This window comes from Devosia nitrariae (assembly GCF_030160115.1).
GTDB lineage: Bacteria > Pseudomonadota > Alphaproteobacteria > Rhizobiales > Devosiaceae > Devosia > Devosia nitrariae.
Genome location: NZ_BSNS01000024.1, coordinates 1 through 111322 on the forward strand (window position 1 = coordinate 1; position 111322 = coordinate 111322).

The window sequence follows — 111322 nt, forward strand, 5'->3', positions numbered from 1 at the left end:
CATGCGACACCTCCCCATCCTCTCAGATTAGAGGTGTTGCGATGACCGGTTGAACTCACCAGGCCACGATGGCCATTCACCAGGAAGTCACCATCCCCGCCAGCCCCGCCGCCGTCTACGAGGCGCTGACCAATTCGGAAAAGTTCGCCGCCATGACCGGCGGGCGCAGCGCCGATATCTCGACCGAAGAGGGCGGCTCGTTCGCAATGTTCGGCGGGGACATCGGCGGGCGCAATGTCGAGCTGGTGCCGGGCAAACGGGTCGTGCAGGCCTGGCGCCCCAAGCGCTGGCCAGAGGGGCTCTATTCGCTGGTTTCCTTCAATCTCAGCCAGGACGGGGCGGGAACGAAGCTGGTGTTCGATCAGGTCGGGTATCCCGAAGAGGACCATGCCATGCTCGATGGCGGATGGGCGATGATGTACTGGCAGCCGATGAGCGAACTTCTCGCAGGCAAGTAGCAGCCCGTTAGTTCTCTCGCGTAGCCTGCGTGACGTTGGCGAGCTCGCCGAGAAAATCGCGTACCACCGGCTGCGGCAGTACCGCGAATGGCAGGGGGCGCACCACCCGCATGGCGGCGATGCCGACGCGCACGGTCATCAGGCCGTTGACGACGCCTTCACCGAGCCGCGCCGAGAGCCTGGCGGCAAGCCCTTGACCGATGAGTTGCTCCACCACGCCGTCGGTCAGCACCAATCCGCCGGTGACCGCAAGGTGAGCAAGGATAGCGCCCGCAAGGCGCCAATAGCCAAAGAAGCCGGGGCGTGCGCCATAGAGCCGGGCGATGGCGCCGGCCAACCGCACGCTCTCGTAGATGACGAAGGCGATATCGATTAGTGCGCGTGGCGAGACCGCGGTCACCAGCGCCACGCGTCGAGCCGAGGCGGCGGTCAGGGTTCTGGCGCGCGCATCGAGCGGGGCCATCAGCGTGCGTTCGGCGAGATGAACCTGCTCGGCTCCGTCGAGCATGTGGGAGGCATGTTCGGCGAGTAACCGGCGGGCGCGAGCGAGATCGGCGCGGTGGGCATAGACGGCGTCGAGTCCGGCAAGCACCGCCTTGGCCTTGGCAGGGCGATCCGTGGCGAGAGCGTCAGCCGCTTCTGCCTTGAGGCGGTCGAGGGCGGAGAGGCGACGAAGCGCGGCGATCTCTCGGATGACGAGCGCAAGCACAGCGACGAGGAAGGCGGCGAGGGCGGCAAGGCCGGCCCAGCCCAGCCACTCGTAGCGGGCAAAGAGATCCCGTATCAGCCTTTCGAAGGCAAGCGAGAGGCCCAGCGAAACCAGGATGCCGCCCGTGGTCCAGAACATGCGACCCACCCAGCTCATCCGCCGGGGTGGAGGCGAGACGAGGTCGTCCTGCGGGGGAGGAGCCTCGAACTGTGCGTCCCTGATGGTCACCGCATCGGGCGTGAAAGCGCGTGGCGCGCGCACGGCTTCGGGAATGTCCTTTGCAGGCGCGACGGGCCGGGCGACGGGGCGCTTCATTTCAGCCAGTCTCCGATGAGATAGTCGATGGCGCGGTCGAAGCGGATGTGGGGGAGCACAGGGTCTCCCGAGGCGTTGCGCTCCAGATCGCGCGGCGGGGTGAAGCGCAGGAAACTGAATGCGAGCGGCTTGCCAGCCTCGAAAACCGATTCCGGGTCGTCCGGCAAGTCACCGGGAAACAGGGCGATTTCGGTCCTGCCGTCATAGACTGTGCCGTCGAGTTCCTGCCCCTCGACAGGCGTACCGACGATGGTGGACAGGGTCTCGCCGCGTTCCTCGATGGTGCCTTCGCGGGTCGCGCGGACCGCGGCGATGGCGAGCGATTTCGTCTCGGCCCCGGCGAATTTGGCGCGCCGGGCGGCGTTGGCGAGCAGCCGGTTGAGGATCGTTTCCAGCCGGTCGTGGCTGGTGTGATGCAGATGGTCGGCCTTGGTCGCGGCAAAAAGGATGCGGTCGATCCGGCGCGAGATGAGCTTGGCGATCGGATTGCTCTCGCCCTGGCGGAAACAGGCGAGGACCGAGGTCAGCGCCGTTTCGAGATCGGCGACGGCCGCCGGTCCGGCGTTGAGGGCGCGCAACGCATCGACCAGCACCACCTGCCGGTCGAGCCGGGCGAAATGGTCGCGAAAGAATGGCCGTACCACCTTGTCCTTATAGGCCTCGTATCGGTGCGCGAGCATGGCATGGAGGCTCGAGGAGCGCATGGTGTGATCCTGCGGGGGCAGGGGCGCGAAGGTCAGGACCGGCGAGCCCTCGAGGTCTCCGGGCAGGAGGAAGCGGCCGGGCGGGAGAGTTGAAAGGGCGCGACCATCCTCGCGGCTCGATCGCAGATATTGGGTGAATGCACCGGCGAGCGCTTCGGCGTCGAGGTCGTTGGCGTCCTTGGCAGGGTCGACGCCGCCGAGGATGTCAAGGAAGGGCTTGGCCTCGCTTGCCGAAGCGGGGCGGGAGGCGCGCTCCAAGGCCTCGCGGCTCCATTCGGCATAGCTCAGCGAAAGAAGGGGCAGGTCGAGGAGCCACTCGCCCGGATAGTCGACGATATCGAGGTTGAGGGTCGCCGGGCCGGTCATGCCCGAAAGCCAGCGGTTGGACTGATATTTGAGGACCAGGCGCAATTGCGAGATGCGGCGGGTGCTTTCCGGCCAGGCGGACGGTTTGCCGGTCAGGGCCGCCAGATGCTGCTCATAGGCAAAGCGCGGGATGGTTGCGTCGGGGTACTCGGCGAGTCTGGCGCCGATGAAGCGGCCTTCGGTGAGGGGCGCGAAGCCCGGCAGGCGTCCGCCCGTCAACAGGTTGTGGACGAGGGCGGTGATGAAGATGGTCTTGCCGGCACGCGAGAGGCCCGTGACGCCCAGCCGCAGGGTCGGGGTAAAGGTGCCGGTCGCCGCATCGGCGAAATTGGCCAGCGCAATGCCCAGTTCGTCGACGATGGTGGTTGGCGATTGCGGCAAACGCGTCTCCTCAAGCGCTGAAGAACGTAGGGGCAATCGCAGCAATTGCAAGGCGGTAGCCGCTGGGCACTCGCTGTGTCATGCAACTGTCATCATCCGGTCATCGGCCTGTGACCGCACCCTCCTAGACCTTGGAATGGCTCTAATCTTTCAAAGCCTTTCCATGCTGTTGAGGAGCACGATCATGAACGAGCACCCCATTTTCAAGACATCGCAACTCGAATTCGCCGACGCCGAGCCCTGCAACCCCACCGCCAATCCCACCATGGGCGAGATCATCTCCGCCCGCTTCTCGCGCCGCGGCTTCCTCAAGGGCTCGCTAGCGGTCTCGGCGATTGCGGCGACGGTCAGCCCGCTGGCTTTAATGCAGGCGCAAGAGGCCAGGGCCGAGGAAGGCGGTTCAGCTTTCTCGTTCACAGAGATCGAGGCGGGCGTCGACGAGACGCATCACGTGGCCGAGGGCTACGATGCAGACATCCTGCTGCGCTGGGGCGATGCGGTACTGCCCAATGCGCCCGAGTTCGACCCGGCCAACCAGACAGCCGAGGCGCAGGCCATGCAGTTCGGCTACAACAACGATTATGTCGGTTTCATTCCGCTCGACGGCTCGAGCACGCACGGCTTGCTGGTCGTCAATCACGAATACACCAACCCGCACCTGATGTTCCCGGGCCTGGTGACCCTGGCCGAGGGCGAAATGACCCTGGAGCCGCTGGGCAAGGAGCAGGTCGACGTCGAGATGATGGCCCATGGCGGCACCATCGTCGAAATCGAGAAGGTCGACGGCAAGTGGCGCGTCGTCCCGGATGGCCAGTACAACCGCCGGATCACGGCAATGACCGAAATGGAGATCACCGGCCCGGCCGCCGGCCACGACCGCCTGAAGACCACTGCCGATCCCGCCGGCACCAAAGTGCTGGGGACGCTCAACGACTGCGCTGGGGGCGTGACCCCTTGGGGCACCTACGTCATGGCCGAGGAGAACTTCCACGGCTATTTCGGCGGTGAGCTGCCGGCCGACCACAAGGAGGCGGCCAACTACGAACGCTATGGCGTGCCCGAAGGCTCCTACGAGTGGGCGAACTTTCACGACCGGTTCGACGTCTCCAAGGAGCCGAACGAGCCTAATCGCTTCGGCTACATCGTCGAGGTCGACCCGATGGACCCGACCTCGGTGCCCAAGAAGCGTACTGCGCTCGGCCGCTTCAAGCATGAAGGCGCCGAGTCGATCGTTAACAACGACGGACGGGTAGTGTTCTATCTCGGCGACGACGAACGCTTCGACTATGTCTACAAGTTCGTCACCACCGGCACCTACAACCCGGACGACCGCGCCGCCAACATGGACCTGCTCGACGACGGCACGCTTTACGTTGCCAAATTCGCCGAGGACGGCTCGATGGAATGGATGCCGCTCGTCCACGGCGAGGGGCCGCTGACGGCAGAGAACGGCTTCGAGAGCCAGGCCGACATCTCGATCGAGACGCGCCGGGCCGCCGACCTGCTGGGTGCCACCAAGATGGACCGGCCCGAGGATATCCAGCCCAACGGGACCAACGGCAAGGTCTACGTGATGCTGACCAACAATACCCGGCGCACGGCCGAACAAGTGGACATGGCCAATCCACGTGCCGAGAACGCCTTCGGCCATATCATCGAGATTGCCGAAACGGACGGGAATTTTGCCGCCACCACCGGCACCTGGGAAGTGCTGCTGCAATGCGGCGACCCCTCGGTGGCTGAAGTCGGCGCGACCTTCTCGACCGACACCACTGTCAACGGCTGGTTCGGCATGCCCGACAACTGTGCCGTCGACAGTGAGGGCCGGCTGTGGGTCTCGACCGACGGCAACAGCCCCTCGGCCACCGGCCGTACCGACGGCCTCTGGGCGGTCGACACTGAAGGGGCGGCGCGGGCGACCTCCAAGCTCTTCTTCCGGGTGCCGGTCGGCGCTGAGATGTGCGGCCCGGTGTTCACACCGGATAGCGAGACCCTCTTCCTTGCCGTCCAGCACCCGGCAGACGGCGGCGACGACTGGGAGGGCTTCGGGCGGGTCTCCTATTACGAGGACCTGTCGACTCGCTGGCCGGATTTCGACGAGAATCTGCCAGTGCGTCCGTCGGTCGTGGTCGTCACCAAGCAGGGCGGCGGCAAGATCGCGGTCTGAGCAACAACGAACAGCGAGTATTGGGGCCGGCTCCGATGGAGCCGGTCTTTTCCGGAACGGCGGGGGGTGCGGGACGTTCTTTCGGCACGAAAGGAGTTCCATCATGGACAAGCCCGTTGTTGAAGTCGATACGACGATCGCTGCCGATCCGGGAGCCGTTTGGGCGGCGATGACGGCAAGGCAATCGGCGATGTTTCCGGGCACCACCGTCGAGACAGACTGGGTGGTCGGCCACCCCATCACGTTCTCGGGCGAATGGAACGGCAAGCCCTTCAAGGATCGCGGCGAAATCGAGAGCGTCGAGGAGGGCAGGGAACTGAGCTTCACCCATTGGAGCGAGCTCTCTGGTCAGCCGGATCGGCCCGAAAACTACCACGTCGTGCGCTATCGGCTCGACCCGCAGGGCGATAGGACCAAGGTATCCCTGGCTCAGTTCAATCGCGGTAGCAAGACCGATATCGATGCCGGGACGAGGGCCGACTACGAGAAGAATTGGAGGATGATGCTCGACAGTCTCAAGAACGCCGTCGAGAAACATTGAGGGCGCCGAAGCGCCCTCGTTGTTGTTACTCGCCGATCTGCTCCAGCTCGAACGGTGTCGTCTGGTAGATCACATTGATCCAGTTCTGGAAGAGAAGGAAGGCGTGGCTGCGCCAGCGGTTCTCCGGCACTTGGGCAGGATCGTCATTCGGGAAGAGATTGACGGGAGGAGGGGTGCCGAGCGCAGCCTTCTGGTCGCGCTCGTATTCGTCGGCGAGGGACCGATTGTCGTATTCGAGGTGATTGAGCATGTGTACGGCCCGGTGCTTGGGGTCGTCGAGCATACACAGCCCTACTTCAGGGCTGTCGATCAGCACCTCGAGGTCAGGCGACAAACTCTCGCGTTCGATATCATTGTAGCGAGAGACGGGGACGGCGAGGTCATCGGAGAAACCACGCAGGTACGGCGAAGCGGGCTTGACCACCTTATGGCGGTAAACGCCGAAGGCTTTCTTTTCCATGCGGTAGCGGCGGGCGCCGTGGAAGTGGTGCAGAGCCGCCTGCGCACCCCAACAGATGAACATGGTGTGGTGCACGTGGGTCTGGGTCCAGTTCAGGATATCGATCATTTCCGGCCAGTAGCGCACCTCCTCGAACGGGAGGTTGGCGATGGGCGCACCGGTGACGATGAACCCGTCGAACTTCTGGCGCCGAACCTCTTCCCAGGTTCGGTAGAAGGTCTTGAGGTAGTCCTCGGGCGTGTTCTTGGACTTATGGTCGGTGACGCGCACCAGCGTCAGGTCGACCTGTAGGGGAGTTGCGCCGATCAGCCGGGTGAACTGGGTCTCGGTGCGCTCCTTGTTGGGCATAAGGTTCAAGAGCCCGATCTGGAGCGGGCGGATATCCTGCCGGGCGGCTCTGGTCGAATCCATCACCACGATCCCCTCGCGCTCGAGGGTCTTGTGGGCGGGCAGGTGGTCGGGAATACGGATGGGCATCGGGGCCCTCTTTCGCTGAATGGAAAAGGGAAATCGAAGTCTGTGCAAAGGCCTTTCGGCTATCGCATTCGTCCTTCGATCGCCTTGCCCATCAGTTCGAGGAAATCGGCGCTAGATCTGACCCGGGCGAGGTCGGCGGCCTCGACGATATAGCCAAATTTATCTGCGATCGCCTGGTAGCGCGGCAGCCGGTCGTGAAGGAGCGCGGCAAAGCCCCAGGCGGCAAAGCCGGCCGGATCCACGTCATCGTCCTTTGCGATGCCGTTCATGGCCTTGTACTCGGTCCACTTCTCGATGAGGAATTGCGGCCGGTAATACATCGGTTTCGGGTTCTTCCTAAAGCGCCGCACGAGCTCGTCGGCGTCCTTGTCTGTCCCCCTTATATAGATCAGCACGGTGTGTTCGGTGAGGGTCTTGATAACCGGATCTTCGGGATCGTCATGGTCGACCACCTCGATCAGCGAACCGCCGGTGTCGGCGATGAAGTCCTCATAGCCATAGAGTGCCCGGGCGCGCTCGATGAAATAGGGAATATCCAAGAGCGCCGAGATCTCGGCAACGCGGTGCTGCTCCTGCCGGCGCTGGTATTCGGCAAAGGGCAGGCCCCCCTTTTTCGGATTTCCGGGCGTGCCGAGATAGGTCGAGAGCGGCTCGAGATTGCCGAAGGTGATGTTGGACGAGATATAGATCGAGTCCGAACGCAGGAGGTCCGCCAGGAACGGCACCTTCATGGCTTCGCGCTTGAAATTGTCGACGATGAACTCGCCCATGTGGCGCGTGCCGATGCGATAGTCGACCGAATAGTGGAACCAGCCGTCCTCACGCAAGAGATTGCTCAGCCACGTTTTGCCGACGCCGGACATGCCGAACACCGTCACCGCTTGGCGCGGTCTGGCGCGGAACGCGTCTGCACTCTCGAAAAGCATGGGAAGAACTGCTCCGATCCTCAACCGGCAAGCGTTTAGAGCAAGCGCCCGACCGGCACAAGCAACGCCTTGCCTGCCGGGCAAAAAATGCCCGCCTGCAGGTCAGTCTTGCCGCCATGCGGCTGCAAGGGTCGGAGCGAGCGCCGAAAACCCCAGCAAATCCAATGCCCGGCAGTTGGCATTCTATTTGCACTTAAATGAGCGAAGGCGCCAAACCAGGCGCAAAAAGTTCGGGAGTTATTCATGGGCATTTACGGGGCTCTTTCCAGCGCGGTGACCGGATTGCGGGCGCAGGCGCACGCGCTCGAGAACATTTCGGGCAACATCGCCAACTCGCAGACCACAGGCTACAAGCGCATCGAGACCGATTTCCTCGACCTCATCCCCGATGCGCCGATCTCGCGACAGGTGCCGGGCGCCGTGCTGGCGCAGTCGCGCTCGACCAATGACGTCAAAGGTGACATCAAGACGGTCGCCAACGAGACCTATATCGCGCTCAACTCAAACGGCTTCTTCATCGTCGAGCCCAAGGTTGGCCAGGCGGACGGTAACGCGGTCTTTGCTGGCACCAACTTCTATACCCGACGGGGTGATTTCGAGATCGACAAGGACGGGCGCCTGGTCAACGGGGCCGGCTATTTTCTCAAGGGCCTGCCGATCGACACGCGCACAGGCAACATCTCGGGCTCCGTGCCGGAGGTGATCCAGCTTTCCAATGCGTTCCTGCCTGCGCAATTGACCTCTCGCATTAATTATCAGGCGAACCTGCCTCAACTGCCCAAGACCACCGCCTACAACGCCACCGTGCCGAACAGCGAACTGCTGCACGCGGCCGACTACATGACGGTGCCTGGCTCGGTGACCGCTACCATGACCGGCAGTATGGCCTTGACCGGTGCCAATCCAGCCGACAGCGCCAGCGGGGGGCCGTTCGTCGTCGGCGAGAGCCTGACGCTCAACGTCAACGGCACCAATGTCGTCTTTGACTTCTACGATAGTGGCGCGGGCGCCTATTCCGGCTCCAACCAGGGCATCGACGTTTCGGGTGACATCGCGACGGCGCTTGCGGCCATGCAAACCGCGCTCAGGGCCAGTGGTGGCTCGGCGGCGGCCGACGCCACCGTGGGCATCAGCGGCGGCAATCTCGAGATCACGCTCGGCACCAATTATTCGGCGACGCTGACCGTCACCGGCGATACGGCAACCCTTGGCAACCTAGGGCTAACCGATGGCGACATCGCCTATCCGGCTGTGCCGATCGTGCCGGTGGAGACGGTTTCGGCGGCCCAGAACACACAGTTCCTCACCAATACCATCGCGGGTGGCGCCATCACCGTCTACGCGCAGAACGGCGCACCGGCCAACGTGCAGTTGCGCTGGGCCAAGGTCGACAGCCAGACCAATACGCCGCCGGGCACCGACACCTGGCACCTTTATTACATGTCGAACAGCAACGCCACGGGCAGCGCGCCTATGTGGTCGCGCGTCGATACCCAGTTCCAGTTCGGCGCTGACGGCTCGATGATCTCCCCCTCGGGTTCCTCCATCGAACTGAACAACCTCGCCGTCAACGGCGTTGCCATCGGTGACGTCGACTTTCGCTACAACACCAACGGCCTCTCGCAGTTTGCCGATGTAAACGGCACGGCGAACGTCACCACCCTCAACCAGGACGGTTATGGCGCGGGCGAATTCGTCTCGGTCGCCATCAACGACAACGGCCGGGTGGTCGCCACCTATTCCAATGGCGAGCGCATCGACATGGCGCAGGTGGTGACGGCCGAGTTCAATGCCATGAACAAGCTGAAGCGGCTCGACGGCGGCGTCTATTCGGCGACTTCGGAATCGGGGGAGGCGATCACCGACCTTTCGGGCGGAGGCATCATCGGCGGGTCGCTGGAAGCCTCCAACACCGACATCTCGGAGGAATTCACCAAGCTGATCGTCACCCAGCAGGCCTACGCTGCCGGCACCAGGATCGTCAGTACCGCCGACGAGATGCTGCAGGAAGCGCTGAATATGGTTCGCTAGGGCAAGCTCTGGGCGCCGCCGGTCCGCTGAGGATAAGCGGCACCCGGCGCCCAAATTGCGCCGGGAGCGGCGCGCGGCACTACAATCCGAGAGGAGCCCAGAATGGGTTTGATGTCCACGCTCAATAATGCGGTCACCGGGCTGCGGATCAACCAGGATTCGCTTACCGTCGTTTCGCGCAACGTGGCCAATTCCGGCACGCCCGGCTACCACCGGCAGTCGCTCAATGTCGTTGACTATGCCGATCAGTCTTCGACCTATGCCCGCACGGTCGGGGTCAATCGGGCCTTCAACAAGAGCCTGCAGACTTACTACACGCGGCAGGTGTCGGATGCGGCGATGTCGTCGGTTGAGGCCAACTATCTCGACCGGCTGCAGACCTACCTTGGCAAGCCAGGCGATGCCGGCGCGCTCGACAACGTATTCCAGGACCTGCAGAACGCGCTGTCTTCGCTGGCGACCAGCCCGGATGACTATACCGTTCGCGCGCAAGTCGTTGCGCATGCCCAGACCATGGCCGAGACGCTCAACCGGCTCTCGTCGGACATCCAGACCATGCGGCAGGAGACCGAGGGGCAGATTGCCGCCGACGTCCACGCGCTCAACGGCATGCTGACCTCCCTGCAGGAAGTGAACCTCAGGTTGCTCGACCTCGGCACGGAGGACGGCGCACGTGCCAACCTCCTCGACCAGCGCGACCGGCTGGTCTCGCAGATCGCCGAGAAGATCGACCTGCAGGCCGATTATCGCCCGGACGGTACGGTGGCGCTGATGACGCGCTCGGGCGTCGGACTTCTCGACGGGCGCGCCTCGACCTTCAAGTTCGAGTCGGCCGGTAACCTCGCGGCAACGTCACAATTTAACTACGATCCGGACATCACCAAGGTCGGCAAGCTTATGCTGACCACGCCTTCGGGCCTGACGCTCGATCTCGTGCAGCAGGGGGTCATCCAGGGCGGCGAACTCGGCGGCCTGCTTACGCTGCGCGACCGCACCCTGGTCGAGGCGCAGTCGCAGCTCGACGAAATCGCCGCGAGCCTGGCCCAAGCCTTCGGCACGGTACAGACGTCGGGCCAGGCGGTGACCGCGGGCGCGGCCGAAGGATTCGAGCTCGACATCGGCGACATCGCGCCGGGGCAGGATATGCTCATCAACTATGTCGAGAATGGCGTTTCCCGGCAGGTGCGTGTCGTCAATACGACGCAGGATCTCGACTACAAGGACGCCAGCGGTGTTCGGGTGATCGGCGTCGATATGTCGGCGGGCGCGACGTCGATGGCCACCCGCCTCGACAGCCTGCTACCGGGGCTCGACTTCGCCAACCCGTCCGGCACGATGTTGCGCGTCCTGGACGATGGGGCGACGGGCAATATCGACATCGGCTCGGTCGTCGGGCGTACCAGTTCCACGGCGGCGCAGGGCGCTGGTCTGGCGCTCAACCTCTTCGTCGATTCCGGCAATAGCGGGTTCACCAACAATCTCGATACCGACCCGCCACAGAAGCTGGGGTTTGCCGCCCGTATCTCGGTCAACACGGCGGTGATCGCAGACAACCGGGTACTGGTTCAGCACGAAGTGGGCGGCTCGCTCGGCGACAGCTCGCGGCCCGATTACCTCGTCAACCAGCTCAAGAATATGAAGTTCGTCTCGGGTGGTGACCCGAAGGCAAATCCAAACGTCTTCCAGCTCAATGGCAATGCCAGTGAGATTGTCTCCCAGGTCATGGGCTACCAGGGCAGCTCCATTGCCTCGGCGCTTTCGCGTAGCGACGGCCGGCAACTTACCCTCGACACGGTCGTTCAGCAGATGGATACCGAATACGGCGTTAATATCGACGAGGAAATGGCCCGGCTGATCGAGCTGCAGAACGCCTACGCGGCCAATGCGCGGGTGGTTTCGATCGTCCAGGAACTGCTTGCCGAACTATTTAGAATCTAAGGAGGGGCCGAACCATGATCGTCAATAAGTCGATGTATCCGTTGCAGACCGGGTTTTCGGTGCTCTCCAAAATGCAGAGCCGCATGAGCGTGCTGCAGATGCAGTTGGGAACCGGACAGAAGTCCTCGACCCTTGCAGGGATGGGGCGCGACCTGCCGCTGTCATTGAGCGTACGCTCGCGGCTCGCCCGTATCGAGGGGTTCAGCGCCAATATCGAGACCGTCAACCTGCGTCTTGATTTCTTCGACAACACCATGTCGCGCTTCGACAAGATCGAAGGCGAGGCGCGCAACTCGGCGCTGCCGGGCCAATACGGCACCGGCGACATCAACGTGGCGACGCTCCCGGGCCTGTCGCGGGCGCGCTTCGACGAGATCGTCACCATGCTCAATTCAGAGGTCGCCGGCCGCTATCTTTTCGGTGGCTCGGTGACCGACCGGCCACCGCTCCCCAACGAGCGGGTATTGCTCGAGGGCGAGGGGGGGCGGGATGGTTTCCGCACCGTGGCGGGCGAAAGAAAACTCGCCGATGCCGGCGCCGACGGCCTGGGGCGACTGACGACGAGCACGACGGGCACCACAGTCTCTCTCACCGAGGACGGCGTGCACCCCTTTGGTTTCAAGCTCTCGGTCCTGCCAGCCTCGAATAGCTTCGTTTCCGTATCGGAGACCACGGTCGTTCCCGGTCCGCGCTCGATGGACCTCGACTTCACCGCCCTGCCGGTCGCGGGACAATCGGTCACTATGGGCTTTACCCTGCCGGACGGCACCGAGACGCAGATCACGCTGGAAGCGACGGAGGCTGCTCCTCCGGGCAAGGGCCAGTTCACCATTGGGGTCGACGAGGCGGCGACGGCTGCCAACTTCGAGACGGCATTACGCTCGAGCCTGACTGACGAAGCATCGACGACACTTTCGGCTGCTTCGACGTTCGCGGCATCGCAGAACTTCTTCAACGGTCCTGGAGAGCCGGTGCTGCGGGTCGACGGCAACCCCGCGACAGCAACGGCTCTGCGCCTTGCCACGCTGACCGACACGGTGATGTGGTATTCGGGAGAGAGCCCGGCGGTCAGCGCCGCCAATCTCGGGCGGCTGGATATCGAGCAGTCTGGGGATACGGTGACGCTTGAGGAGAGGGCACCGGTCTCGGCCGCGCATGGCTTCCAGGTGACGGACGTATCACCTTCGACCCCCAATATCACGACGGGCCCGCCGGCCGGAGATCCGGCTTCGCTTTCGGTGCAGTTCACGGCTCCGCCCGCAGCGGGCGAAACCGTCAGCGTCACCCTGACGGAGCCGAACGGGACGACCCGCACGGTCCGCCTCACGGCGGTTAGCGGCAAGGCTGGGCCGGGCCAGTTCAGCATCGGCGCCGACGCGAACGCGACGGCGGCAAATTTTGCCGCTGCGCTCAACGACGGTATTTCGGCCGCCGCCAGCGCGGCCGAAGGTAATCCGCGTCAGAGTGTCACCGCCCAGGTCGATGACGCAACCAAAGCCGCTTACGGGGTCCAAGCCAACGAAAGCGGGTTCCTGCGCCTGATGCGCACGATGGCGGCGATGTCAATCGAGACCTATCCTACCGGCGACTCGTCTTCTCGCGGCCGGTTCGATGCCATGGCGACGCGTCAGATGGCGGAGATGGGCGAGCAGCACAATGCCGAGCGTGGCTCGATCGAGATCGTGACCATGGAGCTGGGCATCGCTCGCATGACCTCGGACAACTCGGCTCAACGGCATACTAACTATAAGGCCCAGCTAGACAACCTGCTCGCAGACGTGGAAACGGTCTCGAAAGAAGACGTGGCCATGGAGATCCTTGCCCTGCAGACCCGGCTCGAGGCTAGCTATCAGGTGACGGCCATGGTCGCGCAGCTGAGCCTGGCGCGGTACATCTAGGCTCCGGTCTCAGCGACCATTCCCGTCGGTGAATAGCGAAAGCCCCGAACATCGTTCGGGGCTTTCGCTCGTTCGGGGGTTTGACGACGGCTCAGCTGGGTTGCTGGGCGCGCAGGCCGGCCGCCAGTTCGCGGTTGATGTTGATCAGCACGTCGAGCTTCTGGGGCTCGGGACGCAGCATGATCTCGTGTGAGCGTTTCATCACGAACAGGCCGAGATTGGCGATGTTCTGGCGGATCGGGGCGGCGAGGGGATGGCTCTCATTGGTGGCCGAGTTGATGAAGACGTTCCACAACTTCCGGTTGAAGGTGAGCACCTGGTTGAGCTCTCGGGGGTCGTCCTCCCAATTGTCGCGCAACCTTTGCAGGTTAGCGGCGGACCGCGTGAGCAGGTTCGCCTCCAGATCGCGAGGATTAGTCGTCCGCTTGGCGACCTGTTGGTAGGCTGCCGCCGCCTGGTTCTGCTGCATGTGCGAAAATGCCCCTCTCGTGCTCGATCAGCTTTTTTGCTGCCTTGAGAGCCTTATAGAGGTTTCCGGTTAATATCTCGTTATTGATTTGGTCAATAAATGGGAGTGTTGATGGCGCTGCTTTGATGATATCATTAACAAGCTCGAAATACTCTCCGCGCAAGGTAGAGATGTCATCCTCCAGATACATCAACTGAACGGCGAGGTAGATCCTCTTGGCAGGGCTGTCCGCCGTCGCCGGGGTGAGGATATCCTTTTCACGCAGAATGGGCGCCTTTCCGTCAATGAAAAAGCGGGCACGCTGATCGGAATTGGTCACGATGCAGTTGCCGATGATCAGGCGTTCGCCCGGTTTGAGTTCGACCTTGAGCGACATGGAGGTTGCCTCGAATCGATAAAATGCGTCGCCAGTATAGACGAGGAGTTCTTCCCCTGCTTCCCATGGACGTGGTGAACGAAAAAAGGCGGGCCGAGGCCCGCCTTTTTCCAAGTTCGAGGCGTTGGTCTTAGAACAGGCGCAGCACGGCCTGGTCGGCCTGCGAGGCCATCGACAAGGCCGTGGATGACAGCTGCTGACGGGTCTGCAGTGCCAGCATATTCGCCGCTTCCTCGTTGGCATCGGCCAGGGTGAGGTTGGCAGCGCCGGTCTGCAGCGTGTTGATCATGTTCTTGGAGAAGTCCTGACGGTTCTCCACGATCGACAGGCTCGAACCGAAGGCGGACGACTGCGAACGGACGGTGTTGATGGCGGTCTTCACGTCGGTAAGGATCGAGTCGATATTGGTATCGCTGTCGAGGTCCGAAGCTACCATGGCCGTCTCGACGCCAAGGCTGGCCGAGTTGATAGAGTCGCCGTTCTTGGTCTGGATTTCCAGTTCGGAAGTGCCGGTCTCGTTGAACGTGATCTTGAGCAGATCGCCGCGCAGCAGGTTAACACCATTGAACGAGGCGTCATCGGCCAGCTTGTCGAGCTGGTCGCGAAGTTCGTTGTACTGGTCGGCGAGATCGGCGCGGACAGAGTTGCCCTCGATGGTGGTACCAGTAACCGACGTCGTGCCGGCAACCTCCAGGTCGCCTGTCGACAGGTTCTCGATGCGAAGCTTGCCGTTGTCGTTGGACGCGCGAACGGCGCCCTCGAGCGTGCCACCTGCCTCAGCTGCTGTGTTGATAGCAGCCACCGCTCCGTCAAGGGTCAAACCGCTAAGGTCGATCGAGATCGGCGTACCGGCGGTGAGATCCTCAGTGGTCGCACCACCGCGGAAGGTGATGGCCGAAGCCGCGTCAAACTGGCCGGGGGTCGTGCCGGCGGCGTAGGTAGCATCGAGCTCATAGGATTGAGTCTGGAAGGACTTGTCCTGACGAGCCTGACGCAGGGTTGACTGCATCGATTCCAGCGTCTTGGTGATCGCCTTGAGACCATTGTCGGCTGCCTGTAGCGTCTGGATGCCGTTGGCCATGCCGTCAAGCAGCTGGCTCATATCACCGGCACGGCTGTTGAGGCCGGAAGCAGTGAAGAAGTTGGTCGGGTTGTCGAGAGCAGAATTCACCTTGTTGCCGGTGGCCAGACGCTCCTGCGTCTTGCCCATCTGGGCAGCGGTGTTCTGGAGCGAAAGCAGGTTCGAGCGAACGGCTTTCGAAAGCGAGATATCGGACATGTTGTTTCCTCTTCTAGGAGACCGATTGCATTGACGCCTCTTCCTGAGACGTGAGGAGGATGCCCACGACGAAATAAAGAACCGTTAATGGCATCGTTAAAGGCAGCACCATCGCGTCGATTTTTGCAGCCGTTGCAGGCGCCTCACGCTGCGCTAGACGAGCCGGCGCGGCAGGAGCGGGACGGGCTCCTGTGGCAGCCTGCGTGAGTCGAGGCGCCGCGCCAATTCCTCATAGCTCTCGGGCATGACGGGAAGCTCGGCGGCGGCAATGGAAGCGGCGAACATGGCGCCCGCTGGCAAATCGCTATCGCTTGCCGGGGCGCGGCGTCGCTGACGCTCGCGCGGTCGTTGATCGGCCAGAAGCGCGGCCTGGCGGGCCGGAACCGTGCTGTCCTGCAGGATGGTGGCATGTCCCGGCGAAGTGCGGGGGCGATAGTCGGCGCTGGCGGCGGCGCCAGCGAGGATCGGCCCGGTAGCGGACACGACAGCCATGGGTCATCCTTACGCTCTAACGATCGCGCCGCCGGCGGGCCGGCGGCGGACGGGATCGGAGGGATGATGCGCGGGCGGCGTTTTAGCCGATGTTGCTGTGATCGCACAATTTTAGTTCAATGTGAACGCGATCAGCGTGCCTTGTTCACGGCGATCCCACGGGCGGAATCGGTCGGGTCGACGGCGGTGGTGCCGTCTGCGCCGTAGGTCTCGGGCCTGGCATCCCGGCCGACGAGCATGGCGACGTCCGTCAGGATGTCGTCGGTCACAGCGCGGGCCGTAGCGATCACGCGCAGGTTCTCGGCCATTTGCGTGGCAAGACGCTCGTGACCAAGGCGCAGTGCGTCGAGTTCGGCCGGCGCCTCGACCTTGAGGCGCTCCGCCTGTCGCTGAATGGAACGGGCGAAGCCGACATAGTCCTGGGCCAGACGGGTCTTTTCAGGCGTCAGTGTTGCCGAGTCGCGGAAGTGGCCAGCCTTGAGAAGGGTGGTTTCGTGGTTCATGACCTCTACGAGGGCGGCAAGCGCAGCCTCGGCGCTGGCGCAGAGGTCCGTGGCGGGCAGGCTGTCGAGGGCGGAAAGGCGTTCTGCGGCGGACATCTAGCGGGTTTCTCCGTTATAGGCGCTTGCGGCGCTCATGGGTGTGGCAAGGGGTATGGCAGGGGCGGCGGCTTGCTGAACGGCGATCAGATCGCGCAGGAGATGATCGGCAAGGCCGATGCCTCCCGCCTCGGCCATGGATTGGGCGAGCTGCTCGGCCTGCATCGAACGCCAGGTTTCCTCGCCGAAGGTGCCATCGGTCTCGATCCCGGAGAACATCTGCTTGACGAGGGTGTGGAGGAACATGCCCTCCAGTTCCTCGGCCTGCCGGCGCAGCTTTTCGACGCGACCGGCCTCGCTTGAGGCAGGAATGGATCCGATCATCATCACAGCACCTCGATCTCGGCCTGCAACGCCCCCGTCGCCTTGATCGCCTGCAGGATGGCGATGAGGTCGCGCGGGGCGATCCCCAGCGCATTGAGGCCGTCGACCAGTTCCTGAAGAGTGATGGACTCGTTGACGAGGGCGAGGTTGCTGTTGGTCTCGACGACGTCGAGGTCGGTATTTGGCTCGACGGCGGTGACGCCGAAGCTCAAAGGGTTGGGCTGAACCACTTGCGGGTTCTCGGCTATGGTGACCGTCAGGTTCGACTGGGCGACGGCTACGGTCGAGACGCGAACGTCCTTGCCCATGACGATGATGCCGGAGTTCTCGTCGATGACGATCTTGGCCGGCTGGTCGGTCTGGACCATCAGTTGCTCGATGTCGGTCAACAAGTCGACGATGTTGCCGTTGAAGCCTGCGGGCAGGGTAACGCGAACGGTTGCCGGATCCTCGGGCACGGCGGTCGGCACGCCGATGAAGTCGTTGATTGAGAGGGCAATGCGCCGCGCCGTCGTCAGGTCGGGGTTGCGCAGGGCGAGGCGCAGGGAATGCTGGGAGCCCAGGCGGAAATCGATCTCGCGCTCGATCAGTGCGCCACTGGAGATACGCCCCGTGGTCGGTACGCCCGAGATAATGGTTGCCGCGTCGCCCTCGGCGCGGAAGCCGTTGATGAGGACCGGCCCCTGGGCGATGGCGTAGACCTCGCCGTCGGCGCCAAGAAGCGGCGTGACCAGGAGGGTGCCGCCCTGCAGGCTGTTGGCGTCGCCGAGTGCTGACACGCTGACGTCGATACGCGAACCTTGCGTTCCGAAGGGCGGGAGATTCGCAGTGACCATAACGGCGGCGACATTGGCCGTGCGCACCGTCTCGCCGGCGGTATTGACGCCCAGCCGCTCGAGCATCGATTGCAGCGACTGCTTGGTGAAGGGCGAGTTGTTGAGACCGTCGCCGGTGCCATTGAGGCCGACGACGAGACCGTAACCGACAAGCTGGTTCTCGCGGATGCCCTCGAAATCGACGATGTCCTTGATACGCGCTGCCGCTGCGGCGGCTTCCATTGCCGGCGCAAATGCAAGGGTGGCGCTGACGCATGCCGCAAGGGCGTATCGCAACAGCCTCATTCTCATGATCTTTCCCCGTATTGCATCCGCACATCCCCATGTGCGGACCATTCACGGGTGGCGTTGCCAGAAGCATGCCAACTACGGGATGGAGTCCGCTCCTGCGTTCAACTCTCTGTAAATGCGGGGCAATTTACGGAATGTTCGGTCGGGGATTGGTGTGGGTGTCGCTTTGGCGGGCAATTCTTGCCGGTCCGATTAAACGTTCATTAACCGTAAGCGGGCAGTTTTTGCCCAGTGCGTTGCAGCCGGGGAGTCGGGTCCGATCGTGCGGATCGAAACCAACAGCAGAACCCGTGGTGTCAGTTCGCGTCCGGCCGCCGGCCGGGCAGCGGGCGGAGCAGAATTTCGGCTCGCCGAAGCCGGCCCGACGACGCGGGCGACCTCATCTCCGATGGTTTCGGCCCCCGCCGGCATAGATGTGCTTTTGGCGTTGCAGGCGGTTGGGGACGCGACCGAAGGGCGCCGGCGAGCTGTCAAGCGTGGGCGCACGCTCCTCGACGTGCTCGAGGAGATGCGGGCCGATCTCCTCGCCGGACGGGTCGAGCCGGCGGCACTCGACAGGCTCGTTGGGGTTCTGGCCGACGCGCGGGAAGCCGCCAGTCCGCAGATCGATGCGCTCCTCGACGATATCGAATTAAGGGTGCGTGTCGAGCTCGCCAAGCACGGGCGCTATCCCTCGTTCTAAAGCCGTGTCACGAAATCGTAGCGCAAATCGGGATAAGGCGGGGCACCGCAAAGTCCTGTCGCGGATCGATCACATGCGGTTTGGCTGCTTGCTCGTCAAGGTGCACTTGACTATATAGGCCGCCTCAGGGGTGCATTGGAGTTGAGTCTGCTGATGTCTTCGGTTGATGACCTTGTAGAATACCGACCCACGGACGACGAACCGTTCATGAACCCGCGCCAGCGGGAATATTTCCGCAAGAAGCTCGAAAGCTGGAAGGAGGAGATCCTCCGCGAAAGCCGCGAGACACTCGAAAATCTCCAGGAAGAAAGCCAGAACCATCCTGACATGGCCGACAGGGCTTCATCCGAGAGCGATCGGGCGCTGGAACTGCGCACGCGCGACCGGCAGCGCAAGCTCATTGCCAAGATCGACGCGGCCTTGAAGCGCATCGAGGACGGCACGTACGGCTATTGCGAAGAGACGGGTGATGCCATCGGCCTTGCCCGACTCGATGCCCGCCCGATCGCCACGCTCTCGCTCGAAGCCCAGGAGCTGCACGAGCGGCGCGAGAAGGTCTACCGGGACGAATAGCTGCGGTTCTGATTTCGAACGACTAGACAAGCCCGCATGAACGCGGGCTTTTTTGTTGTCGCGGGGATTCTCCGGGAAAAACCGATACTCATCCCGGATCCGGGACAGGCTTTTCGCGTCCCGCTTCATGCCAGCGCGATCTCCCGCTCAATGCCGATGTTCTCAAGGAATGTGCGGTCGTGGCTGACGACGATGAGGGCGCCGTCATAGGCCTTGAGACCGGCCTCCACCGCTTCGATGGCGGAGATGTCGAGGTGGTTGGTCGGTTCGTCGAGGATCAGCAGTTGCGGTGGCGTCCTGCCGCCGATGGTGGCGGCAAGACCGGCGCGTAGCATCTCACCTCCGCTCAGCGTGCCGGCAACCTTTAGCGCCGCGTCGGCCCGAAACACGAAGCGGGCGAGGGCGGCGCGGCAGGCATTCTCGTCTTCGTCGGGATTGAGCCGGCGATAATTGTCGCGGATCGTCTGGGTGGGATCGAGGATCGAAATAGTCTGGTCGAGAATGGCGAAGGTCGAGCGGACGCGTGCCGCGCCGGAAGTGGGCGCGAGCTCACCAACGAGCAGCCGCAGGAGGCTGGTCTTGCCCGAGCCGTTGGGGCCGGTGATGGCGACGCGCTCGGGGCCGGTGATGGTGAAGCTGAGGTCTTGGATGACCGGGTTGTCCAGATCAGGGCCGCCGGTCAGGCTGTCGGCCTGAACGACGGTCTTGCCTGCGGGGAGGCCCGTCGAGGCGAGCCTGACCGTCAGGGGCTGCAGCACCTCGACCTGGGCGCGCGCCTCGGCAGCGGCCTCGGCCGCCTCCTCGCGCATGCGATTGGCGAGGCGGGCATTCTCGCCGCTGGTCTCCTGGGCTCGGTTGCGCATGGCGTTCATCAGGATCTTGGGCGCGTCGCCCTTGGCGCGCTTGCGGGCGCCGGCAGCATCCTTCTTCGCCTTGCGCTCGACCTGCGCCTGAACGCGGCGGTCGATCTCGACCATTTTGCGCTCGGCGGTTGCAACACCATGCTCGGCGGCGGCCAGTTCCAGGGCCTTGCGCTCGACATAATGATCCCAGTTGCCGCCATAGGTCCTGGCGCCGAGCGTCGTCAGCTCGACGATCGTATCCATTTGCCGCAGCAATTCGCGGTCGTGGCTGACGACGATGGCGCCGCCCCGCCAGCCGGCAAGGACATCGGCGACCGCTGCGCGGCCGTCGGCATCGAGATTGTTGGTCGGCTCGTCGAGCAGGATCATGTCGGGCGCCTCAAGCAGGAGCGCGGCGAGAGCAAGACGTGTGCGCTGCCCGCCGCTCAATGTCATGAGCGGCCGGTGCGGGTCGAGGTCAGGCAGCCCGGTCTCGGCAAGGGCGGTCGAGAGGCGCGCAGGCAGGGTCCAGTCGGCCTCGCCGGCATCCTCGAGACTTCCGGTTCCTGCTTCGAGGCGCTCGAGGCGGCCAAGAGCTTCGTCTATACCCAGTGCCTGGGCGAGGGTTGCTGCGGTCTCGACCTGCACGGACTGGCGCAGCAGACCCAGCGTGCCGTTGACCGTGACTCGGCCTCCGGCAGGCGTGAGCTCGCCGGTAACAAGCTTTAAGATGGTGGATTTACCGGTGCCGTTGCGGCCGATCAGGGCTGTTCTTTGCGGACCGAACGAGAGATTGAGGCCGTCAAAAAGCGGTTGACCGTCGGGCGTCCGGTAGGTGAGCTCGGTGAGCGTAATGGAGGTGGGCATGGGCAGAGTCCAAGTGGGCGATGCGGGCGAATCGATCGATCACGAGGATGTCCATGGTTCACCGTCCTGTTGGTGCTGCGGATGACGGGAAGATAGGGACGGGGACTGAAGTGTCAACTGCCCTGCCGGACAAAGCCGGCAACTACACCGGCCGCAAGCTCGGATATCCGTTCGCGAGAATGTTATCGTTGCCGGTAAAAAGCCCGGAAACTGTGGCCTTGGCGTCCTAGCGTCACGCCGCCGATTGCGACTAGACCAGCCGCAGTTAGGAAAGCGTTTGCCGCTTTTCGTTAGATATTGATCACCTTAACCGACGGATTTGTCACAAGTGTTGTCCAAAGTATCGCGCCGCGGCTTTCTGGCGCTCGCTCCACTCGCGCTCGCGGCATGTACCTCCAGCCGCCTGCAGCCGGCCGCCGGCGTTCAGCCCGCGGTTTACGTCGATCCCATGTACTACGAAGTGTACGGGGCGATGCCCGACGAGCCGCACCCCATCCCCGCCTTCAATCCGGCAAGCGTCCGGCCGGAGCTGTTGCGGCAGGTCGTGGATTATCCAACTACCGAGCGGTCCGGCACCATCATCGTCGATCCGGGCGCAAAGTTCCTCTATCTCACCCGCGGCGACGGCCAGGCGATCCGCTATGGCGTCGGCGTCGGCCGTGCCGGTTACGACTACCAGGGCGACGCCTATATCGGGCGCAAGGCCGCCTGGCCGACCTGGACGCCGACCGCGACCATGATCGCCGAGGCCCCCGAGCTCAACGCCCCCTGGGCTGGCGGCAAGCCGCCGGGGCTGGACAACCCGCTCGGCGCCCGCGCGCTCTACCTCTACCAGAACGGGCGCGACACGCTCTACCGCATCCACGGCAACAACGATCCCTCCTCGATCGGCCGATCGGTGTCGAGCGGGTGCATCAGGCTCTTCAACCAGGACATCATCGACCTCTACAACCGGGTGACGGTGGGCTCCAAGGTGGTCGTGCTCAATACCGGCCTCAAGGCGCCGAACGATATGGGCTTCATCTGACCGGCGTGGACTGTTGGCAAGGGCTCGGCAAGCGTCGGGCCCTTTGCTCAAGCCCCATACCGCCGCTTCAGGTGTGCCTTGAAATAATCGGCGTTGAGCGGTTCGCCGGTGGCACGCTCGATGAGGTCTGGCGTCGACCAGCGCGAACCTTGCAGCCAGATATGCTCTGAGCGCCACGTGTTGATGGCGACGAAGTCGCCCTTGGCGATCTGCGCGCGTGCGTCCGGCAGGTCCTTTTCCAGAGCGGCCCATTGCTGAGCGGCGATCATGGCGCCCAGCGTATAGCTCGGGAAATAGCCGAAGGCGCCGCCAGGCCAGTGGACGTCCTGCATGGGACCGTCCTTGGGGTCGTTGATGGTCGAGATGCCGAGATATTGCGTCATCTTGGCGTCCCAGGCTTCCGGAATCTGGCTCGCCTCGAGTTTGCCTGAGACGAGGTCCTGCTCCAGCTCGTAGCGCAGGATCACGTGCAGCGGATAGGTCACCTCGTCGGCGTCGACGCGGATATAGCCGCGCTCGACGAAGTTGACCTTGGCCAGAACATCCTCGATATCCCAACCGGCGATGGCGTCCTCGCCCATATGGAGATGCACCAGGGGCAGGGCGAACTGCCAGAACTCGGGGCTGCGGGCCAGCTGCATCTCGACAAAGAGGCTCTGGCTCTCGTGCATCCCCATGCCGCGCGCTCTTCCCAGTGGCCAGTGCGACCAGTCCTTCGGCAGGCCCTGCTCGTAGAGTGCGTGACCGGTTTCGTGCAACACGGCCATCAGCGACGTCAGGAACTCGTCGGTGCGGTAGCGCGTCGTCATCCGGACGTCCGTCGGTACACCCCCGCAGAACGGATGGTGGGAGACGGCAAGGCTGCCATGGGTGAAGTCGAAGCCGACAGCGCGCATGGCGGCAAGGCCGAGCTCGCGTTGCTTTTCGATGGGGTAGGGGCCGGCGAGGGGCTTCAGGGGGCGGGCGGCAAGCCTCTTTTCCTGTGCTTCCAGCGCCTGTGGCACGAAGCCGGTGAGGAAGGACTTGAGGTCGGCGAAGACCACATCGAGCTCGGCCGTGCGGTTGCCCGGGTCGTACTGCTCCATCAATGCGTCGTAGGGGGCGAGGCCGAGCGCGTCAGCACGCAGTTGCGCCTCCTCGCGCACCAGGGCGACGACGCCCTCGAGGGCGGGCAGGAACGCGTCCCAGTCGCCGGTCGGACGCAGCTCGCGCCAGAGCTGCTCGGCGCGCATGTTGGCAGCGGTGCGGCGTTCGACGAATGCGGTCGGCAGGCAGGTGGTGTTGACGTAGACGCGCTCGAACTCGCCGAGCGCCAGACGCTGGTCCTCGGAAAGCTCCTCGGTCTTGGCCGCCTCGATCCAGTCGCGGATTTCGGGGGCCGTCGACTGGGCGTGATACATGCCGGCGAGGTTGGCCATGGCCTCGGCGCGCTTCTCGCCGCCGCCGACGGCCATATGGGTCGCCTCATCGGCGCCGAGGATCGAAAGGGCATGTTCGAAGGCTTCGAGCTTGCGCCCGAGGGCATCGAGCTTTTCAAAAGACATCAATCAAAGACTCCACATCGTCACACGCCTGTAGTTCCACAGGCGGGCGGTCGATGGAAGGGGCAATACCGGGGGTGGCTGCTTACTGCGCAGGCGAGCGGGCTGCGTAGCCGGGCGTCAGAGCCCCGTCGGACCATTCGTAGGTCGCCCAGCACTCCTGGTCGCTGCCGCCCGGTAGATTGCAGTTGGTGCCATCCACCCAGACTTCGAGCGTCGTTCCCATCTCGGCCTGCACCAGCGTCGGTTGACCCCCGAGCGCCGAAACCGGATTCGCAAAACCGCTTGTCGAAAGAGCAATGTCTATCTGGCATCCCCCATTGCCGCAAAAGGCCGTGGCGGCCGCATCGCACTGGAGGTTCTGCGTGTTGAGCACATAGTCCTGGGTGTCGTCGCCATCGAGGTCGGCGGTCATCATCCTGGGCGTGCCGGCGTCGGCGGCGAGCGTTCCGCCCAGCGCTTTGCACTCGTCGGCATAGTCCGAGACGATCGGCGCGACATCGTTGGCGAGCGTTGGGGGATCGGCGTTCATGAGCTCGAAATAGGACTGCATGGCCGCGTCGATCTCGCTCTCGATAGTCTTGATGCGTTCGTCATAGGCCTTTTCGAGGCATTGCACGTTGCCGCCGCAGGTGGCGCGCGCGTCGAGAAATGCCTCGGCTTCGTCGTGCCGGGCGCCGCTACCGCCCATGAGCATGGGTACTTTGGCATAGGCATACCAGAGGCCGGCCATCTGCGAATCGAGGGCTGAAAGCTCGGGATTGCCGCAGATGGCAAGCTCATCGGGCTTTTCGGCTTTGCTGCAATCGAAGCTCGCCGCCTGCGATGGGAGGGCAATAAGAGCCGCGAAGAGGGCAAGGGCGGCGAGTGAAAGGAGGGCGCGCATCGTTGAACCTGTCTCCAGCCAGTTGTGGTGGAAGCTAGGGTATCGGCGGTGAAGGGATGATGAAATGGGAAGCTCGGATTGTCGTCAGTCCTTCCGGTCGCCGCGATAGGCGTTCCAGGCCGCGCCCAGCGCCGCGCCGACGGCGATCCCCATACCAATGCCGAGGGCCGTATTGTCGATCGCAACGCCGATCGCCGCGCCGAGCCCAATGCCAAGTGCGATGCCGAAGCTCATGGCACTGCCGGTGCTCATCCGTGTTCTCCGTCCTTGCGTTTCCCCTCCCAACACGCCGGCCCTTCTGGCGTTCCGCCGGGCCGTACAAAAAGGGGAGGGCGCAGCCGGGGAGACTGCGCCCTTGGGGTGGCCGGTTCCTTCTGGAAGCCGACCGCTGATTGCCCCGCCGCGCCGTATTGGGGGATTGCGCGGCGGGGAAGCTCTTTGGCTAGAACGGCAGAATGGCGTCGAGAACCTGCTGGCCATAGCGCGGCTGCTGTACGTCGGTGATCTGCCCGCGCCCACCATAGGAGATCCGCGCCTCGGCGATCTTGGTCGAGGGGATGGTGTTGTTGGCCTGGATATCGGACGGACGCACGATGCCGGCAACGATGAGGTCGCGGACCTCGAAGTTGACGCGCACCTCCTGCCGGCCCTCGATGACGAGGTTACCGTTTGGCAGCACCTGCGTGACGACGGCGGCGATCGAAGTCTCGAGGGTTTCGGAACGGTTCACCGAACCGGTCCCGGAGTCTTTGGTGCCCGAGGTCAGGTCTATGGCGCCTGACGGGTCGATGCTGCCGCCCGAGAGGTTGGTGACGGCGCTGCCGAAGATGCCACCCATGCCGGCCGAATTGGTCGAGGAACGGCTGCGTGCGGTCTGGTTGTCGATGGCAGCCCGATCGTCGATGGTGACGAGGATGGTGAGGATATCGCCGACGCGGTGAGCGCGCTCGTCCTTGAAGAAGCCCTTGGCCGAGGTGCGGTAGAGCGAGTTGGGCTGGTAAGTGTCGGCAATGGGTTCGGGCATGGGCATGCGCACCGGCTGGTAGCCGGCGACCGTGGTCGGGTCGGTGATGGCGTTGAGCGGCGGCGCCTGGCCGATACTGGCCAGCCTGTCGGTGGTGTTGCAGCCGGCAAGGAGCGCGGCGGCGGTCAGGAGCGTGGCGATCTTGAGGGGGTGCATGGTAATCTCCTGAACCTGTCAGAGGCCGGCAAGGTCGATGGCGCCGGACGTCACCTCGACGGCGCCGGCGGCGATGGCGGTGGTGGCAATGACGCGGCGCGACATGAGGTTCAGCACCTCGACCGGTTCGCCTTGAGCGGCGGCGTTCAGCGCCTGGCCCCTGACCGTCAGCGTCATCGGACCGGAACGGTAGTAGATGGTCACCATGTCGTTGCGCCCCACCACCTGGGGTTCGGCGACATCGGAGGGCCCGAGCACCATACCCTGGCGGCTTTGGCGCTTGAGCGCCTTGCCCACCAGAAGATTCGGGCTTGAATAGCCCATCGCATCCGCCTGGCGCAGCGGAACGGGCCGCATCTCGATATCGTCGGGACCGAGCACCGCGCCTTCCGGCAGAGATCCAGCCAGGTGCGGCATCTCGATCATCAACTCGGCCGTGCCGGCGACCTCGATCGGCTTGTCGACGCCAGCGACGGCAAAGCGTGCCGAGAAGGCGCTGCGGCCCGGCACATGGCGCAGGGCCAGCAGTCGGACCGGCTCGGGTGTGGCTGCAGCGACCAGCGGTGCGAGGTCGCGTGAGAAGGTTACCGCGACCGACATCCCGTCACTGAGGACGCCGCGCGCGGCAAGGTCAGACTGGATCAGGCCGATGAAGTCGGCGCTGCCGACCGTCACACCGGCGCGGGCGACGCGCACATCGGTGAGGCCCGCTGTCGAGTAGTCGGTGAGGCCGATACGGGCCGCGGCTGCCGCCACGTCGTTGAGTGCGACGGTGCCGACCGTTCCCGGACGTGGAGCGCGGAACAGGGGCTTGTCGGCGAGGGCACCAGCTCCCTCGAACATGTCGCCGGCGGTGACGATGGCGTCGGCCACGGTAATATCGGCCTTGAGCGCCGGTTCGGCCAGGGCCGCGCCGGTCATCAGGGCGGCAACACCGACACAGAGCAATGAACGGGTGATCATTCTCACCCTCCTCAGCTCATCTGGTTCGCCGAGCGCATCATCTCGTCGGCGCCCGAGATGACGCGCGCGTTCATTTCGTAGGCGCGCTGGGCGGCGATGAGGTCGGCGATCTCGGTGACCGAGTTGACGTTGGACTGTTCGAGATAGGCCTGCAGCAGGTCGCCGGTGCCGTCGATGTCAGGCAGGCTGATCTGCGGCTCGCCGCTGGCGGCGGTCTCGGCAAAGAGGTTGTCGCCGATGGACGCGAGGCCTGCCTTATTGACAAAACGCGCGAGCTGGAGCTGACCGAGCTGGGTGGGGGCGGCATCCGAGCCGAGATAGGCTTCAACCAGGCCGTCCGGTGAGATCGAGACCGAGACCGCGTCCTCGGGAATGGTGATTCCCGGCTGGATCGGATAGCCGCTCGAATTGACGAGCCGGCCCTGGTCGTCGCGCTCCAGGGCACCGTCGCGGGTATAGGCGGTGCTGCCGTCCGGCATCTCGACGATGAACAAGCCTTCTCCCCGGACCGCGATATCGAGCTCCCGCTCGGTCGCGACCACCGAACCCTGGCTCATGACGCGCGGCGTCGCGACGGTGCGCACGCCCGAGCCGATCTCGAGGCCCGCGGGCAGCATGGTTCCTTCGTTCGAAGTCTGCGAGCCCGCGCGGCGAACCTGCTGGTAGAGCAGGTCCTGGAACTCGGCACGCTGCCGCTTGAAGCCGGTGGTGCGCATGTTGGCGATGTTGTTGGAGATCACCTCGACATTGCGCTCCTGAGCGCTCATGCCGGTCGATGCGATATAGAGAGCTTTCACTTCGGCTCCTCCTTCAGGCGTTGGCGTCGCCGAGACGCTGGATGGCGGATCTGCGCAGGTCGTCCTGCTGTTTCATCAGATTGGCGAGCGATTCATAGGCGCGCTGCACGCGGATCATCTGCGCCATCTCGGCCACTCCGGAGACGTTGGAGCGCTCGACGGCACCCTGGACAACCCGGGTCTGCGTGGCGGCGACGGGCGTGCCGCCGGCAAAGAGGTTGGCGCCCTCGCGGGTCAGCTCCTGAGCGTTGGCGAATTCGACGAGACGCAGGCGAGCCTTGGGGCCTTCGCTCGTTGCGATGGAGCCGTCCTCGGCGATGACGATGCCGGTTTCCTCCGGCTGAAAGACGATCGGGCCGCGTTCGCCCAGGACCGGATTGCCCGAGGAGTCGACCAGCCTGCCCTCGGCGTCGATCTGCAAACTCCCGGCCCGCGTCCAACGTTCGCCCGCCGGCGTGTCGACGGCAAGGAACCCGTCGCCCATCAGCGCCACGTCCAGCTCGCTTCCCGTCTGGACGACGGCGCCGGAGGTCAGGTCGTGACGCGTCGCCCAGTCCTGCACATAGGAGAGCGGCTGGTCGAAGCGCATGAAGTCGCGGTGACTTGCGCCTGGCATCATGTATTCTTCGAACAGCACCTGCTCGGCCTTGAAGCCGGTAGTGTTGATGTTGGCCATATTGTTGGCCATCACATCCATCTGACGCTTGAGCGCGATCTGGCGCGACAGGCCGATGAGCTGCGCATTTTCGATCATGCGAGATCCCCGTTATAGGGCAAACTTTGCCGTTTGCCGGTCCCCGAGCCCTCCCGCTTCCCCAAGCTGGCGGGCTCGTCGGTTACATTGCAGAAACCATGCCAAGGGTGGGAATTTAATTAAATCAAAGACTTCTGGCTTTACTGGCCGTAGGTCTTGCCAGGTACGATGGGTGTCTCAGGCAAAAGCTGCCCGGCAAATTTTGCCGACTTTTCTGTCGTTTGTAACTTTTCGTTAACCATGGACCGCTTAGCTGGACGCGGGCCGGAATCGACCGGACGGCAGGGGTTTGGGGGCAATGGCCGCTGACGCAGAAATCCAAGATGGCGCGACCGATGCGCAGGCTGGCGGCGGGCGTAAGCGCCTGCTGTTTATCATTGCCGGCGCGGCGCTGGCCGTGATGATGGCGGGCGGAGGTGGGCTCTACTACTTCCTCTCAGCTGCGCCGCAACAGCATGGTGAGGGCGAGGGCGGGATCATCGCCCCGCCAGAGACCTTCATTTTCAATCTGCCCACCATGACGGTCAACCTCAACGCCGAGGGCGACAGCGAGGCATTCTTGCGCGTCACCATCGCGCTGGAGGTGGCAAACGAAGAAATGATGCACGAGATCCAGCCGCGGCTGGCCAAGGTGATCGATGCGTTCCAGGTGTACCTGCGCGAACTGCGTAAGAGCGACCTCGATGGATCGGCAGGCATCTATCGGATGAAGGAAGAACTGCTGCGGCGGGTCAACGTCGCCATCTACCCATCGCGGGTGGAAAGCATTCTCTTCAAAGAACTGCTGGTGCAGTAGGATGGCTGGCCCGAACGAACAGGACAAGCTGGCAGAGGAATGGGGGCTCGACGCTCTCAACGATCCGCCGGCCGACGCGCAGATGAGCGAGGACGAGAGGGCCGCCGCAGCCACCGCAGAATGGGCGGCGATGCTCGAGGCCGATCCCGCCGGCGCCGACGGCAGCGCGGCCGATCGGGTGCTCAACCAGGACGAGATCGACAGCCTCCTGGGGTTCGATCCCAATGCCGGCGGCAATGTCGAGCTGACGGGCGTCCAGGCCTTGATCAACTCGGCGCTCGTCTCCTACGAACGCCTGCCCATGCTCGAGATTGTCTTCGACCGGCTGGTGCGGCTGGCAACGACGAGCCTGCGCAACTTCACCTCCGACAATGTCGAGGTGTCGATGGATTCGATCTCTTCGGTCCGGTTCGGCGACTACCTCAACTCCATTCCGCTGCCCGCCATCCTCTCGGTCATCAAAGCCGAGGAATGGGACAACTACGGGCTCCTCACCATCGATTCCAACCTCATCTACTCGATGATCGACGTGCTGCTCGGCGGCCGGCGTACGGGCGGCGCCATCCGCGTGGAAGGACGGCCCTACACCACCATTGAAATGACGCTGGCACGCCGGCTGATCGAAGTGATCCTGGAGGACACCCACCGGGCGTTCGAGCCGGTCACGCAGGTCAACTTCAAGCTCGAGCGCATGGAGACCAACCCGCGCTTTGCCGCCATCTCGCGGCCGGCGAACGCGGCCATTCTCATCGAACTACGCATCGAAATGGACGATCGCGGCGGCAAGATCGAGATCCTCCTGCCCTACGCCACGATCGAACCGATCCGTGAACAGCTCCTGCAGATGTTCATGGGCGAGAAATTCGGCCGCGACCCGATCTGGGAAGGGCACCTGGCCACCGAGATCTACCAGGCCGGGGTCGAGATCGATGCTATCCTTCACGAGCAGGACCTGCCCCTTGCCAAGGTTCTGGCGCTGGAGACGGGTGATACCGTGATGTTCGAGCGCGCTCCGACCGATCCGGTGCAGTTGCGCTGCGGGGACGTGGAACTGACCGAAGCCATCATGGGTCATATCGGTAAGAATGTTTCGGTGCGGGTGGTGCGGCCGCTCAATCCGCCCAAGGTCACCATGGAGGCCTTCGAGGCCATCGACGAAGCAATGGACGGAAAATGATGCAGGAACTGTCTCTGGGGTTGGTGATCGAGGGGGCGGTGGCCCTGCTTCTTGCGCTGACAATCGGCTATTGTGTCGTGCTCAACCGGCGGTTGAAGCGCCTGCATGCCGACCGCGACATGTTGAAACAGATGATCGCCGATCTCGTCGGCGCAACCAATCTCGCCAACCAGGCGATCAAGGAGTTGAAGCAATCGGCGGTCGAGGCCGATACCATGCTCACCTCGCGTCTCGACGAGGCCGAGCGGTTCGGTGTCGAGCTTGCCAACCACGTCAACTCCGGCAGCGCGCTCATCGAGCGCATCTCGCGGATCGCGCGGGCCGTGCGCGAGGGCGGATCGATCGAGCCCGTCCTGGAGACCAACAAGGTCCACCAGGCGCTCGAGCAGCTTGCGGCACGGGCTCGGGAACGGGGGAACGCGGCGTGAGGACAGTCCGTCTCTTGCCTGTCGTCGTCTGTGCCGCCGGGGCGCTCCTGGCACTCAAGACCGTCGGGCTCGTTACCCATGGCGGCTACGTGCTGACAGGGGTTCGCCCGGCTATCGCTGCCGGGGCGGAGGCGGAAGGCCACGGCGAGGTCGTGTTGCCGAGCGAGCCGACCCTTGCCGACAGGGCTCCGACCCTTGCCGACGGGGCGCCGACTTTCGATCCCGCGGCCCTTGCAGAAAGTCACGGCCGTGTCACGGAAGGGGGGGCGGGACACACTTCCGAAGCTGGCGGTGCGCACGGCAACGATGACGCCGTGGCGGCCACTGCTTGTCCTTCCGGCGCCGAGGGCCAATCCTCCTGCCTTCCTCGAGGCGACGCGCAGGCCATGCAGATCGGCCCCGACGGCATGTCCCAACCCTTGGCCGCCACCGCCAATGGTTCGCCGACCGAAGAGGCCTTGCTCGAACGCCTGGCCGAACGTCGGAGCGAACTCGATGCCTACGCCGCCGAGCTCGAGATGCGCGCCTCGCTGATGGAGGCCGCCGAAAAGCGGATCGAGGAGCGTGCCGCGACGATGGAGGCGCTCGAGGCTCAGATCTCAGCGCTCGTCGACGCACGCAAGGCGGCCGAGGAAGAGCTGATCAGCGGAGTCGTAGCCATGTACCAATCCATGCGACCACGCGACGCGGCGGCGATCTTCAACGAACTGGACATGGCGGTGCTGGAGCAGGTCGCCCGCACCATGGCTCCGCGCAAGATGGCACCAATCCTGGCCGAAATGACCCCGACACGCGCCCAGGAGCTGACGGTGCGACTTGCGGCGGTGCACAAAGAACCGTCCGACGAGATGAGCATCGACAACCTGGCGGCGCTGCCGCAGATCGTCGGGCAATAGCCGCAGCGGCCGTACGTCACTTCTTGCTCTTGAGACGTATCTGGTGAACCAAGGCGCGGTCGGCGCCGTTATCGCAGGGTCTACATCCCGCGAGCCGATCCTGTGCCCTTCAAGTATCATGTCATTCTCAATGCAAGTGCGGGAACCGCCAATGCCACCGGCGTCACGCCAGAGTCCATAGTCGAGCTTTTCGGTCGCCATGGCCTTGTCGCGACGGTAGATGCCGATGTTAAGTCTCCCATGGATGAGCGGATCAGGGGTGCGCTAGACAGCGATGCTGACGTGCTGGTGGCGGGCGGGGGCGACGGCACAGTCGGAGCGCTGGCTGAAGCGCTGGCCGGGACAGCGAGGATACTCGCCATCCTCCCGCTGGGTACCGTCAACGCCGTCGCGCGTGACCTCGGCATGCCGCTGACGCTGGAGGAGGCAATCGCGGACATAGCCCGCGGGACGCCGCAGCGTATGGACGTCGGAGAGGTCAACGGGCATTTCTTCCTCCACATGGCCGTAGTCGGCTTCGTCGCAGGAATTGCGGCAGCGCGCGAGCGCGTGCGCGGCCGTTTTGGCCTGCTGGAGGCAGTCGCCTTCGGTCGATTTTTCGTCCGCCGTCTCATGCGTAGCCGCCGCTTGGCGCTCGCCGTCAGTCCCAGCGAGGGCGAAGCGCATATAGAGCGCGCGCAGGCGCTAGCGGTTGTGTGCAGCGAGTTCAGTGAAGGGTTCGGGCGCATGTTCGCCCGCGACAGGTTCGACAGTGGCGCTCTCACTGTTTATGTCGTGCGACATCTCGACTTTACCGATCTCCTGCGCCTGACGGCGAGAATGTTTCTCGGGCGTTGGCAGCAGGACGAGGCCCTTAAAATCGAACGGGTCCGAGAAGTCAGGCTCGACACGAAGAAGCCTGCGCTCAAGGTGATGCTGGACGGGGAGCTGATAACCATCGAGACGCCCCTTGTCTTCCGCATCCGGCCGCTCGCGTTGACGGTGCTCATGCCGCCGGTGGAGGTCGACCCGGTGGTACAGGCCACTCCGGAGATAAGCACCGGGGAGTCCGCCGCATGAAGCTCGTCCACCTTTCCGATCTGCATTTCGGGCACCACGATTCCATCGCCGCCAAGACCCTTGCGGCCGATATCGTTGGGCAGGATCCTGACCTCATCGTCATCAGCGGCGATTTTACCCAGGTCGGCAGCCGCAGCGAGTTCGAAGAAGCCTGCGCCTTCCTTGAAACGCTTCACGCTCCGTTCTTTGCCGTGCCCGGCAATCACGACGTTCCGGCGATCAATCTCTTTCGCCGCTTCCTGGACCCTTACGGCCTCTATCGCCGGTATATCGCCAAGGACATTGAGCCCTTCCTCGAGATGAAGGGTGTGGCGTTCGTCGGGATGAAGACCTCGCGGCGCTGGCGCCTCGATTGGAACTGGGGGCATGGCACAATTTCCCGCGACCAGCTCGACTATCTCGAGCACCGGTTCGCCAAGGCAGCTCCGGATGCCATCCGGGTCATCGTCGCTCATCATCCGCTGCTCTTTCCAACAGAACCAATGGTGCAACGCACCAAGCTCGTTAAACGCGCCGACGAGGCGCTGGTCCGTTTTGCAGAGCTCGGCGTGCGGCTGGTGCTTTCCGGCCATTTCCACCTCTCTTACGTGCGCCGGCACGAAGCGAGCCACCCGGTCACGGTCGGCGCGCCGACCGGTTTGCGCCAGGCGGCGCGGGCGCCTGTTCTGGTGGCACAGGCATCCTCGGCCATCTCGACGCGGCTCAGAGGCGAGCCCAATTCCTACAACCTCGTCGAAATCTCCCACGAGAAGATCACCATCAGGGTGCGCGATTGGTTGAACGGAAAGTGGACCACGCGCGAGAAGGCGAGCGAACCGGCGTGAACGTTTGGATCGGTGCGGGTAATGGCGCGTTAAGGCACCTCGACTAGTCTAGCCCCGTCTGGTGTAAACAAGCGTTTTCGACCCGAGGGAGCGGCTCGCGTTCCGTCGGAAAACGCCCTGAATAGTGTTAGGCGGGCGGGCCGTGGGGGCATTTTTCAAGTCGGGTTGCGGGAAGGCCGCGGCGGGCCTCGCCGTGGGTGCCGCAGTGGTGCTTTCGGTGCAGCCTGCGCCGGTGTTCGGCCTGGAACGGGCCCGGCTGTTCGTCACCCAGGAGGAAGGTTACGGGCGCCTCGTCCTCGGTTTTCCTGACCGCGACAAGCTGCCTCCCTACTATCTGCGCATGGACAACGGCGTGCTCTCGATCGAGTTCGAGGATGAAGTGAGCGTCGTGATGCCGGATGTCGAGGTGACACTGCCCGACTACATCTCCATCGCCCGCGTCGATCCCGATCTCAACGGCGTGCGCTTCGCCCTGCGCGGCGACTTCAACTTCAACAGCATCGAGGCGGGGGAAAGGCTCTTTGTCGACCTCCTGCCGCTTTCCTGGCGGGGCCTGCCGCCGAGCCTGCCGCAGGAGATCATCGACGAACTGGCAGAGCGGGCGCGGCTTGCCGCGATCGAGGCCGAGCGGCAGCGCAAGGCCCGCGACGTCGCCGAGCTTAATCCCGCTGCCGAGGTGCGCATCGGACGCAATCCCACATTCCTGCGGCTCCAGTTCAACTGGAACGTCGACACCACTGCCGCGTACGAACAGGTCGAAGACGAGGCGCGCATCGCCTTCGAGTGGCCGGTCGACGTCGATCTGATGGATCTCGCGCTCGACCTGCCGGTGGAGATCGCCTCGGTCGAGAGCGAGACGACGCCCGATGGCGCAGTGGTGAGCCTGAAGCTCGCCGAGGGCATCGAACCGCGCTTTTTTCAGAACTCGTCGCGCGAGTTCCTCCTCGATGTCGACCTGGCCGGCGTTTCCCTGCCCAAGATAGGGGTGGAGGACCTTGCCGCCGAAGCGGGCGATGCGCAAGCGGCCGAAGCCGCAGAGGCGTCCGTCGAGTCGGCTGCGAGCATGCCCCGGGCGATGTCGGCAGAGCCGGTTACGCCGTTCGTAACAGTCGTCGGCACGACTGCACGCATCGTCTTCCCCTTCGAGGAGGAGGTGCCTGCCGCCGTCTTCCGGCGCGGCGACACGCTCTGGATGCTTTTCGATACCGACGTCGCGATCACCGCACCGGAGGATCGGAGCAACCTCGGCGGCATCGCAGGCGCCTTTGAGGTAACGCCGGCGGGCGATGCGCAGGTGGTGCGCATCGCGCTCTCCGGGGAGCGTCTGGCAACGCTCGGATCCGAGGGACGGGCGTGGGTACTCTCTCTTGGTGATCTGGTCCTCGCGCCGACCGAGCCGGTGGGTTTTGCGCGCCGTCTCGGTCTCTCGGATCTCTACGAAATGACCGCAGACATGGCGCGGCCGGTGCGCGTTCATGAGTTCCGCGATCCCCAGGTCGGGGATGTCCTGAAGATCGTGACAGCCTATCCGCCCGCGCGTGGCGTGACGCGCACGTTCGACTATGTCGATTTCGATGCCCTGCGCAGCATCCATGGACTGGTGCTGCGTCCCGAGCACGAGGGCGTCGGCGTGAGGCTCGAGGGGGGGCTCGCCGTGGTCAGCGCCGAGCAGGGGCTGACGGTTTCCTCGCTCGACCAGGTGCGCCGCGAGACGTTCTTTGGCAGCGCCGCCCGGCGCGAAGGCTTCATTGACCTGACCCGGCTGACGCAAGGCGATCCCGCCGCGTTCGCGCAACGACGCAAGATGCTGATGGCGCAGGCCGCTGAAGGCGAGGGACGGGCGCGCGACATCGCCCGGCTCGAGTTGGCGCAGTTCTACGTCGCCAACCGCTTCGCCCACGAGGCGCTCGGCGTACTGCGGATGGTCGGCGTCGATTTCGAAGCCAGGGACGTACTGCGCAAGATCCGCATGACGCAGGCGATCGCCAACACGCTGGCGGGCCGTCCGCAGGAGGCCATCACCATCCTGCAGTCGCCGCTGTTGGCTACCGACGTCGATGCGTTGCTTTGGCGAGCCATCGCCAGGGTCGATGCGTCTGATTTCAAGGGGGGGCGCCAGGATGCGCAGGTTGCAGAGCCGGTTCTCGACAGCTACCCGACATGGGTCAAGGCGCGGTTCAGGCTCGCGGCGGTGCGGGCGGCAGTGGAAACTGGCGACGCCGGCATGGCCAAGCGCCTGTTCGAAGCGATCGATTTTGCTGAACTCAACCTTGAACAGACGAGCCTCTATCATTTGCTCGAGGGGCGCCTGGCCGAGCTCGAGGGGCGGCCCGAGGATGCCATGGACATGTACGGGCAGGTGATCGCAGCCGATATCCGCCCTACGCGTGCCGAGGCGATCTACCGCACGCTGCAACTCCTCGATGGGGCCGATAACCTCGATGCCGGCAAGGCTGCGGAGACCCTTGCGGCGGAGGCGATGCTCTGGCGGGGCGGGCCGCTCGAGGCCGAGATGCAGAAGATGCTCACCGACCTCTATTATCGCGAGGGCGCCTATCGGCAGGGCTTCGAGACCGTGCGGCAGGCGATGGCCGCCTCTACCGAAAGCGCGGCGATCAACGCCATGCGAGACGAGGCGCAACGGGTATTCGCCGATCTCTTCCTCAATGGACGTGCCGACACGCTGGCACCAGTCGATGCGCTCGGGCTCTATTACGATTTCCGGCAACTGACGCCGCCGGGTGCGCGCGGCGACGAGATGATCCGGAACCTGGCGCGCCGGCTGATCCGGGTCGATCTGTTGGGGCAGGCCGCGGAACTCCTTCAATACCAGCTCGAGAACCGCCTCAGGGGCGTTGCGCGCAGCCAGATCGCCGCCGACCTCGCGGTCGTCTACCTTGCCGATCGCAGGCCGCAGGATGCCCTGCGTGTCCTAACCGGCACGCGCTTGCCGGACATATCGACGACGCTTGCCCGTCAGCGGCGGGTGCTCGAGGCTCGGGCGCTGATCGAGGTCGGCCGGCACGAGTTGGCGCTCGACATGATACGCGACATGAGCGGACGCGATATCGACCTGATGCGGATCGAAGCCAACTGGAAGGCCGGCCGCTATGAGGTGGCCGCGGGTATGCTCGAGGCTATCTACTCGCCAGAGACAGGGCCACTCACTCAGGCCGAGCGCATGAGCATCGTCAAGGCAGCGGTCGGTTTCGTGCTCGCCGACGACCGGCTGGGCGTCTCACGGCTGCGCAGCAAGTTCGGAGAACGTCTGGTGACGACCCCGGAATGGGCAATGTTCGACTATGTGACTTCGGCCATCCAGCCTACCAGCCTCGAATTCCGCCAAGTGGCGCGCGAGGTGGCGGCCATCGACGGCCTCAACGCGTTCCTTGCCTCCTACCGGCAGGTCTATGAGTCCGAGGGCGCCCTTGCTCCCGCTCAGGCAAGCCAGGCGCAGGCGTCGGTCGCGAGCCGGTAATGTCTTTGCACTATCGCCTCCGCCGCCCAGGGCTATCCTGACGCAAAGCTTCTCACCAGCGAGCCGGCGACGAGATACCAGCCGTCGACCAGGACGAAGAAGATGAGCTTGAAGGGCAGCGAGATCACCACTGGGGGCAGCATCATCATGCCCATCGACATCAGCACCGAGGCGACCACCATGTCGATGATGACAAAGGGCAGGAACAGCAGGAAGCCGATCTCGAAGGCGCGGCGCAACTCCGAAATCATGAAGGCCGGGATCAGCAGTTGCAGAGCGATGGCCTCGGGCTCGTCGGGGGGCGTGGCTTCGGTCAAATCGTAGAAAAGGGCGAGGTCCTGTTCGCGCACGTTGGCGCGCATGAATTCATGGACGGGCGCTGCGGCGCGTCCGAACGCCTCGGTCGTCTCGATCTGGCCGGCGAGCAGCGGGGCAATGCCCTGGTCGTACGATTGCTGGAGGGTCGGAGCCATCACGAAGATGGTCAGGAACAGCGCCAGCGACACCATGACCGAATTGGGCGGAGCCGTCTGCAGACCGATCGCGGTCCTCAGCAGTGAGAGCACCACCACGATACGGGTAAAGCTCGTCACCATCACCAGAAGCGATGGAGCAAGCGAGAGGACGGTGATCAACCCGATGAGCTGGACGGCGCGTTCGGTCAGCGTCGCATCGTCGCCGAAATCGATCGAGACGTTCTGGGCAAAGGCGAGGGAGGGAACGAGGAGCAGCGCGGCGAAAGCGGCAAGCGCGAGAAGCCGCCTGCGGCGCCGGTGCGCGTCAGCGGCCGTCGCGGGCGCGCCCTTCCGCCTCAGCCTGAGCCTTGTCGTCGTCACCGCCGCTCCGATCGCCCCCGGTTTCGTCACCGAAGTCTTTAGCTGAGTCGCGAGCGGCAATCGCCGAATTCTCGGCAACCTGTGGAAGAGCCGGTTCCTCACGCAGACCCGGGTGGCGCAGTGCGCCATTGCGGCGGCCGGTTGCCGCGCGCAGGCGGTCGAGCGGTGAGACGTTGGAAGTGGACTCAACCGGTGCCGGCGTCGTGGAGGGGGCGGGCACCGGAGCGAGCGCGGCAGCTGGGCGCGGCGTCGTCGGCGGCTGGGCGGGCTTTGTGGGTGAGGGCGCCCTGTGCACCGGGACGGGCCGCGCCGGCGCCTCTGCTGCGGGGATGCCGGTCTCGATGACAAGATCTGTCGGGCCGCCGGTCAGGATCAGGTGCTCGATATTATCGCGACGCACGATCAGCAGTTGCCGCCTGGGGTCGACGGCGAGCTGCTCGACGAGCATCAGGCGGCGGTTGCGGCCACGTCCGACCCGGCCCGTTGTGCCGGTCAGCAGCCGCAGCAGCCATGTGGCGATGACAATGAGCAGAATGACGATGCCGAGCGCGAACAGCGCCGTCAGCCACATATTGCCGGAGCCTCCGAAAAGGCTGGTCAGGAACTGCACGAGTCGTACCTCACAGAATCACTTTGCCGCCTTTTTGGCGGTACGCATCTCGACCAACGCAATAGCAGGTTCGCAAAAGCAAGGGAATCCGCAAGCCATCGCCTCGCGGGGACAAGTCCGGTTGTCAGTGGGCACAAATTGCCGCTGGCCGCCGGCAAAATCGCAAAATGCGAGACTTGCGGCGAGCAATTCGCCGGCCGTTAACGAGCCATTAACCATCCGCACGGCAGATTTTGCCCAGTTGCTAAACGGAAACAGCGGGGGTGCGGCTGTGGATCTGATGAACCTTCCCATATTCTCGGCGCTTGGCGAAAAAATGCGCTGGCATCAGACGAGGCAAGGGCTTCTGGCCGAAAACGTGGCCAACGCCGAAACGCCCGGTTATAGGGGGCGCGATCTCAAGGTCTTCGACGTCGAGGCCCAGTCGTCCGGGGTTTCCCGGACCGGGGTTTCGACCGCCGTCACCCAGCCCCGGCACATTCCGGTCAATGCGGGTGGGGCGAGCGCGTTCGGCGCTCAGCGCATCAACAGCTTCGAAATCACGCCCTCGGGCAACGGCGTCACCCTCGAGGACGAGATGATGAAGGTGACCACCAACCAGATGGACTATCAGGCCGCCACCACCCTCTATCAAAAATCCGTCAGGATCCTGCGCACGGCGCTCGGGCGGCAGGCATAACGGGACCTTTCCATGACCGACTTTTCCACTTCGCTCCGCATCGCGGCGACTGGCTTGCATGCCCAGACCGCACGCATGCGTGTCATCGCAGAGAATCTCGCCAACGCCGACTCGGCCGGCCACACGCCGGAGGAGGACCCCTACCGCCGGCGCGTGCCCACATTTCGGGCGGAGTATGATCGGGAACTGGATGCGACCAAGGTCGCCGTGGGGCGTCTTGCCTACGACATGAGCGAGTTCACCACGCGCTACGAGCCGGGTCATCCGGCCGCCGACGATACCGGCTATGTCCGCTATCCCAATATCGATCCGCTGATAGAAGCAATGGACATGCGCGAAGCCCAGCGGACCTACGAGGCCAACCTCAACGTTGTCTCCGTCACCCGCCAGATGCTGGGGCAGACCCTCGACATTCTGCGCGGCTAACCATTTTGCCCTTTAAAGGATTTGAAAGATGACCGTCACCGCACTCAACGCGGCTGCCGCCTATGGTAATGTCGCCAATCTGCTCAACAAGGGGGCCAAGCCGCAAACCGACCTGATTGCAAGCGCCGGTTCGCCGCTCGATTTTGCCGCAGCGCCAGCACCCGGCGGAGATTTCGCTTCGCTGCTGGCCGAGAACGTGCAGGGGGTGATCGACCAGGGCAGGGTCTCCGAGCAGACGGCGCTCGAGACCATCAGCGGCAAGGCCAGCACCGTCGACATGGTGACCGCCATTTCGCAGACCGAGATGGCTATCGAGACCATGGTTACAGTACGCGACCGGGTGATCTCGGCCTACGAACAGATCATGCAGATGCCGATCTGACGCCAATCGAGCCGACCGACCGACTCGTAGAGCTGGCGCGTTTTCGAACCGCAAAAGCGGTACCCATCTCGGATCCAGTCCGGGACAGGCTTTTTGCTGAAAATGCTAGCACATGCGGGACGGCGGCGACTCGGCTAGGATGGTCGGCAACGCTGCGCCAGTGAGAAGAGCATGACCGGAGCCGAAGTCCTCGATATCGCCCGGGAAGGCGTCTGGGTGCTGATCATCGCCTCGCTGCCTATGATGCTGGTGGGGCTCATCGTCGGTGTCGTCATCGCGCTCTTTCAGGCCCTGACGCAGATCCAGGAAATGACGCTGGTCTTCGTCCCGAAGATCCTCGCCATCTTCATCACCATGCTCATCGCGCTGCCGTTCCTCGGGGCCACCATGTCCGGCTACATGGATCGCATCGTCGACATGATCATCGTGGGCGGCTAGGCGATGGTCCATCCGGCATGACCGTTGCGCTCGACTGGCTGCCGCAGGCCGCCTACTTTTACCTCCTCATCTTTGCGCGGTTGAGCGCCTTCCTGATGCTGGTGCCGGCGCTAGGTGAAGACACCATCCCGCGCAACCTGCGCCTGGCCTTTGCGCTGGCGCTGACCCTCGTCCTTTATCCGCTGCTTTTTGAGTACCTGCCTGCCATGCCCGGCGGCATGGAGGGCATTGTCGGGGCAGTGCTGCGCGAGGTTGCCGTCGGCCTGATGCTCGGGGCCATTACCCGTATCCTCGTTATGGCGACGCAAGTGGCCGGCGCGATCGTAGCCTTCCAGTCGGGTCTCAGCGTGGCGCAGGCCGCGGACCCGACCCAGGGCGGGATACAGGGAGCGGTGTTCGGCAGCTTCCTGTCATTCCTTGGCATCGCCTTGATCTTTGCCACAGACCTCCATCACGTGACGCTGGCGGCGATCTATGACAGCTATATGGTGTTCGACCCAAAGGCCGAGCTGATGCTCAGTGATGCCGCCGAGCTGGCGGTCACCACCGTTGCCAATGCCTTCACCATCGGGGTGCAGATGTCGGCCCCGTTCATCGTCTTCGGCCTCGTTTTCAATCTCGGGGCGGGAATCCTCGCCCGCCTGATGCCGCAGCTGCAGGTCTTTTTCATCCTGATGCCGGCCAACATCCTTGCCGGGCTCGTGCTCTTCGCGCTGCTGCTGACGATGATGATGGGTTGGTACCTGACTGCCTTCGAAAACCACCTTGCGATGCTACGAGGTTAGGCGATGTCGGACGAAGCCCCCGAGCAATCCAGCAAGACAGAAGATCCTTCCCATAAAAAGCTCGAGGACGCACACAAGAAGGGCGACGTCGCCAAGAGCCAGGAAGTGACGACCTGGTTCATGCTCCTGGGCTCGGCGGTGATATTCGCCATGATGGCGCCGGGAACCAGCGCAGCCCTGATGCTCGAGATGAGGGACCTCATCGCCAATGCCGACCGCTTCGAGGTCGGCGGGCCCGCGCTTGGCACGTTCTTCAACGGTCTGGCGATATCGGTTTTTTCCATCGCACTGGTGCCGCTGCTGGTCTTGTCGGTCTGCGCGGTGGCGGCCAATCTCCTCCAGCACCGGCCGTTGCTTTCCATCGACCCGATCATCCCGCGTCTGTCCAAGATATCGCCGTTACAGGGGGCCAAGCGCCTGTTCTCGGGCGAGGCGATCGTCAATTTCGTCAAAGGCCTCATCAAGATCGTGGTGGTGGCCGCGGCGGTCCTTTATGCGATCTGGCCCGAGCGTGACCGGCTCGATACGATGATGACCGCCGATCCGATGCTGATCCTCGCCGACTTCCAGGCGCTCGGCATCAAGATCTTCCTGGCAGCCCTTGTCGTCGTTACCCTGATCGCGGGCGCCGACCTCCTCTACCAGCGCAACAAGTGGTGGAAGAAGCAGATGATGACGCTGCAGGAGACCCGCGACGAATACAAGCAAATGGAGGGCGACCCCAAGGTCAAGGGCCGGATACGACAGCTCCGGCAGGAGCGGGCGCGCCAGCGGATGATGGCGGCGGTGCCCGACGCCACGGTCGTCATCACCAATCCCACGCACTTCGCCGTGGCGTTGAAGTACGACCAGACCATGCGCGCGCCCGTGTGCGTCGCCAAGGGCGTCGACGCGGTGGCGCTGCGCATTCGCGCCAGGGCCGAAGAGCACGCCGTGCCCGTGGTCGAGAACCCACCGTTGGCGCGCGCGCTCTTCAAAAGCGTCGATGTCGATGAAACCATTCCGGCCGAGCACTTCAAGGCGGTGGCGCAAGTCATCGGCTATGTCATGCGCCTCGAGCGCCACGCCGGCTGGAAGGCCGAAAGGTAGTATAGAGCTTTTCATGTTCCGATAGCATCGGAACGTGTTGCCCCAGATCTCGAATTACCGCGTTTTCGAACCGCAAAAGTGGTGACCACCTCTGCTGAAAACGCTCTAAGGGGCAAAAAAGCCGCCGAGAGGTGGAAAAGCGATCGGCCTGGGGGGTAAACAAAGGGTAAAGTCTCCTCACCCTGCGACCCATTTGCTAGAGGATTGGACGGCGCCCCGATTCGCCCGCCTTCCGGCCACTGGAGCTAAAGCGACCCCGATGGCATCGACGCTCGACGAGGACAACTATCCCGACCCGCTGGTGTCGCGGGGGCGGGGCTCCGGACTGTGGCGGGTTGCCGTGCTCGCGGTGGTGCTTATTGCCTGCGCAGTAGCCTTTGCCCTCTTTGGTGATCGCATACCGGTCGACGTGGTCATGACCTTTGTCGGCCTCCTGGCGGTCGTCGGCGTCTTCTGCCTGTTTGCGCTGGCCTCGGGACTCTTCCGGTTCGCCAGCGGCGAAGAACGGCGCACGGTCTCGCGCGCCATGGTCGACAGCCTGCCCTACGGCGCGCTGGTTGCCGACCGGGACGGACGGATCGTCTACGTCAATGCCCAGTACGGCGCGTTCGCGGGCGGTTTCGCCAATGGCGTGCCCGTGGGCGTGCCGCGGCTCTTTGCCGGCCAGGCGGAGGCGAGCGAAGCCATCTATCGGCTCTCGCGCGCGGCCAAGGACGGACGTAGCGCCGTCGAGGACATCCGCATCGTCGGCGGCCTCGGCGGGCGCGAGGCAGACCCGATGCGCGCTTACTGGTACCGGGTTTCCGTGCGCCCGTTGCCCGAGACCGACGAGTTCAGGCGTGGTGCGGTCGCCTGGTCGGTTGAGGACATCACCCGCGACAAGGAGAATATCGAGGTCGCCTTCCGCGATCTGCAACGCGCCATCGACTATCTCGACCACGCGCCGGCCGGCTTCTTCTCGGCGGACGCAGAGGGGCGCATCCAGTACCTCAACTCGACGCTCGCCGACTGGCTTGGCTACGATCTGGCAGAGTTCAATTCCGGGCATCTCGGGCTGCAGGACATCGTGCGCGGAGACGGAGCAACGCTGCTGATGCGCGGGCGCGGGGACGGGGAAATCCGCACCGAGATCATCGATCTCGACCTCGTGCGCCGCAACGGTATGACGTTCCCCGTGCGCCTCCTGCATCGGGCTGCAAGGCTTGCCGACGGTGAGCTTGGCGAAACGCGCACGCTGGTGCTCGACCAGACCAATGCGCCCGACACCGAGGAGGAGCTGCGGGCGGCCGAGGTGCGTTTTTCGCGCTTCTTCAACGATACGCCCTTTGCCATCGCCACTCTCGACGGGAACGGCCGGATCGTGCGCACCAACGCCCCGTTCGGGCGCATCTTTCGCTGGTCGGGCGAGGAAAAGAGCCTCGAGCTGCAGCCGATGGCCGAGCTCATCAGCGAGGCCGCGCGCGAGAGATTCGCCCGCGCCGTCGCGGACGCGGCCGCCCACAAGTCGGAGATACAGCCGGTCGATGCCCAGCTCAGCGCGGCGGGAGACCATGCGGTGCGCCTTTACGTCTCCGGTTCAGAAACCAGCGCCGGCTCGCCCGAGAGCATCAACGTCTATGCGCTCGACATGACCGATCAGCGCAAGCTCGAGGCCCAATTCGCCCAAAGCCAGAAGATGCAAGCGGTCGGCCAGCTCGCTGGCGGGGTCGCGCACGACTTCAACAACCTCCTCACAGCCATCATCGGGTTTTCCGACCTGCTCCTCCTGAAGCACAAGCCGGGCGATCCCTCGTTCAGCGAACTGATGCAGATCAAGCAGAACGCCAACCGGGCCGCCGGGCTCACCCGCCAGCTCCTGGCCTTCTCGCGCCAGCAGACGTTGCGGCCGCAAGTGCTGGAACTGCCGCTGATCATCGATGACTTGTCCGTCCTTTTCAAACGCATCATCGGGGATCGGATCACGCTCGACGTCGAGCACGGCCGCAGCATCTGGCCGGTGCGGGCGGACCTCGTCCAGCTCGAGCAGGTGATCATCAATCTCGTCGTCAACGCGCGCGACGCCATGCCCGAAGGCGGCTCAATCACCATCCGCACGGACAATGTGAGCGCGGCGGAGGCAGCCCGCTTCAACTTCGAAGGATTTGTGCCAGCCGACTACGTGCTCATCGAAGTCGAGGACACCGGCACCGGCATGCCACCGGAGGTCCTGGCCAAGATCTTCGAGCCGTTCTTTACCACCAAGGAACTGGGCAAGGGCACCGGCCTTGGCCTCTCGACCGTCTACGGCATCATCAAGCAGACCGAAGGGTTCATCTATCCGATCTCCGTGGTCGGAGCTGGCACCACCTTCAAGATCTTCCTGCCCCGCTATGCCCAGGTGGCCGCGGAGCCGGCCGGCAAGGCCGCGGCGCCGGTCAAGGACCTGACCGGCCACGAGCGCATCCTGCTCGTCGAAGACGAGGAGAGCGTACGCGCCTTCTCGGCCCGGGCATTGCGGGTGACCGGCTACGAGGTGCACGAGGCTGAAGGCGGCGAGGAAGCGCTCGAGGTGCTCGATGATCTCGGCTACGAAGTCGATCTCATCATCTCCGACGTGGTGATGCCGGAAATGGACGGACCGACGCTCTTGAAGCACGTGCGCAAGAGGGCGGCGGACCTCAAGGTCATCTTCGTGTCCGGCTACGCCGAGGACAGCGTGCGCCGCGACATCGAGGACGACCAGAGCGTCGATTTCCTGCCCAAGCCCTATACGCTCGATCAGATCAACTCCAAGGTGAAAGACGTGCTGAGCCGCGCCGGCGGGCGGGAGGCCGAGAGCTAAGTGATCAGGCTTCGGCGAAGCGGTCCGGATCTGATTTCAGCCGGGCGACATCGCGGAGGGGCGGTGCGCCGAAGAGCCGCGCATATTCGCGGCTGAACTGGGACGGGCTGTCGTAGCCCACCCGGTGGCCCGCGGTCGCCGCGTCAGCGGATTGGCTCAGGATCAGCCGACGCGCCTCCTGCAGCCGGAGTTGCTTCTGGTATTGCAGCGGACTCATGCTGGTGACCTGCTTGAAATGCTCGTGCAGCGACGACGCGCTCATGCCGGCCTCGGACGCCACGACCTCGATGCTGAACGGCTTGTCGAAATTTTCGCGGATCCAGACGATGGCACGACTGACCTGCTCCATACGGCTCGCGCCCAACGCGATCTGCTGCAGGCGCGCGGCCTGCTCTCCGGTCAGTAACCGATAAAGGATTTCCTTTTCGATCATCGGGGCCAGCACCTGCACGTCTCTCGGGTTCGAGAGCGTGCGCACCAGACGCGTCGCAGCATCGCGCAGGTCGGCGGTGGCAAGCGCCAACCCGATGCCGGGGCCTGGGGGAAGCAGCATTGGCCGCTGGCGCATTTCCATGATGATCTCGGAGAGCAGTGCTGAATCGAGTTCGAGCCGCAGGCAGAGGTACGGCAACTCGGGCGTCGCCTCGATCACGTGACCAACGATCGGCAGGTCGACGGAGACAACGAGGCAGTGCTCGCCGCCATAGGTGAAGGGGGCGTCGCCGAGCATGACCTGCTTACGCCCTTGGGCGACGATGCAGACGGCTGGACGATGGATTCCGTGCACCGGCTGGGTGGGCTGCGACATGCGCACGAGCTGCAATCGGTCCAAGGCGGTTGCATGAATCCCGTCGACCTCACAGAATTGCGCAATTGCCTGGGACAGTGGATCCATTGAAAGAGCCTCCATTGAAGCCTGTACTCTGAGGATTTCTTCTACAGGTGGGGCTCAAAGGTTGGAAGTCCAATCGTCGTCTCCTGGAGGATCGTGCAATCAACGTGGAGCATTGCTCTACCGCTCTTCCACCCCGCGATGGCATTGAGAGAGCCGCGGCGGGCGGCGATGCCCGACCTCTTTGGAAGGAGCGATCAGCATGAACACGAATATCCAGACGTTTTTCGGCGAAATCCTTCCCGGCCTGCTTGCAACGCTGCGCAACGAACCGGTGCGCTGGCTGCGCGCCGCGTCACGGCGCACACCGCGCCGCCGGCGCGGTATGAACGGGTAGCCGGCTCTGGCAGCTGGAGGTTAGCATGACCGATTTTCGACGCAGCTGGTCTTTGGGAGACATAGGACGGCTGATCCGCCACGAACTGCTGGCCGGTGGGCGCTATGTCGAAGCGCGCGGTGCCTGCGAGGCTGCCTATCGCGGCCGCTATCGAGTGACCGGCAACCATATCGATTATGTCGACGATACCGGCTTTACGGCCGACGGCGATTTCCGCGACGGCGTACTCTCTCACGCCGGCATGGTGCTGCGGCGGCGCCCGGTCTAGAGCGGATTTTTCACGAAGAACCGGTTCCCCACTTTTCGCACTCAGTGCCGCGAGACAGGGGTCAGCCCGCAACTTCACCCGGAATCGGCGTTCCCGGCGCCAGCAGGCCCTTGTCGGCCAGCCGCGTCCAGAGCTCGCTGGGAACAGGCGTCTTCCACCAGTCGATGATGCCGTCCAGTTCTTCGGGACTGCGCGGGCCCGGGAGCACGTTACAGACGGCGGGGTGGGTCAACGGGAACTGCAGGGCCGCGGCGGGCAACGGCACGCCAAATTCCTTGCACACCGTTTCGATAGCGGCAACGCGCCGGACGACGTCCTCGGGCGCCTTGGCGTAGTTCCAGGTCGAGCCGCCGACGAGGATGCCGGAGTTGAACGGGCCGCCCACAACCACCGAGGCACCGCGCTTAAGGCAGGTGGTCATGAACGGGTCGAGGGACGTCTGTTCGAGCAGCGTATAGCGGCCGGCCAACAGGAATACGTCCCAGTCGCCGAGCGCGAAAGCATCCATCAGCACCTGCCATTCGTTGACGCCGAGGCCAATGGCCTTGACGGTTCCCCCGTCGCGCAGCTCGCGCAGTGCCTTGTAACCACCGGTGACGAGCTGGTTCCAGAGCGGCTTGTTGCCTTCCTCCCCATGGGTCATGACGCCGATGTCGTGAACGTAGAGGATGTCGACGGCATTGAGGCCGAGGCGCTGCAGGCTGTCCTCGAACGAGCGCATGATGCCGTCATAGGAGTAGTCGTAAAGCTCGTCGAACGGCAGGGGGTCGACCCAGTTGTGCGGCTTTGCCCAACTGTCCTTGATCGGCTTCAGCAGCCGGCCGACCTTGGTCGACAGCACGGTGCCCTCGCGCTTGCCGCGCAGCGCGTTGCCCATGATGTGCTCGGAGCGCCCGTAGCCGTATTGCGGTGCGGTATCGAAATAGGTGATGCCCGCCTGGAGCGCGCGGGCAACGGTCGAGCGCGCGGTCTCCTCCGACACGCCGGTGAAGATGCCGGCAAGGCTTGCTCCGCCAAGGCCGAGCGCGGTGACGTCGAGCCCCGTCCGTCCCACCTTGCGTTTTTCGAATGCGATCGCGCCCATGGCTCATCCTCCGGTTGCGCGGATAACTGACATGTTAGTTACGTGAGGTAAAGGGCGTTGCGTTAGCCGGTCTCGAGCGGCGCCGCAACCTTGGCGGGCTTGCCCGCGATGGGCGATTCCCCGGCAGCCGTCTCCGGCTCCGGTGTGCCGGCGATCTCCCGCTCCTTGGCCTCGATTTCGGCGGTATCGAGATCGCGTACCCATTCACGCCAGATGGACACCAGCAGCGCCATCAGCACCGGGCCGATGAAGAGGCCGACGAACCCCATGGTCTTGACCCCACCGATAAGGCCGAAAAAGGTCGGCAGGAACGGCAGCTTGATTGGGCCGCCGACAAGCTTGGGGCGCAGCGTCTTGTCGACGATGAAGAGTTCGACCGAGCCCCAGGTCAGGAGCGCCAGGCCCTGGAAGACGGAGCCGCTGGCGACAAGGTAGACCGAGACCAGGGTGAAGGAGAGCGGAGCGCCGCCGGGGATCATGGCAGCGATGGCGGTGATGATGCCGAGGGTGACCGGCGATGGGGCGCCGGCAAGCCAATAGGCGGTGCCGAGCACGATGCCCTCGCCGATGGCGATAATGGTCATACCGGTCACGGTCGAAGCGATGGTGGCGGGTACGACGCGCGAGATGCGGTTCCAGCGCATGGGAAAGATGCGCTCGCCGAATCGATCGAGCTGCGCGGCGAACCCCGCCCCGTCCCGATAGACGAAGAGCAGGGCGATGATCATGAAGAGGAGGTTGAGGAGAAACCCTAAGGTTCCGCTTCCGAAGGCGAGGACGGATCTATAGATGTTGCCGATATTGGCCCCGCCCACGCCCTGGACCAACGCACCGAGCGCCCCAGGCTCCCCAACATATCGAACCCACTGCGCGATCATCCAGTCTCCGGCAAATGGTACGGTTGCGAACCATTCTGGTGCCGGTGCGCCGGAACGGTTGGCTTCGAGCGCCCATTGCAGGATCGCCTGCACCTCGCGCACGGCATAGGAAACGGCCATCAGCAGCGGCACGACGAGGAAGGCGACGATGATGGCGATCATGAACGAGGCGGCGAGCGTCCTGTTGCCGTTGAACCAGGCCAGTACGCGCCGGTAGGCCGGCCAGCTGGCAAAGCCGATGATGAGCGCCGCCAGTACCGGCACGAGAAAGCCGTGGAAGAAATAGACGCAGGCCGCCAGGATCAGGAGGATCAGCCAGCGCGCGGCCGAAAGCGGCGGAATGATCGCTGCGCGCGGCGACGTCGAGGTGCCAAGGAGGCGCGGTTCGCGCAAATGGCTGGCATTGGGATCGTGCAAGGCGCTTTGCTTTCGGTTCCGGGACCCTGAATGAGCGGCAGGTTGAGGCTTTGGCGGACGTGAATCAAGCTGCTTGATGGCGCAGCGCCGATCACGCTTCAAGGAACGAAATCGGCGCGCGGTTGTTTTCCTCCATTGCCAGCCGTGGGAGGGAGAGATGGCCATCAACACCACGCCGACAAAAGCAATCGAGCAGCAGATCAACGACCTGCGCGACCAGGTCGGCCGCATCACGCATCTCCTGACGGACCGGGGCGTCGACGTCAAGGACTTGAGGGCCGGCGCCCAGGGCGTGGCTGGTGGGTTGGCGACCACGGCGCGCGGCGCGGTCGAGCGCGTCCGGCACGAGACGGCAGACGTCGCCGAAGCGGCACGGGAGCATCCCGTGGCGACTACGACCGTACTCGCGAGCGTGGCGGCAGTCGCTTTTGCGCTCGGTTTCCTGCTTGCCAGTAATGCGGCCTACGACCACCGCCACCGCTGGTTCTGACGGTTTCCCTCAGTAAAGCGGTGCGACCTTGACCGGTCGTTCCGCCTCTGTCCTGACCGCATTGGTGAGCGGCAGGCCGAACTGGCTTTCACCGATCTCGAATATATCCCCGTTTTGCGTCGCAACGCCGTCGGCAAAAGAGAGGGTCGCCGTGCCGAACATGTGGACGTGGACGTCGCCTGGCGTGCGGAACAGGTCGTATTTGAAGTGGTGGTATTCGAGGTTGGCGATGGTATGGCTCATGTTGTCCTCGCCTGACAGGAACGGCTTTTCCCAGATGGCTGTACCGTTCCGTACGATGCGCGAGGTCCCCTCGATGTGAGCCGGCAGGTCGCCGAGACGCAGCTCCGGTCCGAATGAACAGGACCTGAGCTTGGAGTGGGCGAGGTAGAGATAGTTGACCCGCTCGGTCACGTGGTCGGAGAACTCGTTGGCGATGGCAAAGCCCAGGCGGCGCGGCTGCCCGTCGGCGTCGATCACGTAGATGCCGGCGATCTCGGGTTCCTCGCCCGCGTCTTTGGCGAACGACGGGGAGGGGATGGGCCGGCCGGGTGCGACGACGCAATAGCCGTTGCCCTTGTAGAACCATTCCGGCTGCACGCCGATAGCGCCGGGCGCGGGCTTGCCGCCCTCCAGGCCCATGCGGAACATCTTCATGGAATCGGTCAGGTTCTCTTCGGTCTTGGTGCCGGCAGACTTATGCATGGCATCGCGCGTTGCGGCCGAGCCCAGATGGGTGAGACCCGTGCCCGTCACGTAGAGGTGGGCCGGATCCGGATGGTCGATGGGCGAGAGCATGCGGCCCTCGGCCAGGATCGCTGCATGGTCGAGGTTTTCGCCTAGCCCGCGGCGCGTCACGAGCGTCGTCAGGCTCTCGCCCTCGGCGATGGCGGCCATGGCCAGATGATAGACGCTCTCGGCCCCGTTCACCCGCTGTGCCCGGCCACTCTCGACCACGCCCACGGCCCGTCCGCCATCCACATCGCGAAACTGGAAGATGTTCACGCCGCGCTCCCCTCGGTTCATGCGCAAAGAATTGTCCGGCGCGCATAGAACCCAAGAGGGGGGCTTTCGTCCAGTCCCCAAGCGCTTGTTCTTCGCAGAGTCCGGTCCTTATCAATTTTTCCGATAGGGATTGTCCGATTGCGATGGTGGGGGCGGGCGCCTATACCGACCGGCAGGTTGGAGCTTTTCCCGTTCCGATTGAATCGGAACGGGAACACTCGGTTGTTGAATTGGCGCGTTTTCGAACCGCAAAGTGGTCTCCATCCCGGATCAAGTCCGGGACAGGCTTTTTGCTGAAAACGCTCTGGACGGTGGCGCGGTGGAAGACGGCATGGAACTGGACAGGATCGAGGCAGCCATTGCCGCCATCGCGGCGGGCGAGCTGGTGGTGGTCGTCGACGACACCGATCGCGAGAACGAGGGCGACCTGATCATGGCCGCGAGCAAGGCGACGGCCGACAAGATCGCCTTCATGATCCGGCACACGAGCGGCATCATCTGCGTGCCGATGCCAGCGGAACGGGCGGCCGCGCTCGATCTATCGCCTATGGTTGCCAACAACATCGATCCTTTCCGGACGGCCTTTACCGTCACCGTCGACTACAAGGTCGGCATGACGACGGGAATCGCGGCCAGCGAGCGCGCTGCGACCATCCGGGCGCTCGCCGGCGGCAACGCGGCCACCTCGGATTTCATCCGGCCCGGCCACATCTTCCCGCTGATCGCCCGCGAGGGCGGAGTGCTCGCGCGCTCCGGCCACACCGAAGCAGGTGTGGACCTGGCACGGCTCGCCGGCCTCGAGCCCGCCGGCGTTCTCGCCGAGATCGTCAACGACGACGGCACGGTCAAGCGCTTGCCCGAACTCGTCGCCTTCGCGCGCGAGCATGACCTCAGGATCGTCTCGATCGAAGACCTCATCGCCTACCGGCTCCGGCACGAGGCGTTCTTGAAGCGCGTGGCGGTGGTACCGGCGGTCGTCTCAGGCCTCTCGGCCGAGGCCTATGCCTACGAGACCGCGTTCGATTCCGTCCAGCAGGTCGCGCTCGTTATCGGAGAGGTGGCGGGCAAGACAGCCGTTCCCTGCCGCATCATCCGCGAACAGCCCCTGCGCGATCTGCTGGCGCGCGGCGGGACCGAGCCGGATCCGGTCGCACGCGCCGTTGCCGAGATCAAGACGCGCGGGCGGTGCGGCGTCATCCTCCTCCTGCGCGGGACCGAGGCCCTCGTTGCCGAGCCCGACGGGCGCCGCCCCCCGCAGCCCCTGACCGCAGAGACCGAAGACGACGAGCGGCACGGCAGTGCCCTGAGGCGGATGGAAGGCTGGCGTGAGGTGGGGCTCGGCGCGCAAATCCTGCGCGACCTCGGCGTGACTTCGATTGCCGTGATGACCGGCTCGGGCCGTCAGTATGTCGGACTCGGGGGCTTCGGCATCGAGATCGCCGAGACCATCCTCCTGGGTTGAACCTGATGGAGCGCGTCGTCATCGCCGGGTGCCCTGGGGCCGGTAAGTCGACAGCGGCAAGGCGGCTTGCCGAAATCACCGGCTTGCCCGTGGTTCATCTCGACCGGCACTACTGGCAGCCCGGCTGGACGAGGCCTGACCCGGAAGACTGGCAGGAAACCGTGAGCGAACTTGCCGCCCGCCCGCGCTGGATCATGGACGGCAACTACGGCAGCACACTCAACTTGAGGCTGGCGGCCGCCGACACGCTGATCCACCTGGATTTCTCGACGTTCGTCTGCGCTTCGCGGGTTCTGCGCCGCACGCTGACCGGGCTCGGCGGACAACGCGGCGGAGAACTGGGCGACGGCTGCCAGGAGAGGCTGGACTGGCCGTTCTTCCAGTTCGTCCTCAACTATCGGCGCACGCGCCGGGACCGCGACCTGGAAGTCATGTCCGGGTTCGGCGGAACCGTTTACCGGATGGAATCACCCCGGCAGCTCGAATCGTTGTTTCGCCTGTTTGCGAAAAGGCCATTCGCCGTAGCGGAAATTTAGGCCGGAAGCACTTTCCCCATTGACAGAACCGAAACAAAATGAGAACAAAATAAGCACATTGAGGGCACAACGAGGATCAAACCGGTGCGTTGCGCCGGCCCTTCGAGCGTGAAATAAGGAGACCAGACGATGAGCAATTCACCGCTTCGCGTTATCGAAGGGGGTTCCATGGATAAGGACAAGGCGCTGGCGGCAGCGCTGAGCCAGATCGAGCGCAATTTCGGCAAGGGCTCGATCATGCGCCTTGGCGAGAACACCGCCATCGAGGTCGAATCGATCTCGACCGGCTCGCTCGGGCTCGACATTGCGCTCGGCATCGGCGGTCTGCCCAAGGGCCGCATCGTCGAGATTTTCGGGCCGGAAAGCTCGGGCAAGACGACGCTGGCGCTGCATGTCGTTGCCGAGGCGCAGAAGAATGGCGGCATTTGCGCGTTCGTGGATGCCGAGCATGCACTCGATCCGGTTTACGCCAGGAAGCTCGGCGTCAACATCGACGATCTCCTCATCTCCCAGCCGGACGCGGGCGAGCAGGCGCTCGAGATCACCGATACGCTGGTGCGGTCGGGAGCTATCGACGTGCTCGTGGTCGATTCGGTCGCTGCGCTCACGCCCCGCGCCGAACTCGAAGGCGAGATGGGCGATTCGCTGCCCGGTCTGCAGGCGCGCCTGATGAGCCAGGCCATGCGCAAGCTCACCGCCTCGATTTCCAAGTCCAAGTGCATGGTCATCTTCATCAACCAGATCCGCATGAAGATCGGGGTGATGTTCGGCTCGCCCGAGACCACGACCGGCGGCAACGCCCTGAAATTCTATGCGTCCGTCCGCCTCGACATCCGCCGCATCGGCGCGATCAAGGACCGCGAGGAGATCGTGGGCAACCAGACGCGGGTCAAGGTCGTCAAGAACAAGCTCGCCCCACCGTTCCGCCAGGTCGAATTCGACATCATGTATGGTGAGGGCATCTCCAAGACCGGTGAACTCATCGATCTTGGCGTCAAGAGCGGGATCGTCGAGAAGTCCGGCGCCTGGTTCTCCTATGACAGCCAGCGCCTGGGGCAGGGGCGCGACAATTCCAAGCAGTTCCTCAAGGACAATCCGGAAATCGCCAATGTCATCGAGCAAGGCGTACGAGAGAGCGCCGGGCTTTTGAGCGATGCGCTGCTCGCCGTCGAAGGTCCGGAGAGCCTCGAGGAAGACTGATCGTTCTCCCATGCAGGGACTTCTGCGGAGGCGCCGGGCAACCGGCGCCTTTCTCGTAGCCGCGGGGCGGAATCTGAGCTGAACTAATCGGAACCGGAATTGACCGGGAGCAGCGAGATGGCCTGTAGCCCGTGTTGTCGTATCTGGTCGACGGTCCAGTACATTTCCAACTCTTCCTGCATCCAGCGGCCGACATGGCCGACCCGGCGCTCGAGCGTGCGGCCCGTGTACGAGGACGACTTCGGGTCCCACTCCTTGAGCACCAGAATATCTCCCTCTTCGACCTTGTAGTCGCCCAGGCGGAGCTCGTAGGTCTTTCTCCCGTCGAGCACCCGCTGAAATCCATCCGGCCACAACCGCTTCTCAATCCGCCGCATCTCATGCTCTCCCAATTCTCTTGCGTCAGCGTTAGCCCAAGCATCAAAGACCCGATAGAATTTCTTCCTTACCAATCCACCCGAGGTCGGTGGCGCGAAGGACTAGATGGGGGCGCTGCGACGGTGCTCCCGCACGAGTGTTGTTTCCCAGAGCCGGATGCGGTGGACGAGCGGCGTGCCCCGATCGCAAGGTCATGAGGCCTGAGCAACGCTCCAGCAGGTTCCGTTGCGCAGCGCAAAACGGGCCCTCGGCAATGCTGGACGCAGCCCGGGCGGCGCGATAAAAGCCATCGATTGTTCAAGGGGGCGCCGGACGGTGCCCGATCCCCGTGACGAAAGCCAGGTGATGACGAGCGTTAATGATATCCGGTCGAGTTTTGTCGAGTACTTTCGCCGCGAGGGCCATGAGCAAGTGGCCTCCGGACCGCTGGTGCCGCGCAACGATCCGACGCTGATGTTCACCAACTCCGGCATGGTTCCGTTCAAGAACGTCTTCACAGGCCTCGAAAAGCGCCCTTATTCAACCGCGACGAGCGCGCAGAAATGCGTGCGCGCGGGCGGCAAGCACAACGACCTCGACAATGTTGGTTTCACCGCACGCCACCACACCTTCTTCGAGATGCTGGGCAACTTCTCGTTCGGCGACTATTTCAAAGAGCGCGCCATCGAACTCGCCTGGGGGCTGATCACCCGCGACTGGGGACTGCCCAAGGATCGGCTGATGGTCACCGTCTATGAGGACGACGACGAAGCGGCCGGACTCTGGAAGAGGATCGCAGGCTTTTCCGACGACAAGATCGTGCGGCTTGGGGCCAAGTCGAACTTCTGGCAGATGGCCGATACCGGTCCGTGCGGGCCCAACTCGGAGATCTTTTTTGATCACGGCGAGACCATTGCAGGTGGCCCGCCGGGTTCGCCCGACGAGGACGGCGATCGTTTTGTCGAGATCTGGAATCTCGTCTTCATGCAGTTCGAGCAGCACCCGGACGGTTCGCGCACGAACCTGCCCAAGCCCTCGATCGATACCGGCATGGGCCTCGAACGCGTGGCCACCGTGCTGCAGGGGGTCCACAGCAATTACGACATCGATCTTTTCAAGGCCCTGATCGCCTCGGCCGCGCAGGTGACCGGTACTGAGCCTGGCGGGCCGGGAACGACAAGCCGGCAGGTGATGGCCGATCACCTGCGCGCCATGTCCTTCCTCATTGCCGAAGGCGTACTGCCGTCCAATGAAGGGCGTGGCTATGTCTTGCGGCGCATCATGCGCCGCGCCATGCGCCATGCAACGCTGCTAGGTGCCAGCGAGCCGGTCATCCACAAGATGGTGCCGGTCCTCGTACGTGAGATGGGACAGGCCTATCCAGAGCTTGCGCGTGGCGAGGCGATGATTGCCGAGACGGTGCGGCTCGAAGAAGGGCGGTTCCTGAAGACGCTGGGTCGGGGCCTGCAGATCCTTGCCGAGGAAACCGAGGGGATGGGCGAGGGCGCGACGCTTTCGGGCGAAACTGCTTTCCGGCTCTACGATACTTACGGCTTCCCGCTGGACCTGACACAGGATGCGCTGCGCACGCGCAGCATCAGCGTCGATCAGGCCGGGTTCGATGCGGCCATGGCTCGCCAGAAAGCCGAGGCGCGCAAGAGCTGGGCGGGATCCGGTGAGGCGCGTACGGACCAGGTGTGGTTCGCCATCGCCGACAGGGAAGGGCCGACCGAGTTCCTTGGCTATGAGACGGAAGTGGCCGAGGGTGAGGTCAGGGCGCTTGTCAGGGACGGCGCCGAGGTTGCCGCGATCGCGGCCGGCGAGGAAGGCTTCGCGGTCTTCAACCAGACCCCGTTCTACGGAGAGAGCGGCGGCCAGATCGGCGATACCGGCATGATCTGGGGCGAGGAGGGCGTCGTCGTCGACGTTGTCGACACGCAGAAGTTCCATGGCGTCTTTGCCCACAAGGTGAAGGTCGCCGAGGGCACGCTCAAGGTTGGACAAGCCCTGGAGCTTGTCGTCGACCACGATCGCCGTTCAACGATCCGCGCCAACCATTCGGCGACGCACCTTCTGCACGAGGCGCTGCGGCAGGTGTTGGGTGAGCATGTGGCGCAGAGGGGCTCGCTCGTCGCGCCCGACCGGCTGCGTTTCGACTTCGTCCACACAAAACCCATGACGCCGCAGGAGATCGCCGAGGTCGAGGATATCGCCAACGCCAAGGTCCTCCAGAACGCGCCGGTCGAGACCCGGCTGATGGGGGTCGAGGAGGCCAAGGAATCAGGCGCGCGCGCGCTCTTTGGCGAGAAATACGGCGACGAAGTGCGTGTTGTTTCCATGGGCGAGGCGACCGGCAATGCGCTCGGCTGGTCGGTCGAGCTTTGCGGAGGCACGCATGTCCGACGGACCGGCGACATCGGGTTGATCTCGGTCGTTTCGGAAAGCGCCGTTGCGGCCGGAGTGCGCCGTATCGAGGCACTGACGGCAAATGCCGCCCGACACCGCGCTAACGCCAATGTCGCCATCGTCAGCACCGCGGCCTCGCTGCTGCGTTCGGGGCCGCACGAGGTGCTCGAGCGTATCGAGGCGCTGCAGGAACAGGTCAAGCGTTCCGAGCGGGCGCTCGCCGAGGCGCGGCAGAAGCTCGCCATGGGTGGGGGCGCAGGCAACGGCGCGGCGCAGACCGAAACGGTCAACGGGGTCACTTTCATCGGCCGTATCGTCGAGGGGCTGCAGCCAAGGGACCTGCGCGGGCTGGTCGATCAAGCCAAAAAGCAGGTGGGCTCGGGCGTCGTCGCTATCGTCGGGGTGACCGAGGATGGCAAGGCCGGGGTGGCGGTCGGTGTCACAGACGACCTTGTCGCTCGGGTCTCCGCGGTCGATCTGGTACGTGCCGGTTCGGCCGCGCTCGGTGGACAGGGTGGGGGCGGACGGCCAGACATGGCCCAGGCCGGCGGTCCGGACGGTAGCAAGGCAGACGACGCCATCGGCGCCATCCGCGCCGCGCTCTGAACGCAAAGAAAAACCGGAAGGCCTAAGGCCTTCCGGTGATACTTCTCTGAAACTCGTGGTTTAGAACGAGCCCTTCAGTCCGCCGCTGACGGCGAAGATCGAGCCGTTTTCCCAGCTCTCGCCCTCGAGATTGGAACCGTCAGCGAGCGTGCTGACGGAGACGCCGCCGGTGAACTGCACCGCTTCCGTCACGTCGTAGAGGGCACCGAGCGACAGGCCCCAGCGGTCCATCGAGGCACTGGCTTCGTAGACGTCGTCGGAAACCGGGTTCGAAGCGCCCTGGTCCCACGTCACTATGCCGACAAGGCTCAATTGCTCGTTGACCTGATGGCCGATGCCAGCGCTCAGTTGCCAGCTGTCGCGGTAGGAGAGGTCTGAGCTGATCGTCCCGGCGGTCGTAGTATCGACATCGAGAGCCTGCAACACCGACCAATCGGTCCACTTGACCGAGGCAAGGGCAAGCCAGCCGGGCGCAATGCCAGTCTGGGCATTGACCTCGACCGACTGAGGCGTGGTCTCTTCCGCGGTCGCCGGGCCGCTGAGGAGGGTGCCGTCGAAGGCGGTGCCCTCGAATTCATAGTCGATCGCTGCGTTGTAGATAGCGCTCACCCGCAGCGCGTATTCAGGAATTTCGTAGGCAAGGCCAGCGCGCCAGCCGAGGCCCCAGCCGTCGATTTCGAGCGGCGCGGTAGTCAGAAACGGGGTCGGCAGCTCAGCTTCGTACTTGATGGTCTGCGCCGACACGCCGCCGACAAGGCTGATGATGCCGGGGCCCATTTCGATGCCGTAGGCACAGGTCAGGCCCAGGTCCAAGGAGGTCAGCTTTTCGCTCACAGCCTTGCCGCCGGGGAAGGCGAACGCATACGTAAGATCCCGCTCGACTTCGGTTCCCCAAGGGTTCTGCGCGGAGACAAGGCAGCTTGCATTGGGCGCGAGGTCTGCCTTGATGCCGAAGTTAAAGTAGATCTGGTCCTTGTGCGAGACCAGCGTCCGCCCGTCGGGAGAGAACGCAGTGTTGGCGAGATCATGGTTGATACCGACATAGGCGACCGTGCCCTTGGCGGTATAGGTCGCCGGATCGAAAAGCAGCTCCCAATCATAGCCATTGGCTTCGAGCCCGCTGGCGTGCGCCGCCCCGGCGAGCGAAAGGCTGAGCATGATGCCCGATGCAGCGCCTGCGAGCCGCTTCCGCGTCTTCATTGGAAAACCCTCCCCAAAATCGACCCGCGGCAGCCTAGTCCCGTTTACTTCCGAAACCGTAAATATTAGGGGCCGCCGCGTGATTGACGTATACGTCAATGTGGCGGAATTTCGAACTCGGGTGAATCACGGCCGCGTGATATGATGGTGACTTTCCACGGCGATCTTGTCGCGTGCACAACCCTCACAGGCCACTGCGATAAAAGAAGACCCTTGGCTTCCAGCGGATGGGGCGCCCTTCCACGAGGACGTTGAGGAGCCCCGCGCCGACGACCACCGACAGTCCTATGACAGCGAGTGCGTCGGGGAATTCGGCGTAGAAGGCTGCGCCGAAGATGATCGCCCAGATGAGCTGGCTATACTGCACCGGCGCCACGAGATTGGCCGGCACCCGGCGGGTGGCGCCGATCAGCAGCAGGCCGCCGACGCCGCCGAACCCGCCCACCAGGATGAACATGCCCATCTGCTGGGGCGTCGGTACGACAAAGGTGGGCAGCATCATCAGCCCGTTGAAGACGACCGAATAGAGCACCAGAACGCCGACCAGGCTGACGCGCTTCTCGTGCGGGGCGATGTGGCGCAGGATGGTTGTCGTCACCGAGCCAAAGCCGGCACAGGCGAGGGTGGCCAGGTGGCCGAGTTCAAGGCTGCGGAAGCCCGGGCGCACCACCAGTAGCACGCCGAGAAAGCCGATTAGCAGCAGTGCCCAGCGCAGGCGTGATACCCGTTCCTTGAGCACCAGCACCGAGAGGAGCGTTACGAAAATCGGCGTGGTGAAGGCGATGGCGTAGACGTCGGCGAAGGCGATGTGGGTGAAGGCGTAGATGACGAGGGCGCTGCCTGCGATGGCGGTCAGGCATCGCAATTGCAGAAGCCACGGATGCTTCATCCGAAACATCTCGCGCCAGCGCTCCCCACGATTGGCAACGACCGCCGGAATGATGGAAAAGGCAGTGGTGAAAAACGCGATCTCGAAGACGGAGAGGGCGGGACCGATGCCTTTGATCAGGGCGTCGGCCATGGAAAAGCTGGCATAGGCCAGAAACGCGAGAACGACGCCGAGCGGCATCTGAAAAGTCCGAAGGTGGGAAGTCGAGGAGACTCGGTGGGAACCGGGCTACCATACAAGGCTCCCGGCACCGCGTCATCAGACAAATCCGCAGAGTCTGGGCGATCAAACTTGCGGTCCACGCACCTCCGAGACCGGCGGATTGGTGCTCCCCTTGCGAGCGCGATATTCGGCAAAGCGGCTGGCGATGCGGGCCCGGGCGCCGTCGAGAAAGATGTTGACGAGGCCCGAGACGACGACCAGCGTCAAGCCGAGGAAGGCGAGGACATCCGGCACTTCCGAAAAGAACGCCGCTCCGATGCCGATGGCCCAGACGATCTGCACGTATTGGACCGGCGCAACCTGGCTTGCCGGTGCGTTGCGAGTGGCGGCGATCAACAGGATATGACCCATGCCAATGAAGCTGCCGCTAACGGCGAGCAGTAGGAACTGCCCCAGGGTCGGCACAACGAAGGCCGGGATCATCAGTATGGCGTTGACGACGAGGACATAGATCGCCGGCAGCAGGATCAGCGTCACCCGCTTCTCCTTTCCGGCGATGACGCGCAGGACGGTCGTGGTAATGGCGCCGAACACCGGGCAGAGGACGGCGGCCAGATGTCCGAGGCCCAGCTCACGGAAGCCGGGGCGCACGACCAGCAGCACGCCGGCAAACCCGACGAGCAGCAGCAGCCAGCGGGTAACGCCGACCCGCTCCTTCAAGAGGATCACCGAAAACAGGGTGATGAACACCGGCATCAGGAAGACCAGCGAATAGGTCTCGGCGAAGGCGATGGTGACGAAGGCATAGGTGACCAGCATTGCCGATGCGACGCCGCTGAACGAGCGCAGGTGCACGAGAAACGGGTGCCGCAGGCGGAAGGCCTCACGCCAGCGTTCGCCCTTTGGTTTGGCAAACAGGGCCGGCAGCAGAGAGAAGGCGCCGATGAAAAATCCGATCTCGAAGACCGAGAGCGACGAGCCGAAGCTTTTGATGACGGCGTCGCCACACGAATAGATCGAGTAGGCCGCGAGCGCGAAGAAAATGCCGATCGGCATCGTGCATCCAGAGTGTGACAGGGTAGCGGCAGCCGGCCGCGAGGGGGCGGCTGAATATAGAGGTGGACGCGTTTGGCGTCGATGGGAAGTTGCAGTTCCGCCTGGCTGAAGCGCCTTATTTGTGGGTGGCGATGGCCGGGCCGATGACCTCGATTCTGTTGGTCCAGAGATACCCGGAGAAATCCTCAGGCACTTGGGCGAGCTGATCGAGGGTGTCGATGCCGGCCGTACCCGAATCGCCCGCCTCGTAAGGGCCCATGAGAATGACCTCGCTGCCGGCGTCGCGCAGCCGCGCGATGAAGAGGTTGGGCCATCCCCAGAGAAACGGTGCGACATTGAGGGGCACCATCACCTTGGTATTGCGGCAGGCCTGCGGCATGAAGCCGGTCCAGCCTATCGCCTCGTATTGCAGCAGGCAGTCGACAAGTCCCCGGCGCGACCAGACGGCAAGACCATCGATGAGATCGGCGGCGCGGTAGGTGGGCTCATCTCCGCCATAGGCGCCCCATACGTTGCTTCGCCAATCCGGATTGGCGGCGACAAGTGCGGCCAGCATGTCGCCCTCACGCATCTCGCGGCTCTTGAAGTTGATCAAAAAGCGACCATCGGGCAGAGCCTCAAACACCTCGGCAAGCTCGGGCAGCTGACCGGTGTATTTGCCGCGGAAGGGGTAGGTCTCGCCACCGTCGGCAGTGTAGCCGTAGCCGATATCGAGGGTCTTGAGGTCGGCCATATCGTGACTGCGCGTTTCGCCGGTGCCGTCGGTGCGGCAGTCGAGCGTCCAGTCGTGCATTACGGCAAAGCGCCCGTCGGTCGTCGGATGAACGTCGAGCTCGACGATATCGGCACCGGCGGCAAAGGCGGCCTGCATCGAGGCGATGGTGTTCTCAAGATATCCATGGGTGGGCGGGTAGATCCGGCTGGCGGTACAGGTGTCGCCGGTGAGATTGTCGCGGTCGAAAGTCTGGTGCACGCCGCGGTGGGAGATCAGAGTAACGGTCGGATCAGCGGCGCGGGCGATGCGCCAGGAGGCGTTGAAGACGTAGACAGCGACGGCAAACAGGACCAACACGCCGACGGCACGTAATACGAATCTTTTCATGGAAATCCCCAACCCAGAGAAGGCGCAGGTTCATTTCATTATTGTGGCGCAAAACTGGTCGGTGGCCGCCACCAAGCGTATGAGCTGTCGATTAATGAGCTGTTCATCGGCAGGTCATGCAAGGCATGTTGAAAAGTCCGCCATTCCATGCGCTTTGTTGGGCTCGCGCATGCATCTGGAGGGCGATCGACATGCGGATACTTCAATCACTCGTACTTGCGGCAGTCGCCGCGCTGGGTTTCTTGCTGCCATCGGTGGCGGCGGAACGGGCCATCATCGTGCTCGACGGATCGGGTTCGATGTGGGCGCAGATCGACGGGACTGCGCGGATCACCATCGCGCGCGAAACGCTCAACGACGTGCTGCAGTCGCTGCCGGACGACCTCGAACTGGGTTTCATGACCTACGGGCATCGCGAGAAGGGCAACTGCACCGATATCGAGCTGCTGGTGCCGCCGGCGCCCGGAATGGGCGAAGCGATCGGCGCGGCTGCGGCCGACATCAATCCCAAGGGCATGACGCCGCTGTCGGATGCAGTGCGCATGGCAGCCGAGGAACTGCGCTATACCGAGGAGCGGGCTACAGTCATCCTGATCACCGACGGTCTCGAGACCTGCGAGGTGGACCCCTGCGACCTCGGCTTCGAACTCGAGTCGGCAGGCATCGACTTTACCACGCACGTCGTCGGTTTCGGGCTTTCGGACGACGAGGGCCGGCAGGTCGCGTGTCTCGCCGAGAATACCGGCGGGACCTATCTGCCAGCAAACGATGCCGATGCACTTACCTCGGCACTGACGCTAACGGTAGCGGAAGTTGTCGAACCCGAACCCGAGCCTGAGCCGGCACCCGAACCAGAACCGGTCGCGCTCGAATTCAATCTCTCCCCGGAGGCGGTGATGGCGGAGGGCGGAGAACCGATCGTTCGTTCCGGGACTGCCTGGAACGTCTATGAAGCCCGCGCCGACGGCAGCCGGGGCGAGGGGGTGACCTATGGCTACGGCAACCCATTCGAAACAAGCCTGGAGCCAGGTGACTACATCATCGCCATCAAGGAAGGCGAAGTCGAAATGGAGCAGGCGGTGACGGTCGCCGCCGAAGAGGTCGCCCGGCCTCGCTTCATACTGAACGCCGCCACGGTCACCCTGCGTGCCTACGCGGCAGAGGGCGGGCCGGTGGCCGAGGGAGCCGCGCTCAACCTCTACTATCCGGGCGGAGACACCTACGGCTACGGTGAGGAGACCTTCATCGTTCCGGCAGGCGAGGTGACCGCCACCGCCAAGGTCGGGCAGGGCGAGGTCAGCGAGACGTTCACGATCGCGGCCGGTGAGACGATCGAGAGGGATCTCGTTGCCGGCGTCGGGCGGGTGGTGGTCAACGCCGCCTATGTGGAGGGCATGAAGGTCGAAGCCGGTGGCCTCGGCGTCAACGTCTTCAAGGCGTCGGCCTCCATCGACGGATCGCGCGAGGAAGTCGGCTACGGCTTTGGTCCCGACACAGGCTACGACCTGCCGCCCGGCGATTACGTTGCCGTCGTCAAGATGGACGACGCAACCGCTGAAGTGGCCTTCACCGTCGAGACCGGCAAATCGGTCGAGGTGGTCGGAGTGCTCGAGGCTGGCGTGGTCGCCATCACCGCGGCCGGCACGGACCGGCTCAACATCTATTCCGGCAAGGCCGACATCCAGGGCAACCGGAAGGAGTTCGGCTACAGCTACGACGAAGAGTACCAGCAGACCCTGCCGGCCGGGAAGTATGTCGTGGTGGCGCACTTCCCCGACGATGTCGAAAAGGAGGTGCCGTTCACCGTAGCCGCCGGTGATCGTGTCGACGTGACGGTCGAATAGGCCTCAAAGCGCGATGCGGTTTGACGGATCAAATCGCACCGCGCTCTGACTTTTGTTGTCGCGGGGACTTTTCGCGAAAAACCCGCCCCACCTTTTCGTATCCCCGTGAATCTCGATTCCATCGACGACAACCTTCTACGTCGTGGCTTCAACATCTGCCGCCACTGCCTTGATTTCCCTCCGGAGCCACTGATGTGGTTTGGCCCGCGTGTTGCGAGGATGCCAGAACAGACAGATGTCGAAACCAGGCACTTTCATCGGTATTTCGAAGGTTCGTAGGCCGGCTCCCTCGCCGAACTCCCTTGCCAGCCTGCGGCCCATGTTGAGAATCAGTTCGGTGCCGCGGAGGAAGCGCGGCGCGCTCGCGTAGTAGGGTGTCGTCGTCGCTACCGTGCGTCGCATGCCGAGATCACTCATGCCGGCATCGACATTTCCCATCACGTAGCCTCGCCTCGACACGAGTATGTGGGGATAGTGCACACAGTCCTCGATCGTCAGCGTGGCGGTCTCGCCTTCACCGACCAACGGGTGGTTAGCGTCGACCACCGCGACAAAGGTCTCATGCAATAATACTGACCGCTCCAGCCCGGCAATCGGGCGCCAGGCCGGGCCGATCAGAAGGTCCAGGCTGCCGCCGAACAGAGCCTGCTCGTCCTCCTGCGGCGTCGCCGGAAGAAAAACGAGCCGGATTCTGGGAGCGGCCGCGCGCAGCCGGGCCTCGATCGCCGGGCCGAGTATCGCCAGACTGTACTCATCCATTCCAATACAGACCGTCTGGCGCAGCGCGGCCGGATCGAACTCGCCCACCGAATTGAGGCCAGTGACGATCTGGGCCAAAGCCAACTGGACATGCGGCCATAACTCGATCGCCGTGCGCGTCGGCACCATCGTGTTGCCCGACCGCTCCAGTACACGATCGTCGAGTGCGCGTCGCAGACGCTCCAGCGCGTTGCTTGTGCTCGACTGGGTAATCCCGAGGCGCCGTGCCGCGCGTGAAACGCTGCGCTCGTCCATGAGCACGTCGAAGACCTTCAGCAGGTTAAGGTCAAGGTCCCCGAGCGGCACGGGCATGGCACCGATCCAATCGATCCTGTCAATAATTGATATCGTTCTGGTGTCCGTTCCCAGACAACTTGCCCATGTCTACTTCTTCCCTCGGCGTCAGGCCACACGAGGAGAGAGATATGGAGAAGATTGGTTTCGAGGTGGATGGCGAGACGGTCATCGGAAATCTTGAATTGCCCGAGGGTGCGTCACTCGCCAATTCGGTGCCGGCCCTCGTCTTCACCGGCCCTTTCACCGGCGTCAAGGAACAGGTGACCGGCACATATGCTCGGCTCTTGGCCAAGGAGGGTTTTGCCACGCTGGCCTTCGACCATCGCAATTTCGGCGAGAGCGGCGGGCGCATCCATCAGCACGAAGCACCATCCAAGAAGCTCGATGACCTGGCGGCGGCGACCGGCTATCTCGCCGCGCGACCGGAGATCGACGCGGGGCGCATCGGTGCGGTCGGCATCTGCCTCGGTGGCTCCTACGCGCTTCACTTTGCCGCGTTCGATCCGCGCATTCGCGCCTTGGCCACGGTCGCCGCGGCTTATCTCGACGCACGCCCCTCCTCGGCGGATGCGGCGGCCCGCAAGGCCGAGTGGTTCCAAGGCTATGCCAGCGAGCTCGCCCTGCTTCACGAAGGCTACCCCACGCACATAAAGGCTGTCACCGATGTAGAGGGCGAGGCAGCAGGCATGCCCGGCCAGGAACCCTTCGACTATTACGGCACTGACCGCGCCTACAGCCCGCATTGGAAAAACGAGATCACCCGGCTTTCGGGCTACAATCTTGCCCGCTTCGACGCTGTACTCGGCGCCGACTATCTGGCCGCCACGCCAACGCTCGTCGTGCATGGCACGACCGATCTCTACTGCACGCCGGAAGCCGCGATGCGGACCTTCGAGCGCATCGGCGCGCCCAAACGTATCGAATGGATCGAGACCACCAACCACATCGAACTCTATGACAGCCAGCCGCATGTGCGCGCGGCGGTATCTCATGTTGCGGACTGGATGAAAGAGCATCTCCAAGGAGCGAGGACATGAAACCCGGATCCGACGACATCAATACCCTGTCTCGCCGAGACCTGATCAGGACAGCGGGTGCTGGTGCACTGGCTGGCGTCGGTCTTGCAATGGCAGGCACGGTCACCTCGGCGCAGGAGCGCACCGGGACCGTCGACGTTGAGAGGCACTCGGTGGAAATGCCGTTTCCGCTGAACGCCTATGTGGTGGAGGGCGAAGACGGACTGGTGGTCGTCGACGCCACGCTCACCAACACGGCCTCAAGGGAACTGCGAGCCCGGGTGGACGGCTTAGGGAAACCCCTGCGGGCGGTTCTTCTCACCCATCCCCATCCCGACCACTATGCGGGGCTCGGCAATCTGACGGAGGGTCTGGACATTCCAATCGTATCGCTCGCCTCGGTCAACGACATCGCTCGGCGCGACGATGCCGAAAAGGATGCGGTCATCAGCAGCATGTTCGGCGAGGAGTGGCCTCGAAACCGCGTATTCCCCAACGACACCGTTGGCGATGGCGACATGCTCGACTTTGGTCCCGGCCTGCGGTTTACAGTCATGGATGTGGGACCTGCGGAATCCTTCCATGACAGTATCTTCGTCCTGGAGGGGTCGGCTCCGGCCGCCTTCATCGGCGACCTCGTCTACTCATTCATGCATCCCTACATGGCCGACAACACCAACCCCGAATGGAAGCGGGCAATTGGCCGGCTGCGGTCGGAACTGCCGGAGGACATGATCCTCCATGTCGGTCACGGCCTACCGGTGACGCCAGCTTTCCTAGCCTGGCAAGAAGCCTATCTCGACCGCTTCGAGGCCGCAATAAAGGCTGCCGACTGGAGTGATCCAGAAACCGCCCAGGCGGCCGTCGTGACCGACATGACCGCCTTCCTACCGAGCGATAAGCTGCTGTTCTTTCTGGAGCAGTCGATCTTGCCCAATGCGAGGCGGCTCGGCATGACGAGGTAGGTGACTCTGGATCGGGCACTGCCCCGACAAATCTCCGAGGCTGAGCGCAGGCGCAGGCGATTGTCGAGTGAGGCGCGAGGACAGGCGCGACCCGGCCTCCACGCATTACTCAGTCGTCGAGATCGATGTCGCCGCCGCTCGAGCTGTTGAAATCGGTTTGGGCGGGATTGCCGGAAATGCCGATGTCGCCGCCGCTCGAGGCATTGGCGCGTATCGATTCTAGCGCATGAACGTCCATGTCGCCACCTGACGAGGCGTTTGCGGTCACGGACTTGCATACTAGGTCGGCGAGGTCGAGATCGCCGCCGGACGAGACGTCGGCATCGACCGTCTCGCAGCTGCCTGCAGCCGCGAACGAGGCACCGCTCGAGACACTGGCGGAAAAGCTGCCGACGGTCACGTCAGCAAGGTCGATGTCGGCGCCGCTCGATGCATTGGCCTTGAGGGTGTCGCCGCTCATGCCGCTTGCGGCGACATCGGCACCGGAACTGGCTTCGATCCGGTCGAGCTTGGGCATGGTGATGTGGACGGTGACATCGGGCCGGCCATTGACCAGCAAGCCAAGCAGGCCGCCGCTCATGATGAAGTCGAAGAAATCGGCCTCGAAGCGCGCGCGCAGCGTGCCGTTCTCGACATCGAGCTCGAGCTTGTCGAACGGTTCGGAGCGCTCGGATTCAACGCTCACCGATTGCTCGCCGCCGACGGTGACCACGGCATTCAGTCCCGTGGCGATATCGATGGCATGAAACGCGGGCAGGTCATACTCGCGAGTTTCGGCCAGGACCGGCCCTGTGGCGGCGGCGAAAGCCGCGGCTGCAAGTGCAAGTGCAAGTGCTGCGCGCATAGTCGTGTCTCCTCCAGGTGCGGACCCGACACATTCTGGACAGCGCCATGCCCGCCGCAAGCTAGAAAGCGACGAAAGCCGCCCATCGAACGACGAAACGGGAAAAGCAGGGACCCAGCCGCGGCGCGACCGGGCGACTGTCGGATAAACGAAAACGGCGCCCCTCGGGGCGCCGCTCCTGATGGACAATCCGGAAAGGATCAAGCCATCGCCTTCTGCAGGTTGGCGTCGATGGCATCGAGGAAGCCGAGGGTCGACAGCCACGGCTGATCCGGGCCGACGAGCAGCGAGAGGTCCTTGGTCATCTTGCCTTCCTCGATGGTGTCGACCGTCACCTTCTCGAGGGTTGCGGCAAACTTGGCGAGTTCGGCGTTGTCGTCGAGCTTGGCCCGGTGCGCGAGGCCGCGGGTCCAGGCGAAGATCGAGGCGGTGGAGTTGGTCGAGGTTTCCTTGCCCTGCTGATGCTGACGATAGTGGCGGGTCACCGTGCCATGTGCAGCCTCGGCCTCGACGATCTTGCCATCGGGCGACATCAATACGGAGGTCATCAGGCCCAGCGAGCCGAAGCCCTGGGCGACGGTATCCGACTGCACGTCGCCATCGTAGTTCTTGCATGCCCAGACATAACCGCCCGACCACTTGAGCGCGGAAGCCACCATGTCGTCGATGAGGCGATGCTCGTACCAGATCTTCCTGGCCTCGAACTCACCCTTGAACTCGGCCTCGTAGATCTCCTGGAAGATGTCCTTGAAGCGCCCATCATAGGCCTTGAGGATGGTGTTCTTGGTCGACAGGTAGCAGGGGACGCCGCGGTTGAGGGCGTAGTTCATCGAGGCGCGGGCGAAGTCGGCGATCGAGTCGTCGAGGTTGTACATACCCATGGCCACGCCGGAGCCGGGAGACTGGAACATCTCGTGCTCGATAACGGTCCCGTCTTCGCCGGTAAACTTGATGGTCAGCGTGCCCTTGCCAGGGAACCTGAAATCGGTGGCGCGGTACTGGTCGCCGAAGGCGTGACGGCCAACGATGATGGGCTGCGTCCAGCCGGGCACCAGGCGCGGCACGTTCCTGCAGATGATGGGCTCACGGAAGATGACGCCGCCGAGAATGTTGCGGATGGTGCCATTGGGCGACCTCCACATTTTCTTCAGCTTGAATTCCTCGACACGCGCCTCGTCGGGCGTGATCGTGGCGCATTTGATGCCGACACCGTGCGTCTTGATGGCGTTGGCCGCATCGACCGTCACCTGGTCGTCGGTGGCATCGCGGTTCTCGACCGAGAGGTCGTAGTACTCGATCGGCAGATCGAGATAGGGCGTGATGAGCTTGTCCTTGATCGCCTGCCAGATGATCCTGGTCATCTCGTCGCCGTCGAGATCGACGACGGGGTTGGCGACTTTGATTTTGCTCATGGGAAGCTTCCTCCAAAGGACATTCTGGCACGCGGTCGGCCGGGTTCGCGCCCCTATAGCATCGGTGCCGGAAAGCGCAAAGCTTTGCTGAGCAAGGGGGCTACGCACACGAGCACACCCTTGACTTCGTGCATATGCACGGTCTACCGAACAGTCAATGCAGGACGATTTCTCTCAGTGCCTGGTGCTCAACACTCGCATGGCCGCCCGCGCGGTGACGCGGCGGGCCGACCGCAAGTTGCGCCCGTTCGGGGTGACGGCGGCGCAGTTCAACATCCTCGGCGCCTTGCGCCAGCAGTCGGGCCGGTCGGTGACCGAGATCGCCAACAGCATCGCCATGGACCGCACGACCCTTTCCCGCAATCTCGACGTGCTGGAACGCAAGGGCCTGGTCGAGACGATTCCGGCGGGGACCGGCTTGCATGGCAACAGCCGGCTCTCCCAACTCACCGAGAAAGGCGGCGAACTTTTCGAACAGATCGTTCCGGAGTGGCGCAACTCGCAAGCCGAATTACGCCTTACCCTCAAGGAACCGGGTTTCGGAGAGGTACTCGCCGCGTTGCGGCAGCTTTCACGAATTTAGGGTGTATTGGAATTCAGGTGATGCCGGTCTGCAAATGCCCATTCTCTGCGCTTCCGGTGCTCTCGTACCCGAAGGTACGCTGCGCTCCGGTTCTCGATAACGGGCATTTTCGCCTCGGCCTGACCTGAACCCCAACACACCCTAGGCCACGGCCTTCAAGATGCCACGGTGACATAGGACACCGTGCATATACACCCCAGGAGACTTTCGATGCTGAAGCCCGACCCCACCGATCCCATCGTCGTCACCGGAATGGGCGTCGTCAGCCCACTCGGGGTCGGGGTCGCGACCAACTGGCAGCGGCTGTTGGCCGGTGAGAGCGGCATCGTGCCCAACACGCGCTTCGATGTGACGGACTTTGCCTGCAAGATCGCCGGACTGGTTCCGACAAAGGCAGAGGATCCGGAAGGGTTCGACCCTTTGGTGGCGGTCGATCCCAAGGAGATCAAGAAGATGGATCTCTTCATCCAGTACGGGCTCGTGGCAGCGCAGGAGGCGATCGCGCAATCGGGCTGGGCGCCGCAAACGGAAGACGAGAAGCAGGCGACCGCCACCATCATCGCGTCCGGTGTCGGTGGATCACCGCTCCTGGTGGAATCGGCCTATACGGTCGAGCACAAGGGGCCGCGCCGGCTGTCGCCGTTCACCGTGCCTGCGTTCCTCGCCAACCTCGCAGCTGGTTGGATTTCCATCCACTACGGCTTCAAAGGACCCATTGGCACGCCAGTCACGGCTTGCGCGGCTTCGGCGCAGGCAATCGGCGACGGCATGCGCCTGATCCTGACCGGGGAGGCGGACGTGGCGGTGGTCGGCGGTGCCGAAGGTTCGGTCGATCCGGTCTCCATTGGCGGTTTTGCCGCGGCGCGCGCGCTCAATACCAGCTTCAACGACGACCCTCGGGGCGCCTCGCGACCGTTCGATGCCCGGCGTGCGGGCTTCGTGCTCGCCGAGGGCGCCGCGGTGCTGGTGATCGAGAAACTGAGCCACGCGCGTGCGCGCGGCGCCAAGCCGCTGGCGACGCTTGCCGGTTATGGAACGTCGGCCGACGCCTATCACCTGACCTCCGGCGAGCCGACGGGCGCGGGTGCGCAGATCGCCATGCGCAAGGCCATAGAGATGGCCGGCATCAGCTCGAACGATATCGGCTATGTCAATGCGCACGCAACGTCCACCGAGGTCGGGGACGCGGCTGAGATCGCCGGTATAGCGGCCGTGTTCGGCGAGCGCGGAAAGAGCCTGGCGGTCTCGTCGACCAAATCCTCGACCGGGCACCTGCTCGGGGCCGCAGGCGGCATCGAGGCCATCATTTCGGTGACGGCGCTCACCAACGATACGCTGCCGGCCACCCTCAACCTGGAGGATCCGGACCCGACGGCCGCGATCTTCGATCTGGTGCCCAAGACCCCCAAGTCCAAATCGCTGGATTATGTCCTTTCCAACGCCTTCGGCTTCGGCGGGGTCAACGCCACGCTGGTTTTTGGGAAAGTCTAAGACGCGTGGACGCTTGGGATTCTCAGGGCTAAGCAAACATGTTCAAGGCAGTCTTTTTTGAGCTGTGAGCCGATCATTCCGGGGGAGGCGACATCACAACCACCGGGTCATCCCCGCGAAAAGCGGGGACGTTGGGGGGACAAGTGTGCCGTCCCAGCTTGCGTCCTAGGCCCGATAACCTACTTCGCGGGCAACGTCCTGACGAAGGCTTCGGCGAGCGCGATCCATTCGCCAAGGTCGTCATCGTCCTCGACGGCGTCGCCATCGACCTCGACGAAGCCGGCCATGGTGCGGCCGGTGAAGTTCATGGGGCGGGCGCCCGGACGGGTGAGGGCCTCCTCGTAGGCGTCCTTGCCGACACGGGCGAGAAGGCCTCCGTCCTTCATCGGTCCGACCAGCATATTGCCGTCCAGCATGAAGGCGACGCCCCCGAACATCTTCTGCTCGCGGATACCGGGACGGTCCGCGAGCAGGATCCGGATACGATCGGCAAGATGGTCCGCAGCCTGGCTCATGATATCCGCTTTTCCCGATAGGTTTCGTGCCATGGTAGTTCGTCAGCGATCATATCCCATTGCCGATGCGAACGCGCGAAGATCAACTGGTTGGGCGCATACCAGTCGTTGTGGCCGGCAAAGAAGCCGACGCTGACCATGCGCACGTCCGGAGCACGCGAGGAGGCTCCGAAGAGCGGATTGCCGCAGCCCGGGCAGAAGTGGCGCGTGAAGACAGCGCCGGAGTCGCTTGGCGAGCCGAAGCTTTTGATCTCCCCTGTGATCGAGAGCGCGCCGAGAGGCACGAGCACCGCGGTCGAATGGCCGGTGCCGGTTGCCCGCTGGCAATCGAGGCAGGAGCACATGAACATCGAGAGCGCTGGCCCGGCAATCCGCATGGTGACGCTTCCGCATGCGCAGGTGGCGGCGATATCGATGATGGTATGGGAGCGCGAGGTCATGGCGCGACGCTGCCACGGTTGCGTGCGCCCGGCAAGCACGAGCAACAGTCTTGATTTTGCCGGAGAGGGTCGCAAGAGTGCCGCGGCACAACCGGCGGACGGCCATGACACTGCATCCCGACTACCCGATCGAAACGGAAAGGCTGGCGCTGCGGCCTTTTACGCGGGGGGACGTGGATGCAGTCCACGATTACCGGCGGCGTGAGGACGTGGCCGAGTATCTGTTCGATGCACCCCTCAGCCGGGAAGAATGTGCCGAGGCCGTGCAGCAGCGCATCGGACAGATCGCCTTCGAGCTCGAGGGCGACAAGATCGTGCTAGCCGCGACGCTGCGTGAGACGGGCATGCTGATCGGCGAGGTGTCATTGATCTGGCGAAGCGTCGACGCCCAACAGGCAGAGATCGGCTGGATCTTCCATCCCGAACACCACGGCAGGGGCTACGCCACGGAGGCCGCCACGGCGCTCCTCGAGCTTGCTTTCGGACCCGGCGACATGCACCGGGTGATGGCGCGATGCGATGCGCGCAACAGTGCTTCCGCCCGGCTGATGGAGCGGCTCGGCATGCGCCGTGAGGCGCATTTCCGCGAGCATGCGCTCTTCAAGGGGCAGTGGGACGAAGAGTACATTTACGCCATCCTCAAGCGGGAATGGCAGGCGCGCCAATATGTTGAGAGCCCCGTCGCGTTGCATCGATAAAACTCGCCTACAAATGAGCAAGATATTCCACTTCCGTCCCGGGAACCGCCGGCCTTAGTGTCACGTTTGGCGCCTACGGAATTTGGGCGTTTGCAGCGAGCAGCGGAGGGATCGCGGCGGCCATGACATCTTTAGCTTTGCCTATTGAAACGAGCCGGCTGATCCTGCGCAGCTTCGAGCGCGGCGACTTCGACGCGCTCTGTAGCTATCAGCTTCTTCCCGAAATGCAGCGCTATCTGGAGTGGCCGGTCTGGAACGAGACGGATGTGGCGACAGGACTCAACCTGATGCGCACGCAGGTTTGCCTGCACAGGCCCGGTGACACTTTGAGCCTTGCGATCGTGCGCAAAGGCGATCTGCAGCTCATTGGTCAGGCGTCGCTGCGCTGGTCGGATGCGACGGCGGGGCAGGGTGAAGTGCGCTTCGCGCTCAATCCGCGCTTTGCCGGAAACGGCTATGCGATCGAGGCGGTGGGGGCGGTCCTCGATCTGGCGTTCGACCATTTCAAGATCCACCGTGTTTTTGCCCGTTGCGACGGACACAATCATCGGGCCGCCAAGCTTATGCAGAGGCTCGGCCTGCGGCTCGAGGCGCATTATCGCGAGCACGCGCTGTTCCAGGGCGAGTGGGACGAGGAGCTGCATTTTGCTATCCTCGACCGGGAGTGGCGCCGCTCGGGCAAGATCCGCGAGATGCACGCACCGCGAGTCGCCTAAGCACCTTGCCCGCTTCAATTGCCGCGCGACTTGAAGTAAGAGCGCGGCATGGCAGGCACGGATTCCTCTCAAGCATTACAGTTCCGGCCCGGTCCGGCGGTCATCCTTTGCGAGCCGCAACTGGGCGAGAACATTGGCGCGGCGGCGCGGGCCATGGCCAATTTCGGGCTGTGGGACCTGCGGCTGGTCAATCCGCGCGATGGCTGGCCGAACGAAAAGGCCGTCGCCAACGCGTCCAAAGCCCATCATGTAATCGATCGGGTGCAAGTTTTCGCGACGGTCGAGGAGGCGGTTGCCGATCTGACGCTCATCCATGCAACCACGGCGCGATCGCGCGACATGCGCAAGCCGGTGCTGGGGCCAGAGGACGCCTGCCTCGGGCTTTCTGCCCATATCGGTGGTGGGGGCAAGGCGGGGATCCTCTTCGGCCGGGAAAAGTGGGGGCTGCTCAATCCCGAGGTGGCGCTTTCAGATGCTATCGTCACCCTGCCGGTCGAATCCGCCTTCGCTTCGCTCAACATCGCCCAGGCAGTGCTGATCCTCGCCTATGAATGGCGGCGGCAGAGTGGCCTCGCCGAGACATTGCCGTTTGGCGAAAACATCGGGGAGCCGGCGCCGAAGGCGGAAGTCATCGGCATGTTCGAGCACCTCGAATCGACGCTCGACAAGACTGGGTTCTTCACCACCCCGGACAAGCGGCCGGCCATGGTCAACAATCTGCGCACAATGTTCTCACGCGCGCGCTTCACCAGCCAGGAGGTGAGGACGTTCCGCGGCATCATCTCCTCCATCGACCGAGTGCACGAGCGGCACCGGAGCAAGCGCGGCAAGAACGACGAATAAACTCCACCGGCCTGACGCTTTTGCGCAAGATCGGCTTTGACGCCATGCATGCGCCGTGGCATCGAGGAGCATCATGAGTAGCTCCGCTCCCGCCGACAAGCGCCGTCAGGCCTTCACCTATGTCGGCTTCCGCTTCTTCTGGCTGACGACGCTGACCGTAAGCTTTGCGGTGCAGATCATGTCGGTCTCCATCGCCTGGCAGATCTACGACGTCACCGGCAACGCGTTCCTGCTGGGGCTGGTCGGTCTTTGCCTTTTCCTGCCGGCGCTGCTCCTGATCCTCGTCACCGGGTTGACCGCCGATCGCTTCAACCGGCGCATGATCATGCGGTTTTGCCTGATGGTGGAATTCGCATGCGCCATTGGGTTCCTGCTATTCGTCAACGCGCAGGCGCACGAGGTCTGGCCGATCTTCGGCATTCTGGTGGTGCTCGGCACCGCGCGCGCGTTCTGGGGGCCGGCGGCGCAATCGTTGGCACCGAACCTGGTGCCGCCCGAGGCGCTGGCCAACGCCATTACCGTCAACGCCTCGGCATGGCAGTTCGCCTCGATCATGGGACCAGCGGCCGGGGGGCTGCTCTACGGCATCTCCCCCACGGTCGCCTTCGGCACGGCAGCGGCGCTGCTCATCGCCGCCGTCGTCAGTGTCTCGCTCATCCCCAAGCCTCACCAGCGCGAATCGCAGCAGGCGACGAGCCTCGAGACGATGCTGGCGGGTTTCCGCTACATCTTTGCAAACAAGGTGGTGCTCGGCGCCATCTCGCTCGACATGTTCGCGGTGCTGATGGGTGGGGCGGTGGCGCTGCTGCCGATCTATGCCAAGGACATCCTGCACGCCGGTCCCGAGGAACTGGGCCTGTTGCGGGCGGCGCCGGGGGTCGGCGCGATCGTCATGGCGCTCGTCCTGACGCGCTTTCCGGTGCGCGACCATTCGGGCAAGCTCCTTTTCGTCTTCGTCGGGCTCTTCGGCGCCTTCACGGTGGTATTCGGGTTCTCGACCACGGTGTGGATTTCGGTGCCGGCGCTGGCCCTGGTCGGCGCGTCCGACATGGTCAGCGTCACCATCCGCGAGACCATCATGCAGCTGTGGACGCCCGAGGAGGTGCGCGGGCGAGTCAATGCGGTCAACAGCGTTTTTATCGGCGCCTCCAATGAGCTCGGTGAATTCCGGGCCGGTACCGTCGCCCATCTCATCGGGCCGGTGCCGGCGGTCGTCATCGGCGGGTTCGGGGCTATCGCGGTCGCCGTGATCTGGAGTCAGGTCTTTCCGGGTCTGCGCGAGCAGCGAGCGCTCGACAAGCGCATGGCATGAGAGATAGAGAGCGAATAGCGAGGTAGCGAATAGCGAATAGAGGGAGCGCAGGCCCCTCCGGGGTGGTGGTCGATTCGCTCCTCCCTATTCGCTATTCGCTCCCTTCCGCTCTCTTCCCTTGACTTTGCGGCGGCCGATGCGTATCACGCCGCAACCTATAGCGGCCCAAGGCCCTTAGGCGCACCCGAGACTTCCAGGTTTCTTGAGGTCTGTCGGCCGTTCGCGAGAACGGCAGAGGAGGGCGCGATCCATTGGTTCGTTTAACAAGGATACGCGATGTCGAAGCGCAACTCAGTCAAGCACAAAATCGATCGCCGTCTCGGCGAAAACATCTGGGGCCGTCCCAAGAGCCCGCTCAACGACCGTGCCTATGGCCCCGGTCAGCACGGCCAGCGCCGCAAGGGCAAGCTCAGCGACTACGGTCTGCAGCTGCGGGCCAAGCAGAAGCTCAAGGGCTACTACGGCTCGATCACCGAAAAGACGTTCCGCCGCTATTACGCCGAGGCCTCCCGGGTCAAGGGCGACACCGGCGAGAACCTGATCGGCCTTCTCGAGCGCCGTCTCGACGCGGTCATCTACCGCGCCAAGTTCGTGCCGACCGTGTTCGCCGCCCGACAGTTCGTCAATCACGGCCATGTGCTGGTCAACGGCAAGCGGGTCAACATCCCGTCCTATCAGGTCAAGGTCGGCGACAAGGTCGAACTGCGTGACAAGTCCAAGCAGCTTGCCATCGTCCTCGAGGCGACCCAGCTCGCCGAGCGCGACGTGCCGGACTACGTCGAGGCCGACCACAACAAGATGATCGCCACGTTCGCCCGGATCCCGGCGCTTTCGGATGTGCCCTATCCGGTGCAGATGGAACCGAACCTGGTGGTCGAGTTCTACTCGCGCTAAGCCAAGCGAATATTCTAAGAGAAGGGGCCGCTCCTATGGAGCGGCCCCTTCGTTTTTTCGTTGCATCCCGACGCTACTGAGCAGGCGTCGGAATGTCGCTGACGCTTTCCTTGATTGGTTCCTGGTCGAGCGGAATGAAGCTCTCGAACTTGCGAAGGCGCATGTAGACCGACTGCAGCTCGACGATGGTCGTCCAGGCGCGGGCGAAGAACTGGAATGAGGACGACACCTGCCCGAAGGCGAGTTGCACCTGCTGGTAGAGGCCCATGGTCAGGGCGCCCGCCAGAATCGACGGTGAAAGTGCCAGGAGGGGCACATAGCCGACCATGTTGATGTACGCATAGCGGGCGAGGTTGAAGTAGGTGTAGTGGAAATAGAGGCGGAAGTAGTTCTTCTGGACGCCGGCGAAGAGTTCCCTGACCGTGGGCGGATCAGCACGCTCAGCGTTGTCCTCTCCAAAGACGAGTTCCTTACGATAGGCCGCTTCCACACGCTGGTTGGCAAAGTTCAGTCCCGGCAGCTTGATTCCGACCGTGGCCAATAGCACCGTTCCAAAGATCGCCGCTGCCAGAGCCACCCAGACGAGCCCCCCCGGGATGTCGCCGATGATGGGCAGACCAGTGATGTTGGCCGAAAGTTCCCAAAGCAGCGGCAGGAACACGACCAGCGTGATCAACGAACCGAAGAAGGCCGTGCCCAGGTCCTCCATGATCTGGGCGAAGCGCATGGTATCTTCCTGCACGCGTTGTGCCGCACCCTCGGTTTGCCGGATATGGGGCCAATAGGCCATGTAGTAGAAGTTCATCGCCTTGCGCCAACGGAAGACGTAGTGGGACGTAAAGAAGGCGAGCAGCACGGCGACGATGATCGTCGGCATCAGCACGGCGAAGAGCGTGAACACTTCTCCATAGAACTGTTCCGGCGTCACTGACCTGGGTTGGGTCAGCGCCAGCTGGATCATGTTGAAGAACACACCCGACCAGGCGTTGACGAAGGCTTCTACCTGCACCTGAAAGTAGATGACCAGCAGGATGCCCGTCGAGCCGACGACCGACCACCAGTACCACTCGTTCCGCCTGTAGAAGTACCAGAAGAGGCAGAACAGGAACGCCACTATCAGAACGTATTGGTAAAGCCAGACGCGCTCGCCATTGAAGAAGCTGGCGCCCGAGGACTGGTTGGCGGCGGCCGCCGCTGCCTGCTGGGACGGGGTGGTACTTTCCGTTGCCGCTGGAGCGTTGGGATCGGATTGCTGGGCGCCTGCGGCCGGATCCGCGGGGGTTGGATCGCCGGGTGTTGCCGTCGTCGGCTGATCGGCCGCCGAGTCCGGCGCTGCTGCGGCGACCGGATGGGTGAAGCGGTCGATACTCACCGCTGTGCGCAATGGATCGCCGACGGTGAACCAGATGAGCACGGCCAGCAGCATCCAGAGCACTGCCGAGGAGAAGAAGAGCTTGGGAACGGGAAAGAAGGATCGAAACACCGCGAGACTCCAGGTGCCGAGGGACTGCGTCATCTAACTGACGCAAATCGACTAACGCAAGGAAGGGAAATTAAACCTTGGTAAGGTTGACGTGAGGCCGATGCCGCTTTCCCTTGGTGTCGTGAGAGGCTATGAGCGTCGGCGCGGGAACGGAGTTGCCCATGAACGAGATTGCGCTCGAAATCCGGCCAGACGAAGATCAGGATGCCGCTGCCCATCCGATCTTTGCCGATGCACCGCGCACGGTCGAATTCAACAAGCGGCGCAAGCGCCTCATCCGGTTGACGCGGGAGGCGATCGACAAGTTCGGGATGGTGCGGCCCGGCGAGCGGTGGCTGGTTGCGCTCTCGGGCGGCAACGACAGCTATGGGCTGCTGGCGTTGCTGCTCGACCTCAAATGGCGGGGGCTGCTGCCGGTCGAGCTGCTTGCCTGCAATCTCGACCAGGGCCAGCCGAACTTTCCCAAGCACATCCTGCCGGAGTTCCTTTCACGCCTAGGCGTGCCGCATCGGATCGAATACCGCGACACCTATTCCATCGTCACCGACAAGCTGCCGGAAGGCGCGACCTACTGCTCGCTCTGCTCGCGGCTGCGGCGCGGGCATCTCTACCGCATTGCGCGCGAAGAGGGGTGTTCGGCGCTGGTGCTGGGGCATCACCGAGACGACAGCCTCCAGACTTTCTTCATGAACCTCTTTCATGGCGGCAAGCTCGCGGCCATGCCGCCGCGCCTGCTCAACGACGAAGGCGACGTCGAGGTGCTGCGCCCGCTCATCTACTGTGCCGAAGAGGATCTGGCGCGGTTTGCGCAGGCGATGGCCTTTCCGATCATCCCCTGCGATCTCTGCGGCTCGCAGGACGGGCTCGAACGCAATGCGATGAAGGCGATGCTCAACGACATCGAAAAGCGCATGCCCGGACGCAAGGACGTCATGATCCGCGCGCTCGGGAACATAAACCCGAGTCATATGCTGGATTCCAAGCTGTTTGATTTCATGGCCCTCTCCAGACCCGGGAACGGCCAGACGCGCGATTGACGCCCCACCGCCAAAGGAATTTGCTTGATGAATATCGAACGGCTCGCCCAGGTACTGCGTGAGGCTGCGCAGCAGGAGATCATGCCGCGCTTCCGCCGGCTCGATGAGGGGATGATCCGCACCAAATCGAGCGCGACGGACCTGGTGACTGAAGCCGACGAAGCGGCGGAGCGCGCCATCACCAAGGCCATCCTTGCCCACAATCCCGACCATCTGGTGATCGGCGAGGAAGCCGTCGCCGCCGATCCGGCGCTGCTCGACAGCCCGATCGACGACCGCATCGCCATCTTCATAGATCCCGTCGACGGCACCTATAATTTTGCCTCCGGCCTGCCGCTGTTCGCGGTAATGGCGGCAGTCGTGCAGAACGGGCAGACGGTCGCCGGCATCATCTACGATCCGCTTGGCGACGATTGGATCATGGCCGAGAAAGGGACCGGTGCCTGGCAGGTCTTCCCCGATGGCCGCATGACGCGGTTGAGTTTTGCCTCGCCCGTGCCGGTGTCGGGGATGACAGGAGCCGCTTCAACAAGTTTCCTGCCGGGTGAGGCAAGGCGCACCGTCATGGCCAACCTCTCCAAGGTCGCCGTTGCCGCCAACTACCGTTGCGCGGGCCATGAGTACCGTCTCGCGGCCGGCGGCAACATGCATTTCCAGATGTACAGCAAGCTGATGCCCTGGGATCACCTTGCCGGTGCGCTGATCGTTGCGGAAGCGGGCGCGTATCTCGCGCGCTTCGACGGTTCGGCCTATCGCCCCGAGCACCGCGATGGCGGACTGATCATCGCGCCGGACGAAGCCGGCTGGGAAGCGCTGCGGCGCGAGATCTTCACGATCTGATGCCCAGCCCTTGCACGACTCATAAGCCTGTGCTTATGTGTTACGCATGAACGAAGCTGAAATCTTCAAGGTTCTGGCTGATCCTACGCGCCGCGCCGTATTCGAGCGTCTGGCGCAGGGGGAGATGACCGGCACGGCGCTGCGCGAGGGGTTCACCATCTCGCAGCCGGCCCTATCACAACATATCGCGGCGTTGCGGGGGGCAGGGCTCATCCGCGAACGGCGCGAGGGACGCTACGTCAACTACAGCGTCGACCCTGAGGGATTGCTGCCGCTTACAGACTGGCTGACACGCCACCGCGCCTTCTGGCCGACCCGTATCGACAGGCTGAGGACCTTGCTCAAGGAGATGGATCAATGACGGACGGCACCGACGAACCGATGGTGTTCGAGACCGTGCTCGATGCTCCACCCGAGAAGGTGTGGCGGGCACTGACGATCCCGGAATACCTGGCACGCTGGCTGCTGCCGATTGAAGCGCAGCCGCTGACGTTCTCCGGCAGGCAGGAGGGCCTCGCCGAGCGTATCGACTGGACGCTCGTTGCCGAGGAGCCCAACCGGCGGCTGACCTATCGCTGGCGCGAGTCGGGCGAGGGAGCCGTTCAGGATGCCGCAGAAAGCCTGGTGACCTTCGAGCTCGACCCGCTTGCCGGTGAGCAGACGCTCTTCCGCCTGACGCACACGGTCCCGGTCCGTGCGGCCAACGACAATGGCGTCGCCATGATGATGGCTGCCTAGAACATATCGGCCGGCGACAAGAGCCGGTCACCATCACCCGCAGAATGGAACGGAGGTTCGCCCATGCGCGACACGATGCAACTCGTCCCTGTCGTCGTTGAACAATCGACGCGCGGGGAGCGCTCGTTCGATATCTACTCGAGGCTCCTGCGCGAGCGGATCATCTTCCTCAACGGACAGGTCGAGGACAACATGGCGGCGCTCATCTGTGCGCAGCTTCTGTTCCTCGAGGCGGAGAACCCCAAGAAAGAGATTTCCCTCTATATCAACTCGCCGGGCGGAGCCGTGACGGCAGGGCTTGCAATCTATGACACCATGCAGTTCATCCAGGCGCCGGTCGCAACGCTCAGCATGGGCACCGCCATGTCGATGGGCTCGTTCCTGCTGATGGCCGGGGCATCAGGGCGGCGCGCTTCGCTGCCCAGTACCACTATCCTCGTGCACCAGCCGTCCGGCGGGTATCAGGGGCAGGTGACTGATTTCCTAATCCACGCCGAGAACTCCCGCCAGCTCAAGCACCGGGTCATAGAAGCCTATGTGAAGCACTGCGGGCGCACCTATGAGGAGGTGGAACGTACGCTCGATCGCGACCACTACATGACTCCGGAGCAGGCGCGGACCTGGGGCCTGATCGATCACGTCTATGCCGACCGTGGGCAAGTCGGGGGCGAGCCCGCCCCCGATGCTGTGTAGCGGTTAGTCGGTTTCGGCCACGATGTCGCCTGGCTGGGCATATTCGGGGCTGACGCCGAACAGCTTGCCGTTCTCGGCAACGAGGATGCAGACGATGGCGAGCGTGCCCATGGCGGCATAGCCCATCGCGGTGGGGACCACGGTGCCGTCGAAGTGCTGGCCGATATAGCTGCCGATGAGCGCCCCGCCGACGGTCTGGACGAAGCCGAAGACCGAGGAGGCCGTGCCGGCGACGGCGCCCAATGGTTCCATCGAGAGCGAGTTCATGTTGGAGGCAGCCCAGCCGAACATAAACATGATCGTGGCAAGGAGCGAGAAGAACAGCCAGAGAGGCATGAAGCCGCTGAGAGCAAGCGTAAGCCACAAGATGCTGACGCCAGTGAAGACCAGCACGGCGAAATGCGACAGGCGCCGCATGCCGAAGCGCGAGACGATCCGCGAGTTGAGAAAGGACGAGATGGCCATCAATCCAGCCACGGCGGCGAAGGCGACGGGGAAATAGACGCCGAGGCCATAGATGTCGACATAGATCTGTTGGCTTGTGCTGATGAAGCCAAACAGCGCGCCAAAGAGGAACATACCGGCCAGACCGTAGGAAATCGCCACACGGTTGGTGAAGACCATGCGGAAACCTTCGGTGATGACGCCGAGGCGCAGGGCACGGCGGTTCTCGGGAGCCAGCGTTTCCGGCAGGCGGAGGAACGCCCAGATGCCGAAGACCGAGGCCAGAACGCCCATGAAGATGAATATGGCCTGCCAGGGGCCGGTCAACAGCAGGACCTGACCGACTCCAGGCGCGATGATGGGAACGGCCATGAATACCATGAAGGTCAACGACATGACCTCGGCCATGGCGCGCCCGGAATAACGGTCGCGGATCACCGACGTGGCAATGACCCTTGTCCCCGCAGCGCCCATGCCCTGAATGAAGCGAAGAAGCAACAGAGCGGCGAAGTTGGGCGCGAATGCAGCCGCGACGACGGCAATAACATAAATGACTATGCCGACGAGCAGGGGCGCGCGACGGCCGAACCGGTCCGACAGTGGGCCGAAGGCGAGCTGGGCGATACCGAAGCCGAGCATGTAGGCGGAAATGACAAACTGGCGTTCGTTCTCGGTGGCAACGCCGAGTGCCTCGCCCATATAGGGCAGGGCTGGCAGCATGACGTCGATGGCCAGCGCATTGAGCGCCATCAGGGCGGCCATCAGGGCAATGAACTCCGGGCGGGAAATGGCCCGCTTGGCAAAATCTGACATAACTATCTCGAAAAGCAGAGCCGGAAGGAAAAAAGTCCGGCGGCATCAGGAGCCGCGAACATGAACCTCCCTACCGGCTTTGGCAACCCTCGGGGTGGGCTCGATCTATCAGATCGATTCCGGTAACGGTCGCAGGCTTTTGAGAACTCAGGCGGGTTTCAATGCGAAGCTGGCCGCGCCGCGCTCGTTGATTGGCAGATGCACAGCGGCCGATGCCAGGCCGAGCAGGATGCCGAGGTACCAGACAAGGCTGTAGTCGCCGGTCTGGTCATAGACGACGCCACCCAGCCACACGCCGACGAAGGAGCCGATCTGGTGGGAGAGGAACGCGACGCCATAGAGCATGCCAAGGTAACGCGGTCCGAAGAAGAGGCCGACGAGGCCGGCGGTCAGCGGTACGGTCGACAGCCAAAGCAGCCCCATGACCGCCGCGAAGGTATAGGCGGTGATTTCGCTGACCGGGATCAGGAGGAAGAGGCCGATGGCGACGGCACGCGAGAAGTAGATGGCCGCCAGCAGGATCTGCTTGGGGAAGCGTCCTCCCAGATAGCCCGAGAGCAAGGAGCCGGCGATGTTGAAGAGGCCGATGACGGCAATGGTCCAACTGCCGACCTCAGGCGTCAGTCCGCAGTCGACCAGGTAGGCGGGCATGTGGACGTTGATGAAGGCCAGGTGGAACCCGCACACGAAGAAGCCGATGACCAGGAGCCGGTAGGAGCCGTGGCCCCAGGCCTTGGCCAGTGCTTCCATGAACGGCAGGTCGGCTTGACCCGGAACGCTTTGCGAGCGGCCGCGTAGCGCCAGGGAAAGCGGCACCACCAGCAGCATCAGACAGGCGATGTAGACGAGGGCCATCTGCCAGCCGAAGGCGGAAATGAAGCCCTGTCCCAGCGGAGCGAAGACGAATTGACCGGCCGAAGAGGCGGCGGTGGCGATGCCGAACACGAAGCTGCGCTTCTCGGGCGGCACGATGCGGCCGAACGCGGCCATGACGACGCCGAAGGAGGCGATGGCGATGCCAACGCCCGTCAACACCCCGGCCGACAGGTACATGATCTCGGCATTGGGCGTATAGGCCATCCAGACGAGCCCGGCCGCGTAGACAAGGCCGCCGATGGCGAGCGTGCGGCCATAGCCATAGCGGTCGGCAAAGCCGCCGGCGAAGGGCTGGGCGATGCCCCAGGCGAGGTTCTGAATGGCCATCGCCATGCCCCATTGTTCCCGCGTCAGGCCCAGGTCTTCCGTGACCGGCAGCGTAAAGAGGCCGAAGGCTCCGCGGGTGCCAAAGCCGATGGCGGCGATAATGCAGCCCGCGACGATGATGAGGGGGAAGGGGATGGCCGGCTGCCGGGTGGCGGTGATCGAGGTCATGGTCGCTGTCCAATGGCTGAGGTCGTACTTACGCCCGCACCCGGATCGCGAACAGCGATTTTATCTGATGGATGGCATCACCCACACGAATGGGTGCGACCGATTCATGAGTCGATTCCACCGCCCGGACGTGACAATGCCGCGCCTGCGGGAGGCGCGGCATTGTCACAAGATCGGATCTGGCGTCAGGCCGTCTGGCGGACGGCGATGCCCTTGCCTTCGAGAAGACCCTGCAACTCACCGCTCTGGAACATCTCTCGGGTGATGTCGGCGCCGCCGACGAACTCGCCCTTTACGTAGAGCTGGGGAATGGTCGGCCAGTTCGAGTAGGCCTTGATGCCTTCGCGTAGCTCGTCGTTCTCGAGCACGTTGGCGCTGTCGTAGTCGATGCCGAGATAGTTGAGGATCTGTACGACCTGACCGGAGAAGCCGCATTGCGGGAAATCGGGCGTGCCCTTCATGAACAGGAACACGTCGGTGGTCTTCACCTTGTCGTCGATGAAGGCGTTGATGTCAGTCATATCGAAACTCGCTTTCTGGTCCGGGGGAGGACGGACATATTCTACCGATAGATAGGATATCGCGCAGACTGTGTCGAGGTTGACGCCGATCAAGTCTGCGCAAGACGCGCCGCGACCCATGGATGAAGGGTAAAGTCCTCGAGCGTGTTGAACGGCACCGCCTCCCAACCATAGCTGCGCGCACCATCGATCATCTTGGGCGTATCATCGAAGAAAAGCGGTTGCTCGTCTTGCGGACCAATGCGGGCGGCGGCGAAGTCGAAGAAGGCCTTTTCCGGCTTCAACACACCGACGCGGGCAGAATAGAACATGTCCTCGAACAGGTCGCCGAGGCCGAGCGTCTGCCAAAGCCAGTGGGCTCGCAAATGCTCTTGGTTGGTGGCAAGGAAGAGGCGGATGTCGGAATCCGCCTTGAGGCGCGCGATGGCGTCGAGCAAAGGTTGGTTGATCTCGCTGTCGTGGCTCAGCCAGTAGTGCACAAGGATCATCGGCGAGCGATTAAAACCCAGCGTCGGCAGAACCCGTTCGAGCGCATCTACCAGCGCCATCTCTCCGACGATCACTTTCTTGATGAAGACGTCGTAGATGAACTCGTTGCGGAACCGTTCGGGATCGATTCCAAGGTCGCCAAGCAGGTTCTCATCCCAGCGTGGCTGAAGCTCCGGGCGGGCGTGATAGCCGTGCACGAGCACGCCGTCGATGTCGAAGATGATTGCCTTGGTCATTTGCCTTCACGACCTGGCCAACCGACCGGCCACCCATGGGTGGTCCGTGAAGTGCTCGATCTCGTTGAAAAGCACCGCCTCCCAGCCGAAATCGCGGGCTCCGGCGACAACCTTTTCGGAATCGTCGAAAAACAGCGGCACTCCCTCGCAATCGGTCAGGTGCACCGCCGCGCGCTCGAAGAACGCCACCGAGGGCTTGGCCGCGCCAAGACGAGCCGCGTAAAGCATGTCGTCGAAGATGTGACCGAGACGGAGTTCGCGCCAAAGGTAGTTCGCCCGCAGGTGTTCCTGATTGGTCGCAAGGAACACCTTCACGTCGCCTGTCCCGCGCAGCCTCGTTATCTGTTCGACAAGGGCATAGTTCACGTTGGTGTCGCGCTCGAGCCAATATTCGAGGAACCGCAAGGTAGACCCGTTGTAGCCGATGGTTGGCAGGAACCCATCGAGCACTTCGATCAGCGAGCGTTCCCCCGTGATGACAGCGTCGAAGCCGGGGCCGAACATCGATTGGAAGCGCGATGGCTCGATGCCGAGATCGGTAAGCAGGTGCTCGTCCCAGAAGCGGCGGCGTTCCATTTCCGGGTGAAAGCGGCTGTGCACGAGCACGCCGTCAATGTCAAAGAGAACCGCGCGCATGCTTAATTCCTTGTCGGTCGTCGGTTTGCGGCTTGCTTGAGGTGGTGGCGCAGCCCCCGGCCTGCCAGAGGTTCGTCAGCGAACCGGCTGATGACGTGCAGATGAGCGTGGCCGACTGTCTGGCCAGCGGCCGCGCCCACGTTCCAGCCGATGGTGTAGCCATCCGGCAGCGCTTCGGAGAGGTGGACCTTGGCCTTTTCGAGCAGATCGAAGGTGTCGCGCCATTCGACTTCGCCAAGATCGAAGGGTGTAGCAGCGTGGCGGAACGGGATGATCATGCCCGCATGCTGCAGGAGCGGATCGGCACTGGCGAGAAAGTAGCAGGTCCGATTGGTGAACAAAGGCGCATCGTTCAGCAGGTCGTTTGCAAGGCAGAACTGGCACCCGGGCACAGAGTGAGGGAGATCCGACATGGCCCGCTCTTACGAACGCCGCAGCGTATGAGAAGCGCCAAGTCCGTTAAGGACTTCGGCCGGAATTCTCAGATCGCGAATCACGTCGGCATGGCGGCGAAAGCCACAGAGTTCGCGCTGAACGAAGTACTGCCAGACCGCCCTTTGCGCCTCGGCCAGGCGATGAGTCCGACCGTCGGTTGCGGCGGCCGCGGACAGGGCGGCGATGGTCTTGGCGACCTGCCGCTCAGCCTCGCCGAGCGAGGAGGCACGCTCGGCCATGATCTCGTGATCGAGCATGGCTGTCCCGGCCTCGGGACGAACCGTGCGGATCAGTTCGAGGGAATCCTTTAACGACACCGGATCAGTCGGGCGCGCTGGTCTGCAGGGCGAGGGCATGCAGTGCGCCGCCCATGTCGCCCTTCAGGGCCGCATAGACGAGCTGGTGCTGCTGCACGCGCGATTTGCCGCGGAACTGCTCTGACTTGACCGCGGCGGCATAGTGGTCGCCGTCACCGGCAAGGTCCCGGATCTCGATCTCGGCATCGGGAAGGGCGGCCTTGATCCGGCGCTCGATTTCGCTGGCATCCATCGGCATCGTCACCTCCTGCAACCGCATTCCACCTTGCCTGATATGGCATGCGGGCCGGCGTCCTTCAATACAAAGGCGCGCTACTGGGGCGGATCCGCTGCGGGAGGCTCGGCCGGCTGCGCGCCTGCGCAGCACTCGGCGTCCGAGCGGGTCGAGAAATTGGCGATAATGAAATCGACGATTGGGCGGGCGTTGGCCGCTTCGGCGGTGGCGTAAATACAGTCGAGCACGTAGCCGCGGCCGGCATCCACGGCTTCAGTGTGGACGAGGGTGATGGGGATATCCATCGGCGAATCGTCGCTTAGGCCTTCGTAGAGCAGCGCGTCGCCGTTCTGGTAGGGCACGACCGAGCTGCCGGTGATGGCAAAGCCGGGGAAGATCTGCGCCCATCGCTCGGCGGCCGCCTCCTCATCGAAGTGCTCGAGCGCACCTTGCGGAGTCCAGTCGTCCGCCGTAGCCGGCAGGATGGCAAGCTCGCACTGCAGCGGCGCATCCGGATGGTTGATCGTCAGCGGATTTGCACCGCCGCCCGAGGCCAGCATGGCCGACGGGTAGACGAGCGTATAAGGCTGACCTTCGAAGATGCCGCGGGTGATGCTGACGGTCTGGGCAGCGGTCTCGATGGGCACGAGCGCGGCTGCGGCCATAAGGAGGCTGCACGCGTAACGGCTAAGACGCATAGACTTCTCCAGGCGCGGTCGGGAAGGGGCGTATTCCCGCCTTGCGCTCTTTCTGCAGTTTCGCCGGCGCTGGCCCTGAACGGGGTCGCCGACGGTCCTGCCCTCCGCCTCTCCTTGTCGCCACTAAACCAAGGCAAGGATAAGGCGGATCGTCATGCAAAGCCGCACATCACTGGCCGGCCATATAGTTCGGGAACCACCCCTCATATGCCGAACGCAGATCGGCGACAGCCACGGGACGAGCGTTGCCGAGGACGAGATCGGTACCGCCGGTCGTGCCGATCCAGGGCGCGAAAATGCCGTGGACGGCGGCCTCGTTCAGCAGGTCATGGAAGGCCTCGCTCTGCGCGTCGAGCGCGACGGTGACGAGATAGCGGCCCTGGTCTTCGCCGAAGAAGACCGGGATCGGATCGTAACCCTCGAGCTGGCTGACCGTCGCGCCGATACCGGAGGCGATGGCCATTTCGGCAAGGCCGGCCGCCAAACCGCCGTCGGACAGGTCGTGGACGGCGGTGGCGGTACCGGCGCGGATCAGTCCGCGTACGAAATCGCCGACCTTCTTCTCGTGGACGAGATCGACATGTGGGGCCGGGCCGTCCTTGCGCTCGAAGAGATCGCGCAGGTAGATCGATTGCCCGAGGTGTGTGCCCCAGGCAGGTGGCGCGCCAATGAGCAGGATCGGCTGGTTTTGACCAGCAAAGGCGATGCGGGCCAGGTGCGTCCAGTCGGGAATGAGGCCGACTCCGCCGATGGTTGGGGTCGGCATGATGCCGCGGCCGTTGGTCTCGTTATAGAGCGAGACGTTGCCCGAAACGATCGGGAACTCGAGAACCCGGCAGGCCTCGCCGATCCCCTCGATGGCACGGACCAACTGGCCCATGATCTCGGGACGCTCGGGATTGCCGAAATTGAGGTTGTCGGTGGCAGCCAGCGGATCGGCTCCGGTGGCCGTCAAGTTCCGCCAGCACTCGGCCACGGCCTGCTTGCCGCCTTCATAAGGGTCGGCCTCGCAATAGCGCGGCGTCACGTCCGAGGAGAAGGCGAGAGCCTTGATCGGGTGACCCTCGACACGGACGACGCCGGCATCGCCTCCCGGCGTCTGCAGCGAGTTGCCTTGGATCAGGGTATCGTACTGCTCATAGACCCAGCGGCGCGATGAGAGCTGATGCCCGCCCATCAGCTTGAGGAGCGCGTCGGCCACGTCCATCTGCGGAATATCGTTGGTGGCGAGCGGAACGGGCGCTTGCGGCGCAATCCAGGGGCGGTCGTATTCCGGCGCCTCGTCGCCCAGCTCCTTGATGGGCAGGTTGGCAACTTCGTCGCCGTGCCAGCGGATGCGGAAGCGCAGGTCGTCGGTGGTACGTCCGACAGTGGCAAAATCGAGCTCCCACTTCTCGAAGATGGCGCGCGCCTCGGCCTCCTTGTCCGGATGCAGGACCATGAGCATGCGCTCCTGGCTCTCCGAGAGCATCATCTCGTAAGGGGTCATGGCTGCTTCGCGCACTGGCACCCTGTCGAGGTCGAGCTCTATGCCAAGGTCGCCCTTGGCGCCCATCTCGACGGCTGAGCAGGTGAGACCCGCCGCACCCATGTCCTGGATGGCGATGACGGCCCCCGTCGCCATCAGCTCGAGGCAGGCTTCGAGCAGGCGTTTCTCGGTGAACGGGTCGCCCACCTGCACGGTCGGACGCTTTTGGTCGATGTCGTCGCCGAACTCGGCCGAGGCCATGGTGGCCCCGCCCACCCCGTCGCGGCCGGTCTTGGCGCCAAGATAGACGACGGGCAGGCCGACGCCCTCGGCCTTCGAATAGAAAATCTTGTCGGTATCGGCGAGGCCGGCCGCGAAGGCGTTGACGAGAATGTTGCCGTTGTAGCGGGCGTCGAACTCGACTTCACCGCCGACCGTCGGCACACCGAACGAATTGCCATAGCCGCCGACGCCGGCAACGACGCCGGAAACCAGGTGCTGGGTCTTCTCATGCTCGGGCGCGCCGAAACGCAGGGCGTTCATGGCGGCGATCGGCCGAGCGCCCATGGTGAAGACGTCGCGGAGGATTCCCCCGACCCCGGTCGCGGCACCCTGATAGGGCTCGATGAACGAAGGATGGTTGTGGCTCTCCATCTTGAAGACCACCGCCTGGCCATCGCCGATGTCGACGACGCCGGCATTCTCACCGGGTCCCTGGATGACCCGCGGCCCTTGGGTCGGGAGCGTGCGCAGCCACTTCTTCGAGGACTTGTACGAGCAATGCTCGTTCCACATCGCCGAGAAGACGCCGAGCTCGGTAAAAGTCGGCTCGCGGCCGATGAGATCGAGGATCTTCTGGTACTCGTCGGGCTTGAGGCCGTGATCGGCGACGAGTTGCGGCGTGATGGCGGTGTCGTTGGGGATGGTCATCAAGCGGGAGGTCCGTAGGGCGGATCGGGAAAGCGGCAGACACAGGCATGGGCGTGGGGGAGGTCCCCCATGGCCCACCGGCCCCTTAAGCTACCGCATCGAGCAGGCCGTTGAACAACCCGCGTCCGTCGATGCCGCCATGGGCGCTCTCGATGAGGTTCTCCGGGTGCGGCATGAGGCCGAGCACGGACTTGTCCGCATTGAAGACGCCGGCGATGTCGTGGATCGAGCCGTTGGGATTGGTGCCATCGGCATATCGGAAGGCCACCTGGCCATTGTCTTCGATGCGCGCCAGGGTCTCGGGATCGGCGAAATAGTTGCCGTCATGATGGGCGACCGGGCAGCGGATCACCTGTCCGGCCGTATAGCCGCGGGTGAAGACCGTATCGGCGTTGGCGACCTCGAGCTTGACTTCCCGACAGACGAATTTGAGCGAGGCGTTGCGCATGAGGACGCCGGGCAGGAGGCCCGCCTCGGTCAGGATCTGGAAGCCGTTGCAGACGCCGAGGATCCGGACGCCCTTTTCAGAACGCTCGCGGATGACGTCCATGATCGGCGAGCGGGCGGCGATGGCACCGGCACGCAGGTAGTCTCCATAGGAGAATCCGCCCGGGATGACGATGAGGTCGACATCGGGAATGGTCGCGTCCTGATGCCAGACGACGGCGGGAGGCGTGCCGCCGATCTTGGTCAGGGCGGCGATCATATCGGAATCGCGATTGAGGCCGGGAAATACGACGACGGCGGACTTCATCGCTGTTGTCCTTGGCAGATGTGGGCTCAGGACGGTCTTGTGGCGATGGTTGGCCCAAAAGGCAAGGGGCGAGCTGCGTCAATGACGCGGATATTATTCGGCCGGTGCACGTACGGGTTGGGCTTGGCGCGAGCCGGGCGTGCCGGGGATATGTGCCCACGCCGGACGCTCGAACAGGAACCTGCCCCAGCCGGTGCGCTGGATCAGCCAGTAGAGGACGAGCGGAGAGATGACCGCGCTCGCCATGACAACGACGCTGAGGAGGCTGGTATCCGAAACGAGGCCGAGGCGGACGAGGACCTCGCGGGTGACAGCCATCGGTAGAGCAAAGGCCAGATAGACGACGATCGACTTCGAGCCCAGCCAGCGCAGCCAGTCCATGAACGCCAGCCGTGAGACAAGGACGGCGATGGTGCAGAGCGCGATCGAGCCGGCAAGCGCCAGCACGAGGCGAAGGCCGGGAATGCCGGCGATGCCCAGCGTGCTGCCGACCGGTTCCAACGCGAAGCCGGACGAGAAGACGAGACCGGTATTGATCGCCGCCCACGCGGCAAGGCCAATCACGGCGAGAGCCGGGTTTTCGGCAGTCCAGGCGGCCAGGCGGAAGATGTAGGGCGCGAGCGCATAGCCTGCGTAGAAATAGACGAAGTACTCGGCGAACTGATCGAGAGCGTAGATTCCAGTGTCGATGGGCGCGACCTGCAAGACGGCGCCGGCGGCAAGCGCTGCCCAGAGGGGCACGCGCAGGTCGTGAACGAGCTTTACGGCCGCGCTGAGCACGGCGAGCATGTAGATGAACCAAAGAACGCCATAGGGCTGGATCACCGCCCAGGCGAGGTAGCCGGCGGCGGTTGCCGGATCTCCGGCACCGAGGCCGACCTTGAAGACGATATGGATGACTGCCCAGAGGGCGTAGAAATAGAGGTAGTGAACCACGCGCCTGTCGGCGTAGCGCGACCAGTCGCGGCTGATGACGTTGGCAAGGAACAGGCCCGAGATCAGGAAGAATTCGGGCATGCGGAAAGGGGTCGCCCAGGCGATGACCCAATGCAGGATACCGGTGCCGCCGGTGGCTTCCCCGACGCCATAGGCCGAATGCATCATGACGACGAGAAGAATCGAGAGGCCCTTGGCCGTATCGACCCAATCAAGACGCTGTCCGCTCATGCCATGCCCCTTCTTACCGTGCCACACACATAGCCCAGTTCGATGCGAGCGTGGATAAGGGATTTTTCGCAGGATTAAGGAAAATGCTTAATCGCTAAGGCTTTAGCTAAATGCCAGCGATCAGGCAGGCACGGAGGCGTAGGCGGCGACCAGGAGGAACATGGAGGCGAAAAAGAGGACGGAAAGGGAGATTTTAGTCAGCATTTCAGGAGCGTCCAGCGCAACACACGCGAATACGAGCAGTGTGACAGAAAGGGGTTAATTCGAGATTTCGACGGCGTAGTTTTCGATCACCGTGTTGGCAAGGAGCTTCTCGCACATCTGCGTAATCGCGATGCGGGCCTCCTCCTCGCTTGCGCCGTCGAGAACGAGGTCGAAGACCTTGCCTTGGCGGACCGAGGCGACGCCGGAAAAGCCGAGGCCCTTCAAGGAGCCTTCGATGGCCTGTCCCTGCGGATCGAGGACGCCGGCCTTGAGGGTGACGGTGACGCGGGCTTTCATGGAACTTCCGAGCGTGAAGAGGTCTACTGCACGAGGCGCGGGCCGGTCGTCAGCGCATTTTCGGCTTCCACCAGGATGCCGAGGCGCTGGGCGACTTCGCGGTAGGCGTCGACGAGGCCGCCAAGGTCTTCGCGGAAGCGGTCCTTGTCGAGCTTGTTGCGGGTCTTGATGTCCCACAGGCGGCAGCTGTCGGGCGAAATCTCGTCGGCGAGCACAATGCGCATCATGTCGCCTTCGTAGAGGCGGCCGACCTCGATCTTGAAGTCGACGAGCTGGATGCCGACGCCCATGAAGAGGCCCGATAGGAAATCGTTGACGCGGATGGCGAGCGACATGATGTCGTCGAGTTCCTGGGGCGTTGCCCAGCCGAAGGCGGTGATATGCTCCTCGGAGACCATCGGGTCGTGGAGGGCATCGTCCTTATAGCAGAACTCGATGATCGAACGCGGCAACTGCGTGCCCGGCTCCAGCCCCAGGCGCTTGGCGAGCGATCCGGCGGCGAAGTTGCGCACGATCACCTCGAGCGGGATGATCTCAACTTCCTTGATCAGCTGCTCGCGCATGTTGATGCGGCGGATGAAGTGAGTCGGTATGCCGAGCCCATTGAGCTTACTGAAAATGAACTCGGAGATACGGTTGTTGAGCACGCCTTTGCCGTCGAGGACTTCGTGCTTTGCGCCATCGCCGGCGGTCGTATCGTCTTTGAAGTACTGAACCAGAGTGCCGGGCTCGGGACCCTCGAAGAGGATCTTAGCCTTGCCTTCATAGATTCTGCGACGACGGTTCATATTGGCTCTGCCGGATACCGATGAAGGGAGTGGATGCGAATTGGGCCGCTTCATGCGCCAGAACGGGACAGAAATGCAAGTCCTTTCGCTGCGGGCGGCGAGGTAGTCAGCGGCGAATTCCCGTTCCTGCCGCCGGACATTATGCCGCGCCGCAGCTGGGTGGGGACAGGTTCGGGTGTGCGCCGTAACCGTTGATTTGGTGTGTCGAACCTTCTATGTCCAGAGCCAACAGACAAGCGGCATCCGGCCAGAACAAGGGGAGAGCGAAGTGTCAGGATTCGAGGATCGCAAGAAGGGCCAGGAAGCCAAGTTCGCGCTGGATGCGGAACTGCGGTTCAAGGCCGAGGCGCGGCGCAACAAGTTGCTGGGAATATGGGCAGCCGAGTTGATGGACCTGTCGGGCGACGAGGCCAAGGCCTATGCGGCTGAAGTGGTGGCGGCCGATTTCGAGGAGGCCGGCGACGAGGATGTTTTCCGCAAGGTTTCCGCCGACATCAAGGCCAAGGGCCTTTCCGTCACTGACGAGGCGATTCGCCAGAAAATGGCGCAACTCGTCGAAGTGGCCCGTGAGCAGGTGCTGGCCGAGGGCTGAGCACAGTCGAATTGACAGTGCGAAAGGCCGGCCGCTGAGCCGGCTTTTTTGTTTGCTTCAGTGCCGGCCGGCGCGAGTCGCCATGCCGATCGAGGCAGGCATGACCGGCTAGAAGCCATATTTGGCATAGAGGTGCTGCGCGTCGCCGTCGGCAATGAGGCTGACATAAGCGCCCGCCGGTGCGTTGGCGTGGAGGTGGTCCATCAGCACGCTCATGATGCGCTTGCCCAGCCCTTTGCCCTGATGGGCCGGTTCGACGGCAATATCGACGATCTGGAACGCGGTTCCGCCGTCTCCAATGATGCGGCCCATGCCGATGGCGTGGCCGTCGTGGAGGACAGTAACGCCGAACCAGGTGTTGGGTAGGCCGAGGCGCGCGGATTCCTCGGACTTGGCACTGAGTCCCGCCACCACCCGTAACCGACGATAGTCGTCGACGTCCGGCGGGGTGAGGAGAATTGCGTAAGGGTCGCTCATAGCCGCTGCATCAGCCGGGTGAACATCAAAAGGCCTTCCGGCCATGGCCCGTGGCCGGACTCGAGGTTGATGTGGCCGGCATCGCCAGCCACATGGAAGTCGGACCCCCAGCAGGCGGCGAATTCGGCGGCACGTTCCAGACTGCAATAAGGGTCGCTGGCCGAGGTCACGAGCATCGAGGGAAAGGGCAGAGGATCGCGCGGGACCGGGGCGAAGGGTGCGGTCTCGGACGGTACGGCGCGATTGAGCTCAATGTCGGGCGCCGAGACGAGGAAAGCACCGCGCACCTTGGTGTCGACGAGGCGTTGGGCGGTGTGGGCGAGAGCAATGACGGCGAGGGAATGGGCAATGACAACGACGGGACGCGTCGCCATCATGATCTCGCGGTGAATGGCTGCCACCCAATCTTCGAGTTGCGGCTCGTCCCAGTCGTCCTGCTCGACGAAGCGGGCGTTGGTGAGGCGCTCACCCCAGCGCCGCTGCCAATGGCCGGGACCGGAATCACCCAGGCCCGGCAGGATGAGGACGTCGGCTTCGGCAATCCTCATGAGCGATCGGTCCGTGGATGAAAGAATGCCGCATAACGCTTCATGCCAGTGCGCTCATAGAACCCTTCTGCGGACGGTTCTGAAACGAGAATGAACCCGACTCTGGGGCCGAGCAACTCGGTACACTTGTCGATGATCGCTCGGCCGATACCTTGGCCTTGGTGGCTTTCGCGCACCGCAAGGTCAGCGCAAAAGCAGATCCAGACACCGTCGTTCATGCAGCGCGCGAGGCCGACGAGCATACCGGTCTCGTCACGGGCGGTAACGATGAAGTTGGCGCCGTCGAGCATGGCCTGCACACGCTCGGGATTGGTGATCGGGCGCCCCGATCCCAGCGTGGTCTGTCCAACACAGGCGATATAATCGGCGGCCGTAAGCGTTTCCTCTTGCTGACAAGTTATCGGCATCGGTTTTCAGCTTTCTCCGAAGACCCGGCGGAAGATGGTGTCGACGTGCTTCAAATGATAAGCATCGTCGAACATGGCGTCGATTTCGCCATCGGAAAGAGTCACTTCGGGATCTTCCCTAAGTTTCCTGGCGAAGGCGCCGGTGCGGTCGCCGCGCATTTCCCAGACCTTCATGGCGCTGCGCTGGACCAGAACATAGGCGTCCTCGCGCGAGTATCCGGCCTGGGTCAGGGCCAGCAGCACGCGCTGAGAGTTGTGAAGGCCGCCCAGCAAGTCGAGGTTGCGCTGCATGTTCTCGGGATAGACGAGCAGCTTATCAATGACCCCGGTCAGGCGGGCGAGGGCGAAATCGAGGGTGACGGTGGCGTCGGGACCAATCATGCGCTCGACCGACGAGTGCGAGATATCACGTTCGTGCCAGAGGGCGACGTTTTCCAGGGCAGGGGTGACCATGCCGCGTACCAGCCGGGCGAGGCCGGTGAGGTTTTCGGTCAGCACCGGGTTGCGCTTGTGCGGCATGGCCGAGGAGCCCTTCTGGCCGGGCGAGAAATATTCCTCGGCCTCGAGCACTTCGGTGCGCTGCAGGTGGCGGATCTCGGTAGCGACGCGCTCGAGCGAGGAGGCGATGACGCCCAGGGTTGCAAAGAACATTGCGTGCCGGTCGCGCGGGATGACCTGGGTCGAGACCGGTTCGACCATCAACCCCATCTTCTCGGCGACATATTCCTCGATCCGCGGATCGATATTGGCAAAGGTGCCGATGGCGCCGGAGATGGCGCAGGTGGCAATCTCGGCGCGGGCGGCAACGAGCCGGGTGCGGTTGCGCGCGAACTCGGCATAGGCCTCGGCGAGTTTGATCCCGAAGGTGGTCGGCTCGGCGTGGATGCCATGGCTGCGCCCGATGGTGATGGTGGTCTTGTGCTCGACGGCACGGCGCTTGATCGCTGCGAGCAGGGCATCGATATCGGCGAGGAGAATGTCGGCGGCGCGCGCGAGCTGCACGGCGAGCGTGGTGTCGAGCACGTCCGAGGAGGTCATGCCCTGGTGGACGAAGCGGGCTTCGGGCCCGACGATTTCGGCCAGGTGCGTGAGGAACGCGATGACATCGTGCTTTGTGGTGGCTTCGATCTCCTCGATGCGCTCGACATCGAAGGTCGCCGCGTTTCCCTTCTCCCAGATGACCCGCGCCGCCTCCTGGGGCACGACGCCGAGGTCGGCGAGCGCCGAGGTCGCGTGCGCCTCGATCTCGAACCAGATGCGGAACCGCGTCTGCGGCGACCAGATGGCGACCATCTCGGGACGGGAATAGCGCGGAATCATGGGCTTGGGCTCATCGGTTGAATGTCTGAGTCAGGCTCGCGGCCACGGGCATAGCGGGCGAGGCGCTCGCTCAACGTCCCCGTGTGGAGCTCGAACAGATGGTTGTCGCGGTCGTGGAAATACAGCGATCTGCCTTCGCCGGCAACGCGCGGGCGGCTCTCGCGGATGTCGAGGCCGAGTGCTGCGATGCGCTGACGATAGGAGTCGAAATCGGCCTCGTCGATCTTGAAGGCGATGTGATTGTAGGTGCGCGAGGCAAGGGCTTCTCCCTTCATCACGGCGATCCATATCTCCTCGTCCCCGACAAGATAGAAGCGCTCTTCGGAGAGTGAGACCTGCTCTTGGCCGCTGTCGTAGACCTTGCGGGCGTCCAGCACGGCAATCAGGATTTCCTCCATCGCGTCGAGATCGGCGACGACGAAGGTCATGTGGCTGAGGCCGGCCGGGCGCGGATCAGACATGCCGATCAGGCTTTGAGCGTCGTTGCGGCAGTGCGCAGTGCCGCAATGCGATCGGCATAGGTCGCGGGGTCGTTGCCGGCAAAGACCGAGGAGCCGGCAACGAGAAGGTTGGCGCCGGCCGCTGCGATCTCGTGCGCATTGTCGGGGTCGACGCCGCCGTCGACCTCCAGATCTATGGGGCGGCCGCCGATGAGGGCACGAGCTTGGCGGAGCTTCTCGAGCGCCACGGGGATGAAGCTCTGGCCGCCGAAGCCGGGGTTGACGCTCATGACGAGGACGAGATCGACGCCGTCGATGACGTGTTCGATCGCCGAGACGGGGGTCGCCGGATTGATGGCAACGCCGGCGCGCTTGCCTTCGGCTTTGATCGCCTGGATGGAACGGTGGAGGTGGGGACCGGCTTCGGCATGGACTGTGATGCCGTCGGCGCCGGCCCGGGCGAAGGCGGCGATATAGGGATCGACGGGGGCGATCATCAAATGCACGTCGAAGGGTTTGGCCGTGATGTTGCGGATCGACTGCACGATGGTGGGGCCGAAGCTGATATTGGGAACGAAGTGACCGTCCATGATGTCGATATGGAAGACATCGCCGCCGGCGGCATCGATCGCACGAACCTCTTCGCCCAGGCGCGAAAAATCGGCCGAGAGGATGGAAGGGGCGATGCGGATCGATTGCTGAGTCACGTGGTGTCCCTCGTCGCCGTCGGGCTTCGTGCCTGCCATAGCCGCAAGGGGTTCCGCCCACAAGGGGTGGGGCGGAAATAGCCAGCCGATGAGCTCCCGGCCTTGCCTATTTACCGCTACCATCACTACTCAAGTTTCTCCGTCTGCCTTGTCGATTTCCGCCACCCAAGGTCGTCGTGGAGGCATCAGACAGCCAAGCGCAACTCAAGGAGAGACCAATGAGAAAAGTCATTGCAGCCGCATTCGTCAGTGTCGACGGAGTGATGCAGGCGCCGGGTGCGCCGGAGGAGGATCCGACGGGTGGCTTCAAGTATGGCGGGTGGAACGTGCCGCATTTCGACGAGGTAGTGGGCGGGGCGATGGGCGAGATGTTCTCCGATCCCTTCGACCTGCTGCTCGGCCGCAAAACCTACGACATCTTCGCGGCCCACTGGCCGCAGGCGGCCAAAAACGGCGACCCCATGGGTCAGCACTTCGGACAGATCAACAAATACGTCGCCTCGCGCAATCCGGACATCCGGCTCGACTGGGAGAACAGCCACTGGCTGGGCGCCGATCCGGTCGCGGCGATCAGGAAGCTCAAGAGCGAGGATGGGCGGAACATCATGACCCAGGGCTCCAGCGATTTCGTCCAGACGCTCTTTGCCAACGATCTCGCCGACGAGATCTATACCCTCTTCTTTCCGGTGCTGTTGGGCAGGGGTAAGCGGTTCTTAGGCGACAGCGTGCAGCCGGGCGCGCTGAAGCTCATTTCCTCGGTGACGTCCCCGTCCGGTGTGACGATGAACCGCTATGTGCGCAACGGCGAGGTGGTGACCGGGTCGTTCGCGCTCGAGCAGCCAACGGAGATGGAGCTGGAGCGGCGTAGGAACCTCACCTGACGTCTTGACCGCGATTTACCGCCCTTGATCCGCTCCTGCTGTCGCCGCAAAGAGGGCAATGGCGGCGGCGTTGGAGACGTTGAGGGACTTGATGGGGCCGGGCATGTCCAGCCGGACCATCTCGTCGCAAAGCTCGCGAGTGCGCTGGCGCAATCCCTTGCCTTCGGCACCAAGCACGACAGCAATCGGCTGCGCGTCGGTGCGCGGCTTCAACGGAGCCTCGGCCTCGGAATCAAATCCAAGTACCAGCAGGCCGCGATCCTTGAGGGTCTGCAGCGCGTCGCCGAGGTTGCGCACCTCGACCACGGCCATCAGATCGAGTGCGCCAGAGGCGGCCTTGGCCATGACGCCCGTCTCGCGCGGGGAGTGCCGTGCGGTGGTGACCACCGCGTCGGCGCCGAACGCGCAGGCAGTGCGCAGGACCGCGCCGACATTGTGCGGATCGGTGATCTGGTCGAGGACGACGACGAGGTGAGGGTTGTGCATATCGTCGAGGCCGAAGCGGCTGACCGGATCGACCTCAAGCGCGACGCCCTGATGCACCGCGTCGGTTCCGAGCAGGCGGTCCAGCTCCTTGGGCGTTGTTTCGGTAACCGAAAGCTGACCGATCTCGCCGGTCTCGCGCAGCCGCGCCAGCGCATTGGGCGTGGCAAGCAGCGTCTTCTTCACCCGGTGCGGATTGTCGAGAGCGGCGCGAACGGTATGGAGGCCATAGAGATAGATAGGGCCGGTATCGGGATCGTGTCTGGGCTTGGGCGGAAACTTGTTGCGGCTCATGGGCGTCCTTTGCTCAGGCGAGCCGTAGCGCCTTTGCCAGGCACCGGCAAGTGGCGGTTTCCTCGCCATCTGGCGTGTGGTGAGAAGTTGGAGCGGGTAGCGGGAATCGAACCCGCGTATTCAGCTTGGAAGGCTGCTGCTCTACCATTGAGCTATACCCGCCAGCCTGGGCCCCTTGCGGGCGGCCCTCTGGCAGACGCACCCTATCGGGTCTCGCTCCGGGTGCTGGTGGAGGGGGCTGGATTCGAACCAGCGTAGCCTAAGGCGTCAGATTTACAGTCTGATGGATTTAACCACTCTCCCACCCCTCCGGTCCACCATTCGCTCGGCTGGGCTCAAGCCCAAACCCAACGCAGCGTTGCCGAAGCGAGGTGACGACTTGCCAGGAGCGCGTCGTCGGGGCGGTTTATGGTGATTGGCTGACAGCCTGTCAACACCCAAACCGCATCGGTTCACCAATTGCGGCAACAGGCAACGATGCGGCCGCTGCTCTCGTTTCTCTCCCGGGGATCGGATGCGATCGGACCGATGTCATGGGCGACTTCATCATCGTTCTGGCGATAGCGGCTGCAGCCGGGCTTGCCTCCCCCTTCGGCGGCTATCTGTCTTTTGTTTCCAAACCCGGTTCGCTGATGCTTTCAATCGCGGTGGGCCTTGCCAGCGGGCTGTTGCTCGGAACCTTCGCCTTCGAGATGTTGCCGGAGGCCATCGCGCACGTTCCGCTCGCTCTCGTCGTCGTCTGCTTTATCGCCGGGTTCGGGATGGTCTACTGGTTCGACCTCTACCTCAACCGTGGGGAAGTTGCGGGACCGGAAGCCGAGGAGCGGCGGCAGGTGGAGCGGTTCCACAAGCGCAAAAAGCCGCGTGGCACGGTCGTGACCGTCATCGGGGGCGCGACCAGCGTCGAGGAGATCATCGAGGGAAGCGTCCTGGGGGCAGGGGCGGCGGTGAACACCGGCACCGCGCTCGTTATCGGCCTTGCCCTTCTCATCGACAATATCAGCGAGGCGCTGAGTATCGGCGCACTGGCACAAGCCGAGAGGAGGACGATACCAAGAGGAGCGTGATGATCTGGACCAGCGCCATCGGAGCCTCGTTGTTCGTTTCGGCCGCCGTCGGGTGGCTGGTGCTGCGCGGGCTCCCGCAATGGGCGCTGGGGGCGTTGCTGGCCGCCGGCGCTGGCGCCATGTTCAACCTGACCATATCCGACTTGCTGCCGGAGGCCGAAAGCCGTCAGTTCCAGCGCTCGTCGACCGTTGCAACGGGCGTCGGCTTCCTTGTCAGCATGGTCCTGGCGCATTTGCAGTAGGTGGCGGGCCGGCGCTATCTTCGCGGCCGGCCGCGGAACCGTTGAACGGCCTTAACTTGTTGTTGTCGCGTTTTTCGAACCGGAACAGCGGTGACCACTCATCTGAAAGTGCTCTATAGTCGAGGCGCGACACATATAGAGGACTGATCTCATGAAACGACAGGCGACGGCGGTCTGGAAAGGTGACTTCGAGAATGGCGGCGGAGTGGTGTCGTCGCAAAGCGGGGTTCTGGCCAATCAGGGGTACGATGCCAAAGGCCGCTTCAAGGATGAAGAGGGACGCTCGGGCACCAACCCCGAGGAATTGATAGCGGCCGCCCATGCGAGCTGCTTTGCCATGCAACTCTCTGCGTTTCTTGCCCAGAACGGCACTCCGGGCAGCAGGGTCCAGGCGACCGCGACCGTTGAACTGAAGCCCGGGGAGGGCATCAAGGGCAGTCACCTCAATCTGGAGGCCGAGGTTCCAGGTATCGACCAGGCCAAGTTCGAGGAGTTGGCCAACAAGGCCAAGGCTGAATGTCCGGTTTCGCGCGCGCTGGGCGCGATTGACGTCACGCTTGAGGCCAAGTTGGTTTAGCTGGCTTCATGGATGCCAGCGCACCTCCCCCGATCGGTCCCGGCCTCAACGCGGCGCGCAAGGCGCGCAAGCTGACGCTCGAGCAGCTGGCGCAGATGTCGGGAGTATCACGCTCGATGCTCTCCCAGATCGAGCGGGGGGAGGCCAATCCGACCTTCGCGGTGCTGTGGAACCTGACACAGGCGCTCGGTATCGAATTCTCCGAGCTGATCGCGGGAAGCGCTGTGCTGCACAAGCCTGCGATCAGCGTGATGAGCACAGAGCAGACGCCCGAGATCGTCAGCGGCAACGGAGCATGCCGGCTGCGGATTCTCAGTCCCATGCAGACAGCGGGCGAAACCGAGTGGTACGCCCTCGAGATTGCCGCAGGCGAAGCGCTGACGAGCGCGGCGCACCAGGCCGGGGCCGTCGAGCATTTCACCGCGCTGTCCGGCGAGTTCACGGTGCGCTCGGGGGCGCAGGAGCGTGCCATCGCCGCGGGCGAGACGGCGCGTTATCCCGCCGATGTCGATCACGCTATCGCCAACGTCTCGGGCGAGGTTGGGCACGGGATACTGGTGCTGCTCTATCGGTAGGACCGGTCGCCAATCAGCTGATGCTGGTCTGCAAGCCGCTTTTCCGCGCCTCCGACCCAGCCTCAGCTGATTGGCGGCCAGTCCATCACCGATGCCGGACTTGACCAGCATTCCGATATAGTGGATTTTGAATCCACTAAACGGGAGTGAGCGATGCTGGGTCGATTTTCCGAACACGTGACGCAGGTTCTGGCCGATATCGAGGCGCAGGGCCTGATGAAGCGCGAGCGCGAGATCACGACACCGCAGGGCGGTCGCATTCGCTTCAAGGCGAACGGACAGGAGCGGGAGGCGATCAACCTCTGCGCCAACAACTATCTCGGGCTTGCCGACCATCCCGATATCGTTGCAACGGCCAAGGCGGCCCTCGACGGCTACGGTTACGGAATGGCCTCGGTCAGGTTCATCTGCGGTACGCAGGATCTGCACCGGGCGCTGGAGCAGCGGATTGCAGCTTACCTCGGCAAGGACGACGCCATCCTCTTTGCCGCCTGCTTCGATGCCAACGGCGCGTTGTTCGAGACCCTGCTGACCGATGCGGACGCGGTAATCTCGGACAGTCTCAACCATGCCTCGATCATCGACGGGGTCAGGCTTTCGAAAGCAAAACGTTACCGGTTCGCCAACAGCGACATGAACGAGCTCGAAACGCAGCTCAAGCAGGCGCAGGCAGATGGGGTGCGGTTCAAGCTCATCGTCACCGACGGGGTGTTCTCGATGGACGGCTATGTTGCCAAGCTTCCCGAGATCTGCGCGCTCGCCGAGCGCTACGGAGCGCTGGTCGCCGTCGACGACTGCCATGCGACGGGACATCTGGGCGAGAAGGGCCGGGGAACACCGGCGCTGACGGGTGTGGGAGACCGCGTCGACATCGTCACCGGCACGCTGGGCAAGACGCTGGGTGGCGCCATGGGCGGGTGCATCGCCGCCGTGCAACCGGTAATTGACCTGTTACGACAGCGGGCACGGCCCTATCTTTTCTCTAATTCACTGGCGCCGTCGCTGGCAGCGGGGGCGATCAAGGCCATCGATATCGCCGAGGCCGGAGATGATCTTCGCGAGCGGCTGATGGGACATACGCGCCGGTTCCGGCAGGGGCTCGAGGCGGCGGGTTTCACGCTGCTGCCGGGCGAAACACCGATCATTCCGGTGATGCTGGGAGACGCGGTGCTCGCCCAGAAGATGGCGGCGGCGCTCGACGAGCGCGGGGTATTCGTTGCCGGCTTCTTTTATCCGGTGGTGCCGCAGGGCAAGGCACGCATACGCACGCAGATGTCGGCAGCCCTTACGGGCGAAGACGTGACCTTTGCCATCGATGCCTTTGCCGATGCCGGCAAGGCACTCGGCGTGATTTAGGAACTCGCATGCGCGCATTGGTAAAGGCTCGACCTGAAAAGGGTATCTGGCTCGAAGAGCGTCCCGTGCCCGAGATCGGGCCCAGGGACGTGCTGATCAAGGTCAGGAAAACCGGCATCTGCGGTACGGACGTCCACATCTACAACTGGGACGAATGGGCGCAAAAGACCGTGCCGGTGCCGTTGGTGACCGGCCATGAGTTCGCCGGTGAGATCGTGGCATTGGGCGAGGAGGTGGACGACCTGACCGTGGGTCAGCGGGTTTCGGGGGAGGGGCATGTGGTGACCATGAACAGCCGTGCGAGCCGGGCCGGCAAGTTCCATCTCGACCCCCACACCAGGGGCATCGGCGTCAACTTGCCCGGTGCCTTTGCCGAGTTCGTGCGCATTCCCGCTTTCAACGCCGTACCGCTGCCCGATAGCGTCGACGACGAAATGGGGGCAATCCTCGACCCGCTCGGCAACGCGGTGCACACGGCACTCGCCTTCGACATCACGGGCGAGGACGTGCTGGTAACCGGCGCTGGACCCATCGGCATTATGGGGGCGGCGGTCGCCCGGCATGTGGGGGCGCGGCACGTCGTCGTCACCGACGTCAATCCGAAGCGCCTGGAGCTTGCCGGGCAGGTGGCCGATGTGACGCCGGTCAACGTGGCGAGCGAGGACCTGCAGGCGGTGATGGACAGGCTCGGCATGAAGGAGGGATTCGATGTCGGGCTCGAAATGAGCGGCGCACCGGCTGCGCTCGACCAGATGATCGAACATATGGTGATGGGCGGCCGCATCGCGCTCCTCGGCATTCCGGCGCGCCCGTTCCCGTTCGATCTCGGCAAGGTGGTATTCCGCATGATCACCCTGAAGGGCATCTACGGACGCGAGATGTTCGAGACCTGGCACAAGATGCTGGCCATGCTCGAAACCGGCCTCGACGTGCGCAGGGTGATCACCCGGCGGATGAAAGCCGAGGACTATGCCGAAGCCTTTGCCCTGGCGGCGAAGGGCGAGGAAGGCAAGATCGTCCTTGAGTGGTAGATCCGAGGGAACTGAGATGAACGCCGTACAGGAGAAGGTCGATGCCTTTCTGCGGGACGTGCGAAACTTCGGGCTGACCTATCCGGAAACGCACGTGAAGAGTCCGTGGCCGGGGCACAACGATCTGGCGGTACGCGACAAGACCTTCGCCTATCTCAGCGTCGAGGGCCAACCGTTCAGCATATCGTGCAAGCTGCCTTTTACCGGCGAGGCAGTGAAGCGGGAGTTCCCTCGCGCGGTGCCGACCGCTTACGGGCTCGGCAAGAGTGGCTGGGTCAGCGTCGATTGGCTCCCGGGCGAGTTGCCGGACATTGCGCTGATCAGGAACTGGATCGACGAGAGCTATAGGGCGCAGGCTCCCAAGAAGCTTGCTCGGCTTGTCGCACCGCCGGAAGCCTAGAATGCTAAATCTGGTATCCACCGGTAGGCCCAACCCCGAGGAAGAGAGCTTCAACAAGCGTCTTGCGCAGCGCGGACTTTGCCAGTAGACACCACTTCGCCTGAAGGGGTGTAGCTCAGTTGGTAGAGCATCGGTCTCCAAAACCGAGGGTCGTGGGTTCGAGTCCCTCCGCCCCTGCCAGGCTCAAAATGTCCGGCCCGGACACATAGGTAACAGTTGTACCTAGTCTAAGATCAAATCAGAACCATTGCTCCTGGTTCTTGGATCTCCAGAAAATGCAGAACGTAGGGCGCTCTCCACCAAGAGGCTCATACTTTCGTTCCGACTTGCTCAAGCGAGACGTTTTGGCCGCTCTGGCGATTGACGCCGTGGTTCGGCCGATGGCGGTTACCGCCGTCGAATCCTGCCGCCGGTCGTACGCTCCCGCCTGATCTTCACCGGCTTGCGGAAATCTTCCGACAACTCCGTTGCGTCCGCCCTGTTATCCAAATCGGCATAGGGATCAGGGTCGGTGTATGTTTGCGCCATGATTTACGAATTGGCCGGAATCGCAGTGACAATCAAGATCTTCCGCGAGACGGACGATACTGCGGAGGATGAGGTTGTCCGCTTGCGCCAACGCTTCCCGAAAGTCGTGGCAACCGCGAGCCTCCGGCAATCGTTTCCCGTCCTGTCAGCAGCAAGGACGGGGCGATGACGGAAGAGGAACTGAGGCAGCGCTTCGATCTGACGCTCCAATCCATCGGGACCTGGACAGCCGACACCGCTGATTTCATTCGAGCGGCGAGCAAAGCTGATCTCGTCGGCGATCCCGACGAGGAGGCGCTTGAAGCGGCCGAGCAGACGCTTGAGGCCATCAAGGAGGAGCAGCGGTCCCTGGAGGAGGCTTGTCGGTCCTCCTCGTTCAAAAGCGAGGAGATGGAGACTGGAATGGCCACAGCGATGACTGAGCTCTATAACCTCGAGCGGGAGATCGCGGCGGCCATATTGAAACTGCGTGACGTCTGGGATCACTAGGGTTCGTTTGGCTAGTCGAGCTGGTTTCGACCACCCATGAGTTGAGCGGCCGCCGACGGGGCGCCGGCACCAAGCCGCCCCAGGTACCTAAAACCGTTCCGCAGCGGGAGCAGCCGACGAGAGCCTGGCTGGAAAGCTTGGCCGCGGTCAGTTCGTTCCTCGATCCGCATACAGGACAGATGGCCGTCGCTCGAACGGTTTCACGGTCGGTCATGGCCCACCCCTTTCGCTGGCAGGCGGGAACTCCGGTCAAGTCGAGGAAGCTCCCGGACGGCAGACTGCCGAGGTCGGTGGCTGCCGCCTGACTGCACGTTAGCCCTCAGGACGACAGCAGGCGAATCACAGTTTCACTCGTTGCCCGTGACCCACGGGCCGGGCGCTCCCCTCCTCGGCTTCAACTTTCCAGACTGATCCTCGCTGAGCACCATCATCAGCTCGCCCATGTTTTCAGGCGTAATGAGGCCGATGAGGCGCCCGGCTGCGTCGAGCACGGCAACGGCCGGGCGCGCTTCGGCCTGCATCAGGGTCATCGCGTCCTTAAGGCTCTGGCGTTCGTTGACTGTTGGGATGTCCGTTTTCATGATCTCGACGACCGGAGTGTCAGGCTGGCTTTCGCGCAGTCCCCGGATGATGTCGTCGCGCGTCACAAGCCCGCGCAGACTACCCGCGTCGTCGACCACCGGAAACTCGTGCTGACTTGTGGCGAGGAGTTTTTGAACCGCATCCTCGATGCGGCTCGAAGGTGCAAGGGTTTCAAAGCGGCTGAGCATTGCGTCTCGCGCCAGCAGGCCCCTCGATACCTCCCGCACTTGCGCGGCATGCGCCTCTGCACTCGCGCCGAGATAGACAAAGAGCGCGATGAAAAGCAGCAGCGGGTTGCCGAAGAGACCGAGAAAGCCGAAGCCGAAGGCCGCCACTTGGCCGACGGTGGCGGCAATGCGCGTACCCCTTGCATACCCGAGCCAATAGGCGAGCAGGGCGCGCAGCATACGGCCGCCGTCCATGGGGAACGCCGGGATGAGGTTGAAGAGCACCAGGAAGATATTGGCGCCGGCCAGCCGCGCCACGAGGCTGACGCCGGGGTCGTCGAGATCCATGCTCTCGGGGGGCAGGATGCCGCCGAGGACTAACAGCAGGACCGCCGCGATCACGACGTTGACCAGCGGACCGGCGATGGCAACGACGAATTCCTGCGAGGGCTTTTCGGGAATGCGTTCCAGCCGGGCGACGCCGCCGATGGGCAGGAGCGTGATGTCGGGCGTCTGCACACCATAGCGCCTTGCGGCAACCACGTGACCGAACTCGTGCAGCACGACGCAGGCAAAGAGCAGTACGATGAAAAGAACGCTCTCGAGAGCTGCCTGCGGGCCTCCGGCGAACCACGCAGAGCCGCCGATCCAGGCGAGCAGGAGAAAGAAAGTGACATGGACACGCAGAACCGTGCCCATGAACACGCCGATAGGGAAGGACCATCCCATGAAAACGCCCCCTGGATGCGCTGGAGCACAACGAGCCAAACGCGTTTACAGTTCCTCCGGCGGAGCGTCTGGCATTACAGTGAGTGGCGCTCGAAGGATAACGCCACTCCTTCCTTCAGGCTGAGCGGCCTGGCGCCGGCTCCGAAGTCGCTTCGCGTCGTCGAGGATGCCGCCGACCGTCAGTGGCGGCTGTCGCGGGCATACAAGGAGAGGCGGTGGACCAGTCTGAGCCATTCATCACGACGGTTTCAACTCATTCGCACCCCGCCGCAAATAAATCACGTGTTCGTCCACAGGGTGCCGTCAAGCCTTAACTTTGCCGCGATCTTACTGATACCGCTCAAAAATCCGGATCGGCCGGGAATATCGAGAAAGGATGCACTTTAATGAATACCAAAATCCTGCTGCCCGCTGCGCTCGCGGCGTTTCTGGCATTGGCTGCCTGCGGGGACGCGCCGGCGCCCACCAGCGAAGCGACGGAAAGCGAGACGCCGACCGTGAGCGAGCCTGAAACTGAGGCTCCGGTCAGTGCGGCCGCGCCGGCGGACGAGGCAATGGACTCCGCCCAGGATGCGATGCAGGCGGTGCAGAGCCAGATGGGCGCCATGCAGCAGCAGGTGGAGGCAGCCCGGGACCAGCTTCAGTCGATGAGCGATACTGACAAGCAGGCGGCCGTCGCCGAGGCTCGGAAGGCCGCCGAGGACGCCGCACGCGCGGCCGGCCTCGGCGATGACCAGATCCGGCAGGCGGGCGATGCGGCCGAGACCGCCGCAAAGCAGGCGATGGGTGGGGAGTAACGCTTTTAGCGATCGCCGGCATCCGGCCGGCGATCGCTAAAGCGCAGGTTCATCGGGGGCCGTAGAGGGAACAGCTGGTATCCGGAAAGGCGGAGAGCCAAGGGAGTCGCCGGGTGGTCCAGATCTCGGTTTGGGGATGCAGGCGCTCCGCTTCGTCGAGCGTTCCCAGGTGAAAGTCGATATGGCCCTCGAAACGGTTGAAGAGCGGTGTGCCGCATTGCCGGCAGGAATGGCGGGTGGTTTCGGGCGAGGAGCGATAGCTGGTCAGGTTCTCTTCACCCTCGATAACGGCCTTGTCCGCCTTGAAGAGGACGAAGATGCCGAAGGCCGAGCCGGTGTTGCGCCGGCAGGTGCGGCAATGGCAGACCTCGATGCGAACCGGCTCGCCGAAGGCACGGAAGTGGACCGCCTCGCACATGCTGCCACCGGTCCACTCCATGCCGGCCATCGTTTATTCCAGCCAGTCGGTTACGAAGGTGGGATTGGCGTGGATGTCGATCTGCTCGAGGGCGCCGGGGCCGAGATTGACGAATTTATGCGGTACATTGGCGGGCGCTACCACGATCTGGCCGGCCGTGACTTCGATCTGCTCGTCACCGAGGGTGAAGAGCGCGCGGCCGCTGCGCACGATGAAGGTTTCCGAATAGGGGTGGGTATGGAGGCGCGGGCCGATGCCGGGTTTGTCGTAGGCAACGAAAATGACTGAAACCTCGGACCCGTGCGGTCCGCTCTGCCATTCACCCGACCAGGCATCGGCCTTATCATCGGCCCACTGGTGGCGCTTGACGACCTCACTCACGGCTGAAAAGTGAAGCGCGGCGGCGGGGGGAGAGCGTCGAACCGGCGCTGCAAGTTGAGTCGCTGGACCGAGGCGGCAAGATCATCGAACCGCGCCTTGTCCTCGAAGCCAGTGATGGTTTGCGTCAGCGTGTCGTGACGGCAAAGCATCTGCTCGCGGCCGCTTTCGGCGGTCGGATTGCCGCTGTCGGCGGGCGGCTGGGGGCAGCGGCTCTGGGCGGCCACGGGTGCAGTCAGCAGAGTGACCAAGAAAACAATGGAAATGAATGAGGGGTTGCGCATCATTCCTCCTTTAGCGAAGATAGTGCCCGACACGGCGCCGAACAAGGCAACACGCGCAGAACGATGCGGCGGCCGGTCAATTTTCGCATCCGGCCTGTTGCAATTGCCGCTCAAAGCCACTAGATAGCCACTTCCCAGCCGTGCGGGATAACCGCGCGGCGATTGCTTTTGCTTGAAACACAAGTTGAGTCGCTGATGGCCCGCACGAACCCGATCACCTTCTTCCAGCAGGTGCGGCAGGAAGTGAGCAAGGTTACCTGGCCGGGGCGCAACGAGGTTCTGATCTCGACGGCCATGGTCATTGTCCTGGTCATCCTGGCGAGTCTCTTCTTCCTGCTGGCCGACCAGGTGATATCCTGGTTCGTGTCGCTGTTGCTTTCGATCCGCTGAGCGGTCGACAATTGGATTATTAGGAGCGGCTAGCCGGTCATGGCCAAACGCTGGTATATCGTTCAGGCGTATTCGAATTTCGAGCGCAAGGTTGCCGACGCGATCCGCGAGAAGGTTGCGCAGAACAAGCTTGAGCATCTTTTCGAAGACGTGATCGTGCCGACCGAGAAGGTCGTCGAGGTCAGGCGCGGCCGCAAGGTCGACGCCGAACGCAAGTTCTTCCCGGGTTATGTGCTGGTGAAGATGGATATGACCGATCAGGCGTTCCATCTCATCAAGAACACCCCGAAAGTCACCGGGTTCCTGGGCGCGGACAACAGGCCGATGCCGATCTCGGAGGCCGAGGCGATGGCGATCCTGCAGCAGGTGCAGGAAGGCGTCGAGCATCCTAAGCCCTCGATCTCGTTCGAGGTGGGCGAGAGCGTGCGCGTCTCGGACGGGCCGTTTGCCAGCTTCAACGGCATCGTCGAGGAAGTCGACGAGGAGCGTTCGCGCCTCAAGGTGGAAGTTTCGATTTTCGGGCGTCCGACTCCGGTCGAGCTCGAATACGGGCAGGTCGAGAAGGTCTGACCCGAGGCGCTGCATAAGCGCCGAACCGTCCGGCTCCGGTCGGACGGAAATCTGTGGAAGAGGGTGGCGGACGCCATGCCGCCGCAAGTCCCTCGCACCACAGCGTCACAATTGTCCGCGTGACGGCGGACGCAGCGCCCGGCAACGGGCATTGGAAGGACGACTATGGCAAAGAAAATCGTGGGCTACATCAAGCTCCAGGTGCCGGCCGGCTCTGCGACCCCGTCGCCGCCGATCGGTCCCGCGCTCGGTCAGCGCGGCCTCAACATCATGGAATTCTGCAAGGCCTTCAACGCGGCCACGCAGGAGTTGGAGAAGGGCTCGCCCATCCCGACCGTGATCACCGCCTATGCGGACAAGAGCTTCACCTTCGAGATGAAGCAGCCACCGGTGACCTACTTCATCAAGAAGGCGCTGAACCTCAAGTCCGGCTCCAAGGTTCCGGGCAAGGAGAGCGCCGGCACGATCAGTGAAGCTCAGCTTCGCGACATCGCCGAAAAGAAGATGAAGGACCTCAACGCCGATAACGTCGAGGCCGCGATGTCGATGATCGCCGGTTCCGCCCGTTCCATGGGCATTCAGGTCGAGGGCTAAGCCGATGGCAAAGATCGCAAAGAAAATCGCGGCTGCCCGCGAAGGCATTGACCGCAAGAAGCTCTACAAGCTCGAAGACGCCATCAAGATGGTCAAGGAACGGGCTTCGGCCAAGTTCGACGAGACCCTCGAGATCGCCATGAACCTGGGCGTCGACCCGCGTCATGCCGACCAGATGGTTCGCGGCGTCGTCAACCTGCCGAACGGCACGGGCAAGACCGTGCGCGTTGCCGTGTTCGCCAAGGATGCCAAGGCCGAGGAGGCCAAGGCCGCTGGTGCCGATATCGTAGGCGCCGACGACCTTGCCGAGCAGATTCAGGCCGGCAACATCAATTTCGACCGTTGCATTGCAACGCCGGACATGATGCCGCTGGTTGGGCGCCTGGGTAAGATCCTCGGCCCCCGTAACCTGATGCCGAACCCCAAGGTCGGCACGGTGACGCCGGATGTCGCGGGCGCGGTCAAGGCCGCCAAGGGTGGCGCAGTGGAATACCGCGTCGAGAAGGCGGGCATCCTCCATGCCGGCGTCGGCAAGGTTTCGTTCTCGGAAGCCCAGCTCCTCGAGAACATCAAGGCCTTCACCGATGCGGTGCAGAAGTCGAAGCCCGCGGGCGCCAAGGGCACCTATGTCAAGCGCGTGTCCGTCAGCTCCACCATGGGGCCGGGCGTCCACGTGGAGCCGGCTTCGGCCCTCTAGTTACTGAGTTTCGGGCGGCTTCGGCCGTCCGTGACATCGGCCGGCCCGCCGGCCGATGAAGTCCTGTCCGAGACTGCCGGTTCGTCACGCTCTGGTGGCGCTTAAATCCGCAAGGAGCCTGCATAGATGGGGTGAAGACCGAATTTCCGGCCGCAAGGTCAAGGGTTTCGGTTCGAACCAGGCCAAACGCCCTCTGGGGCCAACGGTTTACAGGCATGAAGTGGACATCTCGCGATGTTCGGAACCGTTGCCTCCCCTCGCGGGGGCGACAATTGGCAATGGTCCGGCAGGCATGCCGGGCCGAATGTGGAGACTAGCATTGGAAAGAGCGGAAAAGCGTGAAGTCGTCGCATCGCTCCAGGCGGCCCTCGGCCGTGCCGGATCGATCGTCGTTGCGCACAACACCGGGCTCTCCGTTGCCGACCTCACGGACCTGCGCGTGCAGGTCAAGCAGGCCGGCGGACAGCTCAAAGTCGCCAAGAACCGCCTTGCCAAGCTCGCTCTGAAGGATACCGACACTGCGGACATCTCGGGCCTTTTTACCGGCCCGACGGTAATCGCCTATGCGGAAGACCCGGTGGTGGCGCCAAAGATCGCCGCCAAGTTCGCCGAAAAGAACCAGAAATACGTGGTTCTCGGCGGCGCCATGGGTTCGACCGCGCTCGACGCCAATGGCGTCAAGGCGCTCGCCACGATGCCCTCACTCGACGAACTGCGGGCAACGCTCGCCGGCATGCTCAAGCAGCCGGCTCAGCGCATCGCCACGGTCGTCCAGGCTCCGGGCGGCCAGATCGCCCGCGTGCTGTCGGCCTATGCCGAAAAGGGCGCAGCCTAAGCAAGGCTCCCATCCACTATTGAATCGAACCGAAACTCACCTAGA

At 63.6% G+C, this 111322-nt stretch carries 122 protein-coding genes and 3 tRNA genes; 62 read left to right on the top strand and 63 right to left on the bottom strand.

Annotated features, from left to right (window positions below):
* Positions 1-68: 68 nt before the first annotated feature.
* Positions 69-458 carry an SRPBCC family protein gene (locus tag QQK18_RS22785; RefSeq protein ID WP_284342697.1) on the top strand — a complete coding sequence of 130 codons (390 nt, stop codon included), beginning with the start codon at positions 69-71 and terminating at the stop codon, positions 456-458.
* Between the two features lie 7 nt (positions 459-465).
* On the opposite strand, the gene QQK18_RS22790 is transcribed toward QQK18_RS22785, so the two are convergent.
* Entirely contained in the window at positions 466-1482 is a 1017-nt protein-coding gene (locus tag QQK18_RS22790) for a YcjF family protein (RefSeq protein ID WP_284342698.1), read from the bottom strand.
* Positions 1479-2933, bottom strand: coding sequence for a YcjX family GTP-binding protein (locus QQK18_RS22795; protein WP_284342699.1), 1455 nt, complete (start codon positions 2931-2933; stop codon positions 1479-1481). The genes QQK18_RS22790 and QQK18_RS22795 overlap by 4 nt, the downstream gene beginning before the upstream one ends.
* 184 nt (positions 2934-3117) lie before the next feature.
* Here QQK18_RS22795 and QQK18_RS22800 point away from each other — a divergent pair, with 184 nt between their 5' ends.
* The gene (locus QQK18_RS22800) at positions 3118-5100 is read left to right on the top strand and encodes a PhoX family protein (protein ID WP_284342700.1); all 1983 of its coding nucleotides are present in this window, start codon (positions 3118-3120) and stop codon (positions 5098-5100) included.
* Positions 5101-5203: 103 nt separating this feature from the next.
* Positions 5204-5641, top strand: a complete 438-nt coding sequence (locus tag QQK18_RS22805) for an SRPBCC family protein (protein ID WP_284342701.1) — start codon at positions 5204-5206, stop codon at positions 5639-5641.
* A gap of 25 nt (positions 5642-5666) precedes the next feature.
* On the opposite strand, the gene QQK18_RS22810 is transcribed toward QQK18_RS22805, so the two are convergent.
* Together QQK18_RS22810 and QQK18_RS22815 are read right to left on the bottom strand one after the other, a co-directional pair.
* Complete coding sequence (locus QQK18_RS22810; protein WP_284342702.1) at positions 5667-6578, bottom strand: homoserine O-succinyltransferase; 912 nt, start codon at positions 6576-6578, stop codon at positions 5667-5669.
* Positions 6579-6637: 59 nt separating this feature from the next.
* A complete protein-coding gene (locus QQK18_RS22815; protein WP_284342703.1) occupies positions 6638-7504 on the bottom strand; it encodes an ATPase in 867 nt (288 codons plus the stop codon).
* 243 nt (positions 7505-7747) lie between these two features.
* Between QQK18_RS22815 and QQK18_RS22820 the strand changes: the two genes are divergently transcribed.
* The 3 genes from QQK18_RS22820 (at position 7748) to QQK18_RS22830 (ending at position 13371) form a co-directional block, all read left to right on the top strand.
* Complete coding sequence (locus QQK18_RS22820) at positions 7748-9535, top strand: flagellar hook-basal body complex protein (protein ID WP_284342704.1); 1788 nt, start codon at positions 7748-7750, stop codon at positions 9533-9535.
* A gap of 102 nt (positions 9536-9637) precedes the next feature.
* A complete protein-coding gene (gene flgK, locus QQK18_RS22825) occupies positions 9638-11473 on the top strand; it encodes a flagellar hook-associated protein FlgK (protein WP_284342705.1) in 1836 nt (611 codons plus the stop codon).
* A gap of 14 nt (positions 11474-11487) precedes the next feature.
* The gene (locus QQK18_RS22830; protein ID WP_284342706.1) at positions 11488-13371 is read left to right on the top strand and encodes a hypothetical protein; all 1884 of its coding nucleotides are present in this window, start codon (positions 11488-11490) and stop codon (positions 13369-13371) included.
* Between the two features lie 91 nt (positions 13372-13462).
* On the opposite strand, the gene flaF is transcribed toward QQK18_RS22830, so the two are convergent.
* From flaF to QQK18_RS22865, 7 genes are all read right to left on the bottom strand, one after another.
* Positions 13463-13840 carry a flagellar biosynthesis regulator FlaF gene (gene flaF, locus QQK18_RS22835; protein WP_284342707.1) on the bottom strand — a complete coding sequence of 126 codons (378 nt, stop codon included), beginning with the start codon at positions 13838-13840 and terminating at the stop codon, positions 13463-13465.
* Entirely contained in the window at positions 13785-14216 is a 432-nt protein-coding gene (flbT, locus tag QQK18_RS22840; protein WP_284342708.1) for a flagellar biosynthesis repressor FlbT, read from the bottom strand. The genes flaF and flbT overlap by 56 nt, the downstream gene beginning before the upstream one ends.
* Before the next feature lie 130 nt (positions 14217-14346).
* The gene (locus QQK18_RS22845) at positions 14347-15495 is read right to left on the bottom strand and encodes a flagellin N-terminal helical domain-containing protein (RefSeq protein WP_284342709.1); all 1149 of its coding nucleotides are present in this window, start codon (positions 15493-15495) and stop codon (positions 14347-14349) included.
* Between the two features lie 153 nt (positions 15496-15648).
* Complete coding sequence (locus tag QQK18_RS22850; protein ID WP_284342710.1) at positions 15649-15987, bottom strand: hypothetical protein; 339 nt, start codon at positions 15985-15987, stop codon at positions 15649-15651.
* 131 nt (positions 15988-16118) lie between these two features.
* Positions 16119-16586, bottom strand: coding sequence for a hypothetical protein (locus tag QQK18_RS22855; protein WP_284342711.1), 468 nt, complete (start codon positions 16584-16586; stop codon positions 16119-16121).
* Positions 16587-16910, bottom strand: a complete 324-nt coding sequence (locus tag QQK18_RS22860) for a rod-binding protein (protein WP_284342713.1) — start codon at positions 16908-16910, stop codon at positions 16587-16589.
* A gap of 2 nt (positions 16911-16912) precedes the next feature.
* Positions 16913-18037, bottom strand: coding sequence for a flagellar basal body P-ring protein FlgI (locus QQK18_RS22865; protein WP_284342715.1), 1125 nt, complete (start codon positions 18035-18037; stop codon positions 16913-16915).
* 262 nt (positions 18038-18299) lie between these two features.
* Here QQK18_RS22865 and QQK18_RS22870 point away from each other — a divergent pair, with 262 nt between their 5' ends.
* Positions 18300-18719 (top strand): flagellar assembly protein FliX, encoded by a 420-nt coding sequence (locus QQK18_RS22870; RefSeq protein WP_284342716.1) that lies wholly within the window; start codon positions 18300-18302, stop codon positions 18717-18719.
* 153 nt (positions 18720-18872) lie between these two features.
* Positions 18873-19292, top strand: a complete 420-nt coding sequence (gene dksA / locus QQK18_RS22875; RefSeq protein ID WP_284342717.1) for an RNA polymerase-binding protein DksA — start codon at positions 18873-18875, stop codon at positions 19290-19292.
* Between the two features lie 125 nt (positions 19293-19417).
* Here the strand turns inward: dksA and QQK18_RS22880 are convergent, their stop codons facing one another.
* The gene (locus QQK18_RS22880) at positions 19418-21001 is read right to left on the bottom strand and encodes an ABC-F family ATP-binding cassette domain-containing protein (protein ID WP_284342718.1); all 1584 of its coding nucleotides are present in this window, start codon (positions 20999-21001) and stop codon (positions 19418-19420) included.
* A 328-nt stretch (positions 21002-21329) separates the two neighbouring features.
* On the opposite strand from QQK18_RS22880, the gene QQK18_RS22885 reads away from it, so the two are divergent.
* A complete protein-coding gene (locus QQK18_RS22885; RefSeq protein ID WP_284342719.1) occupies positions 21330-22028 on the top strand; it encodes a L,D-transpeptidase in 699 nt (232 codons plus the stop codon).
* 47 nt (positions 22029-22075) lie between these two features.
* Here QQK18_RS22885 and QQK18_RS22890 read toward each other — a convergent pair whose 3' ends face one another.
* The 7 genes from QQK18_RS22890 to flgF form a co-directional block, all read right to left on the bottom strand.
* A complete protein-coding gene (locus QQK18_RS22890; protein WP_284342720.1) occupies positions 22076-23572 on the bottom strand; it encodes a carboxypeptidase M32 in 1497 nt (498 codons plus the stop codon).
* 82 nt (positions 23573-23654) lie between these two features.
* On the bottom strand, positions 23655-24455 hold the full coding sequence (locus QQK18_RS22895) for a lysozyme inhibitor LprI family protein (protein WP_284342721.1): 801 nt from the start codon (positions 24453-24455) through the stop codon (positions 23655-23657).
* Between the two features lie 84 nt (positions 24456-24539).
* The gene (locus QQK18_RS22900; protein WP_284343327.1) at positions 24540-24707 is read right to left on the bottom strand and encodes a glycine zipper domain-containing protein; all 168 of its coding nucleotides are present in this window, start codon (positions 24705-24707) and stop codon (positions 24540-24542) included.
* A gap of 190 nt (positions 24708-24897) precedes the next feature.
* Entirely contained in the window at positions 24898-25635 is a 738-nt protein-coding gene (gene flgH / locus QQK18_RS22905; RefSeq protein WP_284342722.1) for a flagellar basal body L-ring protein FlgH, read from the bottom strand.
* A gap of 18 nt (positions 25636-25653) precedes the next feature.
* On the bottom strand, positions 25654-26598 hold the full coding sequence (gene flgA / locus QQK18_RS22910) for a flagellar basal body P-ring formation chaperone FlgA (RefSeq protein ID WP_284342723.1): 945 nt from the start codon (positions 26596-26598) through the stop codon (positions 25654-25656).
* An 11-nt stretch (positions 26599-26609) separates the two neighbouring features.
* Complete coding sequence (gene flgG, locus QQK18_RS22915) at positions 26610-27395, bottom strand: flagellar basal-body rod protein FlgG (RefSeq protein WP_284342724.1); 786 nt, start codon at positions 27393-27395, stop codon at positions 26610-26612.
* Between the two features lie 13 nt (positions 27396-27408).
* Positions 27409-28146 (bottom strand): flagellar basal-body rod protein FlgF, encoded by a 738-nt coding sequence (flgF, locus tag QQK18_RS22920; protein WP_284343300.1) that lies wholly within the window; start codon positions 28144-28146, stop codon positions 27409-27411.
* 301 nt (positions 28147-28447) lie between these two features.
* On the opposite strand from flgF, the gene QQK18_RS22925 reads away from it, so the two are divergent.
* From QQK18_RS22925 to QQK18_RS22955, 7 genes are all read left to right on the top strand, one after another.
* Entirely contained in the window at positions 28448-28945 is a 498-nt protein-coding gene (locus QQK18_RS22925; RefSeq protein ID WP_284342726.1) for a flagellar basal body-associated FliL family protein, read from the top strand.
* 1 nt (position 28946) lies between these two features.
* The gene (gene fliM / locus QQK18_RS22930) at positions 28947-30122 is read left to right on the top strand and encodes a flagellar motor switch protein FliM (RefSeq protein ID WP_284342727.1); all 1176 of its coding nucleotides are present in this window, start codon (positions 28947-28949) and stop codon (positions 30120-30122) included.
* Positions 30122-30550, top strand: coding sequence for a DUF6468 domain-containing protein (locus QQK18_RS22935; protein WP_284342728.1), 429 nt, complete (start codon positions 30122-30124; stop codon positions 30548-30550). Before fliM ends, QQK18_RS22935 begins: the two co-directional genes overlap by 1 nt.
* Entirely contained in the window at positions 30547-31446 is a 900-nt protein-coding gene (locus QQK18_RS22940) for a MotE family protein (protein WP_284342729.1), read from the top strand. The genes QQK18_RS22935 and QQK18_RS22940 overlap by 4 nt, the downstream gene beginning before the upstream one ends.
* A 102-nt stretch (positions 31447-31548) precedes the next feature.
* On the top strand, positions 31549-32505 hold the full coding sequence (locus QQK18_RS22945) for a diacylglycerol/lipid kinase family protein (RefSeq protein ID WP_284342730.1): 957 nt from the start codon (positions 31549-31551) through the stop codon (positions 32503-32505).
* Positions 32502-33329: a metallophosphoesterase family protein gene (locus QQK18_RS22950; protein ID WP_284342731.1), complete on the top strand. Its 828-nt coding sequence runs from the start codon at positions 32502-32504 to the stop codon at positions 33327-33329. Before QQK18_RS22945 ends, QQK18_RS22950 begins: the two co-directional genes overlap by 4 nt.
* 142 nt (positions 33330-33471) lie before the next feature.
* Complete coding sequence (locus tag QQK18_RS22955) at positions 33472-36807, top strand: tetratricopeptide repeat protein (RefSeq protein WP_284342733.1); 3336 nt, start codon at positions 33472-33474, stop codon at positions 36805-36807.
* 32 nt (positions 36808-36839) lie between these two features.
* On the opposite strand, the gene fliP is transcribed toward QQK18_RS22955, so the two are convergent.
* Positions 36840-37622: a flagellar type III secretion system pore protein FliP gene (gene fliP / locus QQK18_RS22960; RefSeq protein WP_379995359.1), complete on the bottom strand. Its 783-nt coding sequence runs from the start codon at positions 37620-37622 to the stop codon at positions 36840-36842.
* The gene (locus QQK18_RS22965; protein ID WP_284342734.1) at positions 37588-38253 is read right to left on the bottom strand and encodes a flagellar biosynthetic protein FliO; all 666 of its coding nucleotides are present in this window, start codon (positions 38251-38253) and stop codon (positions 37588-37590) included. The genes fliP and QQK18_RS22965 overlap by 35 nt, the downstream gene beginning before the upstream one ends.
* A 280-nt stretch (positions 38254-38533) precedes the next feature.
* Here QQK18_RS22965 and flgB point away from each other — a divergent pair, with 280 nt between their 5' ends.
* From flgB to cckA, 7 genes are all read left to right on the top strand, one after another.
* The gene (gene flgB / locus QQK18_RS22970; RefSeq protein ID WP_284342735.1) at positions 38534-38932 is read left to right on the top strand and encodes a flagellar basal body rod protein FlgB; all 399 of its coding nucleotides are present in this window, start codon (positions 38534-38536) and stop codon (positions 38930-38932) included.
* Positions 38933-38944: 12 nt separating this feature from the next.
* The gene (gene flgC / locus QQK18_RS22975) at positions 38945-39358 is read left to right on the top strand and encodes a flagellar basal body rod protein FlgC (RefSeq protein ID WP_284342736.1); all 414 of its coding nucleotides are present in this window, start codon (positions 38945-38947) and stop codon (positions 39356-39358) included.
* A gap of 28 nt (positions 39359-39386) precedes the next feature.
* Entirely contained in the window at positions 39387-39740 is a 354-nt protein-coding gene (gene fliE / locus QQK18_RS22980) for a flagellar hook-basal body complex protein FliE (protein ID WP_284342737.1), read from the top strand.
* Positions 39741-39911: 171 nt separating this feature from the next.
* Positions 39912-40178 carry a flagellar biosynthesis protein FliQ gene (gene fliQ, locus QQK18_RS22985; protein ID WP_284342738.1) on the top strand — a complete coding sequence of 89 codons (267 nt, stop codon included), beginning with the start codon at positions 39912-39914 and terminating at the stop codon, positions 40176-40178.
* A 17-nt stretch (positions 40179-40195) separates the two neighbouring features.
* On the top strand, positions 40196-40963 hold the full coding sequence (gene fliR / locus QQK18_RS22990; protein ID WP_284342739.1) for a flagellar biosynthetic protein FliR: 768 nt from the start codon (positions 40196-40198) through the stop codon (positions 40961-40963).
* Between the two features lie 3 nt (positions 40964-40966).
* The gene (gene flhB / locus QQK18_RS22995) at positions 40967-42052 is read left to right on the top strand and encodes a flagellar biosynthesis protein FlhB (RefSeq protein WP_284342740.1); all 1086 of its coding nucleotides are present in this window, start codon (positions 40967-40969) and stop codon (positions 42050-42052) included.
* 259 nt (positions 42053-42311) lie between these two features.
* The gene (cckA, locus tag QQK18_RS23000) at positions 42312-44873 is read left to right on the top strand and encodes a cell cycle histidine kinase CckA (protein WP_284342741.1); all 2562 of its coding nucleotides are present in this window, start codon (positions 42312-42314) and stop codon (positions 44871-44873) included.
* A 4-nt stretch (positions 44874-44877) separates the two neighbouring features.
* Here cckA and QQK18_RS23005 read toward each other — a convergent pair whose 3' ends face one another.
* Positions 44878-45768: an AraC family transcriptional regulator gene (locus QQK18_RS23005; RefSeq protein WP_284342742.1), complete on the bottom strand. Its 891-nt coding sequence runs from the start codon at positions 45766-45768 to the stop codon at positions 44878-44880.
* 199 nt (positions 45769-45967) lie between these two features.
* On the opposite strand from QQK18_RS23005, the gene QQK18_RS23010 reads away from it, so the two are divergent.
* The gene (locus tag QQK18_RS23010) at positions 45968-46102 is read left to right on the top strand and encodes a hypothetical protein (protein WP_284342743.1); all 135 of its coding nucleotides are present in this window, start codon (positions 45968-45970) and stop codon (positions 46100-46102) included.
* A gap of 13 nt (positions 46103-46115) precedes the next feature.
* The gene (locus QQK18_RS23015; protein ID WP_379995356.1) at positions 46116-46370 is read left to right on the top strand and encodes an Atu4866 domain-containing protein; all 255 of its coding nucleotides are present in this window, start codon (positions 46116-46118) and stop codon (positions 46368-46370) included.
* Between the two features lie 61 nt (positions 46371-46431).
* Here QQK18_RS23015 and QQK18_RS23020 read toward each other — a convergent pair whose 3' ends face one another.
* Complete coding sequence (locus QQK18_RS23020) at positions 46432-47454, bottom strand: aldo/keto reductase (protein ID WP_284342745.1); 1023 nt, start codon at positions 47452-47454, stop codon at positions 46432-46434.
* 62 nt (positions 47455-47516) lie between these two features.
* Entirely contained in the window at positions 47517-48749 is a 1233-nt protein-coding gene (locus QQK18_RS23025; RefSeq protein ID WP_284342746.1) for an AI-2E family transporter, read from the bottom strand.
* 157 nt (positions 48750-48906) lie between these two features.
* On the opposite strand from QQK18_RS23025, the gene QQK18_RS23030 reads away from it, so the two are divergent.
* Entirely contained in the window at positions 48907-49239 is a 333-nt protein-coding gene (locus QQK18_RS23030; RefSeq protein WP_284342747.1) for a hypothetical protein, read from the top strand.
* Positions 49240-49248: 9 nt separating this feature from the next.
* On the opposite strand, the gene araD1 is transcribed toward QQK18_RS23030, so the two are convergent.
* Positions 49249-50244 (bottom strand): AraD1 family protein, encoded by a 996-nt coding sequence (araD1, locus tag QQK18_RS23035; RefSeq protein ID WP_379995299.1) that lies wholly within the window; start codon positions 50242-50244, stop codon positions 49249-49251.
* A gap of 331 nt (positions 50245-50575) precedes the next feature.
* On the opposite strand from araD1, the gene ribB reads away from it, so the two are divergent.
* The 3 genes from ribB to recA all read left to right on the top strand — a co-directional run bounded on the left by ribB (position 50576) and on the right by recA (position 53442).
* On the top strand, positions 50576-51706 hold the full coding sequence (ribB, locus tag QQK18_RS23040) for a 3,4-dihydroxy-2-butanone-4-phosphate synthase (protein ID WP_284342749.1): 1131 nt from the start codon (positions 50576-50578) through the stop codon (positions 51704-51706).
* Positions 51707-51711: 5 nt separating this feature from the next.
* Entirely contained in the window at positions 51712-52242 is a 531-nt protein-coding gene (locus QQK18_RS23045; protein ID WP_284342750.1) for a P-loop NTPase family protein, read from the top strand.
* A gap of 129 nt (positions 52243-52371) precedes the next feature.
* Positions 52372-53442 (top strand): recombinase RecA, encoded by a 1071-nt coding sequence (gene recA / locus QQK18_RS23050; protein WP_284342751.1) that lies wholly within the window; start codon positions 52372-52374, stop codon positions 53440-53442.
* An 83-nt stretch (positions 53443-53525) separates the two neighbouring features.
* On the opposite strand, the gene QQK18_RS23055 is transcribed toward recA, so the two are convergent.
* Positions 53526-53819 (bottom strand): DUF3850 domain-containing protein, encoded by a 294-nt coding sequence (locus QQK18_RS23055; protein WP_284342752.1) that lies wholly within the window; start codon positions 53817-53819, stop codon positions 53526-53528.
* 346 nt (positions 53820-54165) lie between these two features.
* On the opposite strand from QQK18_RS23055, the gene alaS reads away from it, so the two are divergent.
* Positions 54166-56811 (top strand): alanine--tRNA ligase, encoded by a 2646-nt coding sequence (gene alaS, locus QQK18_RS23060; protein WP_284343303.1) that lies wholly within the window; start codon positions 54166-54168, stop codon positions 56809-56811.
* Between the two features lie 60 nt (positions 56812-56871).
* Here alaS and QQK18_RS23065 read toward each other — a convergent pair whose 3' ends face one another.
* The 4 genes from QQK18_RS23065 to QQK18_RS23080 form a co-directional block, all read right to left on the bottom strand.
* Positions 56872-58011 carry an OmpP1/FadL family transporter gene (locus QQK18_RS23065; protein ID WP_284342753.1) on the bottom strand — a complete coding sequence of 380 codons (1140 nt, stop codon included), beginning with the start codon at positions 58009-58011 and terminating at the stop codon, positions 56872-56874.
* A gap of 184 nt (positions 58012-58195) precedes the next feature.
* Positions 58196-59080 carry a DMT family transporter gene (locus tag QQK18_RS23070; RefSeq protein ID WP_284342754.1) on the bottom strand — a complete coding sequence of 295 codons (885 nt, stop codon included), beginning with the start codon at positions 59078-59080 and terminating at the stop codon, positions 58196-58198.
* A gap of 105 nt (positions 59081-59185) precedes the next feature.
* Positions 59186-60118 (bottom strand): DMT family transporter, encoded by a 933-nt coding sequence (locus QQK18_RS23075; RefSeq protein ID WP_284342755.1) that lies wholly within the window; start codon positions 60116-60118, stop codon positions 59186-59188.
* A 115-nt stretch (positions 60119-60233) separates the two neighbouring features.
* On the bottom strand, positions 60234-61220 hold the full coding sequence (locus QQK18_RS23080) for a glycerophosphodiester phosphodiesterase family protein (protein WP_284342756.1): 987 nt from the start codon (positions 61218-61220) through the stop codon (positions 60234-60236).
* Between the two features lie 191 nt (positions 61221-61411).
* On the opposite strand from QQK18_RS23080, the gene QQK18_RS23085 reads away from it, so the two are divergent.
* Complete coding sequence (locus QQK18_RS23085) at positions 61412-63064, top strand: vWA domain-containing protein (RefSeq protein ID WP_284342757.1); 1653 nt, start codon at positions 61412-61414, stop codon at positions 63062-63064.
* 135 nt (positions 63065-63199) lie between these two features.
* Here the strand turns inward: QQK18_RS23085 and QQK18_RS23090 are convergent, their stop codons facing one another.
* Positions 63200-64135, bottom strand: coding sequence for a LysR family transcriptional regulator (locus QQK18_RS23090; RefSeq protein ID WP_284342758.1), 936 nt, complete (start codon positions 64133-64135; stop codon positions 63200-63202).
* Between the two features lie 113 nt (positions 64136-64248).
* Between QQK18_RS23090 and QQK18_RS23095 the strand changes: the two genes are divergently transcribed.
* Positions 64249-65157 (top strand): alpha/beta hydrolase, encoded by a 909-nt coding sequence (locus tag QQK18_RS23095; RefSeq protein ID WP_284342759.1) that lies wholly within the window; start codon positions 64249-64251, stop codon positions 65155-65157.
* Positions 65154-66101 carry an MBL fold metallo-hydrolase gene (locus QQK18_RS23100; protein WP_284342760.1) on the top strand — a complete coding sequence of 316 codons (948 nt, stop codon included), beginning with the start codon at positions 65154-65156 and terminating at the stop codon, positions 66099-66101. Before QQK18_RS23095 ends, QQK18_RS23100 begins: the two co-directional genes overlap by 4 nt.
* Before the next feature lie 109 nt (positions 66102-66210).
* Here QQK18_RS23100 and QQK18_RS23105 read toward each other — a convergent pair whose 3' ends face one another.
* Both QQK18_RS23105 and QQK18_RS23110 read right to left on the bottom strand, forming a co-directional pair.
* Positions 66211-66945, bottom strand: coding sequence for a head GIN domain-containing protein (locus QQK18_RS23105; RefSeq protein ID WP_284342761.1), 735 nt, complete (start codon positions 66943-66945; stop codon positions 66211-66213).
* Positions 66946-67145: 200 nt separating this feature from the next.
* Positions 67146-68357, bottom strand: a complete 1212-nt coding sequence (locus tag QQK18_RS23110) for an NADP-dependent isocitrate dehydrogenase (RefSeq protein ID WP_284342762.1) — start codon at positions 68355-68357, stop codon at positions 67146-67148.
* 157 nt (positions 68358-68514) lie between these two features.
* On the opposite strand from QQK18_RS23110, the gene QQK18_RS23115 reads away from it, so the two are divergent.
* Positions 68515-68940: a MarR family winged helix-turn-helix transcriptional regulator gene (locus tag QQK18_RS23115; protein WP_284342763.1), complete on the top strand. Its 426-nt coding sequence runs from the start codon at positions 68515-68517 to the stop codon at positions 68938-68940.
* Positions 68941-69150: 210 nt separating this feature from the next.
* The gene (gene fabF / locus QQK18_RS23120) at positions 69151-70431 is read left to right on the top strand and encodes a beta-ketoacyl-ACP synthase II (protein WP_284342764.1); all 1281 of its coding nucleotides are present in this window, start codon (positions 69151-69153) and stop codon (positions 70429-70431) included.
* A 179-nt stretch (positions 70432-70610) separates the two neighbouring features.
* Here fabF and QQK18_RS23125 read toward each other — a convergent pair whose 3' ends face one another.
* Complete coding sequence (locus QQK18_RS23125) at positions 70611-70946, bottom strand: TfoX/Sxy family protein (RefSeq protein ID WP_284342765.1); 336 nt, start codon at positions 70944-70946, stop codon at positions 70611-70613.
* Positions 70943-71386 carry a GFA family protein gene (locus QQK18_RS23130; protein ID WP_284342766.1) on the bottom strand — a complete coding sequence of 148 codons (444 nt, stop codon included), beginning with the start codon at positions 71384-71386 and terminating at the stop codon, positions 70943-70945. The genes QQK18_RS23125 and QQK18_RS23130 overlap by 4 nt, the downstream gene beginning before the upstream one ends.
* Before the next feature lie 104 nt (positions 71387-71490).
* On the opposite strand from QQK18_RS23130, the gene QQK18_RS23135 reads away from it, so the two are divergent.
* From QQK18_RS23135 to rpsD, 5 genes are all read left to right on the top strand, one after another.
* Positions 71491-72084 (top strand): GNAT family N-acetyltransferase, encoded by a 594-nt coding sequence (locus tag QQK18_RS23135; protein WP_284342767.1) that lies wholly within the window; start codon positions 71491-71493, stop codon positions 72082-72084.
* A gap of 122 nt (positions 72085-72206) precedes the next feature.
* Positions 72207-72800, top strand: coding sequence for a GNAT family N-acetyltransferase (locus QQK18_RS23140; protein ID WP_284342768.1), 594 nt, complete (start codon positions 72207-72209; stop codon positions 72798-72800).
* Positions 72801-72848: 48 nt separating this feature from the next.
* Positions 72849-73643 carry an RNA methyltransferase gene (locus tag QQK18_RS23145; protein WP_284342769.1) on the top strand — a complete coding sequence of 265 codons (795 nt, stop codon included), beginning with the start codon at positions 72849-72851 and terminating at the stop codon, positions 73641-73643.
* A gap of 73 nt (positions 73644-73716) precedes the next feature.
* The gene (locus QQK18_RS23150) at positions 73717-74955 is read left to right on the top strand and encodes an MFS transporter (RefSeq protein ID WP_284342770.1); all 1239 of its coding nucleotides are present in this window, start codon (positions 73717-73719) and stop codon (positions 74953-74955) included.
* Positions 74956-75231: 276 nt separating this feature from the next.
* Complete coding sequence (rpsD, locus tag QQK18_RS23155; RefSeq protein WP_284342771.1) at positions 75232-75849, top strand: 30S ribosomal protein S4; 618 nt, start codon at positions 75232-75234, stop codon at positions 75847-75849.
* Positions 75850-75922: 73 nt separating this feature from the next.
* Here the strand turns inward: rpsD and QQK18_RS23160 are convergent, their stop codons facing one another.
* Complete coding sequence (locus QQK18_RS23160) at positions 75923-77365, bottom strand: peptide transporter (RefSeq protein WP_284342772.1); 1443 nt, start codon at positions 77363-77365, stop codon at positions 75923-75925.
* A 128-nt stretch (positions 77366-77493) separates the two neighbouring features.
* Between QQK18_RS23160 and ttcA the strand changes: the two genes are divergently transcribed.
* The 5 genes from ttcA (at position 77494) to QQK18_RS23185 (ending at position 80640) form a co-directional block, all read left to right on the top strand.
* Positions 77494-78369 (top strand): tRNA 2-thiocytidine(32) synthetase TtcA, encoded by an 876-nt coding sequence (gene ttcA, locus QQK18_RS23165; RefSeq protein ID WP_284342773.1) that lies wholly within the window; start codon positions 77494-77496, stop codon positions 78367-78369.
* Positions 78370-78396: 27 nt separating this feature from the next.
* Positions 78397-79209: an inositol monophosphatase family protein gene (locus QQK18_RS23170; protein ID WP_284342774.1), complete on the top strand. Its 813-nt coding sequence runs from the start codon at positions 78397-78399 to the stop codon at positions 79207-79209.
* A gap of 46 nt (positions 79210-79255) precedes the next feature.
* A complete protein-coding gene (locus QQK18_RS23175; protein WP_284342775.1) occupies positions 79256-79570 on the top strand; it encodes an ArsR/SmtB family transcription factor in 315 nt (104 codons plus the stop codon).
* The gene (locus tag QQK18_RS23180) at positions 79567-79947 is read left to right on the top strand and encodes an SRPBCC family protein (RefSeq protein WP_284342776.1); all 381 of its coding nucleotides are present in this window, start codon (positions 79567-79569) and stop codon (positions 79945-79947) included. The genes QQK18_RS23175 and QQK18_RS23180 overlap by 4 nt, the downstream gene beginning before the upstream one ends.
* A gap of 63 nt (positions 79948-80010) precedes the next feature.
* A complete protein-coding gene (locus tag QQK18_RS23185) occupies positions 80011-80640 on the top strand; it encodes an ATP-dependent Clp protease proteolytic subunit (protein ID WP_284342777.1) in 630 nt (209 codons plus the stop codon).
* A 3-nt stretch (positions 80641-80643) separates the two neighbouring features.
* On the opposite strand, the gene QQK18_RS23190 is transcribed toward QQK18_RS23185, so the two are convergent.
* From QQK18_RS23190 to purC, 14 genes are all read right to left on the bottom strand, one after another.
* A complete protein-coding gene (locus QQK18_RS23190) occupies positions 80644-81897 on the bottom strand; it encodes a multidrug effflux MFS transporter (protein WP_284342778.1) in 1254 nt (417 codons plus the stop codon).
* A 147-nt stretch (positions 81898-82044) separates the two neighbouring features.
* Positions 82045-83268 (bottom strand): MFS transporter, encoded by a 1224-nt coding sequence (locus tag QQK18_RS23195; protein ID WP_284342779.1) that lies wholly within the window; start codon positions 83266-83268, stop codon positions 82045-82047.
* 185 nt (positions 83269-83453) lie between these two features.
* Positions 83454-83789: a Grx4 family monothiol glutaredoxin gene (grxD, locus tag QQK18_RS23200; RefSeq protein WP_284342780.1), complete on the bottom strand. Its 336-nt coding sequence runs from the start codon at positions 83787-83789 to the stop codon at positions 83454-83456.
* Positions 83790-83878: 89 nt separating this feature from the next.
* A complete protein-coding gene (locus tag QQK18_RS23205; RefSeq protein WP_284342781.1) occupies positions 83879-84514 on the bottom strand; it encodes an HAD-IA family hydrolase in 636 nt (211 codons plus the stop codon).
* A gap of 6 nt (positions 84515-84520) precedes the next feature.
* Entirely contained in the window at positions 84521-85150 is a 630-nt protein-coding gene (locus QQK18_RS23210) for an HAD family hydrolase (RefSeq protein WP_284342782.1), read from the bottom strand.
* Positions 85151-85152: 2 nt separating this feature from the next.
* Positions 85153-85563: an HIT family protein gene (locus QQK18_RS23215; protein ID WP_284342783.1), complete on the bottom strand. Its 411-nt coding sequence runs from the start codon at positions 85561-85563 to the stop codon at positions 85153-85155.
* Between the two features lie 9 nt (positions 85564-85572).
* A complete protein-coding gene (locus tag QQK18_RS23220) occupies positions 85573-85902 on the bottom strand; it encodes a DUF6665 family protein (RefSeq protein WP_284342784.1) in 330 nt (109 codons plus the stop codon).
* A gap of 4 nt (positions 85903-85906) precedes the next feature.
* Positions 85907-86140: a BolA family protein gene (locus QQK18_RS23225; RefSeq protein WP_284342785.1), complete on the bottom strand. Its 234-nt coding sequence runs from the start codon at positions 86138-86140 to the stop codon at positions 85907-85909.
* A 74-nt stretch (positions 86141-86214) separates the two neighbouring features.
* Positions 86215-86814: a hypothetical protein gene (locus tag QQK18_RS23230; protein WP_284342786.1), complete on the bottom strand. Its 600-nt coding sequence runs from the start codon at positions 86812-86814 to the stop codon at positions 86215-86217.
* 169 nt (positions 86815-86983) lie between these two features.
* Complete coding sequence (gene purL / locus QQK18_RS23235; protein ID WP_284342787.1) at positions 86984-89212, bottom strand: phosphoribosylformylglycinamidine synthase subunit PurL; 2229 nt, start codon at positions 89210-89212, stop codon at positions 86984-86986.
* A gap of 85 nt (positions 89213-89297) precedes the next feature.
* The gene (purQ, locus tag QQK18_RS23240) at positions 89298-89966 is read right to left on the bottom strand and encodes a phosphoribosylformylglycinamidine synthase subunit PurQ (RefSeq protein WP_284342788.1); all 669 of its coding nucleotides are present in this window, start codon (positions 89964-89966) and stop codon (positions 89298-89300) included.
* A gap of 93 nt (positions 89967-90059) precedes the next feature.
* Positions 90060-91133: an acyltransferase family protein gene (locus QQK18_RS23245; RefSeq protein ID WP_284342789.1), complete on the bottom strand. Its 1074-nt coding sequence runs from the start codon at positions 91131-91133 to the stop codon at positions 90060-90062.
* A 258-nt stretch (positions 91134-91391) separates the two neighbouring features.
* Positions 91392-91634, bottom strand: coding sequence for a phosphoribosylformylglycinamidine synthase subunit PurS (gene purS / locus QQK18_RS23250; RefSeq protein WP_284342790.1), 243 nt, complete (start codon positions 91632-91634; stop codon positions 91392-91394).
* Between the two features lie 23 nt (positions 91635-91657).
* Positions 91658-92422, bottom strand: a complete 765-nt coding sequence (gene purC / locus QQK18_RS23255; RefSeq protein ID WP_284342791.1) for a phosphoribosylaminoimidazolesuccinocarboxamide synthase — start codon at positions 92420-92422, stop codon at positions 91658-91660.
* A gap of 268 nt (positions 92423-92690) precedes the next feature.
* On the opposite strand from purC, the gene QQK18_RS23260 reads away from it, so the two are divergent.
* Positions 92691-93014 (top strand): DUF1476 domain-containing protein, encoded by a 324-nt coding sequence (locus tag QQK18_RS23260; RefSeq protein WP_284342792.1) that lies wholly within the window; start codon positions 92691-92693, stop codon positions 93012-93014.
* Positions 93015-93122: 108 nt separating this feature from the next.
* On the opposite strand, the gene QQK18_RS23265 is transcribed toward QQK18_RS23260, so the two are convergent.
* Genes QQK18_RS23265 through rpe form a run of 6 tightly spaced genes read right to left on the bottom strand, consistent with a single transcriptional unit; the run spans position 93123 to position 96952 of the window.
* Positions 93123-93491 (bottom strand): GNAT family N-acetyltransferase, encoded by a 369-nt coding sequence (locus QQK18_RS23265; RefSeq protein ID WP_284342793.1) that lies wholly within the window; start codon positions 93489-93491, stop codon positions 93123-93125.
* Complete coding sequence (locus QQK18_RS23270; protein WP_284342794.1) at positions 93488-94039, bottom strand: RBBP9/YdeN family alpha/beta hydrolase; 552 nt, start codon at positions 94037-94039, stop codon at positions 93488-93490. Before QQK18_RS23270 ends, QQK18_RS23265 begins: the two co-directional genes overlap by 4 nt.
* Positions 94036-94446, bottom strand: a complete 411-nt coding sequence (locus QQK18_RS23275) for a GNAT family N-acetyltransferase (RefSeq protein WP_284342795.1) — start codon at positions 94444-94446, stop codon at positions 94036-94038. Before QQK18_RS23275 ends, QQK18_RS23270 begins: the two co-directional genes overlap by 4 nt.
* A 6-nt stretch (positions 94447-94452) precedes the next feature.
* Positions 94453-95766 carry an adenylosuccinate lyase gene (gene purB / locus QQK18_RS23280; RefSeq protein ID WP_284342796.1) on the bottom strand — a complete coding sequence of 438 codons (1314 nt, stop codon included), beginning with the start codon at positions 95764-95766 and terminating at the stop codon, positions 94453-94455.
* Positions 95763-96227 (bottom strand): FosX/FosE/FosI family fosfomycin resistance hydrolase, encoded by a 465-nt coding sequence (fosX, locus tag QQK18_RS23285; protein ID WP_284342797.1) that lies wholly within the window; start codon positions 96225-96227, stop codon positions 95763-95765. Before fosX ends, purB begins: the two co-directional genes overlap by 4 nt.
* A 5-nt stretch (positions 96228-96232) precedes the next feature.
* The gene (gene rpe / locus QQK18_RS23290) at positions 96233-96952 is read right to left on the bottom strand and encodes a ribulose-phosphate 3-epimerase (protein ID WP_284342798.1); all 720 of its coding nucleotides are present in this window, start codon (positions 96950-96952) and stop codon (positions 96233-96235) included.
* A gap of 179 nt (positions 96953-97131) precedes the next feature.
* Here rpe and QQK18_RS23295 point away from each other — a divergent pair, with 179 nt between their 5' ends.
* Positions 97132-97794: a dihydrofolate reductase family protein gene (locus QQK18_RS23295; RefSeq protein ID WP_284342799.1), complete on the top strand. Its 663-nt coding sequence runs from the start codon at positions 97132-97134 to the stop codon at positions 97792-97794.
* A gap of 15 nt (positions 97795-97809) precedes the next feature.
* On the opposite strand, the gene rlmB is transcribed toward QQK18_RS23295, so the two are convergent.
* The 3 genes from rlmB to QQK18_RS23310 form a co-directional block, all read right to left on the bottom strand.
* A complete protein-coding gene (gene rlmB / locus QQK18_RS23300; RefSeq protein ID WP_284342800.1) occupies positions 97810-98571 on the bottom strand; it encodes a 23S rRNA (guanosine(2251)-2'-O)-methyltransferase RlmB in 762 nt (253 codons plus the stop codon).
* 88 nt (positions 98572-98659) lie between these two features.
* Positions 98660-98733, bottom strand: a tRNA-Gly gene (locus tag QQK18_RS23305).
* A 64-nt stretch (positions 98734-98797) separates the two neighbouring features.
* Positions 98798-98882, bottom strand: a tRNA-Tyr gene (locus QQK18_RS23310).
* Positions 98883-99104: 222 nt separating this feature from the next.
* On the opposite strand from QQK18_RS23310, the gene QQK18_RS23315 reads away from it, so the two are divergent.
* The 9 genes from QQK18_RS23315 (at position 99105) to QQK18_RS23350 (ending at position 104836) form a co-directional block, all read left to right on the top strand.
* Positions 99105-99638 (top strand): ZIP family metal transporter, encoded by a 534-nt coding sequence (locus QQK18_RS23315; RefSeq protein ID WP_348523251.1) that lies wholly within the window; start codon positions 99105-99107, stop codon positions 99636-99638.
* Positions 99638-99880, top strand: coding sequence for a ZIP family metal transporter (locus QQK18_RS27475; protein WP_348523252.1), 243 nt, complete (start codon positions 99638-99640; stop codon positions 99878-99880). Before QQK18_RS23315 ends, QQK18_RS27475 begins: the two co-directional genes overlap by 1 nt.
* A 151-nt stretch (positions 99881-100031) precedes the next feature.
* Positions 100032-100457 (top strand): OsmC family protein, encoded by a 426-nt coding sequence (locus QQK18_RS23320; RefSeq protein ID WP_284342801.1) that lies wholly within the window; start codon positions 100032-100034, stop codon positions 100455-100457.
* A gap of 8 nt (positions 100458-100465) precedes the next feature.
* Positions 100466-101032, top strand: coding sequence for a helix-turn-helix domain-containing protein (locus tag QQK18_RS23325; protein ID WP_284342802.1), 567 nt, complete (start codon positions 100466-100468; stop codon positions 101030-101032).
* 153 nt (positions 101033-101185) lie between these two features.
* Entirely contained in the window at positions 101186-102388 is a 1203-nt protein-coding gene (locus QQK18_RS23330) for a glycine C-acetyltransferase (RefSeq protein WP_284342803.1), read from the top strand.
* An 8-nt stretch (positions 102389-102396) separates the two neighbouring features.
* Complete coding sequence (gene tdh / locus QQK18_RS23335; protein ID WP_284342804.1) at positions 102397-103419, top strand: L-threonine 3-dehydrogenase; 1023 nt, start codon at positions 102397-102399, stop codon at positions 103417-103419.
* A 16-nt stretch (positions 103420-103435) separates the two neighbouring features.
* Positions 103436-103819: an MmcQ/YjbR family DNA-binding protein gene (locus QQK18_RS23340; protein ID WP_284342805.1), complete on the top strand. Its 384-nt coding sequence runs from the start codon at positions 103436-103438 to the stop codon at positions 103817-103819.
* A gap of 104 nt (positions 103820-103923) precedes the next feature.
* Positions 103924-103999: transfer RNA gene (locus QQK18_RS23345), tRNA-Trp, on the top strand.
* Positions 104000-104512: 513 nt separating this feature from the next.
* Positions 104513-104836: a hypothetical protein gene (locus QQK18_RS23350; protein WP_284342806.1), complete on the top strand. Its 324-nt coding sequence runs from the start codon at positions 104513-104515 to the stop codon at positions 104834-104836.
* Positions 104837-105183: 347 nt separating this feature from the next.
* Here the strand turns inward: QQK18_RS23350 and QQK18_RS23355 are convergent, their stop codons facing one another.
* A complete protein-coding gene (locus QQK18_RS23355; protein ID WP_284342807.1) occupies positions 105184-106314 on the bottom strand; it encodes a site-2 protease family protein in 1131 nt (376 codons plus the stop codon).
* A 386-nt stretch (positions 106315-106700) separates the two neighbouring features.
* Here QQK18_RS23355 and QQK18_RS23360 point away from each other — a divergent pair, with 386 nt between their 5' ends.
* Positions 106701-107111 (top strand): hypothetical protein, encoded by a 411-nt coding sequence (locus tag QQK18_RS23360; protein ID WP_284342808.1) that lies wholly within the window; start codon positions 106701-106703, stop codon positions 107109-107111.
* A 49-nt stretch (positions 107112-107160) separates the two neighbouring features.
* Here the strand turns inward: QQK18_RS23360 and QQK18_RS23365 are convergent, their stop codons facing one another.
* From QQK18_RS23365 to QQK18_RS23375, 3 genes are read right to left on the bottom strand one after another with little or no spacing between them, the layout of a single operon-like run.
* Positions 107161-107559 carry a GFA family protein gene (locus tag QQK18_RS23365; protein ID WP_284342809.1) on the bottom strand — a complete coding sequence of 133 codons (399 nt, stop codon included), beginning with the start codon at positions 107557-107559 and terminating at the stop codon, positions 107161-107163.
* A gap of 3 nt (positions 107560-107562) precedes the next feature.
* Complete coding sequence (locus tag QQK18_RS23370) at positions 107563-107910, bottom strand: cupin domain-containing protein (protein WP_284342810.1); 348 nt, start codon at positions 107908-107910, stop codon at positions 107563-107565.
* Entirely contained in the window at positions 107907-108311 is a 405-nt protein-coding gene (locus QQK18_RS23375) for a hypothetical protein (RefSeq protein WP_284342811.1), read from the bottom strand. The genes QQK18_RS23370 and QQK18_RS23375 overlap by 4 nt, the downstream gene beginning before the upstream one ends.
* Before the next feature lie 75 nt (positions 108312-108386).
* Between QQK18_RS23375 and secE the strand changes: the two genes are divergently transcribed.
* The 5 genes from secE to rplJ all read left to right on the top strand — a co-directional run bounded on the left by secE (position 108387) and on the right by rplJ (position 111277).
* Complete coding sequence (gene secE, locus QQK18_RS23380) at positions 108387-108581, top strand: preprotein translocase subunit SecE (protein ID WP_284342812.1); 195 nt, start codon at positions 108387-108389, stop codon at positions 108579-108581.
* A 39-nt stretch (positions 108582-108620) separates the two neighbouring features.
* Entirely contained in the window at positions 108621-109151 is a 531-nt protein-coding gene (nusG, locus tag QQK18_RS23385; RefSeq protein ID WP_284342813.1) for a transcription termination/antitermination protein NusG, read from the top strand.
* Positions 109152-109316: 165 nt separating this feature from the next.
* Positions 109317-109745 (top strand): 50S ribosomal protein L11, encoded by a 429-nt coding sequence (gene rplK, locus QQK18_RS23390; protein ID WP_284342814.1) that lies wholly within the window; start codon positions 109317-109319, stop codon positions 109743-109745.
* A gap of 4 nt (positions 109746-109749) precedes the next feature.
* Positions 109750-110442, top strand: coding sequence for a 50S ribosomal protein L1 (gene rplA, locus QQK18_RS23395; RefSeq protein ID WP_284342815.1), 693 nt, complete (start codon positions 109750-109752; stop codon positions 110440-110442).
* 319 nt (positions 110443-110761) lie between these two features.
* Positions 110762-111277: a 50S ribosomal protein L10 gene (gene rplJ / locus QQK18_RS23400; RefSeq protein ID WP_284342816.1), complete on the top strand. Its 516-nt coding sequence runs from the start codon at positions 110762-110764 to the stop codon at positions 111275-111277.
* Positions 111278-111322 lie beyond the last annotated feature (45 nt).

Bases quoted from the DNA above. Each gene is read 5' to 3' on its own strand.
- QQK18_RS23355 (WP_284342807.1), bottom strand. From the start codon at position 106,314: ATGGGATGGTCCTTCCCTATCGGCGTGTTCATGGGCACGGTTCTGCGT.
- rplK (WP_284342814.1), top strand. From the start codon at position 109,317: ATGGCAAAGAAAATCGTGGGCTACATCAAGCTCCAGGTGCCGGCCGGC.
- QQK18_RS23100 (WP_284342760.1), top strand. From the start codon at position 65,154: ATGAAACCCGGATCCGACGACATCAATACCCTGTCTCGCCGAGACCTG.
- QQK18_RS23365 (WP_284342809.1), bottom strand. From the start codon at position 107,559: ATGGCCGGCATGGAGTGGACCGGTGGCAGCATGTGCGAGGCGGTCCAC.
- QQK18_RS23315 (WP_348523251.1), top strand. From the start codon at position 99,105: ATGGGCGACTTCATCATCGTTCTGGCGATAGCGGCTGCAGCCGGGCTT.
- QQK18_RS23295 (WP_284342799.1), top strand. From the start codon at position 97,132: ATGAGAAAAGTCATTGCAGCCGCATTCGTCAGTGTCGACGGAGTGATG.
- QQK18_RS22935 (WP_284342728.1), top strand. From the start codon at position 30,122: ATGCAGGAACTGTCTCTGGGGTTGGTGATCGAGGGGGCGGTGGCCCTG.
- QQK18_RS23125 (WP_284342765.1), bottom strand. From the start codon at position 70,946: ATGAGCCAGGCTGCGGACCATCTTGCCGATCGTATCCGGATCCTGCTC.
- QQK18_RS22800 (WP_284342700.1), top strand. From the start codon at position 3,118: ATGAACGAGCACCCCATTTTCAAGACATCGCAACTCGAATTCGCCGAC.
- QQK18_RS23085 (WP_284342757.1), top strand. From the start codon at position 61,412: ATGCGGATACTTCAATCACTCGTACTTGCGGCAGTCGCCGCGCTGGGT.
- QQK18_RS23045 (WP_284342750.1), top strand. From the start codon at position 51,712: ATGGAGCGCGTCGTCATCGCCGGGTGCCCTGGGGCCGGTAAGTCGACA.
- QQK18_RS22895 (WP_284342721.1), bottom strand. From the start codon at position 24,455: ATGCGCGCCCTCCTTTCACTCGCCGCCCTTGCCCTCTTCGCGGCTCTT.
- QQK18_RS23055 (WP_284342752.1), bottom strand. From the start codon at position 53,819: ATGCGGCGGATTGAGAAGCGGTTGTGGCCGGATGGATTTCAGCGGGTG.
- QQK18_RS23275 (WP_284342795.1), bottom strand. From the start codon at position 94,446: ATGCCGATAACTTGTCAGCAAGAGGAAACGCTTACGGCCGCCGATTAT.
- rlmB (WP_284342800.1), bottom strand. From the start codon at position 98,571: ATGAGCCGCAACAAGTTTCCGCCCAAGCCCAGACACGATCCCGATACC.
- QQK18_RS23070 (WP_284342754.1), bottom strand. From the start codon at position 59,080: ATGCCGCTCGGCGTCGTTCTCGCGTTTCTGGCCTATGCCAGCTTTTCC.
- QQK18_RS23340 (WP_284342805.1), top strand. From the start codon at position 103,436: ATGAACGCCGTACAGGAGAAGGTCGATGCCTTTCTGCGGGACGTGCGA.
- QQK18_RS22845 (WP_284342709.1), bottom strand. From the start codon at position 15,495: ATGTCCGATATCTCGCTTTCGAAAGCCGTTCGCTCGAACCTGCTTTCG.
- purC (WP_284342791.1), bottom strand. From the start codon at position 92,422: ATGAACCGTCGTCGCAGAATCTATGAAGGCAAGGCTAAGATCCTCTTC.
- rplA (WP_284342815.1), top strand. From the start codon at position 109,750: ATGGCAAAGATCGCAAAGAAAATCGCGGCTGCCCGCGAAGGCATTGAC.
- purL (WP_284342787.1), bottom strand. From the start codon at position 89,212: ATGACCATCCCCAACGACACCGCCATCACGCCGCAACTCGTCGCCGAT.
- QQK18_RS23230 (WP_284342786.1), bottom strand. From the start codon at position 86,814: ATGCGTCTTAGCCGTTACGCGTGCAGCCTCCTTATGGCCGCAGCCGCG.
- rpsD (WP_284342771.1), top strand. From the start codon at position 75,232: ATGTCGAAGCGCAACTCAGTCAAGCACAAAATCGATCGCCGTCTCGGC.
- dksA (WP_284342717.1), top strand. From the start codon at position 18,873: ATGTCTTCGGTTGATGACCTTGTAGAATACCGACCCACGGACGACGAA.
- alaS (WP_284343303.1), top strand. From the start codon at position 54,166: ATGACGAGCGTTAATGATATCCGGTCGAGTTTTGTCGAGTACTTTCGC.
- secE (WP_284342812.1), top strand. From the start codon at position 108,387: ATGGCCCGCACGAACCCGATCACCTTCTTCCAGCAGGTGCGGCAGGAA.
- QQK18_RS22785 (WP_284342697.1), top strand. From the start codon at position 69: ATGGCCATTCACCAGGAAGTCACCATCCCCGCCAGCCCCGCCGCCGTC.
- QQK18_RS22890 (WP_284342720.1), bottom strand. From the start codon at position 23,572: ATGTCTTTTGAAAAGCTCGATGCCCTCGGGCGCAAGCTCGAAGCCTTC.
- flhB (WP_284342740.1), top strand. From the start codon at position 40,967: ATGTCGGACGAAGCCCCCGAGCAATCCAGCAAGACAGAAGATCCTTCC.
- QQK18_RS23065 (WP_284342753.1), bottom strand. From the start codon at position 58,011: ATGAAGACGCGGAAGCGGCTCGCAGGCGCTGCATCGGGCATCATGCTC.
- nusG (WP_284342813.1), top strand. From the start codon at position 108,621: ATGGCCAAACGCTGGTATATCGTTCAGGCGTATTCGAATTTCGAGCGC.
- QQK18_RS22865 (WP_284342715.1), bottom strand. From the start codon at position 18,037: ATGAGAATGAGGCTGTTGCGATACGCCCTTGCGGCATGCGTCAGCGCC.
- flaF (WP_284342707.1), bottom strand. From the start codon at position 13,840: ATGCAGCAGAACCAGGCGGCGGCAGCCTACCAACAGGTCGCCAAGCGG.
- flbT (WP_284342708.1), bottom strand. From the start codon at position 14,216: ATGTCGCTCAAGGTCGAACTCAAACCGGGCGAACGCCTGATCATCGGC.
- QQK18_RS23080 (WP_284342756.1), bottom strand. From the start codon at position 61,220: ATGAAAAGATTCGTATTACGTGCCGTCGGCGTGTTGGTCCTGTTTGCC.
- QQK18_RS23030 (WP_284342747.1), top strand. From the start codon at position 48,907: ATGGCCATCAACACCACGCCGACAAAAGCAATCGAGCAGCAGATCAAC.
- QQK18_RS27475 (WP_348523252.1), top strand. From the start codon at position 99,638: ATGATCTGGACCAGCGCCATCGGAGCCTCGTTGTTCGTTTCGGCCGCC.
- QQK18_RS22860 (WP_284342713.1), bottom strand. From the start codon at position 16,910: ATGATCGGATCCATTCCTGCCTCAAGCGAGGCCGGTCGCGTCGAAAAG.
- QQK18_RS22790 (WP_284342698.1), bottom strand. From the start codon at position 1,482: ATGAAGCGCCCCGTCGCCCGGCCCGTCGCGCCTGCAAAGGACATTCCC.
- QQK18_RS22830 (WP_284342706.1), top strand. From the start codon at position 11,488: ATGATCGTCAATAAGTCGATGTATCCGTTGCAGACCGGGTTTTCGGTG.
- QQK18_RS23115 (WP_284342763.1), top strand. From the start codon at position 68,515: ATGCAGGACGATTTCTCTCAGTGCCTGGTGCTCAACACTCGCATGGCC.
- QQK18_RS23210 (WP_284342782.1), bottom strand. From the start codon at position 85,150: ATGCGCGCGGTTCTCTTTGACATTGACGGCGTGCTCGTGCACAGCCGC.
- purQ (WP_284342788.1), bottom strand. From the start codon at position 89,966: ATGAAGTCCGCCGTCGTCGTATTTCCCGGCCTCAATCGCGATTCCGAT.
- QQK18_RS23020 (WP_284342745.1), bottom strand. From the start codon at position 47,454: ATGGGCGCGATCGCATTCGAAAAACGCAAGGTGGGACGGACGGGGCTC.
- QQK18_RS23350 (WP_284342806.1), top strand. From the start codon at position 104,513: ATGACGGAAGAGGAACTGAGGCAGCGCTTCGATCTGACGCTCCAATCC.
- recA (WP_284342751.1), top strand. From the start codon at position 52,372: ATGAGCAATTCACCGCTTCGCGTTATCGAAGGGGGTTCCATGGATAAG.
- QQK18_RS23160 (WP_284342772.1), bottom strand. From the start codon at position 77,365: ATGACGCAGTCCCTCGGCACCTGGAGTCTCGCGGTGTTTCGATCCTTC.
- flgK (WP_284342705.1), top strand. From the start codon at position 9,638: ATGGGTTTGATGTCCACGCTCAATAATGCGGTCACCGGGCTGCGGATC.
- QQK18_RS23270 (WP_284342794.1), bottom strand. From the start codon at position 94,039: ATGAGGATTGCCGAAGCCGACGTCCTCATCCTGCCGGGCCTGGGTGAT.
- fliE (WP_284342737.1), top strand. From the start codon at position 39,387: ATGACCGTCACCGCACTCAACGCGGCTGCCGCCTATGGTAATGTCGCC.
- QQK18_RS23205 (WP_284342781.1), bottom strand. From the start codon at position 84,514: ATGACCAAGGCAATCATCTTCGACATCGACGGCGTGCTCGTGCACGGC.
- tdh (WP_284342804.1), top strand. From the start codon at position 102,397: ATGCGCGCATTGGTAAAGGCTCGACCTGAAAAGGGTATCTGGCTCGAA.
- fliR (WP_284342739.1), top strand. From the start codon at position 40,196: ATGACCGTTGCGCTCGACTGGCTGCCGCAGGCCGCCTACTTTTACCTC.
- QQK18_RS22820 (WP_284342704.1), top strand. From the start codon at position 7,748: ATGGGCATTTACGGGGCTCTTTCCAGCGCGGTGACCGGATTGCGGGCG.
- QQK18_RS23180 (WP_284342776.1), top strand. From the start codon at position 79,567: ATGACGGACGGCACCGACGAACCGATGGTGTTCGAGACCGTGCTCGAT.
- QQK18_RS23075 (WP_284342755.1), bottom strand. From the start codon at position 60,118: ATGCCGATCGGCATTTTCTTCGCGCTCGCGGCCTACTCGATCTATTCG.
- fabF (WP_284342764.1), top strand. From the start codon at position 69,151: ATGCTGAAGCCCGACCCCACCGATCCCATCGTCGTCACCGGAATGGGC.
- QQK18_RS22855 (WP_284342711.1), bottom strand. From the start codon at position 16,586: ATGTCCGCCGCAGAACGCCTTTCCGCCCTCGACAGCCTGCCCGCCACG.
- QQK18_RS23010 (WP_284342743.1), top strand. From the start codon at position 45,968: ATGAACACGAATATCCAGACGTTTTTCGGCGAAATCCTTCCCGGCCTG.
- QQK18_RS23185 (WP_284342777.1), top strand. From the start codon at position 80,011: ATGCGCGACACGATGCAACTCGTCCCTGTCGTCGTTGAACAATCGACG.
- flgA (WP_284342723.1), bottom strand. From the start codon at position 26,598: ATGATCACCCGTTCATTGCTCTGTGTCGGTGTTGCCGCCCTGATGACC.
- QQK18_RS23330 (WP_284342803.1), top strand. From the start codon at position 101,186: ATGCTGGGTCGATTTTCCGAACACGTGACGCAGGTTCTGGCCGATATC.
- QQK18_RS23130 (WP_284342766.1), bottom strand. From the start codon at position 71,386: ATGACCTCGCGCTCCCATACCATCATCGATATCGCCGCCACCTGCGCA.
- QQK18_RS23325 (WP_284342802.1), top strand. From the start codon at position 100,466: ATGGATGCCAGCGCACCTCCCCCGATCGGTCCCGGCCTCAACGCGGCG.
- QQK18_RS22810 (WP_284342702.1), bottom strand. From the start codon at position 6,578: ATGCCCATCCGTATTCCCGACCACCTGCCCGCCCACAAGACCCTCGAG.
- cckA (WP_284342741.1), top strand. From the start codon at position 42,312: ATGGCATCGACGCTCGACGAGGACAACTATCCCGACCCGCTGGTGTCG.
- QQK18_RS22900 (WP_284343327.1), bottom strand. From the start codon at position 24,707: ATGAGCACCGGCAGTGCCATGAGCTTCGGCATCGCACTTGGCATTGGG.
- QQK18_RS23105 (WP_284342761.1), bottom strand. From the start codon at position 66,945: ATGCGCGCAGCACTTGCACTTGCACTTGCAGCCGCGGCTTTCGCCGCC.
- QQK18_RS23150 (WP_284342770.1), top strand. From the start codon at position 73,717: ATGAGTAGCTCCGCTCCCGCCGACAAGCGCCGTCAGGCCTTCACCTAT.
- QQK18_RS23135 (WP_284342767.1), top strand. From the start codon at position 71,491: ATGACACTGCATCCCGACTACCCGATCGAAACGGAAAGGCTGGCGCTG.
- QQK18_RS23190 (WP_284342778.1), bottom strand. From the start codon at position 81,897: ATGTCAGATTTTGCCAAGCGGGCCATTTCCCGCCCGGAGTTCATTGCC.
- QQK18_RS23005 (WP_284342742.1), bottom strand. From the start codon at position 45,768: ATGGATCCACTGTCCCAGGCAATTGCGCAATTCTGTGAGGTCGACGGG.
- fliM (WP_284342727.1), top strand. From the start codon at position 28,947: ATGGCTGGCCCGAACGAACAGGACAAGCTGGCAGAGGAATGGGGGCTC.
- QQK18_RS23225 (WP_284342785.1), bottom strand. From the start codon at position 86,140: ATGCCGATGGATGCCAGCGAAATCGAGCGCCGGATCAAGGCCGCCCTT.
- QQK18_RS22880 (WP_284342718.1), bottom strand. From the start codon at position 21,001: ATGCCCACCTCCATTACGCTCACCGAGCTCACCTACCGGACGCCCGAC.
- purS (WP_284342790.1), bottom strand. From the start codon at position 91,634: ATGAAAGCCCGCGTCACCGTCACCCTCAAGGCCGGCGTCCTCGATCCG.
- QQK18_RS23175 (WP_284342775.1), top strand. From the start codon at position 79,256: ATGAACGAAGCTGAAATCTTCAAGGTTCTGGCTGATCCTACGCGCCGC.
- QQK18_RS23265 (WP_284342793.1), bottom strand. From the start codon at position 93,491: ATGAGCGACCCTTACGCAATTCTCCTCACCCCGCCGGACGTCGACGAC.
- ribB (WP_284342749.1), top strand. From the start codon at position 50,576: ATGGAACTGGACAGGATCGAGGCAGCCATTGCCGCCATCGCGGCGGGC.
- flgB (WP_284342735.1), top strand. From the start codon at position 38,534: ATGAACCTTCCCATATTCTCGGCGCTTGGCGAAAAAATGCGCTGGCAT.
- rpe (WP_284342798.1), bottom strand. From the start codon at position 96,952: ATGGCAGGCACGAAGCCCGACGGCGACGAGGGACACCACGTGACTCAG.
- QQK18_RS23360 (WP_284342808.1), top strand. From the start codon at position 106,701: ATGAATACCAAAATCCTGCTGCCCGCTGCGCTCGCGGCGTTTCTGGCA.
- flgH (WP_284342722.1), bottom strand. From the start codon at position 25,635: ATGCACCCCCTCAAGATCGCCACGCTCCTGACCGCCGCCGCGCTCCTT.
- QQK18_RS23140 (WP_284342768.1), top strand. From the start codon at position 72,207: ATGACATCTTTAGCTTTGCCTATTGAAACGAGCCGGCTGATCCTGCGC.
- QQK18_RS22805 (WP_284342701.1), top strand. From the start codon at position 5,204: ATGGACAAGCCCGTTGTTGAAGTCGATACGACGATCGCTGCCGATCCG.
- QQK18_RS23145 (WP_284342769.1), top strand. From the start codon at position 72,849: ATGGCAGGCACGGATTCCTCTCAAGCATTACAGTTCCGGCCCGGTCCG.
- ttcA (WP_284342773.1), top strand. From the start codon at position 77,494: ATGAACGAGATTGCGCTCGAAATCCGGCCAGACGAAGATCAGGATGCC.
- QQK18_RS22850 (WP_284342710.1), bottom strand. From the start codon at position 15,987: ATGGCTGTCGTGTCCGCTACCGGGCCGATCCTCGCTGGCGCCGCCGCC.
- QQK18_RS22815 (WP_284342703.1), bottom strand. From the start codon at position 7,504: ATGCTTTTCGAGAGTGCAGACGCGTTCCGCGCCAGACCGCGCCAAGCG.
- flgC (WP_284342736.1), top strand. From the start codon at position 38,945: ATGACCGACTTTTCCACTTCGCTCCGCATCGCGGCGACTGGCTTGCAT.
- QQK18_RS23170 (WP_284342774.1), top strand. From the start codon at position 78,397: ATGAATATCGAACGGCTCGCCCAGGTACTGCGTGAGGCTGCGCAGCAG.
- QQK18_RS22950 (WP_284342731.1), top strand. From the start codon at position 32,502: ATGAAGCTCGTCCACCTTTCCGATCTGCATTTCGGGCACCACGATTCC.
- QQK18_RS23095 (WP_284342759.1), top strand. From the start codon at position 64,249: ATGGAGAAGATTGGTTTCGAGGTGGATGGCGAGACGGTCATCGGAAAT.
- QQK18_RS23110 (WP_284342762.1), bottom strand. From the start codon at position 68,357: ATGAGCAAAATCAAAGTCGCCAACCCCGTCGTCGATCTCGACGGCGAC.
- QQK18_RS23215 (WP_284342783.1), bottom strand. From the start codon at position 85,563: ATGTCGGATCTCCCTCACTCTGTGCCCGGGTGCCAGTTCTGCCTTGCA.
- QQK18_RS23090 (WP_284342758.1), bottom strand. From the start codon at position 64,135: ATGCCCGTGCCGCTCGGGGACCTTGACCTTAACCTGCTGAAGGTCTTC.
- QQK18_RS23245 (WP_284342789.1), bottom strand. From the start codon at position 91,133: ATGAGCGGACAGCGTCTTGATTGGGTCGATACGGCCAAGGGCCTCTCG.
- fosX (WP_284342797.1), bottom strand. From the start codon at position 96,227: ATGTCTGATCCGCGCCCGGCCGGCCTCAGCCACATGACCTTCGTCGTC.
- QQK18_RS22925 (WP_284342726.1), top strand. From the start codon at position 28,448: ATGGCCGCTGACGCAGAAATCCAAGATGGCGCGACCGATGCGCAGGCT.
- fliQ (WP_284342738.1), top strand. From the start codon at position 39,912: ATGACCGGAGCCGAAGTCCTCGATATCGCCCGGGAAGGCGTCTGGGTG.
- QQK18_RS23320 (WP_284342801.1), top strand. From the start codon at position 100,032: ATGAAACGACAGGCGACGGCGGTCTGGAAAGGTGACTTCGAGAATGGC.
- QQK18_RS23195 (WP_284342779.1), bottom strand. From the start codon at position 83,268: ATGACCTCGATCACCGCCACCCGGCAGCCGGCCATCCCCTTCCCCCTC.
- grxD (WP_284342780.1), bottom strand. From the start codon at position 83,789: ATGACTGACATCAACGCCTTCATCGACGACAAGGTGAAGACCACCGAC.
- purB (WP_284342796.1), bottom strand. From the start codon at position 95,766: ATGATTCCGCGCTATTCCCGTCCCGAGATGGTCGCCATCTGGTCGCCG.